Origin of the sequence: Psychrobium sp. 1_MG-2023 (assembly GCF_030689115.1) — a bacterium.
Lineage (GTDB): Bacteria > Pseudomonadota > Gammaproteobacteria > Enterobacterales > Psychrobiaceae > Psychrobium.
Map to the genome: position 1 here is coordinate 1 of NZ_JAUYVJ010000011.1, position 115,343 is coordinate 115,343.

Below are 115,343 nucleotides of genomic sequence, written 5' to 3' on the forward strand. Positions count from 1 at the left end.
ATTAAGTACCTTGATACTCAACTTCAAATGCCCACACAGTTTATTTGAATACTAATTGTTAAAGAACGTTTTAGCTCAACACTCTAATGAGTGGAGCAGCGCTTGGGGCCGTGTGGTCCGTTGCGTTGGGAGGTGCATAATACGCTTCCCAGTGTTGAAGTCAACACTTAATTTTACTTTATTTTAAAACACTTTTTAAAAAGTGATTTAAAACGTTTTAAACTAATCGTTTTCCTTCGCTAACCCGTGTTGCTAGTGCCTTTCAAGTTACTTCGACTCTTAGTGTCTTAGCGCTCTCGCAGTTGCTTCCCCGTGTCAGTGGATGCGCATTATAGGGATCTTCTGACACATGGCAAGGGCTTTTTTGATTATTTATTTTAACTGTTCAAATAGCACACGAACTGCAAGATATTTACCCATAATTCCATTATTATTAGTTCAATTACCCTCTATATATAAAAGGAAGTCATCATGACTCAGCAGTTAACCTCTTTTAAAGGTATCTTTCCAACACTAGGTAATAGTAATTATGTCGATCCTACCGCCGTTGTTTGTGGTGATGTCCAGCTCGGTGATGATTGTAGTGTTTGGCCATTTGTTGCCATTAGAGGTGATGTAAACACTATTCGCATTGGCCACCGCACCAATATTCAAGACGGTAGTGTGTTACATGTAACTCGCGCAAGTGAGTACAACCCCAAAGGTAATCCACTTATAATTGGTGACGACGTAACGCTTGGTCATAAAGTCATGCTTCATGGTTGTGAACTGGGTTCAAGAATCTTAGTTGGCATGGGAACAATTATTATGGATGGTGTCGTTGTTGAAGATGATGTCTTTATTGGTGCAGGAACATTAGTGCCACCCAATAAACGTTTAGAGTCTGGTTACCTTTATGTCGGTAACCCAATGCGTAAGGCACGGAAGTTAACTTTAGCAGAGTCAGCGTTTTTGAAGCAATCAGCTGATAATTATGTCATTACTAAAAATGACTACCTAAATGAAGCACAATTTAATAGTAAGTAGACTAGTCGAGGAGAGTCAACAATAACTCGTTATTATCAGATAGGCGCTCATCCTCTAAAGCTATTTGGGCGTCTTCTTCAACATCAAACTGGTTGTCACTTGTCAATTTAACTAATTGCTGTGGTAACAATGACTCGATAACGGTGCCCAACGATACAAACTTTGTTAAATAGTCAGAGCTTAAAACACAAGTAATTAAGCAACCACTATATTGAGCCGTTAACACAATACTCTGTCTATCCTTACACCAATGTATGTCATCATTGAATATAATTGCTTGATTCATTTATTTTCAGCCTATAGTTGTGATCTTATCGTTTGCAGTATGTCTTCCGTCGCTGGCGTTACATTTCGCCATAAACGAAAGCTTTCTGCCGCTTGCCCAACTAACATACCAAGCCCATCTATCGTTTGTTTAACACCAAGGTCTTTCGCCCATATCATAAAGCACGTTTCACTATCACCATACGCCATATCATAACAACACTTAGCAGAACCGATAACCTCACTGCATATTGCAGGTAAGTGATTAGACAAACTTGCCGAAGTTGAATTAATAATCACATCAAATGTTCCGGAAACATCAGATAAAGCACAACTGGATAATGGAATGTCGATATGAGAGTCAAGATCGGTCACTATCTGCTGTGCTTTTTCTACTGTGCGATTACAAATAACTATTTCTTTGGGCTTTAATTTAGCTAATGGTAAAATACAGCCTCGTGCGGCACCGCCGGCACCAATAATCAAAATACGTTGATTAGTGATTTCAACTTGATGATTTTGTAAATCACCAACTAAGCCCTGACCATCGGTATTATCCCCTATTATAGAACCGTCTTCATTTAAGATCAGTGTATTCACTGCACCAGCAGCTTTAGCACGGTCTGACAGTTCATCGGCGAGCTTAAATGCGACCTCTTTAAATGGCACAGTGATATTGCAACCTTTACCACCGTCACGTTGAAACATTTTAATAAATGAAGCAAATTCTTCCAGCTCTAGCTTTTTTTTACCATAGCTAATGACCTGGTTGCTAGCTTGCGCAAATTGCTGATGGATAAATGGGGACTTGCTATGTTCAATCGGGTTACCAATTACTAAATACTTATCCATCACTCAATTCCTTTTACTGTTGTTTATCAGCTGTTTCTTGTTGGCTAGCTTGTTGTTTAATTAACTCTGCGACCTGCTGTTCAAGTAACACGAGTTTTTCACGTGTTTTTAATAGTACTTGGGTTTGTACTTCAAATTCTTCACGTGATACTACGTCTAGTTTTGACACCTGTGCTTGTAAGATTTGTTTCGTTTTATTTTCAAACTCATCAGCAATATTTTTTAAACCCGGCGGCAGTGCCCCCGCAACTTGTTGCGCTATATCTTCTAATTTTTTTGGGTTGATCATTAAATTGCTCCTTATATTTAGCCCTATTGTACCCAAATTCAGGTAAAATCTACCAGTCAAAGTTTTCATAACTTAGACACCGAAATCAGCTTATGTATGACGAGTAACTTATGAAATTAAATCCACAGCAAAACGATGCAGTTCATTATATTGATGGACCTTGCTTAGTTCTCGCTGGTGCAGGCAGTGGTAAAACACGAGTAATCATTAATAAAATCGCTTATTTAGTGCAAACTTGTGGTTATAAGCCACGAAATATTGCCGCGGTTACTTTCACCAATAAAGCAGCTCGAGAGATGAAAGAGCGTTTAAGTCAAGATTTAGGCAGTAAAGAAACTCGGGGGCTAACGGTCTCGACATTCCACACCCTAGGTCTGACGATCATCAAGAAGGAATATAAAACGTTAGGTATTAAACCGGGTTTTACCTTGTTTGATGGCCAAGACACCTTAAGTCTATTAAAGGAACTGACTGAAAAAGAGCTCGATGAAGATAAAGATCAACTCAATCTATTACAGAACATGATTTCAAACTGTAAAAATGATTTGATCACGCCTGAACAAGCAATTGCACAAGCACAATCAGGGAAAGAAGTATTACTGGCGCAGCTCTATCAACGTTATCAGCAACAGTTAACCGCCTACAATGCCCTCGATTTTGATGACCTGATTATGGTGCCAACGTTATTATTACTGAATAACAAAGACGCACGAGAACGCTGGCAAAATCGTTTTCACTATTTATTGGTCGATGAATATCAAGATACTAATACCAGCCAATATGAGTTAGTTAAATTGTTAACAGGCACTCGTGGGCGTTTCACAGTTGTTGGCGATGACGATCAATCCATTTACTCATGGCGTGGTGCAAAGCCACAAAACTTAGTTCTGTTAAAAACAGACTTCCCTAGTTTAAAGCTAATAAAGCTGGAGCAAAATTACCGCTCTAGTAGCCGCATACTTCGTAGTGCCAATATTCTCATTGCGAATAATCCGCACGTTTACGACAAAGCGCTGTTTAGTCAACTCGGTGATGGTGCAATGCTCAGAGTCATGTATGGCAAAAATGAAGAGCATGAAGCTGAGCGTGTTGTTGCTGAAATTATTCGTCATAAATTCATGAATAAAACGGCTTATAGTGAGTTTGCTATTTTATATCGCGGTAATTTCCAGTCTCGTATATTTGAAAAAGCATTAATGACCAACCGCATTCCCTATAAAATAAGTGGTGGAACGTCTTTTTTCTCTCGTAGTGAAATAAAGGATGTCATGGCTTACCTCAAATTGTTAGTCAACCCAGATGACGACACATCATTTTTACGTGTCGTTAATGTGCCAAAGCGTGGCATTGGACCAGCGACACTAGAAAAACTAGGTAACTACGCCAACATGCGCCAGCAAAGTTTATTCGCCGCTAGTTTTGAGCTGGGCCTTGAACAAACGCTGCAAGGGGAAAAGCTGCATACACTACGTCAGTTTACTCGTTGGTTAGTCGAGTTAGATGATCAATCAAGGCGTGGCGACCCCTTAGAGGCAGTTCGTCAGATTATCCGAGACATTAATTACGAAGATTGGCTTTACGAGACAAGTCCAAGCCCTAAAGCTGCAGAAATGCGAATGAAAAACGTCAGTCAGTTATTTACCTGGGTTAGTGGCATGCTCGATGGTGATGACTTAGATGAAGCAATGACACTTCCAGAGGTCGTTACTCGTTTAACGTTGCGCGATATGATGGAACGTGGCGAGGAAGAAGAGCAAGCAGACCAAGTGCAACTGATGACGCTTCACGCATCAAAAGGATTAGAATTTCCGATTGTATTTATGGTTGGGATGGAAGAAGGGTTGCTGCCACATCAAACCAGTATTGATGAAGATAATATCGAAGAGGAACGCCGTTTAGCTTATGTAGGGATCACCCGAGCACAACGCGAACTTATTTTCACCCAAGCAAAAGAGCGTCGCCAGTATGGTGAAGTCTTTAAACCTCAAGCAAGTCGCTTTTTAGATGAATTACCTCAAGATGATATTGAGTGGGAACGTCGACAGCCACCCAAAACAGCAGAGCAACGTAAAAAGACCGCAACCTCAGCCATTGCAAATTTGCGTGACATGCTAAAATAACGAACTGAATATCTAGCATCAAAAAAGGCCAGCTTACAAAATGTAAGCTGGCCTTTTTTATTAAAAACTTACTTAGCTGAAATTATAAACCTTCAACCATAAAGTCAATTGCTGCTTGTAGCTCTTCTTTCGAACAGTTCATACAAGTACCTTTTGGAGGCATTGCATTGAAACCATCCCAAGCGTGAGCAAATAATTTAGCTTCACCTTGAGCTAGACGAGGAGCCCAAGCATCAGCATCACCTTTTTTAGGTGCGCCAGCAGCGCCTGTGCCATGACAACCGAAACATGTTGTTTGATAAACATCTTTACCCGAACGAGGTCCCGCTGGTACTTCAGGCTTAGCTGGTTCAGCACCGGCCAAGTAAACATTGCCAATAGGGGCAATGCGCTTTTTAATTGCATCTTCTGATAAATCCGATGCGCTTACACCAACTGATAAAGTTAATGCAGCGGTAACGCCTAAAACTAATTTAGATACACCTGCTTTCATGTGTAAAACCCCTGACTAGTAATTATAGAAATATTTTTTGCACATTATAAACAGATCTCTATAGATGAAAACCAAAACTATCGCCGTTTTATTGATTTACTAGACTAAAATACGCTTTTTTGCCCATAATTCAGACAAATGATCATTTTTTTTAAATTTTTGCTAGACGTAAGAAAATAATATCCTTACTATATGCCCCGCAATATGGATTGCGCCCATAGCTCAGCTGGATAGAGCGTACCCCTCCGGAGGGTGAGGCCGGGGGTTCGAATCCTCCTGGGCGCGCCAGTCGTGTTTAGGGATTCAAGAAAAATTAGTGGTGACTATAGCTCAGTTGGTAGAGCCCCGGATTGTGATTCCGGTTGTCGTGGGTTCGAGCCCCATTAGTCACCCCATTTTTTTCTCACTTAACCAACACTCAATTGGTTAAACAAAATATGTCGGTGATTAGCGCAGCCTGGTAGCGCATCTGGTTTGGGACCAGAGGGTCAGAGGTTCGAATCCTCTATCACCGACCACTTCTTTTTATTATCTATACACCAAACAAAAATCTACAGTGTTACTATTAAAGTCAATCTACTCTCTTTATATCTGCTCCGTTAATTAAGCGAAGAAATTTGTACCGAAGATAAACAGATTAAAGCACAGGCTCTTAGTTCCAAACAGAACCTAAATACCGACATCCTTGTCGGCAAAGCATTTAAATTAGACTAAGCCTCCACCGCTTCGAAGCTATGAGTGATTTCTACCGCCTTTTCTAGCATCAGTGCCACAGAACAATATTTATCTGCTGATAACGCTACAGCACGCTCTAAGTGTTTTTCATTGATTGCAGTGCCTGTCGCAATAAAGTGCAAATGAATCTTCGTGAAATAACGAGGAGCCTCTTCGCGGCGCTCTGCAGAAAGCTCCACTTTTACGCCGTCAACTTGTTGGCGTGCTTTTTTTAAGATACTAACAACATCAACTGAACTACAACCACCCACCGACATCAATACCATTTCCATTGGGCTTGGCGCTTTTGAGTCTTGGCTATTACCATCCATAATAATAGTATGACCCGAGCCTGACTCACCAATAAACGTTTCGTTCGCGACCCAATCTACTGTTGCTTTCATTTTATAATCTCTTATAGTTTTTATTAAACTGAACCTTACCATTTTTTATTAAAACTAGACCACAAAGATCGCACAATAACTAGCCAAATAAAGTTTACTTAGTTATAATCGAGGAGTTATCATTTAAATCAAGACAGGGAATAGTATGAATAGTTACAAAAAACGCTTACTCGCATTAGTTCCTGTAGTAATGCTTACGAGTATTGCTTCGACCTCTTATTTAGATGAGCAGTCACTATTCAACAGCTGTAAAGCGCAATATGCTAACCCAACGGCTAATAACAACTGTCAACTCGTCGCTGATACCGTCGATTGGTTTGATTGGTTAACCGGTAGTTCATCCAGCCAATTTCACTTTATCGATCTACTCGAGCTAATCACACCAGTGCATAGCAGCGAAGACGAATAACCTTTAGTTTACTTTCCGTTAATCATACTATTTATATAGCGCTAGGATTTCTTGTACCTTTACTCGTCCCTTGCCTTTTTGGCTAATAGAACGTTGCACTTGGAAGAGCTTCTTCTTCGCCGCATTTGCATATAGTTCACGTGTAAAGTCAACATAGTGATTAGATATCAAAGTTGGTATACCTTGAGCTTTTACACTTTCTGCGCACTCAACTAGTCGCTGTTGATCTTCATCAGTAAACGAGTTTCCAGCATAAGCGGTAAAATTAGAAGTACGATTAATCGGTGAATATGGTGGATCACAATAAATCACATCTCCCGCTTTCGCTTCAGAAAAGGCCAGCTCAAAGTCTCCCTGAACAAACGTTGCCTTTTTTGCTTTTTCCGCAAAAAACTCTAACTCAGCTTGTGGAAAATAAGGATGTTTGTAGCGACCAAATGGCACATTATAGCCACCACTTTTGTTATAACGGCATAAGCCATTATAGCCATGACGGTTCATGTATAAGAAAATCAAAGAACGGAGTTCTGTATCAGATGTCCCGTTAAATTCTTTCCTCAATTCGTAATACCGCTCTGGTGTATTATGTTCTTGATTAAAATAGCACTGGGCTTGAGCAATAAACTGTTGTGGGTTAGCTTTAATAAGGTTGAACAAGTTGATCAGATCTTGATTCATATCTACTAAGAAATACTCATCAAAGTCTAGATTTAAAAAAACAGACCCACCACCAACAAAAGGCTCAATTAAGCGAGTCTTACCTTTTGTAGGTAAAACGGATTTAATATCATCAATGACTTTTTTCTTCCCTCCAGCCCATTTTAAGGCGGAGCGCATGCTATTTGGCACTTGTGATCACTCTATGTCTTCTTATATGTGAGCTCATGAGCCACAAGCACATCTGAAGGGATTAATTCGAACCGCAGATCTTAACAGGAATAATAAGGCTAAGTCTATTTTCATCAGGGTTTACTCTCACTAATCGCAAACAATTCAACTTTTCTTATTTCCTGCTGTACAGCCTTTATTGGTTTAGCCCAGGGAGAAAACTTGTTTAAGTGACTCGGCAGTGCACTAAGTTGTTCTCTAGCCGCTCCAATTGAATCAAAATTACCATATAGTAAGACATACCAATCGCCGCCATTTCGTACCGTATAATATCGATACAGCAGCTCCTTACGAGAGATCTCAGAAACAACCTGATTCAAAACCAACTCTGAGCTGAAGCCTCCTAGCATTAAACTAAAATTAACTTCAGACAACGACAATAAATAGTGTTCATCAAAAGCATAGCTAGGTTTAATGACGGACAATTGATCTTCACCATTAGAGCCCAGTATGACGTTATCAGCTTTTACTGGCTGAGTAACCAATGTGGGACTTTCAAATACTTGCTGTGTCGACTCACGTTCCTCTGCATCCTCAATGGGCTTGGGTTCTATTACGGGGTTATTTACTGTCGAATCAACACTATCAGAAGATGGCTGAACCGTTGCTTTAACCACGGAAGAAGTAGCTAACTCCACTGCAACATTAGCTTCTTCAAACTCATTAACCACGACATCTAGTGACTGCTTTTGCTCATTGTTCGGCTTGATATTACTAGTAAGCTCTCCGCCAGCAGATACCACACCGACTTCCATCTCGCTCAAGTCTTCAGTCTCAACAATAGCTAAAGGCTCACTTTCTGCGCTCACTGTTGTAGGAGAGCTATCATTATCAACGTCGCGATTGATTGCAATGTAACCTACCGCAACTGCAATCAAAATAAACACACAAAAACCAATCACTCCTTTTAATAGTAGCGATGTTTTTGATTGAGTTAACACTGACTCCTCAGCATAAATTAGCTGCTTAGGTAGTAAGTATTGCTCGGGAATTTTATGAATAAATGCTTTTATTTTTTCATCTGACCAATGCGTATGGATAGCTAGCATAAAATCAGTCGCTTGCTCTTGGTTCAACGGCAATAGATTAAATTCTGACGTTAAACTATCCGTTGACTTATCCAATGCTTTAAACAATGGCATAGCCCACGATGTATCGCCAACTAATAATATATTAAATTGATTCCGTCGCCCTGCGATACGGTTAAACTCATTGACCGACTGCCATAGCATTCCTAAAGCGCCATGATTTAGTTCATGAGCATTATCAATCACGATTAATAATGACTGACCAAGAAACTTGATTCGACTATTAACAATCTGGGATAAAGGAAGGCTGGTATCTAAGAAGTCGTCTGTTGCTATCTCACAAGCTATTTGCTGCTTTAGTTCAGCCTCTGAGACCGCAGACTTATAATTGAGATGTATTACCTGTGAATTTAACTGGCTATTTTGTAATTGCGCACAAAGATAGCTTTTACCGACACCGCTTGGTCCATGCAAAAAAGACATCAAGCTGTAGTTTGAAAACGCAAGTTCTAAACGTGATAACAACTGCACCTGCGTTTCCACAGTTACATCCATCGCTGAGACTTTGCTATGAGATACAGCCGTCATTAGTTAATAATACTGATAAGCTTTACTAGTGTGACTCAATTGCAGAACTTAGAATAGAGTCACTAATATTAGAAACCAATTCAGCACTGCCTATTGATGTAGGTAGAATAAAGCGCAACTGCCCTGCCAAGACTTTTTTATCCACCGACATATGCTCAATAAATGAAGCAAAGTCCATACCCTTAGGTTTGGTAACAGGTAGGTTATATTGCTCAAAAATAGCTTTGATATCCTTATTTTCCTGTTCTGTTATTAGACCTAATAATAGCGCCGTCTTAGCAGCAATTACGGTTCCCGCAGCCACTGCTTCACCATGTAACCACTGGCCGTATCCTTGCTCAGATTCAATGGCGTGGCCAAAGGTATGACCTAAGTTTAACAGGGCTCTGACACCATTCTCACGTTCATCTTGCGCAACAACATCAGCTTTAATTTGACAGCATCGTGCAATCATATGAATTAGAGCACTAGTATCTAAACTTTCGATTGCACGGTTATTTTCTTGAAGCCATTCAAAAAAAGTTTTATCCCATATGATTCCATATTTAATCACCTCAGCCATACCAGCAGCAAACTCTTGCGCCGGTAAAGTTTGTAAGCAATCAATATCAATAAATACAGCATGAGGTTGGTAAAAAGCACCTATCATGTTTTTACCTAAGGGGTGGTTAACTGCTGTTTTACCACCAACACTAGAATCAACTTGCGACAATAATGTCGTCGGGATCTGGATAAAAGCGACACCGCGCTGATAACACGCAGCAGCAAACCCGGCCATGTCACCTATCACACCACCGCCTAAAGCAACAATACAGGTATCACGCCCATGCTTACCGCCAAGTAAGCCATCAAAAATTAAGTTAAGCGTTTCTAAGGTTTTATAAGATTCTCCATCAGGTAACACAACCTGATCTACGATTCTATCAGCTTGGGTCAAACTGCTAATAGTTTGCTCTAAGTACAATTCAGCAACTGTAGTATTAGTGATAACCATGACTTTTTTAGCCTTAATATGGCGTGTTAGTAATTCACTATTACTTAGAAGTTGTTGGCCAATATAAATTGGGTAACTACGTTCACCTAACTGTACATTGAGCTGTTTCATAGAATTAAAAACCTAATTTTTCAATAATTTCTTTAGCAACCAATTTTGCACTTTGATCATCAGTACGGACAGTTAAATCAGCAATCTCTTCGTATAAAGGATTACGCTTAGCTGCCAGATCTTCCAATACTTGTCGTGGGTTCTCAGTTTGTAATAACGGTCGACGCTTATCACGCTGAGTGCGCGCTAATTGCTTTTCAATTGTCGTTTCAAGGTAAACAACGAAACCACGAGCAGAAAGCTTGTTACGAACATCTTTAGTGATGATTGAACCGCCGCCCGTTGCCAAAACAACGCCTTGCTTTTCTGTTAAATCTTCGATAACTGCCGCTTCACGTACGCGAAAACCATCTTCGCCTTCAACATCAAATACCCAAGCAATTTCAGCACCAGTACGACGCTCAATTTCGCTATCAGAGTCAAAAAACTCTAAGTGAAGTTGTTGTGCAATCTGTCTACCAATTGTGCTTTTGCCGGCGCCCATTGGCCCGACAATATAAATATTTCTTTTTTCAGCCATTATCACTAATCTATATAATTAAGCTTCAGTAAGGTTTGTCCTTACCCCTCGAGCCTTGAGCTAACCCCTTTATCTTTTTAAGGTGTCGCACCTTTTTTAGCGTTCACAATCGCTAAAATCGAACCCAGTATTTTTACATTAAAAAAGTACTCGGCAATCATTTCAAGGCAAATTTAGCGAAGCATTATCTCAATAACCGAGCAGTAAAGGCAATAGCTCAAGTCGAAGTTTTAGAGTTTCAATAAAAAAAGCTAGAGCCCTTAGCGGTAACTCTAGCTTTTTAAACTATATAATAGTAAATCGCAATTAGCTAAAACTACGACTTAACATCATTTAATATTCTCGGTGTAACAAATATTAGTAACTCACGGCGTTCGGTAAACTCTTTTTGTGTTCTAAACAACCAACCAAGTAGAGGTACGTCACCTAGCACAGGTACCTTAGTTACCGCATTAATCAACTGCTGTTGATAAATACCGCCTAAGACAACGGTTTGCCCGTTATTAACTAATACCTGTGTACCAATTTTTTGTGTATTGATCGCGACGGCTTCACCGATTGCCGTTTTAACCGTATCACCACGTGCATCTTGGGTGATCAACAAATCAAGAATAACGCGACCGTCAGGTGTAATATGGGGAGTTACGCGTAACGATAATACAGCAGGTTTAAAGGTTACCGTTGTCGCACCACTTGAAGCAGCAGAAACATAAGGGATTTCTGTACCTTGTTCAATAAATGCAGGCTTTTGGTTTGCAGTGGTAATGCTTGGGCGAGCAATGATTTCACTCTTGTTTTCTCGCTCTAATGCAGAAAGCTCTAAATCTAAAATTAGCCCGTCCGCTAGCTTTGCAATTTGAAAAGCAATTGTCCCTGCAGGCTCAGCTACTGGTAAGTTAACATTTAAACGGTCACTTAAACTAGGGATCACACCGCCACCTGCGTTGCCAGCACCCGTTAAATTCCCCGAAGAAGCGCCATCACTAAAGGTATCTGTTACTCCCCAGCGAATACCGAACTCTTCATTGACATTGTCACTAACCGTCACAATTCGTGCTTCAATAACAACTTGCTTCACCGCCACATCCACAACTTCGATTAAGCGACGCACATCATCAAGCTTTTTAGCAGTATCTTGTACTAACAATGTATTGGTTCGCTCATCAACCGCCACAGAGCCACGCTCAGATAAAAGCTGACTTTCACCACCATCGAGTAATAAAGCAACGTCTCTCGCTTTAGCATAGTTAATTTGAATATACTCAGAATACACAGGGACAAGTTGTTCAACATCTTGATTTGCTTTTAATTCTGCTGCTTCCCTAAGGGCTAACTCTTCAGCTGGAGCAACTAATAATATATTACCTTCAATTCGTTTATCTAAGCCTTGCATCTTCAAAATCATATCAAGGGCTTGATCCCAAGGCACATCTTCTAGTCTTAATGTCACATCACCATCAACACTGTCACCAGTGACTAGGTTAAAATTATTGAAGTCAGCAATAATTTGTAACGCTGTTCTCACAGCCACACTTTGAAAGTTTAGCGTCATGACTTTGCCTTTATAGACAACTTTCTTCACTCTTTCACTTGGACGAGTAACTTTCTTCGGCGGCTCTTTAACCGTTAAAATAAGTTCACTACCAATTTGTTCATGTTCAAATGAGAATGGCTTCATCGTTTCAATGATGACCTTAGCCCCTTCACCATCTCTAAATGTCTCAAAGCTCCTAACAGGAGTCGCAAAATCAACAACATCCATCGTATAAAGGTCGGCTTCAGAGATTTCAGAACCAAGTAGATCAATTTCTATCCGACTTCCATTTTGCTTAACGTTAGCGGCTAGAGATTCATTATTAAACGTGATTCTTAGCTGTCCTGCTTTAGCTTCATTTAATCTAAAATCAAGTGAATCAATCTTATTAATATAGCTACTGTCAGGAGCCTCTGTTTGTTGTTCGGCCAGAGGGGTAGGCGTCGGTTCTGCTTTCGTTGCTATCGCCGCGGTAGCTTCGACAGGAGCGATGGTAGCTGGGGTATTTTTACCTAAGATTAAAGTGTAATTCCCACCCGTTATACTATGCTCATATTTAACAACCTCCTCAAGGGCAATCGTTAAATTCAATGCGTCATTAATATTCTTTGGCGTTATCGATATAATACCCGCAGCGTTATCGGGAAATGTATTAAGCTCTAAGGCATTACTAGCACCAGGGAATTTCACCACTAATTGGGCAGGTTCAATACTGAAATCAGTGCTGCTTGCGTTGATATTCTCATCAAAGACAAACTCAAGCTTAACTCGCTTATTAGCGACATCTGTATAACGAACGTCTATCAATTCTGCTGCATTGGCCATAAATGGTAAGGCTAATATCAGCATCAAACACTTTTTCATCGTAAAATTACATGCCACTGTCAATCTCCTTGGCAATTTTTTATTTATATCTAATCGCATAAGTACGCCTACTCTTCAACATTTAAAGCGAGAGAATTATTTCGTTCTACCCAACAGCCCGATCCATCGGGCACGATTTCAATTATCTCAATTTGTTGCTCACTAACTTGAGTAATTTGTCCATGGAATAGGCCTATATAATGCCCTGTTCCCACTTTATATACATCACCATCATTTGTTTGAATAAGTGCCCATAATTCACCATCAAAGCCTATGGAGCCTCGCATTGACAAACTATCTAGGGCGTAGGCTTCTAATAATGACTTGTTACGATTAATATCTGGTTGTAAACAATCTCTCGATTGTGAAATGATATCTAAGGTCAGTTCTTGTTGAGGTCCTACAAAAGGGCTCCTCAAGAAACTTGCACTATACTCGAAATGCTTGAATGGTAACGGTTCAGGCATTGGTTCGATCGCAATTCCTTCCGTTTGTTTTACCGCAGCGACGAATTGTTGGACCTCAGTCATATCATCATTACACGCAGTCAAGAGAGGAGCCAATAATAATAAACTTAATAATCGTTTCATTATTGCCCCTTATAGCGATAAGTCTTCGCTACAACGTTAAAGTCCAAACTCTCTATTTGAATACCCGCTTGTTTCTCTTTGACGATTGCAAATTCATGTAGACTTACAATTCGTGGCAATTTAGCAACTTCACTAACAAACTTGCCAAACTGATGATAATCACCGGTCACATCGATATGTAAAGGTAGCTCAGTATAAAACTCCTTTTCTACCTCATCGCCCCACTTTATTAGGGTGATTTTTAGCCCGGCAGATGTAGCAATAAACGTTATATCATCAAGTAAACCTGGAGTTTCATGAGTCGCAGGTAGCTTTTTTAACATTTGTGCTAACTGCACTTCCATCTGAATCATTTGTTCTTGATACGCGCCCAAATTAAACGCTAATCGATGTTTGTTTTCATATTCGTAACGTAGCTTACTCTCTTGCTCAGAGCCACGATCTAAATCATCCAACAAATCACTTATTACAAAGAAATAGCAGGCAAAAAGCGTTAAAACAAATACTAAAGCAATAGCAACCATTTTAACCGATTGGGGCCAAGAGCCTGAGTATTTTAAGTCTAGATCCACATCTCTAAATTCAGATAGATCGAATGACATTCTACTGCCCTCCTTCATCAATCGTTGAGTTTATGTCAACGCGCAAATAGAAAGCATTAAGCTGTCTCAATGAAGTATCTTCAGTATTTATTTGTTGCACTAAAGGGTCTTTATACCACTGAGAATTCTCAATATTACGCAGCATATTCGCTAAGTGGTTATTCGATTCCGTTAGGCCCTCAATCCACAGTGAGTTACCCTTACGTTCAACCTTGGTGAGATAAACCCCTGATGAAGTGACAGCTGCCAAGCTATCTAATAAGTGAGTAGATAAGTTACGAGTATTCTGGAGGCGCTCAATTAAGTCCATGCGTTTACGAAGGCTATCCTTGGCGCGTCTGAGCTCCTTTATTTCAACAATTTTATCATCTAATAATGAAATTTCACTTTGTAGGTAACGGTTCTTACTGTCTTGTAGTGTAATTTTACTGGAAATGAAATAAATCACTAATAGAGAGATCGCTATAGCTACAAGCAAAGACGCTCCAGCCATCAAATTAAATTGGTTTTGCCGTTGCTTTTTTGCTTCTTCACGCCATGGTAGTAGATTAATTGCAACCATTAACAAAAACTCCTCAGTGCTAAGCCACTAGCCACCATATACAATGCACCTTCCTTGTTTAAGCGATCAAAATCAATTGAACTATCAACTTCACATTGAACAAATGGCTGAGCAATCACGGCTGGAATATTAAGCTCTTCACTCAACACATTATCTATCCCCGCAATTTCAGAACAACCACCAGAAAGAATCAATCGAGCAACATCATTACTATTCTTTGATGTTGAATAAATTTGTAGTGTGCGACGAATCTGTTGAATCATTGCAGTTTGAAAAGGAGCAAGTACTTCAAAAACATAATTTCTCGGCAACTCATCATTAACCTTTGCTAACTCTGCGTCCTTAGAGTCCATTCCATAATAGGACACTATCGATTGTGTAAATTGATCGCCGCCAAACGCCTGCTCTTTAACAAAAATGGTTTCACCGTTATGTACCACCGCCATAGTCAACATAGACGCCCCGATATCAACTAAAGCGATCGGTTTATCGGCATCAGCCTCTGGTACTTGATGTTTCACAAGTTCAAAAGCACGCCCTAATGCATAACCTTCAACATCCATCACTTTCGCCTGTAACTTGCCACCTTCAATAGCAGAAACACGAGCTTCAACTAACTCGGTTCGTGAAGCAATGAGTAATACATCAATCTTTTCAGGGTTATTTTCATTTTGCTGGATAATTTCAAAGTCTAGACTAACTTCGTCAAGTGGGTAAGGAATCAAATTATCGGCTTCAATCTCAATTTGGGCCTCAAGTTCATCTTCATTCTGAACTGCGTTCATATAAATTGTCTTGCTGATAACGCCTGAACCAGAAACGGCTGCAGCAACCAAGCTTTGATTCTTTGGTAGTTTTCCTTTAATTTTCCCTATAACCGATGCCACAGTTTGTACATCAGCGATAGCGTTATCAACGATAGCCCCTTGGGGTAATGGAAGAGAAGTAACAGATTCTACTTTGTAACCGTTTGATGACTTACTCAACAGAATCGACTTTACTGCGTAAGAGCCAATATCCATGCCAATAAGTTTAGAGTTTTGAGTCTTCATCAAACTAGCAAACATATCTATAGATCCATCTAAAATTAAAGTAACGTAATATAACAACCTACGTACATTTTAATCAATATTCAACTTAAACACAGCATTATTGTTATATTTATTAAGATAATATTAATCATTAGTCGACTATTATTAAAAATATTCTTACTGATTTTATTTAATAGCACTTATAATAGCCACAAAATGCACACCTCTCCAAAACTTAGGGTTAATTCATTGAAATTTATAAAATGGATATTAAAAGCTTCAATCATTCTGACCATTGTCGGCTGTGTTTCATTGGTAGGTCTCTATAAATACCTTTCGCCAGACTTACCTGATGTAAAAAGCTTAAAACAAATTGAATTACAAATTCCACTTCGAGTGTTTACTGAGGATGGCTTGTTAATATCTCAATATGGTGAAAAGCGACGTATACCATTAACTTTAGACCAAATTCCGCAAGATATGCTAAATGCATTCTTAGCCATTGAAGATTCTAGATTTTATCAACATCCAGGCATTGACCCTATTGGTATTACTCGAGCAGCGATCAGCTTAATTGTCACTGGGGAGAAAAAGCAAGGGGCAAGTACCATTACTCAGCAAGTTGCTCGAAATTACTTTTTAACTCGAAAGAAGACATTCACGCGAAAAATAAAAGAAGTGTTTCTCGCTTGGAATATAGAACAAGAACTAACCAAGGATGAAATATTTTTACTTTATTTAAATAAAATTGCCCTTGGTCATCGTTCATTCGGTGTTGGTGCTGCCGCCCAGGTTTATTACGGCAAGGAAGTCCACGAATTAACCCTAGCCCAAATGGCTGTCATTGCAGGTCTGCCAAAGGCACCATCTGCATTGAACCCAATTCGCTCACCAGAACGTTCTCGCGCGCGCCGTAACTTAGTTTTGGCCCGGATGTTGGATCTAAAATTTATTTCTCAAGAACAATATGACGAAGCGAAAAATGCGCCCACAACAGCTAAACGACACGGTGCGCAAATTGATTTGTATGCTCCGTATTTAGGTGAGATGGTTCGCTCTTATATGGTTGAAAAATATGGGTTAGAAGCAGCTTATTCAAAAGGTTTTAATGTCTACACAACCGTACCGTCACATCTTCAATTAGCGGCACAACAGGCCGTTAAAAAGAACATTGTTAGCTATGACGAACGTCACGGCTATCGTGGCCCAGAAGCTCAACTATGGCAAGCTGAACCACAAAAACAATCAAAAATACCCGTAGAGCCACCAGCACGAGAAAATGTATTAGCTCATTTAGCAGGCATCAAGACTTTTAAAGGCTTACTGCCCGCGGTAGTTGTTGAAACTGAAGAGCAACAACTTAACGCTATTCTCGCTTCAGGCGAAGTCATCACAATTAATTGGAACGGTTTAAAGTGGGCAAGACCTTATATCAGCGACGACAGTCAAGGTAAAGCACCAAAAATTGCCAGTGATATAGTGACACCTGGAGCCGTTGTCCGGGTCAAAAAAATAGCAGACCAATGGCAACTGTCTCAAATTCCAGAAGTCAGTAGTGCATTTGTTTCTCTTGACCCAAATGATGGGGCCATAAAGTCAATTGTTGGTGGGTATGATTTTGCTAAGAGTCAATTTAATCGCGTCACTCAAGCAAAGCGTCAAATCGGATCTAACATTAAACCATTCATCTACTCACACGCAATGGAGCGCGGCTATACTCTGGCAAGCATCGTTAATGATGTTCCAATTACCAAGTGGGATAAATCTCAAGGATCGGCATGGCGTCCTAAGAACTCACCACCGGTTTACAACGGTCCAACTCGTTTACGTTTAGGATTAGCTCAATCAAAAAATGTCATGTCAGTTAAATTGATCCAGCAATTAGGCATTAAACAAACAATTGACTATTTAACTAAGTTTGGTTTTGGTCGTGGTGACCTTCCTTATGGCGAATCACTTGCGTTAGGCTCTGCGTCCGTTAGCCCGTTGAGTGCAGCGGTAGGTTACGCCACGTTCGCCAACGGTGGCTTTAAGATTACCCCTTACTTTATCGACCGTATCGAAGATCAATCTGACACTCCTGTCTTTATATCGAACCCTGCTGTGGCTTGCCCAAGCTGTCAATCAACAGCTACAGCTAACTCCGCAGACTTAGAAGATAGCAGTGCGATCAAACTAGCCCCTCGTGTCATCTCTGAACACAATGCATTTTTAGTATCTCAAATGATGCGGAGCGTTGTTACTGGTGGTGGAAGCTGGAAAAATGGTACAGGTTGGGCCGGTACGGGGTGGCGCGCAGGTGTATTAAAACGCCGTGACTTAGGTGGAAAAACGGGAACAACTAATGATTCGAAAGATACTTGGTTTTCAGGTGTTACCCCCAGCTTAGTCGCGACATCTTGGGTTGGGTTTGATAACCCATCACGCGCATTAGGCCGAGTATTTCGCAATAAAAATTTAGGTAAGAAACAAATTACAGGTAAAGAAGCTGGCGCCAAGACAGCGCTACCAGCATGGGTTGACTACATGCGTGTCGCTTTAAAAGATTACCCTCAACGAATTAACCCTGTACCACAAGGTATTAAAACAGTCCGTATTGATCGAGCAACCGGTTTACTCACAACCAAGGTTGATCATACATCTCGTTTCGAGTATTTCATTGCAGGAACTGAACCGAAAAAACACGTGAAACAACCTGAAGTTTTCGTTGATAGCCCAGAGAAAAAATCTCACTTTGACGACGATATCTTTTAGTGCATTTAGTACTTTAAGTAACATAAAAAACGGTGTCGATTGACACCGTTTTTATTTTAACTACCGTTACTATTAATTCCGTTAATTAAGTGACCAATTAATGAAATTTCTATAACTAATAATTACCTATTAGGTAATTATAAATTCCATGGCTATCTCATCACAAGCCATCTTTTTCGGACAGCCTTCACAGTCTTTAATGACTTTCTCTGGCAGAGTTTCTTTTTCCAGCTCTGTGAAGCCATGCTTCTCGAAGAACTGTGGTACTCGTGTTAATACAATTACACGCTGAATTTCAAGGTCTCTAGCACGTTGTAGCATATGATCAACTAGTGCTTTGCCCTGTCCAACACCTTGATGGTCAGTATTAATACCTACCGAGCGAATCTCGGCTAAGCCTGTTCCGTAAATATAGAGAGAAGCACAACCAACAACAGACTCTTCATCTACTGCAACCGAGAAATCTAAAATACTATTAAGCACATCAAAGCGGCTACGTGGTAATGTTTCACCAACTTCAGACCAGTGTGCAATAATTTCAGTGATGGCATCAACATCGGTTAACTTGGCATGACGAACATTCATCAGCTCAGCTTTATGCGCATTGAGACGTTGTTGCATATTACCCATCGCATTTTGAACTTGCTCTTCGCTACTACCACCAACCACTTCTGCAGAGCTAATATCTTGCTTGACCTCAATGCGTTGCTCATCTAATGCCGACATCACACTTGTTAATGATGTACCACCAAGGACTTCACGTTTTGCTAGGCAAGCATCAATAGTTAAATGCTGATAAACATCTGACTCAATCACTTCCGAGAACTCTTTGAGCTGCTCTAAAGTAAAGTCTTCTAATGGAAGTTGACGTGAGATAGCTGACACTACAACTTCACCAACAATATGGTGCGCTTCTCTAAATGGAATATCTTTAGATACTAAGTAATCTGCTAATTCCGTCGCGTTTGCGTATCCTTGCTGTGCAGCTGCTAACATTCTTGGTTTATTCGTTTTCAACCCTTCAAGAACCATCGCCGCCATTTCAAGACAATCGCCCCAGTTATCAAGAGCGTCAAATAACCCTTCTTTGTCTTCTTGCATGTCTTTGTTATAAGCAAGAGGCAAGGCTTTGAGTGTCATCATAATTGCGCTGAGTGAACCATAGACACGGCCAGTTTTACCACGGATAAGCTCTAAAGCATCTGGGTTTTTCTTCTGTGGCATTAATGACGAACCAGAGGTCACATTATCAGCAAGTTCAATGAACCCAGCCTCCCCAGAGTTATAGAAAATTAAATCTTCTGCCATACGTGACAGATGCATCATCGAGATACTAGCATCTGCTAGCAGCTCTAAAACATGATCACGGTCGGACACTGAATCTAAACTGTTTTGGGTCGCTTGCTTAAAACCAAGATCTCGCGCTAAAGCGTGACGATCGATAGGGTAAGCAGTTCCAGCTAAAGCACCGGAGCCCAGAGGGCATCGGTCAAGACGATCGGCAGTATCTCTCATTCTGCTTAGATCGCGCTCGAACATCTCAACGTAAGCTAAACACCAATGACCAAAGCTAATTGGTTGCGCACGCTGTAAATGAGTGTAACCTGGCATCACCGTATCTTGTTCACGCACGGCCAAATCTAAGAGAGCTTGCTGTAATTTAACTAGTAGCTCACACAGTTCTACTGATTGCTCTTTACACCAAAGTTTTAAATCAGTAGCTACTTGATCATTACGGCTACGACCAGTATGAAGTTTTTTACCTAAATCACCGACTTTTTCAATTAATTTAGACTCAACCCAGCTATGAATATCTTCAGCATCACTTTGCAGGATTTTACTAGGGTCTTGCGATACCTCTTCCGCTAATTCATTAAGTGCACGCTCAAGATCTTGCTGCTCTTGCGAAGTCAATACATTCACTTGCTCGAGCGCACGCGACCAACTAATTGAACCAGTGATATCTTGCTTTGCTAAACGGTAGTCAAACCGTAGTGAATCATTAAATAATTTAAATCTATCATCTGCGGCTTGTGTAAACCTTCCGCCCCATAGTGCTGCCATTGCCCTACCCTCACTAAACTGCTATTTATTTATATTTTTTATAATTAACTTAATTTAAAGTCGAAACTAAACATTAAGCTAATAATGTAATTAACACTGCGTTTTGAGCATGCATTCTATTTTCTGCTTGCTGCAGTACTAGGGACTTGTCCCCATCAAACACTTCTTGAGTAACCTCTTGGCCAATATGTGCCGGTTGACAATGCATAAAGTAACCAATTTCTAATGAATCCATCATCTGTTGATTCACTTGATAAGGAGCAAATTTATCTTTGATATCTTCATAACTAACATCATCACCCATTGAAATCCACGTATCAGCATAAACAGCATCAGCGTTCTGAGCCGCTTTAGGGTCTGTTGACAACTCAAGCGAACCACCATAGTGCGCAGCTAATGCCTGAGCTTCCAACACAACTTTACCATCTGGGAAACAACCTTCCGGACATATCACCACCATCTCAGCACCCGTAATGGCTGCAGCAAACATTAATGAGTGAGTCACATTGTTACCGTCACCGATATAGGCAAGTTTAACGTTAGATAAATCGTCAAACTGTTCACTTAATGCTAAAAAGTCAGCTAAGCCCTGACAGGGGTGATACATATCACTTAATGAGTTAACCACAGGAACGCGACCATGCTCAGCAAGCTCTTCAACAGTTTTATGACTGAAGGTGCGAGCGACAATACCGTCAGCCCAACATGAAATATTTTTAGCAAAATCCGCCACTGATTCACGCTTGCCTAATGCGCCATTATTTTGATCAAGATAAACCGTATGACCACCCAACTTAGCAATACCAATATCAAAAGTAACACGAGTTCGTAATGATGGTTTTTCATATAGCGTTACGATACTCTTACCAGCAAGTGCTTGGCTAAACTCACTTGGATTCGCTTTAACTTGCTTAGCTAGCTCTAGGAGGCCGAGCAGTTGCTCTTGGCTTAAATCTTTTAGGGTCAATAAATGTTGTAACTTTTCCATAATCTTTCTCTTTAAACCGCGTTACTTTCAATTAAGGTGCCGCACACACCACCGTCTACTAAGGCTAATAATTGTTGTGGCTCTTGCCAGCTGGCAATCACAATAGAATCACCAAGAGCGTTTGCTGTTGCGAAAGCTGTATCAACCTTTACTTTCATACCGCCAACAATCACATCATCAGCAACTAATTGCTGAGCTAGTTCTGGCGATAATTTACTAATTAGCTGCTTATCACCATCTAATACACCGGGAACATCGGATAATAAAATCAGCTTTGCATTTAATAACTGAGCAATCACTTGCGCGGCTTGATCTGCATTAACATTTAGTAAGTTACCTGCTCCATCATCAGCAATTGAGCTAATTACCGGTACAAAGCCACTGGCTAACAACGAGATAAGCAAACTACGCTCATGGGCTTGGCACTGACCAACCTGACCTAAACGGCTATCAAGGTAGTCACTGGTGACTATGTCACCATCAGCTAAACTTAAACCGACTGTCTTTAGACCCGTTGATTTAGCACACGCAACTAACTTTTTATTTGCAGCACCGGCAAGTGCACCAGCAACTAGATCAATTTGGCTTTGGGGCGTAACTCGAAGGCCATCAAGCTTTTCACTTTGCATACCAGCTTGGCTCAGCCACTCTTCAACTAAGCAACCCCCCCCATGCACTAAAACGACATGAATATCTTGCTCTGTTAATTGTGCAATCGTCGTAAAAAGTGCCTGCTGACCACTGGTTGATTCAAGTAATGCACCACCAACTTTAATAACTAACGGTTGTTTCATGCTACCTCCGTCAAGCCAAAGTGAATTAAGATACATTGTAAGCCCTGACCAGCAGCACCTTTAAGTAGGTTATCAATGGCTGAAGCCACCACTAAATGACCACTCTGAGCATCATATTTCCAAGCGATATCGCAAAATGGTGTGCCTGCCACTTGGTCAATTTTAGGCCAACTTTCATCTCTCACTCGAACTAATGGTTTATCTTCGTAAACCCCATAAGCAGCTGCTAGTTGCTCTGCTGTAACCTTATCGTTTAATTTGACGGTAATGGTTGCCAAAATTCCACGTTTAAAATTACCTAAATGAGGTGTAAAAATAACAGGGCAACCCAGTTGCGTTGTTATTTCAGGTTGATGGCGGTGGCCAAGCACGCCATACGGAGTTAAGCTGACTTCACAAAAGCTATTTACCATGCTCGCTTTACGACCAGCACCTGTGACACCACTCACAGCATTAATCACCGGCCACTGATTACTATCTAACAGGTTATTTTCAAATAAAGGTTTAAGTGCAAGCAAGGATGCTGTTGGGTAACAACCAGGTACCGCAATTAACTTAGACGTTCTGATGGCTTGTGCATTCCACTCCGCTAACCCATAAACCGCTTCGCTTAATAACTCAGGGTGTTGATGATTGAAACCATAATACTCATCAATGTAGCTACCCTCTTTAAAACGGTATGCGCCCGATAAGTCAAAGACACTTAAGCCCGCTTGATGGAACTCAGCTGCAAGTGCATGACTTACTTCATGGCTTGTAGCAAGTACAACTGCATCATTATTTTCTTTAATTGCAGCCATTGCTTCATTTGTTAAAGGCTGCAACTGATGTGAAAAACGCCCACTAAATTGCGGATAAAGTGCATTAATATCTCGGCCTTTATCTTCGCTATTTTCTGAAACATATAAACCACTAACTCTCAATTGTGGATGCTGTTCTACTAATTGACACATTTCAGCACCGGTGTATCCACTAGCGCCAACAATAGCTATACTAATCATAATATTAAAATCACTTAAATAGGGTTAACTTAAATAAATAGAAATGTCGGTAACGCGAAAAGACCGACGCAATAAACAATGTGTTTATCGTCGTCGGTTAAAGGTGTGTTTACTTAAAGAGATAAAATGGCTCATTGCACTTTTCTAACTAAAACTATTAAGGCAATATTGCCAACAACCTCAGTATAACGACAACATATAATTATGCAACAAAAATGCATAATTATTTATTAACTACATTATGAATAAAAATATTATCGTGATTGGTAGTGGATGGCTAGGTAGCCCTTTGTCTAAAGCCCTTGCACAATCAGGCCATAAAGTCACAGCAACGACCACCAGTACAGACAAACTCGCGCCGCTGAATGAGCAAGGTTTTGATTTAATTTTACTTAATAGCCAAAAGCTCATACAGCAAGATCAAGCCATGTGGCCACAAATAAATGCTGACTTAATGATCATCACCATACCACCACAGCGAGGGCAGACTGATTATTTCGAACAACTCAAAGTGTTGGCACAACTTGCTTTAAATAATAAGGTCCGGCAATTATTATTTATTAGCTCCTCATCTGTCTGGGCAAATTGCCACGGCATGATTACCGAGCAAACAACTGCCAACCCTATGACTGCCACGGGGCAAGCTATGGTTAATTTCTCTCAATGGTTGCACCAGTCAGCACTCGACGCGACAACTCTTCATTTAACAGGATTAATTAACGAACAACGCCATCCCGGGCGTTTCCTCGCAGGTAAATCCGCTTTATCACAAGCCAACGCAGCAGTTAACTTAATTCATCAGCAAGACTGTATCGGTTTAATAGAAAGGATTATTGATAAACAATACTGGGGACACCAAGCCATTGGCTGTGCTCCTAGTCATCCAACACGAAGAGAGTTTTATATTAAAGCTGCTCAAAGGTTAGGGTTAGAGCCTCCTACATTTAATGACGCAGGAATCGTTCAACAAGAAAACGATACAAAAATCATTAACGCTCAAGCTACTGCGACGGCACTTGATTATCACTATCAGATCAGCGATTTAATAAAGTGGCTTCACTCCACCTAGCACTTTAAGCACCCGCTCAATTGTAATCATAATGTTGAACGATGTAATGGAAAGATAAAAAACCGAGACTATTCAATCTCGGTTTTTCTTGTTCCAACAACGTTATTCATTTAATTAAGCTAAAAACACCCGAGGGTTAAGTTCAACCTCTGTTGTTAATTCAGCCAATAATAATGGCGCTGTTGCTGCCAGGCTTTTTTCTACATTTACCACGAGCCCATTAGCCTGCTTGCTGATAACTATTTGCTCTGCACGCTGCCCTTGATAACGGCCACTAATGATCACAGCCAAACGTAAACAGCTAATCAGATCATGCACTCTCTCTGCACTACAGCACGCTTGCTGTTCGAGTAAACCTGAATTAAGTGGATTCTTGTAATTACCGACCAATGCCACCACAAGCTTTTTTTGCTCTGTCGTAAAGCCAGGCATTACTAAATTTGCTAGCAAATAAGCACCATGACGCTGACCTTGTAAAAACTCCACGCTTAAGCCCACCTCGTGCAACTGCGCCGCACAACTTAACATCGCCAGTTCGATCGTATCAAAGCCAAATGGCGTAGCAATATTTACCGCAAGTTCAGCTACATTCTGTGCATGCAGTGTATCGACTTGAAAGCGTTGCTGCAGATGCTGACAAGTACGTGCTGTAACATCATGCTCAGTCAATGCGTCGCTACCACTAAGCAATTGGGCAATAAGCCCTTCACGTAATGCCCCTCCAGAAGCAACCATGGTCTCTATAGAAAGGTTTCTAAAAAGCATGATCAATATCGCCACACCGCTAGCAAAAACCGGTGCACGTTCAGGTTGCAAGCCAACGAGTGCTAATTTATCAACGGAACCGCACGCAATGACTTGTACCATTAATGCTTCAAGCTTAGCTAAAGTGACCTGTTCGGTTTCACCTTGAGCTATTAAAACTTCTTGTACCGCTTGTACAGAACCCGAAGCACCTAGCGTTAACTGCCATTGATGATTCAGGTAGTCCTGCTTAACTGAGGCTAACACTTGCGCAGCCTGTTCGATGGCGACCTCAAAATTAGCCTGAGTTAATAAGCCACCGCTAAAGTAACGTTCGATCCACGTCACGCAGCCCATGTTCAAACTATTGAGTACAATAGGCGATAAGCCTTGCCCAAGAATAAGCTCAGTACTTGCACCGCCAATATCAATAATTAAACGCTTATCGGCACTGTTACTTGAAACCGCCATCCCATGATATATCAGGGCAGCCTCTTGCTCGCCGCTGATCACGTCGATACGCTGGCCAAGAATCTGTTGACCTTTTTCGCAAAAAATCTCTGAGTTTTTTGCTAAGCGTAAAGTCGCTGTAGACACGACACGGATATTTTCTTTTGGAATATGAGCCAAACGTTCAGCGAACAACTCAAGGCATTGCCAGCCGCGCTCCATCGCTTCTAGACTTAGATTACTATCGTGGTCCAGCCCCGAAGCTAGGCGTACCTTACGCTTAACTTTTGAAATGATTCGTGGGGAGCCAGCAACTTGCTGTACTAGCAACATATGAAAACTATTAGAGCCTAAATCGATGGCTGCGTAAAAATCATCATGCATTCTAAAACTACTTCCTTTATCACCTAAACAACTGTGCTTTGGCTAATAGCGATAAGGCTATTAGCCATAGTAACCTTAGTGACGACGTGGGCGGTCGTTACGGTGCTGCTTGTTTGGGCCATTGTGTCGCTTAGGGTAATCTTTATTGTTTCTATCTTTATGTGGGCGAGCAATACGCTTTGGTGGTGCAATATCCGTAATCAGCGCATCTTTCTCATAATTGCTCACGGGAATTTGATGCTCAATATACTCTTCAATTGCCGGTAAATTTAATGCAAATTGCTCACATGCAAAGCTGATTGAATGTCCTTTAGCACCTGCACGACCAGTACGACCGATACGGTGAACATAGTCTTGCGCATCGTCAGGTAAATCGAAGTTAAACACATAATCAACATCAGAAATATGCAAACCTCGTGCAGCAACATCAGTCGCAACTAACACATCCAGTGCACCGGATGTGAATTGCTCTAAGATTCTTAAGCGTTTCTTCTGTGGTACATCACCCGTTAGTAGTCCAACACGATGACCATCAGCAGCCAAAAAGCCCCACACTTCTTCACACTTATGCTTCATGTTAGAAAAGACAATGGCTTTATCAGGCCACTCTTCTTCCATTAGCGTTAATAACAATGGAATTTTATCTTCATTGGCAGGATAGAAGATTTCTTCTTTAACATTAGTTGAGGTTTTCTGCGTAGGCTCAATTTCAATATGCTCAGGCTCATTCATATTATCATAAGCTAGTTCTCGTACTTTATATGATAACGTCGCTGAAAATAACATATTCAAACGTTCGTTAGCTTCTGGCATACGGCGGAAGATATAACGAATATCTTTAATGAAGCCTAAATCAAACATCCGATCTGCTTCATCTAATACAGCAGCTTGTACCGAACGTAAATCAATGAAACCTTGCTTCATAAAGTCAATTAAACGACCGGTCGTAGCAACAACAATATCAGCCCCTTTCTCTAGTTCAGCAACCTGCTTATCATAAGATTCACCACCATAAACTAACGCTAGTTTTATCCCCGTGCTTTGGGCTAATGGCTTAGCATCATTATAAATCTGAATCGCCAATTCACGCGTAGGAGCCATAATCACTGAGCGCACTTGATTTGCTTTGCGTGGCTCAGTCACAGGGTTCTTCAATAAGTGGTTGAACGTCGCAACTAAGAACGCCAGCGTTTTGCCAGTGCCCGTTTGAGCCTGACCTGCGATATCTTTGCCTTGCAATAAGTGTGGTAACGCCATTGCTTGAATGGGAGTACATTGCGTATAGCCAACACTGACTAGCGCTTGATGCAGCGTTTCAACAAGACCAAGCTGTTGAAACGTCTTTTCTGTTAAGTGTGTATTTTTCATCTCGTTAGCATATCAGTTCTAATTATAAAAAGCTGGAACGTTTCAAATATCTTAATTAAAAATTAAATTAGGGGTTGAAGTATCGCAACAATACCCTCATATTTGCGTTAAGGGAACATTTTCCCCTCATTAATAATCTTACGGAGAAAATCATGAGCGACACTATTATTCAGCTAACTGACGGCAATTTCGAACAAGACGTTATCAACGCAGACCGTCCTGTCATTGTTGATTTTTGGGCTGAATGGTGCGGACCATGTAAAATGATTGCGCCGATCCTTGAAGAAGTAGCAAAAGAATATGCTGACAAGGTGACCATTGGTAAACTGAACGTGGATCAAAATACAGAAACAGCACCAAAATACGGCATCCGCGGTATCCCAACACTACTATTATTCAAAGATGGTAATGTTGTAGCAACGAAAGTTGGCGCACTATCAAAAACTCAACTAATCGAGTTTATCGACGAGAACGCTTAATCAGCCTCCCGTTTAAAGGCACATTTTAGAGATATATTTCAAAATGTGCCTTATATTGCTTTACCCCGCCAAAAAATAATGCTAATTTATTGAGCGATTTTTATCGCGTCTGCCAAAACTGACCCAAGTTTTGTCACTCCTTTTTTCAACAACTAATCTTAAGTCAACAGACTTATTTGCAAAGACCCTTCAATATGAATCTAACCGAACTGAAGCAAAAGACGATTTCCGAGCTTTTCTCAATTGCCGAATCGATGGGGCTTGATCATTTAGCCCGAGCACGTAAACAGGATATTATTTTTGCCATCCTAAAATCTCACGCCAAAAGCGGTGAAGATATCTTTGGTGATGGTGTATTAGAAATCTTACAAGATGGTTTTGGCTTCTTGCGTAGCGCTGACGCCTCTTACCTTGCTGGCCCTGACGACATTTATGTCTCACCAAGTCAAATTCGTCGTTTTAATATGCGTACGGGTGACACCATTGCCGGAAAAATTCGTCCACCTAAAGATGGCGAACGTTATTTTGCTTTATTAAAAGTTCGTGAAGTAAACTTTGATACGCCTGAAAATGCGCGTAATAAGATTTTATTTGAAAACTTAACGGCAATTCACCCGAAAGAACGTTTTCGTTTAGAACGTGGTAATGGTGCGACTGAAGACTTAACAGCACGTATCATCGACTTATCAGCACCGATTGGTAAAGGCCAACGTGGTTTAATCGTAGCACCTCCGAAAGCTGGTAAAACGATGCTACTACAAAGCATCGCGCAATCGATTGCGATTAATAACCCAGAAGCTCACTTAATGGTTCTATTAATCGATGAGCGTCCGGAAGAAGTTACCGAGATGCGCCGCTTAGTTAAAGGCGAAGTTATCGCATCTACGTTTGATGAACCAGCAAACCGTCACGTTCAAGTGGCAGAAATGGTTATCGAAAAAGCGAAAAGTATCGTTGAACACAAAAAAGATGTCGTAATCTTACTTGATTCGATTACACGTTTAGCTCGTGCCTACAACACCGTAATTCCATCATCAGGTAAAGTATTAACCGGTGGTGTTGATGCCAACGCACTGCATCGTCCTAAACGTTTCTTTGGTGCTGCACGTAACATCGAGGAAGGTGGTAGCTTAACAATTATCGCAACTGCGCTTGTTGATACTGGCTCAAAAATGGATGAAGTTATCTATGAAGAGTTTAAAGGTACCGGTAACATGGAGCTTCACTTAAGCCGTAAGATTTCTGAAAAACGTGTTTACCCTGCGATTGATATTACTCGTTCTGGCACACGTCGTGAAGAATTACTCACAGGCCCAGCTGAACTACAAAAGAACTGGATTTTACGTAAAATTGTTCACCCGATGGGTGAAGTTGATGCGGCAGAGTTCTTAATTGACCGTCTAGCAATGACTAAGACTAACGATGAGTTCTTCGACTCAATGAAGCAAGCAAAGCCTAAGAAGTAACTAAGTTATTCAACGTTACTTCAAAAAGCCGCAATGATGCGGCTTTTTTTTCGGCTCAACCAATGCCAACAAGGCTGTCATAAAGCCCGCCCCCCATCAAACACACAATGATAATAAGAATGATGGCGCTGATGCCAGCCGTCACGCACACGGGAGTTAGCCCAAGGTAAAAGCCAAACTTAAAGTTGGTACTTTTTAACCAAGGGTTTAATAAAAGAAAGGTAAAGCTAGAGAGAAAAACGATGATAAAGTGAATTAAAAAAGCAACGGTACTACTGTCAGGTATGATATCAACAAGAGTGGTGATGGGCTGATTGCCAATATCTGGCATAATAAGGATATGAAACATAAATGGAACAATGCACAGCGCAGTAACATTAAACAACGAGCATAGCCACGCGATTGCAAGATATCGCTCTTGATTGACGATCAAGCGATGCATAATACTGACCTCTTTAACGAATAATTCATACCTATTCAAGCCGCGAAATTAGTCTAACCGTCATTTACTTGCTGCTTTTTTACCACTGAAAAATAAAAAATTAAAAAGCCCAACCAACTAAAACACAATGATAAAAGCGCCCAAATTAACTTATGATAGCCACGGGCCTTATTTGAGCACAACACGATAATTATTGGGACAAGAAAAAAATAAGAAGCTAATATCTGATACTAGCAATTGCAGGTTCATATTCATTTTAATATATTCATCCTTGATTTATATTGAAAAAATATTAGCTTTAATCGCTTGAAAAAGCAATCGCTTATCCAAGCACCTCTCCATTCTTACGTTAAGCCCATAACACCTTGGCACAATTCAAGCATATTTAATCATTCACTTAGTTCGGTTAGTAGAAATTTATATGACGTCATGCTCGTTAGTGCAGCACCTTAAACTATTACAGTTGCCAATTAGAGCAATAGTAATCATCTTATTTGTTGGCTTATATAGTACAGGTGGTTGGGCGAATGGCTATAGTAAAGCGACTGAATATAAAGAGAAATATGCCAAATCGCTGCAAAATAGCAAACTCTCACTTCGGCCATTACAGCCGTTAAAGACAAAGCCCAAAGTCAATAATCTCAAACCACTCCACCTTGCGCCACGCCCAAACCTTGACGGTCATTATTTTCAATACCATCACTATAAGGCGGCACAAAATATCCGCTCACTGCAGCCAAAAACGCCTAATCAACAAAAGCCATATCGTTAATCAGGTTGATAATCGATCGCTACCGAGTTTATGCAATAGCGCAACCCCGTTGCTGTTGGTCCATCATTAAATACATGCCCCAGGTGTGCATCACAATTAGCACAACAAACCTCGGTCCGCTCCATTCCATGAGTTGAGTCTCGGTGCAGCGTTACGGCTTTATTACCCGCCACATCATCAAAGCTAGGCCAACCACAGCCACTATCAAACTGACTACCAGCTTCAAATAACACACTGTCACAGCAGATACATTTATATTGCCCACTCTCTTTACAGGTGAGCCACTGCCCTGTAAAAGGACGCTCAGTGCCCTTTTCACGACAGACGTAATATTGTTCTGGAGTGAGCTTCTCACGCCATTGTTGATCTTTCATTTTGTTTTCCTATTCAAACTACCACCACATACTAAGCACAACCTGAAGCATGAATTAGCAGAGTTACGGGACGCCTTTCTTTTGGTTACTTTTCTTTGGCGAAGCAAAGAAAAGTAACTGGTGTGCTAAAGCAACCCTTACAGTATTTAACCCCTCTCAATAGCACATCAAATCTCTGTAAATATTAACATGCAGAACACAGATTAAAACAAGTCAACAAAACACTCAGCTACTACCTTAAGCTAATGTCCATAACCTGTCCGCTAGGCTATATTGAGGCTTACTTGGAGTCAATCGGCATTCTTTACAACCTTTGACTAAAAAAAGCATTGACTCACACCGTAACTCACGGTAGAAATATACATCGTTGAAACATATCACCAACGAAAAATTAACGATAAACTTTAAGCGCAACACTAAGAGTAATAATGAATTATAGCAAACGTATCCTAAGCCTTTTACTTCTCCTGCCAGATTCTGCTGCGGGCGCTTAGTGCTATAGTTAACAAACTGAACACTAAAACCCGCACCTGATGCGGGTTTTTTCGTATTTAACAGCAAATATTTGCGAGCTATCAAAGTAAAAGCTGGCGATACATTAAATAAAGGAACGGATAATGTCTGATCAAGTCATCATATTTGACACCACCTTACGCGACGGCGAGCAAGCGTTAGCGGCGAGTTTAACCGTTAAAGAAAAGTTACAAATCGCCCTAGCCCTCGAACGTCTGGGTGTTGATGTGATGGAAGTCGGTTTTCCGGTCTCATCACCAGGCGATTTTGAATCGGTTCAAACTATCGCAAGTACAGTAAAGAACAGTGTTTGTGCCGGTTTATCTCGAGCCGTTAAAGCGGATATCGATGCTTGTGCTAATGCATTAAAAGTCGCTGAACGATTTCGTATTCACACCTTTATTTCAACCTCGACTATCCATGTTGAAAGTAAGTTGAAACGAAGTTTCGATGATGTATTAGATATGGCTGTGGGCGCGGTAAAATACGCACGTAACTTTACTGACGACGTTGAATTTTCATGTGAAGATGCAGGCCGTACCCCAATTGATAATTTATGCCGCATGGTTGAATCAGCGATTAATGCTGGGGCAACCACTATTAATATTCCTGATACGGTCGGTTATACCATTCCCAGTGAGTTTGGCGGTATCATCAAAACCTTATATAACCGCGTTCCAAATATCGACAAAGCGATTATCTCGGTGCATTGCCATAACGATTTAGGCATGTCCGTAGCAAATTCAATTAGCGCAATTGAGATGGGGGCACGTCAAGTTGAGTGTACCATCAACGGTATTGGTGAGCGCGCAGGTAACGCTTCACTAGAAGAAATCGCAATGATCTTACAATTACGTAAAGATATCTTAGGTGTTGAAACAAATATTAACAGTCAAGAAATTTATCGTACGTCTCAGTTAGTCAGCAACCTTTGTAACATGGTCGTTCAGCCTAATAAGGCAATCGTGGGTAGTAATGCCTTCTCACACTCATCAGGCATTCACCAAGATGGCATGTTAAAGGCCGAAAATACCTATGAAATCATGACCGCAGACTCTATTGGCCAACCTAAGAAATCATTAAACATGACTTCACGTTCAGGCCGCCATGTAATTAAGCACCGTATGGAAGAGCTAGGCTATCAAGAGCAAGATTTTAACCTAGATGAGCTATATGATTCATTCTTACGTCTAGCAGACAAAAAAGGTCAAGTGTTCGATTATGACCTAGAAGCCTTATTGTTCTTCAATCAGCAAAAAGATGACAATGACCATTACAAGCTAGCATACCTAAGTGCACACGCGGGCTCAGGTATGATGTCAACTGCCAGTGTTAAGTTAAATGTCGGCGATAAAGAGTTTATTGAAGCAGCGACAGGTAATGGTCCTGTTGAGGCAGCTTTTAACGCTGTTAGCCAAATATCGAAAGTAGACTTAGAGATTGTTGATTATTCATTGAAAGCCAAAGGCGAAGGTGAAAATGCATTAGGGCAAGTCGACATTGTGGCGAAGTATAACGGCCAAAATTTCCATGGCATGGGTCTGGCAACCGATGTAGTACACGCATCAGTACGCGCCTTATTGCATGTATTAAACCTTGTTCATCGTGCAGACTTAGTCGCAGACAAGAAACAGCAAATAAAACAACAACAGGTAGCAGGCGTTTAAGCCCGCAAACCTCAATAAATTAGATAATTAAAGATAGCAGAGTTGGGAGTAGAATGAGTAATCCACAGTATAATGTCGCGGTATTAGCCGGCGACGGTATTGGCCCAGAGGTCATGAACGAAGCAATTAAAGTCTTAGCCGCTGTACAGCAAAAGTTTGACTTTACATTAAACTACAATGAATTACCTGTGGGTGGCTATGCTATCGACCATTTTGGTAAACCACTACCTGAGCACACCCTTACTGGCTGTGAACAAGCAGACGCGATTCTATTTGGTTCAGTAGGCGGCCCAAAATGGGAGCACCTTGCACCCGATGATCAACCAGAGCGCGGCGCATTATTACCGCTACGAGGTCACTTCCAACTTTTTTGCAACTTACGTCCAGCACGTATTTACAGTCAACTTGCCGCACTATCGCCATTACGTGCCGACATTTCTGCGCGTGGTTTTGATATCTTATGCGTTCGTGAATTAACGGGTGGTATTTATTTCGGTAAGCCAAAAGGCCGTGAAGGTGAAGGCGAAAATGTCGCTGCCTATGACACTATGCGCTATAGCCGTAAAGAAATCGAACGCATCGCGCGTATAGCCTTTGAGTCTGCGAAAGAGCGTCGTGGAAAAGTAACTTCTGTTGATAAAGCTAACGTATTAGCTTGTTCAGTGTTGTGGCGTGAAGTGGTTGAAGAAATCGCTACCGAATACCCAGAAATTGAATTAGAGCATATCTATATCGACAATGCTGCGATGCAAATGATCCGCGACCCGTCGCAGTTTGATGTTTTATTATGTTCAAATCTAATGGGTGACATTCTATCTGACGAATGTGCGATGATCACTGGCTCAATGGGCTTACTTCCATCAGCTAGCACTAATGAACAAGGCTTTGGCATGTACGAACCGGCAGGTGGCTCAGCGCCAGATATCGCGGGGCAAGGTATTGCTAATCCTATCGCACAAATTTTATCAGCTGCAATGCTACTTCGCTTTAGCTTAAAACAAGATGCCGCAGCTACAGCAATTGAAACAGCCATTATTGACGCATTAGACAACGGCTACTTAACCCGCGAGTTAGCACAAACCCCATCGGATGCGAAATCAACCAGTGAAATGGGTGACTTTATTGCGCAATCTATTTTGGAGAACAACTAATGGCCAGCACGTTATACGATAAAATTTGGCAAGAGCATATTGTGCGCGATGAGGCGAATGAAACGCCATTAATTTACATCGATCGTCACTTAGTGCATGAAGTAACCTCACCACAAGCATTTTCAGGCTTAAAAGCCAATGAGCGCCCATTACGTCAAGTCGGTAAAACATTTGCGACAATGGATCACAATACCTCGACAAAATCGCGCTCACTAGACGCTTGTAGCGATCAGGCCCGAATCCAAATTGAAACGCTAACAGAAAACTGTGATGACTTTGGTGTCCAGCTTTACGATATTCACAATATCAACCAAGGCATTGTTCATGTCATGGGCCCAGAACAAGGCATGACCTTACCTGGCACAACCATTGTTTGTGGTGATTCACACACAGCAACACATGGTGCATTTGGTGCTCTGGCTTTCGGTATTGGTACCTCTGAAGTTGAGCACGTGATGGCAACTCAGACCTTAAAACAAAGCAAAGCTAAATCGATGAAAATCGAAATCACCGGAACCATTGGCCAAGGTATCAGCGCTAAAGATATTATCTTAGCCATTATCGGAAAAATTGGTGCGGCAGGTGGCACGGGTTATATCCTTGAATATTGTGGTAGTGCGATTGAGCAGTTGTCGATGGAAGCGCGTATGACCATCTGTAATATGAGTATCGAATGTGGCGCTAAAGCAGGTATGGTCGCACCGGATCAAATTACCTTTGACTACCTTGAGGGGCGACCATTTGCACCAAAAGGTCAGGATTGGTTAGACGCCATCGATTATTGGAAAACATTAAAATCCGATGAGAATGCCGAGTTTGATGCCGTAGTAACCTTAAAAGGTGAAGACATTGCTCCGCAATTAACTTGGGGAACCAACCCGGGACAAGTGATTGCAATCGATCAACAAGTACCAACACCAAGTGACTTTAGCGATGATGTCGAATCAGAGTCAGCACAGCAAGCCCTCGATTACATGGCATTACAAGCAGGCCAGTTATTAACTGATGTTAGCGTTGATAAAGTGTTTATTGGCTCTTGCACCAATAGCCGTATTGAAGACTTACGTGCCGCTGCGGCAATTGCCGAAGGTAAAACAGTCGCTAGCAATGTTGTTGCTATCGTCGTACCGGGTTCAGGCTTAGTGAAAGCTCAAGCGGAAGAGGAAGGCTTAGATAAGATTTTCTTAAACGCTGGCTTTGAATGGCGCTTACCAGGTTGCTCGATGTGCTTAGCGATGAATGATGACCGTTTAGAGCCATACGAGCGCTGTGCATCCACCAGTAACCGTAACTTTGAAGGTCGCCAAGGCCGCCTTAGTCGCACCCACTTAGTGAGCCCAGCAATGGCCGCCGCAGCCGCTTGTGCTGGTCACTTCGTTGATATCCGTGATTTAACTTAGGGAATAAGCAACAATGAGTAAATTTATCCAACACCAAGGCTTAGTGATCCCATTAGATGTCGCCAATATCGACACTGACCAAATCATTCCTAAGCAATTTTTATCGAAAGTAACCCGCGATGGTTTCGGCATACACTTATTCCATGATTGGCGTTACCTTGATGAAGCTGGCGATCAACCAAATCCTGAATTTAACCTCAATAAACCTCAGTATCAGGGCGGTAGTATTCTACTCACTCGTGAAAACTTTGGTTGTGGATCCAGTCGTGAACATGCGCCTTGGGCACTCGCAGACTTTGGTTTTAAAGCAGTTATCGCTTCAAGTTTTGCTGATATCTTTTACGGAAATGCAATTAATAACGGCCTAGTGCCAGTTAAACTAACCGAACAAGAGATTGATCAGTTATTTAGCCAAATGAGTGATGGCGCACAAATCACGGTTGACTTAGAAACGCTCGAAGTTATTGCACCGAACAATGACCGCTTTAGCTTCCATATCAGCGAGTTTCAGCGGGAATGTTTATTAAAAGGGTTAGACTCTATTGGTTGGACATTGCAACACCTTGATGCGATTAAAGCATATGAATCGAATATCCCAGCTTGGCGTAGATAGGCGATGATACAACGAAAAAAGCGGCGAATACGCCGCTTTTTTTATGGCTTTAACACCCACAAATCTACTTTAAACTTGCATAATAAGCTGCAAGATTTGCAATATCATCGTCACTTAATGATTTGGTTAACGGTGCCATCACTGGAGACGGACGTGAACCGTCACGATATTTTTTCATTTGCTGTGCTAAATATAGCTCCTTTTGCCCAGCCAGGTTTGGGTATATAGGTACGCTCGAGATACCTTGCTCCCCATGACAATTAGCACACATAATCGCTTTATGCTTGCCCGCTTCGATGTCTGCGGCCTGTACGTTAGCAAAGCCGCTAACGAGTAATATAGATAGAACAACTTTTTTAAACACGTACTACTCCCACTCTTCTTGTTGTAAGCCTGTTTGTTGCAATAAAAATACTTCAACATCATCACGCTTGAGATATTCGGTTAAGAGCTCACCCTGAGCATAATGACAGCCCATATCCTGCAGCTGTAGCATCTGATTTAAATTATTAACCCCTACAGCAGTGACTTCTAAATTAAGGGAAAGGGCCATCGCCACAATTCCTTCGACTAAATTAGCAGAATTTGGATCTGAGTTAATCATTTGAATATAGTTTTGGGTCAATTTAATCCCATTAAAAGGGAAGTGGCGTAAGTCAGAGATATAAGCACCACGATCACCAAATTTATCATAGAGAAGATTAACACCCAATAGTGATAGCTCTTGTAGTATTGACTCCAAATCTAGCCATTGTGCAGCAATATAACTTAATGGAATCTCTAGAGATAAGCGCTCTGGTGGCATTTGATAACGCCCTAAAACTTTCTCAACTTTACTCGCAAACTTATAATCACGTAGCTGGCCATGTGACAAATTAATTGCCACACAAAAACCATCATGTCCTTGAGCCTGCCAAGCTTGCAAGTCCTGACAGACCCGTTCAATTAAAATAAAGCCCATCTCTTGTACACAACCACTCGCTTCAGCGACCGTATAAACTTCATCATTATTAATTAAACCAAATTGTGGATGCTGCCAGTGAATATGCGCTTCAAATGAGTGAACTTCGTTAGTCACTAAATTTATAATGGGTTGATAAACCACTTCAAAGTCTTTCGACGCCAGTAACGTCACAAGCTCTTTGCGCAACTGAAAATGCATCAATGCTTGTGCATTTTGCTCTTTACCAAAACAAGCAATAGGCGCATTGGCTTGCCATGCTTTTTGCAACGAAGCTTCTGCATTATTTAATAACGACTCAGCATCTAAACCTTGCTCAGGAAAATAGGCCATGCCTTGCTTCACGTCGAGTACTAACCTTAATTCGCCAATTTCTATCGGTTGTTGGTTCACTTTATCAACTTTTGCTGATACCACTTCTAGAGCATCTGTCGATGGCAAATCCGGAAGCAAGATGGCTAAGCGGCTTTTAGACATCCGCGCGACGCCATCTTCTGCACGGAGCGCTTTTTGTAGCCGGGTGCAATAAATCATCAAGGCACTACTAGCCTTGGCAGCACCGTATTTTTTCTCTAATTGCTCAATCTTGCCAATATCTAACGCAATCGCTGCCACGATATTCTTACGACGACGAGCACGGCCAATCATTCGCTCTAAACGATCTCTAGCTAATACGTCATTAGCCAAACCCGTGGCGACATCATAATTGGCCATAAAGGTACCCGACTTTTGGGTCTCTTTTTGTAATGTAATATCTTGACTTAATGCAACAAAACATTCCAAGTCACCATATTCATCAATCAATGGATTAATGGTTAAGTCACACCAATAATTCATTTTTGATTGTTTAGTATGCTTTAAAATGCCTCGCCACATTTCTTTGCGCTTTATCGCCTGCCACATCAACTTTTCAAGTTGTTGATCATTTGTTTTACTGTTGAGAATTGAAATGTTATGACCGACAATATCATGAGAACAATAGCCAGTCTGATGCTCGAATGCTTCATTGGCGTAAAGGATCTGACCATCGTTATCAAAGGTAAAAACAGCATAGTTACCCATTTGGGTTGCCGATTGTAATGCTCGCTCTTTTAAGGTCGTACGATCATTACAACTAATCACTTCAACTAAAAGTCCAACAACAGAATCTTCATGATCTCTTAATGGTTGTTGTTTTATAATAGATTTAAAACTACCTGATTTTCCTAAACGAACCCTGTGTTCTGACTCTTCCATCGCCGATATAATAGATGCTAAAGATTGTGGTAATATATCTGACGCACGGCGACCAACAGCTTCTAAGCGATTGGTCTCAATCACATCACACATGTATTGATTGATTTGCGTGATAACACCAAAATTATCTATTAATAATGCCGCATTTGGATTTATTGAAATTAAGTTATTAACGATTGACGAAAAATTCTGCTGTGTTGACTCATGTTCAGATAAAACGACCACATCGAGCAACTCAAAATGGAAATATTCAGGCGAACCTCTTCGCGTCGCCTTTAAGGTCATCGCCAGGTTTTCACCCGCAGCTCCAATAAAGTTAACATCGATATCACGGTATTCTAGCTCAGAAACCAAACCTAATTGGTGTTCGATTTCCTGAAGAGGCATATTAAGCAAGTCACTAAAAGACATGAATGATAATCGCTCTAGCTCTATCCCTGTCACTTTCTCGGCTACTTGATTAGCTTTTAAAATACGTAAACTTTTCGGCTCAACCACAAATTGTGCCACCGCAGAGCCGTTAAAGTAGTCATTATCTTTAACACAACAACGCTTCACGATAACCCACTGTGAGTCATCCATAACTAAATGCTCTACAGTCAACTCGTATTCTTTATTCGGGATGGGACCATGAGGAAAAGTAACCTCCATGGAAAAGCCTGAACCTTGATATTCAGCTGCATTATCAAGTAACTGTTGATAATCGGCTGTTGTTAAGACTTCACTTAAGCTTAAATCCACCAGCGAGCTATGGTTATCACTCGCCACTGCAGTAAAATGAGTCGAGGCATGGCAAATTAATTGCTGACTATCAATCACCAGCTCACTGAGTTCCAGCAGCTTGGATAAAATAGTTAAGGTATTCTCTTTAGTACCTTGAGTTTCATGGCGCAAATTTATTTTCATTGGTACAAACCAATCCTAAAAATGACACAGTCAATCGATTTGCAGAGAGTGTCCATAGACTTGCTCCATTTGAAGTTGCTACTATAGTGATCAGACATCATCAATAACTCGCGAATGCTATGCTCGAAAAAAACTTTTCATTTAACACAAACTCTACCGCAGCCCAGCCGATCAAGCAACAAGGGAGTTTATATATTAATCTCTCTATTGATTGGGATCAGTTCGATCAAGTTGCATCGCAACTCATTGAAAAATTAGACATGACGGTCAAAACGAAAGAGATTGGGGCCGACCTGCACCGCTGGACCGTCGACTTTGAAGGCACTCGATTATACCTAACGTACGAAGAGACCAGTAATAGCTTATGGTTTGAGCTAGATCGAGCAGAAGATCAGGAAATATTAGACTTTATTGCCACCTTATTACAGAAGCAGTCATCATGAACATACTGCATAGCACCAACCAAGACTACCAACTACTAACACCTGACTTTATGCTTGATGCTATTGAGTCTCTCGATATTTTTCCAAGCTCAGGTTTATTAGCGCTAAATAGCTACGAAAATCGTGTTTATCAGTTTAGCTGTGATGATGGCCAGCGCTACGTGGTGAAATTTTATCGCCCTGGACGCTGGACAACCGAACAGATTATTGAAGAACATCAATTTAGCATTGAGCTAGCTGATCAAGAAATTCCTGTCGTTGCACCAAGTAAAATAGGTGGACAAACATTACATCAATACCAAGGGTTTCTATTTGCCTTATTTCCATGCCAAGGGGGGCGCCAATTTGAAGTCGACAACCTCGACCATCTTGAATGGGTTGGGCGCTTTATTGGTCGTATCCATCAAGTCGGTCAACAGCAGCCTTTTCAACAACGACTCACTTTAGATACTGAAACCTTTTTACACCAGCCGAGCCGTCACCTTGAGGTCTACCATGGTGTTCCAGAATATCTCAAAACGCCATTTAATACCGTGTTAGAGCAGCTTAAACAACAAGTTGAACAAAACCTCAAACGATGCGCTGGGGTGAAAAATTTACGAATTTTTGGTGACTGCCACCCGGGAAATATTTTATGGACAGATCACGGCCCGCACTTTGTTGACCTTGATGATAGTGTTAACGGCCCTGCCATCCAAGATTTATGGATGATGCTTAATGGCGATCGTGCTAATCAGCTACTACAACTTGATGTACTTCTTGAAGGCTATCAGGAGTTCTGTGATTTTGATGCTAAGGAATTACAGTTAATAGAACCTCTACGAGCAATGCGTATGATTAATTATATGCATTGGTTAGCAAAACGTTGGGATGATCCGGCCTTTCCACATAATTTCCCTTGGTTTAATACAGATAATTACTGGGAACAGCAAGTACTCGCTTTAAAAGAGCAACTCGCTCAATTACAACAACCATGCTTACAGTTACCTGGACAATTCTAAGTGCTGGTCTTAGCAAGGTAAACACATCTTGTTAAGATTAGATTCAGCGAATTCTTTTATCATTGATGTAAATAATTAACGACAATGATAAGCTATCGCAAAATTTTTAGGAGTTAAAAACAAAATGAAAAAAATTGCCTTAGTGCTGTTTGCACTACTTTTAAGCCCATTAACGCTGGCAGCCGACTTCGTTGAAGGAACACATTACACTGTTGTTTCTAAATCTAGTCCAACAAAATCACCTGAAATCGTTGAGTTTTTCTCTTTCCTTTGTCCCGCATGTTACCGCTTTGAGCCATTAGTTGCTGACTTAAAGAAAAACATTCCAAGCAATGTAAAGTTTAATAAAAGTCACGTCGACTTTTTAGGTGGTGATACAGGTAAAGCTTTAAGCCGTGCATTTGCCGTTGCAAGCTTATTGAAAGTTGAAGACACAATTAACCCAGCTATTTTTAACGCAGTACACGTACAACGCCGTAATTACGCTAATTTAGACCAATTACGTCAGTTGTTCATTGATAACGGTGTTTCAGCTAAGAAATTTGATGGTGCAGTGAAGAGTTTCATGATCAATGCAAAAGTATCGAAGATGGCTAATAACACTCAAAAGTTTGCTATCAATGGTGTCCCGACATTTATTATTAACGGTAAATATCAAATCAATAATAAGTCGATTGCTAGTGCAGAAATGTTCCAAGAGTTAGTCACATACCTGACTAACAAAAAAGGCTAATCAACTCTTAGCCCAAACTAAAAAGCCGCTATCAAGCGGCTTTTTTGATCCATCAACGGTTATTGATAGTTATGGTTTGGCGATTAAACCAACAGCATCCATGGCTTTTGCTAATGTCACTGACGCTTTTTCAGAAGCACGCTCCGCTGAGTCTTTCATAATTGCTAATAATGCTGACTCATCTTGGCGTAGCTCATGATATCTCGTTTGGACGGGCTCAATAAATGAAAGTACCGCATCAGCTGTATCTTTCTTCAAGTGCCCATACATTTTATCTTCGTACTCAGGCACCAAATCACTGATCGAGCGACCTGTAGAGCAAGAAAGTAATGTCAGTAAATTAGAAACCCCTGGCTTTTCTACCGTATCAAAGTAGATACGCGCCTGTTCATCTGAGTCCGTCACCGAACGTTTAAGTTTCTTTTCAATTTTCTTTGGCTCATCAAGCAACATAATAAAATTATTGATGTTGTCATCCGATTTAGACATCTTCTTCGTCGGATCCTGCAAGCTCATTACTCGTGCGCCCACTTGAGGAATAAAGGGTTCAGGCACCTTAAATACTTCCCCGTATAAATTATTAAAGCGGGTTGCAATGTCTCGAGTTAACTCAATGTGCTGCTTTTGGTCCTCCCCGACAGGCACGCGGTCTGCTTGATATAATAAGATATCAGCGGCCTGCAATACCGGATAACCGTATAAGCCAACATTAATGTTCGTCTCAAAACGTTTTGACTTATCTTTAAACTGGGTCATACGATTAAGCTCACCCATTTGCGCGTAACAGTTTAGGAGCCAACCAAGCTGAGCATGCTCAGGTACTTGTGACTGAACAAAGATAGTGCTTTTTTTAGGGTCTAAACCACAAGCAATATACATCGCTAAACATTCTAAAACACGTTCACGTAGCTGCTTTGGATCTTGGCGTACCGTGATGGTGTGCAGGTCAGCCAACATAAAGAAACAGTCATTATTTTCTTGCATCGGCAGCCATTGGCTAATCGCACCAATGTAGTTACCAATAGTTAAACCACCTGATGGTTGAATACCACTTAATACCGTAGGCTTCTGCCCTGCCTGAATTGACATAATCTCTCTCTTACTTGTTTACGCTCGCAAGCTGCTGACGCATTTGATCAACAACTTCTTTATAATCTGGTTGGTTAAATATCGCTGAGCCAGCTACAAACATATCGGCCCCAGCTTCGGCTATTTCAGCAATATTATCAACTTTAACGCCGCCGTCCACTTCTAAACGAATATCAAATCCACTTTCATCAATTAATTGACGTACTTGGCGTAGCTTAGTCAACGTTGATGGAATAAAACTTTGTCCGCCATAACCTGGGTTAACTGACATTAATAAAATAACATCAAGCTTATCCATCACATATTCAAGACAACTTAATGGTGTGCCTGGATTTAATACCACGCCCGCCTGACAGCCCTGCTCTTTTATTAGTTGTAATGTACGATCTAGATGCTGTGTTGCTTCAGGATGAAAAGTAATAATTGACGCGCCAGCTTTAGCGAATTCAGGCACCAGTGAATCAACTGGAGTCACCATCAAATGTACATCAATCGGAGCTGTAATACCGTAATCACGTAACGCCTGACACACAGCCGGACCAAACGTTAAGTTAGGGACGTAATGGTTATCCATCACATCAAAATGCACTACATCAGCGCCAGCGGCTAATACATTTTCAACATCTTCACCTAAACGTGCAAAGTCAGCCGAAAGGATAGAAGGAGCTATGAGGTAATCAGTCATTGCGATTCCAGTTTAATTGAAAAGCGCAATTCTACAGGATGCAAGGGGGATGGGCTAGTTTTTGTGCTAAAACAAAAGCGGCAACCTAAGTCGCCGCGTTTAAAGAAAAGTTTACTCTAGAGATCAAACTCAACGGAGTATGACACCGCCACTAAAAAGTTTGACTCAACAGTATTTTCATCAACGTCGGTAATCGCTAACGTGAAGTTATCTTTACTTAAGCTAATACCATAGTCACTGTAATCACCACCACCGTCAAAGTTAGAGACACCATAATGAAAACCTAACTCTAAGCCATCAGCCACTTCAAAAGCTAAGTCCGCATAAAGGTAATCACTATCCCCGAAATCACTATCCCAGTCGGAATCAGCTAAGGTGTGATAGCCTACAGTTAAAAACTCCCAACCCACGCTGGCATAAATCTCACTAAAATCAAGTGAATCACCGCCCGGATAACCGTAAAATAAGTAGCCTACATCAAAAGCTAATTCACCCGCTTCAAATGAATAGCCGGCATATAAATCAACTTCCGCACTAGTATCATCACCCCAATCAACATTCGACGCCCATGTACCTACGTAGAAACCGTTACTGGCAGCATAATCAACCCCGCCAGAAATAGCAGCTTGATCACTAGTTTGAGAGATGCCACGCCATACATAGTTGTTACTGACACCGACATTAGCCGTTAAGCCATCAACCGCTTGGGCTTGCTCGGTATAAAGTGTTGTCATTGTTAGTGCAGCAGATAAAATCATTATCGTTTTTTTCATAATAACCCCTAAAAATATTAAAAGTATTGCTGAATGTTGCAATGCACTAACTAGACCAAATCAATTACCTGTTGATTTATTGAGCCTTTTTTAATTTAGTCCAATTTAAAAACTTTCTACTGCACTAACAATGTGCAGTTATAGTTTTATTTTGGTGCATCAAATCACTGTTTTAAAATAATTAATTTTACCAAACATCAGATAATCATTAGACTGCCTGAATTGAGTGACTATACTTAATATTAGTTGAAATTAGCGTTAAAGATATTGTAATTGATAGTAAAGTAATACTTAATCAGCTAAGATTTATTCATCCATTTATCTAACTATTTAGAGGGCTTATGTCAATAATACAAAAACCTCAGCAAGACCCAGTCATCGATTGGTTTCTTTCACAATGTCATTTACATAAGTACCCTAAAAAAAGCACCTTGATTCACCGCGGTGATGTTGCTGATACTTTATATTATATTGTCGAAGGTTCGGTTGCGGTATTAATTAAAGATGAGCAAGGTAAAGAAATGATCTTATCTTATTTATCTAAAGGTGATTTTGTTGGTGAGCTGGCCCTATTTGAAGATGAACCCGAACGTACCGCATGGGTAAAAACACGTGCACCTTGTGTCATTGCGGAAATATCTTTCACTCGCTTTAAGCAACTAGTGCAAACAACCCCTGAAATTCTAATGCGTCTATCTAAACAAATGGCGGACCGCTTACAATCGACCAGTGAAAAAGTCGGTGATTTAGCATTTTTAGATGTAACAGGCCGTATCGCACAAACGCTACTCAACCTGTGTAAACAACCAGACGCAATGACGCACCCCGATGGTATGCAAATAAAAATAACCCGACAAGAGATTGGGCAAATTGTTAGCTGCTCACGTGAAACTGTAGGTCGCGTATTAAAACTACTTGAAGAGCAAGGCCTTATTTCGGCTCATGGTAAAACAATAGTCGTCTTTGGCACTCGCTAGCCTCTCTATTTTACCACCACCTCTTCCAAGGCCCCGCTATGCTGTGAAATGCTAGCGGGGCTTTTTTGTTTGTTTTTTGCACCATTTTGAGTAAAAGCTCTATACTCATAATTAACTTACTGCTAGTATCGAAACTAACAAACGTTTCAAACAATCGTTTACAACAAGATCGTCAATTAAAAAAACAATAAACTGAGGTCAACATGCCTGAATATAAAGCCCCGCTTAAAGACATCGAATTTGTCATGAATGACGTGTTAGCATTTGAGCAACACTACGCTAATTTACCCGGAGGGGAAGAAGCCTCCCCCGACCTAGTCAGTGCAATCTTAAATGAGGCCGCAAAGTTTTCTGAAGAAGTATTAGCCCCCTTAAATCAAATAGGCGATCAACAAGGCTGTACTCGACACGAAGATGGTAGCGTCACCACGCCATCAGGCTTTAAGGAAGCTTACCAGCAATATGTTGAAGGTGGCTGGCCATCCTTACCCAATGCTGTTGAGTTTGGTGGCCAAGGCTTACCCGAATCATTAAGTTCAGTGATTAGTGAAATGGTCGGCAGTGCTAACTGGTCCTGGGGCATGTACCCTGGACTCAGTCATGGCTGTATGAATACTTTAACAAGCCACGGCACTCAACAACAAAAAGAAACATACTTGCCAAAGCTAATTAGCGGTGAATGGACAGGAACCATGTGCCTGACCGAACCTCATGCGGGAACCGACTTAGGTTTACTTCGAACCAAAGCGGAACATAACCCTGACGGCAGCTATAACATTACGGGAACCAAAATTTTCATTTCATCGGGCGAGCATGATATGGCTGAGAATATCATTCATATCGTATTAGCCCGACTACCGGGCGCACCTGAAGGTACCAAAGGGATCTCTTTATTTATTGTGCCTAAATTCAATGTTGATCAGCAAGGCAATTTATTGGAGGCTAACGCAGTTAGTTGTGGCTCTTTAGAACACAAAATGGGTATTCACGGTAACTCAACTTGTGTAATGAACTTTGATGGCGCCACTGGCTTTCTAATAGGTGCTGAAAACCGCGGTTTAAACTGCATGTTCACCTTTATGAATAGCGCTAGACTAGGTACTGCTATTCAAGGCATCGCTGCAGCAGAGTCCTCCTATCAAGGAGCATTAGCTTACGCTAAAGATCGCTTACAAATGCGTTCGCTCAGCGGTGCAACAAACCCTCAGGGTAAAGCCGATCCTATTATTGTTCATCCTGATGTTCGCCGTATGTTGCTGACTCAAAAAGCATTTGCAGAAGGTAATCGCGCGATGCTCTATTTCGGCGCTCAACAAAATGATATAGCCCATCGCAGTCAAGATAGCCAAGAACGGCAGGCCGCAAGTGACTTATTGTCATTTCTAACCCCTATCATGAAAGCCTTTATGACGGAAACAGGGTACGAGTCAGCAAACCACGGAGTTCAAGTGTTTGGCGGTCATGGTTTTATAGCGGAGTGGGGGATGGAACAAATCGTTCGCGATACAAGGATTTCAATGCTTTATGAGGGAACCACAGGTATTCAAGCATTAGACCTATTAGGGCGAAAAGTGTTAATGAGTCAAGGCACACTTCTTAAAAACTTTACTAAGATTATTCATCAATTTATTCAATCTCAGGCTCATAATGATTTAATGCAAGAATTTATTGCACCACTAACCTTACTCAATAAAGAATGGGGTGAGCTAACAATGGAAGTGGGTATGAAAGCCATGAAAGACCAAGATGAAGTAGGTGCAGCATCTGTTGATTATTTGATGTATTCAGGTTACGTATCTCTGGCTTATTTCTGGGCAAAAATGGCACAAGTCGCACAGATTAAGTTAGCAGAAAACCCAGATAACGGTGACTTTTACCAAGCGAAAATCGATACTGCTCGCTTTTATTATGCCCGAATTTTACCGCGTACATTATCTCATGCAGCAATGATAAGCGCAGGAAATGCTTCACTCGCTGCTATCGATGAGTCTCATTTCAGCTTTTAATCCACCACCCTGAATGTCAATCTTCAGCCCCTAATCTAGGGGCTTTTTTATCCCCGTATAATTCTGCTCCCCAGACTCAAATTTCAATCTATAATTTAGAAGTTACGTTTTAGTAGCTTAGTCATACGATTAATAAGATTGCGTATTTAAGGCCCCCTAAGCTAGCTGAGCCCGTTTCATATTCGAAGTTTAAGGGTATTAATATGAACATAAAACAAAAGATGCTGCTGGGCGCTGCGCTACTTGTCGCCATTCCAGTAATCATCTCTTCAAGCATTATTGGGTATACATCTTCCACCAACGCATACAGCGCCTTAGAAGAATCAAGTAAATCGCGTTTAGTAGCTGTCAAAAACATCACTAAACGTCGTATTGAAGATTACATCTCAAACATCGAGAAACAAATAAAGACTCTCGCTCATGATCCAATGGCTGTCGATGCAATGAAACAATTTAGCCGAGCCTATAGGGACTACAGTCAACAGTCAATGACACCCGTTAATCAAGCAAAAAGTGAATTAGCTCAATATTATAAGCTAAAGTTTAATCCGGTTTATCAAAAAACCAATAATGGTCGCTCCGCCGATATTGACCGTTGGCTCAATAACCTATCGAATGACTCAATCTTACTACAGCATAAACTTATCACTGCAAACCCAAACCCTCTCGGCGAAAAGCATAAACTAACGAGCCTTGGGGATAGCTCAAGCTACGACAATGCCCATCAGCTCTATCACCCGCCACTACGTGAATACCTTGAAACGTTTGATTACTACGATATCTTTTTAGTCGACATAGAGACGGACAATGTTGTTTACTCTGTGTTCAAGGAGCTAGATTTTGCGACATCGTTAACTCAAGGTAGTTTTAATAACTCAGGTATAGCTAAAGCCTATATTCGCGCTAAAAATTCTTCTGACGTTACGGCTTCAATTATGGAAGATTTTTCAAGCTATGCCCCTTCTTATCAAGCACCTGCTGCTTTCGTAGCGACCCCAATTATTGACCATGGTAAAAAGATTGGCGTCCTAATATTCCAGTTTCCAATCAGTCAAATAAACCGGATTATGACTCATGATGCAAAATGGAAATCTGTAGGCCTTGGCGAATCAGGAGAAACCTACTTAGTCGGTGATGACTTAACTTTACGCTCACAAAGCCGCTTTTTAATCGAGGACAAAGCCGCTTACCTTAACGCCATTAAAAAAGCAGGAATGAACAGTGACATCATCAACTCAATCAACGATAAAGATACCGCAATTAGTCTACAGAAAGTGACGACAATTACGGCCCAAGACGCGATTGCAGGTGAAGAAGGCATAAAACTAGTCAACGATTACCGTAATGTAAGTGTTTTATCTGCTTATGCTCATATCGACATTAAAGGGCTCAATTGGGCAATTCTAGCTGAGATCGATGAAGCAGAAGCCTTTGCCAGTGCTCAAGAAATGAGTAAAGAGATTCAAACTTATGCCATTATCATCGGCATTGTACTTATCGCCGTGGGTTGTTTTGGCGGGTTGATTTTTGCTCGAACCATTAGCCAGCCAATAGCGTACCTCAATGAAAGCATTAATCGAGTAGAAGCAAATTCCGACCTCACCTACCGACTTACTATCAATAGTAACGATGAGATAGGCCAAGCATCAGCAGCATTAAACTCAATGCTTGAAAAATTTCATCAAAGTATTTCTGATGTTGCACAAAGCGCAGGTCGAATAGCCACAGCTTCTGAGCAAACGTCCGTTATCACAGAACAGAACAGCAGAAACCTTGATGAGCAACAAAGCCAAACCACACAGGTAGCTACAGCGATGGAACAGATGACTATTACTGTAGAGTCCGTTGCAGAAAACCTTAATGAGACGGTTGAAGCTGTAAACTCCGCAGACTCACTAAGCCGTCAAGGTCACGGTACCATGCAAGAAACTATCACCTCGGTTGAACAGCTAGTCACTCAAATTCAACAAGCATCACAGGTCATTCAAGAGTTTGAAGAACACAGTAATGAAATTGTCACTGTGCTTGATGTAATAAAAGGTGTTGCGGAGCAAACAAACCTATTAGCACTCAATGCCGCAATTGAGGCAGCTCGAGCTGGGGAACAAGGTCGTGGTTTTGCTGTTGTTGCAGACGAAGTTCGAGGTTTAGCAGGCCGAACGCAAACTTCCACTAGCGAAATTAATGATGTGATCTTAAAGCTAAAACAGAGCTCAGAGCTTGCAGTTCAATCAATGGAAAGAAGTCAAAGTGTCACCGACTCGGTCGCCGCACAAGCAACTATTGCCGAACAATCATTTGCCGATGTCGCAGCAGCAGTTGCCGCAATTGCGCAAATGAATACTCAAATAGCCAGTGCTGTGGACCAACAACGTGCAACCTCTGTCGATATTAATAAAAACATAAATAGCATTTCGACTATTACAGACCAAAGTGCAACAGGCTCTTCTCAAACAGCCCAAGCTGCCCAAGAATTAGCAACGCTGGCTGTGACATTACGAAATTTAGTCAATGAGTTTAAAATTTAATGAGGTTTAAGCAACTTAGCGCTAATCAAGGTATTTCGAGGAGTGACTTCAGTGGGGCAAAAAAGACTTAACTTAGCCTCGTAACCTTGTTGCTGTAAAAACAGAACGCGGTCTAATAACAACCACCGTTCCAATAGCTGGCGAAAGCCATGAGTGACCAGTTCTATTTTGGTATTTAACGCTCGGCGCTCCCAGCCTGCTTGCTCTAAAGTATTAAAGTCAACCTCGTCCTTATCAAGAGCCAAGCCTTTTTTGTCACATGCCCACTGACAAAATACCTCAAAAGACCCTGTCAGCATTGATTGTTTAATGGACGGCAATGGTAAATAGCTTTCCACTTGCCGTAACCGGCGTTGAAGCAGATCAAAAGCGAGGCGCCACGCTACCTCGACGCGACGATGGTGCTTCTCTCTTGTTGTTGCCACCACGGTCTGCTGCATCGATAGATTTAAGTCGCGAATGCTCAAACGCAACGAACTTTGTTGGGCTAGAGTAGATAATGGTTGGTAGACTTGGTGCTGTATCAAATGATAACAACAAGGCACAACAGATAAGTGCTCTACTCGCTTCTTTGACGCTCGCTGCAGTAAACTACTGTGCAAATCACCACAGGCATGTAAAGCTATTGCATGTTGTTTTGGCATTAAATATTGAGTAACGTCTTCGGAAAAGACATCACTTTGATAGAATTGTTGTTCTACATTATGTTTTTTAGAGAGCTCAGCCCCGTGTTGGCACAGAGATTGTTGCCACTCAAGACTTGTCACTTGCCGTTGCTGGGTAAAACCAATTAATCGCCCTAAATGGCCTTTGCCGGCACACCACTCTAAAACAGGCAATTTATCGGAATTTAATAAAGAAGAAAATTTTTCTATTTGTTGCCACTTACGCCCTTTGATTCCCGCTTTTAACCACGGAGGAACATTAACCTCAGGCTGCTGCTCCAAAGAGAGCGGAGCTAAAATATCCAGCTCATAGTCGAGGTAGCGGCTAAGAGCGGAACGTAATGCCAAATCATCGGCATCTAAGGCTTCTAACTCTTGGCTAGATAATGAATTAACAAAATCCACTAGCTCAGAATTATCAGCCCAAGGAAAGCTTAAATGCTCAAACGGCAGGAGCTGCCAATAATGTTTAGTTTGCTGTAACAGCGTATCTATTTGTACAAACTGCTGGCTAAAACTATTCGTCGATGCCATCTTCATTGAGCTCAGTTGAGTCGACAAGTTCTTCATCTTGCTGTAGCCATTTGTTCATTACAGCAATTGCTTCCGACTTACCTATAACCTTTAATGATGAAAACGCTTGAATCGTAATATCTCCACCGTAAGCCTCACAATCTTTACGTGCTTTCAAAACTGCCGCTTTACGCGCACCAGACTTTAATTTATCACACTTCGTTAATAAGCCTAAAACGGGCAAGTCACTTTCGACAGCCCAGCGTATCATATTGACATCTAAGTCTTTTAATGGATGGCGGATATCCATCATAATAACCAAACCACGTAAACAGTCACGGCTTTGTAAATACTCACTTAACGACTTTTGCCATTTAAGCTTCATGTCTAATGGAACTTTCGCAAAACCATACCCTGGTAAGTCAATTAGTCTACGTTGAGGATCGAGAGAAAAGATGTTAATCAGCTGAGTACGACCAGGCGTTTTACTGGTTCGAGCTAAGTTTTTTTGACGGGTGATTGTGTTTAAAGCACTTGACTTACCTGCATTTGAGCGGCCTGCAAAAGCTATTTCATAACCTAGATCCGCAGGCATGTGCATATGTGAAATATTAGGGGCACTTGTTAAGAAAGTAGCCGCTTCAAAGTTAATTTTTAGGTCAGACACGTTTTTTGCTCCAAAACTTAAGTCAATCAGCCATTGATCTGATTACTTTTTATTTTTTTCATGTAGAATATGGCGAAATATAAGTAGAAGTTTAACATGCCTCGTAAGCATGTGAGTAATAGCAATCACAATAAATCCGTAAAAAGTTGAGACGCCATGAAAAAAGTAGCAATAGCATTAACACTTTTAGCAAGTTTGGTTGGTACTGCCAATGCAGCTGGCAATGCCGAAGCTGGTAAACAAAAAGCAGGTGCCTGTGTCGCATGTCATGGTGCAGATGGTAACGCACCCGTAGCAATGTACCCAAAACTTGCTGGTCAACATGCTGATTATATCGTAAAACAATTAGCTGATTTCAAATCAGGGGCTCGTAAAGACCCTATTATGATGGGAATGGCTATGGCTTTATCTGAGCAAGATATGGCTGATATCGCAGCGTTCTATCAATCACAACAAGTTACTGAAGGAACAACTCCAGAAAATGTTGTTCAAGTCGCCAAAAACCTATTCTTAGGTGGTGATATGGAACGTAATATCGCAGCATGTATCGCTTGTCACGGCCCTCGTGGTAATGGTAGTGGTTTGGCTAAATTCCCTAAGATTTCAAGCCAAAACGAAGCATACACTATCGCTCAACTTAAAAAGTTCCGTAGCGGTGAGCGTGCAAACGACCCTCAAGGTATGATGGGTGATACGACTAAGCACTTAACTGATAGTGAAATTGAAGCACTGGCGAAATACTTAGTTGGTCTACACTAGGCAACTTGTTAGCTAGCTTTAAAAAAGCTTAACCTGCGGGTTAGGCTTTTTTTATGCCTCATTTTCCCTTCTATAAATGATTCTTATAAGTCACGAACCCTCCACGCCCAATATCGTATTTAAAACATAAATAGGCTACTTGGCAGCATATTCATTCAAGTGGACCTTGTAATAATGCGATGTGTCAACGCACACCAACAAATCAAACGTGATGCCAACTCTATTAATTAAGTGATCTATTTTGTAACGAGGATAAACGGATTAAAGCTCAGACTTGACGCTCCAAACAGAACCTAGGTACCGACATCCATCTCTGCAAGGCATTCATTAGCGTATGTAGTTATTCTACATAGACAAGAAATAACGTAACTACCATTTGTTTAGGCCCTGCAAAATGATCAGGTTATTAGTGGAGTATGGTATAAGAGATCTTGCTGCCTATTGATATCAAATTAATGTAATAAGGTAACGCACTATACCCCTGTATTACACAAACAAAAAAGCAGATAAAACGCTGAATTGAAACGCAAGTTTAGAACATTTGTATTGCCCAGTCCCCTATTGAATATTCACTCTCTTTGCATATTTTTTCATTAAAGCAGCAATAACGATTTGCAATAAAACAGTTTCAACAAAAGATAAACGCCATCACGACAATGAGAAACAAACCATTAAACCTGTAAGACATAAGCCATTACGTAAACGTAAGCTTAGGCTTTACTGCCATTTTAACAACAACTTAACAAAACCATAAAAAACGCATGGTAAAAAAAATAGTAAATAATACTTGTGAATAATATTAGCCCCAGTAAAGTATCCCCCAAGTTGAACGCACACAACAAAACGTAATTTAAATTACATAATAATAAGTGTTTGACTACAGCTGAGGTAAATCAGCTTTTTAGAATAAGAATATTATCGGTACTTTGTACCTTGTACTTAAATTGATTTAGATTGAGTACCTTTTACATGTTAGGTTTAGCATGTCCAGATAGTTTTTGACTTGCTGGTAAAATAATAAAAAAGCCTTTGGCTCAGGGCCTTGCCCATTTGTTGCCTTACTGTAAGGAAACAGCTTACTGTGTAAGCAAGCTAATTATTGATGTTGTTGTCTGATTACCCTTTTTAATCAGCCGTATCATAAAGCTAAATAATAACAATTAGACTTAACGCACCTCACTATCATGGAAGATGGAACAAAAATAGGAATGTGCAACTAAGGAATAACCCTTTCTTTTATCTTTGAAGGAGAGCTCAAATATAAAAGTAGTGTCTATATTCACGTAAGCGGCCGAGTTTTACTTAGCCGCTTTTTTTATTTGCGCTTTTAGTGCACATTTTTTACCCTTTCTGCTGAAACCCTCCTTTAAATCTGGTATAAAGCGCACTAGATAAACTTTATGCAAGCTCGCTATGACACGTAAGAAAAAAACCCGTACTGAAAAATCTATTGGTGCTGCTAAAAAGCCGCTTTTAAAGCAAGCAGAACGAATGAAGCCAAATACCAAGAAAAAAGGTAAAGGCCGCCCATCGGGTGCCAAGGCTAATATTGATGGTGCAGCCAAAAACAGCAAACGCACTCACACTAAATCAAATGAGCCTGCGGATAACCGTGTTGGTAGTAAAAAAGCGATAGCACTAGTTGTTGAGCAACCAAGTAAGCAATTACAACCGCGCGCTTCTGTTAAGAAGCATCAACCGCAATCGCAGCTTTCATTAACTCAGCAGCTCGAAAAATTAGAAAACGATGAGCGCCTGAATCGTTTACTCGATCTACTTGATACCGACGCAGAAATATCAGCAAAGGATCAAGCTTATCTTGAACATCAAACGGCTCGACACCAAAAGCTGTTAATCGAGCTTGGTATTGTTGCCGATGAAGACGAGGATGAAGCAGCAGATGACCATGAAGCACTTGAGCCGTGGGAACAATTAGACAGCTCTGAATTTGATGGATTTAAAGACTAATGGATAGCACCATAATTGTTTTGCTGGTGATCGGCAGCTTAATTATTGCCGGTCTAGCTTTCTATGCTGGCAAGTTATTAGCTAAGCTAAAAAGCCAGCAAACAGAAATAGCTGTTAAACAACAGCAACACCAACAAAAAATCAAAGCGCATAACGACAAACTTGTTGACAGTATTCAATTAATTGCAAAAGCAGTTATTGAACAACAATGTGAGCTATCAGAGGCAGCTATTCGTATCTGTCGTCTACTCGAAAAGGTTTACCTTGAACATGATGCTCATTACCCAACGACTTTTCCCGCATTACATGAATTAGATAGCTTATTAGCCGACTACCCTACTCATGCCGGTTACAAAGAGCTAAAGCGCCAAGAACGTATGCGCTTTGATGTAAAACGTGCCCAATGGGAAGAACGCTTAAAAGGGGCTATCGAAGCTGAGTGTGAACAACTTAGAGCCTTTACTCCTTAACTTTTATGCAGCTTTCAGGTTAGGAACACAGCATAGCGGCTAACGTTACTGTGTTTCCTACCCACCTTCTCCCTTTTCAGCCTCATCTATTATACCTTTGCCTATATTGGCCAATCAGCTATTGCTAAACACTCCTTGCTTAAGTTAACGTGAAGCTTCAGCCCACGCTGAGGACAACTAAGGAAGAGATAGAGATGTATTACCAAACTGACGACGTTAACATAGATCAAATTAAAGAATTACTACCACCAGTTGCTTTATTAGAGCGATTTCCATTGAGCCAAGTGGCATCAAAAACTGTATTTGACGCGCGTCAGGCAACTCATAACATTTTAAGCGGTAAAGATGACCGATTATTAGTGGTTATTGGCCCATGTTCCATCCATGACCCTAAAGCAGCTTTAGAGTATGCCAATCGTTTAGCAACCCTTCGCGATGAGTTAAAAGCGGATCTTGAAATCGTAATGCGTGTCTATTTCGAAAAGCCTCGTACGACCGTTGGCTGGAAAGGAATGATCAATGACCCTTATATGGATAATAGCTGTAAGCTCAATGATGGCTTACGAATGGCTCGCGAACTATTACTGAATGTAAATGAATTAGGGTTACCAACTGCTGGTGAGTTTTTAGATATGATCACACCACAATATTACGGTGATCTGATGAGCTGGGGTGCAATCGGCGCACGAACAACAGAATCACAGGTCCACCGAGAACTAGCTTCAGGCATGTCATGCCCTGTTGGTTTTAAAAATGGTACTGACGGTACGATTAAAGTTGCCATTGACGCTGTTGGTGCCGCCAGTGCACCACACAACTTCTTATCAGTCACTAAATATGGTCACTCAGCAATCGTTCAAACCGCAGGTAATGAAGACTGTCATGTCATTCTGCGTGGCGGAAAAGAGCCCAATTACTCAAGCAGTCATGTAAAAAGCGTGAATGAGCAGCTAACCGCAGCAAAACTGCCAAATAACATCATGATTGACTTTAGCCATGCCAATAGTTCAAAGCAGTTTAAGCGTCAATTGGACGTTGCTACTGACGTCAGTGCACAAATGAGTGCCGGTGATAAATCTATCTTTGGTGTAATGATTGAGAGCCACTTAGTTGAAGGCCGTCAAGATATCATCGATGGTAGCGCTGCAGTTTACGGACAAAGTGTTACTGATGCATGTATCGGATGGAGTGATACCGAGCAAGTGTTGCGTCAACTAGCAGCTGCGGTACAGGCAAGACGCAAGGCCTAACCAAACCCTTTGTGATGACTCAACTTAGTGGGTCATCACAAACAAACCCTTCCGCGTCCGTGGAACTGTGGTAAAATTCATCCTCTTTTACCAGCAAGCTAAAAACCATGTCACAACAAAACGAATCATCAGGTATCCGAGTTAATAAGTTTCTCAGTGAGGTAGGCTACTGCTCACGCCGCGAAGCGGATAAGTTTATTGACTTAGGGATAATCACAATTAATGGTGAAAAAGTGGTGATGGGCATGAAAGTTCAGCCCGGTGATGAAGTTCGGGTTAGCGGCAAGCTAGTTGGCTCAAAAGCCAAGCCGGTGTATTTAGCACTAAATAAACCGCAAGGCATCACCTGTACCACCGATCAGCACATTGATGGCAACATTGTCGATTTTGTTAACTTTCCAGAACGAATATTTCCAATAGGCCGCTTAGATAAGCCTTCTGAAGGGCTTATTTTATTAACTAATGATGGTGACATCGTTAATAAAATCTTACGTGCTGGTAACAACCACGAAAAAGAATATGTAGTCACTGTCGATAAAGCTATCGATAGCCGCTTTATTGCCGGAATGAGTAATGGTGTGCCCATTCTCGATACAGTCACCAATAAATGTAAAGTCGAGCAAACAGGCCCACGTAGTTTTAATATAATTCTGACGCAAGGTCTTAACCGCCAAATTCGCCGCATGTGTGAACATTTTGGTTTTCGGGTGCGTAAGCTAAAGCGTATGCGAATCATGAATATTTCGGTGGATAATATCGCCACTGGCCAATGGCGTCACCTCACGAAATCTGAAATGCGTGAGTTGAATATGCTGATTGCCGATTCGAAGAAGACTGCCGAATGTAGTGATGCTAAACCTAAACAGGCTCAAGCGACAACTACTCCTTATAACGATAAGAGAAAGTCATTTTCAAAATCGCGCAGTGGCGATAAACGCCCACGCTCAGATAGCTTCAAAAAGCGTACTCCGAAGAAAGAGAAATACGCTTATACACCAAAAAAGAAAGATTAATCGCTATGGGTTTTACAGCAATAACGAACAGGCAAGACTAATAAAGATAACGCCACTAATGCGGTCTAACCAAAGCTGAGCACTGGGGTGGTGCCTGAAGTAGCCCGCAATTTTATCGCCAAAGTGAACATAACTTAAGTCAATTGGCAGTGCAAATATAGGGTAAAGCAAACCAAAAATCGCCATTTGTACCATACTTGGCGTATCCAAAGATGGGTCAACGAATTGCGGAATAAACGCAATAAAGAATAATGCGACTTTCGGGTTCAGCACTTCAGTTAATAACGCTTGTGAAAAGACACTTTTTGACTTTTTATCAACCGTCACCGTGTCTGAATCAACGGTCTGCGTAAAGCTGTCCTTAATAGCCATCACACCAAGATAAACAAGATAGGCCGCCCCTAGATATAATACGGCTTGATAAGCTTGTGGCGAGGTCTTGAGTATCGCCGATAACCCTAGTACTGCGAAGATGGTATGAATAACGCCAGCAGTAGCAAAGCCTGCAGCACTGGCGATGCCCGCACTTTTCCCTTTAGCAAAAGTCTGAGCCATCAAAAACGCATTGGAAGGCCCCGGACTCACCGCCAAGATAATACTAATAGTAAAAAATGAAATCAGCGATTCAATACTAATCATTGCTTATGACGCTCTTGTTCCACCATCAACTTCTTCACCATTAATCGATAAGGCAATAGCTTCTGCAACCTTTATCCCATCAATCGCCGCAGACAGAATACCTCCGGCATAACCCGCACCTTCACCAGCAGGGAATAACCCTTGCGTGTTCAAGCTTTGGAAGGTGTTATCACGCTTAATACAAACCGGTGAAGAGGTACGTGTTTCAACGGCAGTTAGGGTTGCATCATCCATAGCAAAACCATGGATTTTCCGATTAAACGCAGGAATTGCTTCACGCAATGCTTCATTACAATACTCAGGTAGTAATCCAGTTAAATCAGTTAATTTAACCCCAGGCTTATATGAAGGTTCAACCTCACCAACAGCCTCAGTGCTTTTTCCTTTCAGGAAATCACCCACTAATTGCATCGGCGCCTCATAAGTTTCACCACCTAACTTATAAGCAGCACTTTCAAGCTGACGCTGGAAATCGATACCTGCCAGAGGGCTGCCAGGGTAATCAGACGGGTCAATACCAACAACAATGGCGCTATTGGCATTCATTTCATTACGCGAATACTGACTCATGCCGTTAGTTACCACACGATTCTCTTCTGAGGTCGCCGCCACAACAGTGCCACCAGGGCACATACAGAAGCTGTACACCGAACGTCCATTTTTACAGTGATGTACCAATTTATAATCTGCAGCCCCTAGAATAGGATGCCCCGCATTTTTACCGAACAATGCTTGGTCAATGAGAGATTGACGGTGCTCCACACGAAAACCAACAGAAAACGGCTTAGCTTCAATATAAACGCCCTTATCATGAATCATTTGGAAGGTATCACGAGCGCTGTGACCAACCGCTAATGCAACGTGTTTAGATTTTAATACTTCACCACAAGCAAGTGTTACACCTTGGATTTGACCATCTACAATATCTAAATCATCAACACGAGCACTAAAGCGGATTTCACCGCCTAATTCAATGATCTTTGCGCGCATCTTTTCAACCATAGTCACCAGTTTAAAAGTTCCAATATGCGGTTTACTCACATATAGAATCTCTTCTGGAGCACCAGCTTCAACAAACTCATTAAGCACTTTACGACCATAATGTTTCTTATCTTTTACTTGGCTATAAAGCTTACCGTCTGAGAAAGTCCCTGCACCACCTTCACCGTATTGCACGTTTGATTCAGTATTGAGGGTTTTCTTTCGCCAGAAACCAAAAGTATCTTTAGTACGCTCGCGCACTTCCTTACCACGGTCTAAGATGATTGGTCGGTAGCCCATTTGGGCTAACACTAACCCAGTAAAGATACCACAAGGACCAAAACCAATAACAATAGGTCGTTCACCTAAGTCTTGTGGTGCTTGCGCCACGAACTTGTAAGTCATATCAGGACTACGTTTAATCGACGAGTTTTTTTCGAACTGTTGTAGCAGCGACTCATCATCTGTCGTTTTCACATCAACAGTGTATAACAACACAATGTTACGCTTTTTACGTGCATCGATACCACGACGGAAGACTGTTGTTTCTAGCAATTGCTCACCACGAATTTTTAAAGTGAACATAATAAGATTGGTTAAATCTTCTTCGGTGTGATCTAACGCTAATTTAAGGTTTGATAGACGAATCATGGTGGCTTCCAAAGTAACTAATATCGATAGCAAGACGAGTAGCTTGCTCAAGTATCTGAGTCAATTTTGCTATAGTAAAACGAGATGGCGCTATTGTACGTTATTTTATCGGCAACCGTGATCAAATTGCAGGGTCTAGTTGGCAGATTTTTAATTATTCACGGAAGGGAATTGAAATAACGGCCACACAAGGTATGATCGCGCTCCTTAATCAATCGAATGAAATGAGTTCAACTGACTCATTCACAGCGGAGGCACTTATGGCATTTGTCGTTACAGATAACTGTATTCAATGTAAATATACTGACTGCGTTGCTGTTTGTCCTGCTGACGCCTTTCATGAAGGACCAAACTTTCTGGCGATCAATCCGGTTGACTGCATAGACTGTGAATTATGTGTTCCAGAGTGCCCTGCTAATGCCATCTTTCAAGAAGACGAATTACCTGCCGACCAGCAACAATACCTAGAGCTTAATGCAGAGCTGTCTGAAGTATGGCCTAAAATCACCGAAGTGATTGCGCCTTTAGAAGACGCAGACCAACATAATGGCACACCAAATAAGATCGAAAAACTTATTATCGAATAGCTTTCTAGCCTCCTTTGGCTAACAAAAGTTAATAATAAGCTCTAGTGCTTATCTTTAAAATTATTTGCAATATCAATAAATATTTCTTCGCAAGCAAGAAATGCTTCAACTACACGAGGGTCAAAGTGCTGACCATCACCTTTTAAAATAATCTCTTTTGCTTGCAGATGACTAAATGCAGGCTTGTAAACACGCTTACTTAATAATGCGTCATAAACATCAGCTAATGCCATTAGACGACCCGATAATGGAATATCGTCCCCACGCAAGCCATTCGGATAACCAGAACCGTCCCATTTCTCATGATGCGAAACTGCTATTTCTCGTGCATAACGTAAAAATGAATTAGATCCCATTTGTTGTTCCGCCACTTGCAAAGCATCTGACCCTAACTGAGCATGTGTTTTCATGATGGTAAACTCTTCATCAGTTAACTTACCCGGCTTCAATAAAATACTATCAACGATACCCACTTTACCGACGTCATGTAATGGTGCAGATTTATAGAGTAGGTCAATTACTTCATCATCGAGGTCAGCACTAAAGTCGGGGTGATGCTGTAAGTACTCTGCAAGCACTTTGACATAGCGTTGGGTTCTTAAAATGTGTGCTCCAGTTTCATTATCACGAGTTTCAGCCAATGAAGCTAACGCCAAAATTGACGCATCACGGGTAAGCTTTAACTCATCCTGCGAAGCTTGAAGTCCAGCAATCATTTGGTTGGTACCTTGAGCCATCAAGCCAAACTCATCAACGCTAACCACAGGTACTCGCTGGGTTAGATCGCCTTGCCCGACAGCTGACATCACTTGCGTTTGCTGTGAGAAATACAAGTTGAGGTTCTTAGTGTAAGAGAAGATGATTCGCACTGTATAAAGCAACATGGTAGTAATAATCACAGCAACTTCGAGTAAAATACTCATGCTAGCTTGTTTTTGTGTTAAACGAGAGCCCTCTCCATAGAGCCAATACAAGTCTTTATTAATTACTAGAAAAATCACCACACCCAGTGACACTAAAATAGTAATCGCCATCGCGCTAAATTTTTTAGCAAAGGATAATAAACCGCCATTAAGATTCAATTGCTGGTCATTAGCAATCAAATACTTAACCAGCTGTCGCTCACTGTTCAGTGCTAAATCACTGGCGACAAATAAACCTAATAACAAAATACCTATCAAACTTTTGCCACTGCTATGCCAGGGCGCATCATACGTTAAGATATTTGCGAGGGTAAAACCAACAGCCGCTAGTGCAAATAAAGCGATATCAAGATTAAATTGTTGACGAACCCGCGATTGAAACGGAGAATTATTAATGACTCTAGCAAAGAGCACTAATCGAATCGGGTAAACCAGTATTATTGGTAAGGCGAGGTGCAAGGGAGTCAATGACGCTAGTAAAGGACAAACTTGATAAGCATAAACAGCAAATAACAACGCAGCAATAGCATAATGAAGCAATGGAAAATACTGTGAATTGACCGTATTAAGAGACTCTCTATTGCTCAGTTGTTTTTCAATAGTAAGCGATTGTTGCGCTTGCATAGGCACTCCTTAGCGATTATCCAGTGAACTATTTATTTATAAATAGTAATCATTTCGTATTAAACTTTTTAGATTACTTCACTAGACCGACCTTAGTCTATTAATCTTTCCGAGATGGATATTTTTTTCAGATAAAAAAAAGGCTGTCGATGAGACAGCCCTTAATAGTAGTGCGTATGAGCAACGTTATTATTAACGTGCTGCGCGCTTACGTTCGTTTTCTTTCAGCAATTTCTTACGGATACGAATGCTTGCAGGTGTTACTTCTACTAACTCATCATCATCGATGAACTCAAGTGCTTGCTCAAGTGTATAGATGATTGGCGGCGTTAATACTTGCGCTTCATCAGTACCTGATGAACGAACGTTAGTTAACTGCTTACCTTTAAGTGCGTTAACTGTTAAGTCGTTATCACGGCTATGAATACCTAACACTTGGCCTTCATAAATTTCTTCAGCATGACTTGTGAATAAACGACCACGTTGTTGTAAGTTAAATAATGCGTAAGTTAATGCTTTACCCGTTGCATTAGAAATCAATACACCGTTAGAACGTTGACCGATGTCGCCGCCTTTATGCTCAGCATACTCTTCAAACGTATGGTATAGAAGACCAGAACCAGAAGTCATTGACATGAACTCTGTTTGGAAACCAATTAAACCACGAGAAGGCATATCGAAGTCGATACGTACACGGCCTTTTCCGTCAAGCTGCATGTCACACATTACCGCTTTACGTAAACCTAACTTCTCCATTACTGTACCTTGATGCTCTTCTTCAACATCAACAGTAACTTTTTCCATTGGCTCCATTAGTACGCCATCAACTTCTTTGATGATTACTTCTGGACGAGAGATTGCTAACTCGAAACCTTCACGACGCATTGTTTCAATTAAAACACCTAGATGAAGCTCACCACGACCCGATACACGGAACTTATCAGGATCATCACCCTCTTCAACACGTAAAGCTACGTTATGTACTAACTCTTGCTCTAAACGCTCGTGGATATTACGTGAAGTAACAAACTTACCTTCTTTACCAGCAAATGGAGAATTGTTTACTTGGAAAGTCATGGTTACTGTTGGTTCATCAACGCTTAGTGCTGGTAATGGCTCTACATTGTCTACCGCACAAATTGTGTCAGAGATTTTTAATTCGCCTAAACCGGTGATTGCAACGATGTTACCCGCATGCGCCTCATCAACTTCATCACGATCTAAACCTAAGTAACCTAGCACCGTACCGACTTTACCTTTACGCACAGAACCGTCAGCCATAGAGATAGATACTTGTTGGTTTGGCTTAACCACACCGCGTTTGATACGACCAACACCGATTACACCAACGTATGAGTTATAATCTAGCTGTGAGATTTGCATCTGGAAATCGCCATCTGAGTTAGCATCAGGAGATGATACATTCTCTAAGATAGCTTCAAATAATGGTTCCATGTTATCTGTTTGAACGTCAGCATCCATAGAAGCCCAACCGTTTAAAGCTGAAGCATAAACAACAGTAAAGTCTAACTGCTCATCTGTTGCACCAAGATTGTCAAATAAATCGAAGATTTGATCCATAACCCAATCAGGACGAGCGCCAGGGCGATCAATCTTATTAATTACAACGATTGGCTTAAGGCCTTGAGCAAATGCTTTTTGTGTTACGAAGCGTGTTTGAGGCATTGGACCATCAACAGCATCTACTAGTAATAGTACCGAATCAACCATCGACATAATACGTTCTACTTCACCACCGAAATCGGCGTGTCCAGGAGTATCTACGATGTTAATACGGTGGCCATCCCAGTTAATGGCAGTTGGTTTTGCCAAAATGGTAATGCCGCGCTCTTTTTCAAGATCGTTTGAATCCATTACACGCTCTTCAGCTTCGCCGCGTGATTCAACCGTACCAGATTGTGCTAGCAATTTGTCAACCAGAGTTGTTTTACCATGGTCAACGTGAGCAATGATTGCAACGTTACGCAACTTGCTGATATCAGTAATATTATTTGACATACTTTTCGCCTAAACGGGAATAACCAGCAACACGCTGTTATTCTAGGGTGAACACCAACAGCATTAAGCCCAATTAACTATCTAAATATTGATCAAAAATAACCTCTAAGTAATCACTACACATCATACTGAGCAATATGTGACCACAAGATTAAATACACCCTATTAAAATTGCTAATTATACCCTTTTGCTATTGGTACAAAAATTAGGCGGCAAATTCTACAGACTTGTAGCAGTAAAAGCTATCTATTTAGTCTTAGCGGATCGATGATTGTAGAAAAAATTAGCAATAGTTAGAGCCAAAGCACACAAGATTTACATCTTGGGGCATGAAATGATTCAAATGCACCAATTAGAGATACGCACCAAACTGGTGCGACACTAGGATCTATTTGGTGCATTGCATCGATTTAAAAAATAAACAGATTAAACATTAGCCATAGAATCAAACCCTTACATTAATGGCATGGTTCTGGCTTTACGTTAAACAATTAAAGTTTGTATTACCTAAATTTGAAGGAAACAAAGATGTCTATAGAGAATGTTCTAGAGTTAATTAAAGAGAATGACGTAAAGTTTGTTGATTTACGTTTTACTGACACTAAAGGTAAAGAGCAGCACATTAGTATCCCATCTCACCAAATCGACGAAGACTTCTTCGAAGATGGTAAAATGTTTGATGGTTCTTCAATCGCTGGTTGGAAATCAATCAACGATTCAGACATGGTAATGATGCCTGATCCTGCGACTGCTGTTTTATGTCCATTCACTGACATCCCTACTCTAAACATCCGTTGTGACATCTTAGAACCAGATACATTACAAGGTTACGACCGTGACCCACGTTCTGTTGCTAAGCGTGCTGAAGAGTACATGCGTAGCGCTGGTTTTGCTGATAACGTATTATTTGGTCCTGAGCCTGAGTTCTTCTTATTTGATAGCGTACGCTACAAAAATGAAATGAGCGGTGCATCTTACGAAATTGATGATAAAGAAGCATGTTGGAACTCAAACACTGAATATGAAGAAGGCAACACAGGTCACCGCCCAAGCGTAAAAGGTGGTTACTTCCCTGTATCTCCAGTAGATTCGGCTCAAGACATCCGTAGTGCAATGTGTCTACTAATGGATCAAATGGGCTTAGTTGTTGAAGCACATCACCATGAAGTGGCAACAGCAGGTCAAAATGAAATCGCATGTCGCTTCAACACAATCGTTGAAAAAGCTGATGAAATTCAAGTATACAAATATGTTGTACACAATGTTGCACACGAATTTGGTAAAACAGCAACCTTTATGCCTAAGCCATTAGTTGGTGATAACGGTTCTGGTATGCACTGTCACATGTCTTTAGCTAAAGACGGCGAAAACTTATTTGCTGGTGATAAGTACGGCGGCCTTTCTGAGATGGCTCTTTACTACATCGGCGGTATCATCAAGCATGCTCGTGCATTAAATGCATTCACTAATGCTTCAACGAACTCTTATAAGCGTCTTGTACCTGGATTCGAAGCTCCTGTAATGCTTGCTTACTCAGCTCGTAACCGCTCTGCTTCTATCCGTATTCCAGTGGTACCATCACCGAAAGCACGTCGTATCGAAGTTCGTTTCCCTGATCCAACGGCTAATCCATACCTAGCATTCTCTGCGTTATTAATGGCTGGCCTTGACGGTATCAAAAACAAGATCCACCCTGGCGATGCAATGGATAAAGATTTATACGATCTTCCAGCAGAAGAAGCAGCAGCAATCCCAACGGTTGCTGAGTCATTTGACCAAGCATTAACTGCACTAGAAAGTGATTACGAGTTCTTAACCGTTGGTGGTGTTTTCTCTAAAGAAGCTATCGAAGCTTACATCGATCTTAAGCGTGCTGAAGTTGACCGTGTAAACGCGGCAGTTCACCCACTTGAATTCGAAATGTACTACAGCGTTTAATTCATTGTAATATATACAAAAGCTCGCTTCGGCGGGCTTTTTTTTTGCTCTCACTTTTTATCTAAAAATCTTGGCGCTACTATTAGCTTTGTTATATTCTAATAAGATTGCATGGATGGAAGACAGGTAAACTTATGCTTAGATTATTAATCATATTGATGATAGCGATCACTTACGGCTCTCAAGCGGGGGTAGTGTATAAGAAGGTCATGCCCGACGGTTCTGTGAAATATTCCGATAAACCATTCCTTGGTTCTAAGCCAGTGTTAATCAAAGACAGAAGTACTCGTAATAATAAAAAACAAACCGTTTCACGATCGCTTTCAACGTCTAAAAGCTTAATCGATGATAAAGAGAAAACTAAATCCAAAGTTCGTCCTGCGATCACAATTAACTCACCAGCTCATGGTGATACCATACGTGACAACAACGGAAACTTCACCATTGTGGTGCAACCAACGATTGATAAAAAAGCCCAATATAAAATACAATTATTTTTAAATAATAAACCTCATGGAAAACCATCGCAATCTACTGTTTATAATATAAAAAATCATGATAGAGGCGAAGTAAAAATTAAAGCACAGCTCCAATCAAGTTCTGGCCAAATTCTTGCAACATCAAAAGAAGCTATCATTTATTTGCATCGTGTTTCGGTGATTAAGGCAAAATAACGCACTTTTCACTACCTCACTAAGCTATTGTTACGATAATAAGCTGAAGCAGTAAATAACGCTTTTTACTCGCACCACTTTGGTGCAAATGCTATTATGGACTTTTCCAGAACGGAGCAAATGAATGTCGACACTGCATAATGTGAGTATTTTAGAGAATATGGTCACTAGTATTATCATCGTCGACCAACAACTTAACATTTGCTATAACAACCCTGCCGCCGAACAGTTATTAAAGTTAAGTACTAAACGCATGGTCGGTAGCCACCTCACCAGTGTCTATCATCATTTAAGCTCCAGTAAACAACTCTTCGAGCAATCATTTAAAACGGAACAAGGCTTTACCGATAACCTTGCCACCTTAATCTGTTTAGATCTACGTAGCGTTACCGTTGATTTATGCGTCAGCCCGCTGTTGCAAGAGCAACCTTTTTTATTACTTGAAATACGTCAGGTCGATCAACAACAACGTATTTCCGCAGAAATGCAACAAATGACTCAACAGCAGTTAGCTAAAGATCTGGTCAAAGGCTTAGCTCACGAAATAAAAAACCCTTTAGGCGGTTTACGTGGCGCAGCACAACTACTTCATCGCCAGCTTAGCGATGACTCCAAAGAATATACCCAAATGATTATGGAGCAAGCCGATCGCCTTAATAATCTCGTTGAGCGTTTACTGGGCCCAAATAAGCACCATCAGCACAGTAAACACAACATTCATCAAGTATTAGAGAAAATAGTTCAGCTCGTTTCTTTTGAATTACCCGCAGGAATTCATATCGAGCGTGATTACGACCCAAGTATCCCCGATATTTCAATCGACCCAGAACAAATTCAACAAGCATTATTAAATATCATTCAAAATGCCATTCAAGCCTTGGCAAAACAAGGTGAAATAAAGATTATCACACGAGTTGCCAATCAATTAACCATCAATGGTAAACGCCACCGTTTAGCTATCGAAATAAAAATTCTTGATAATGGCCCTGGGATTCCCGACGAATTACGCCAGACTCTGTTTTATCCTATGGTTACAGGGCGAGCAGAAGGTACAGGTCTAGGGTTATCAATCGCACAAACGCTCATCCAGCAGCACCAAGGTCGTGTCGATTTCATATCTCGTCCAGGCTACACCGAATTCAATGTAACCATACCCGTTAACCATGAGAAGGAAATGTAATGGCAGAGCAAGTTTGGGTTTTAGATGACGATAGTTCAATTCGCTGGGTACTTGAAAAAGCACTCAGTAGTGCCAACATTACTGCCACTAGCTTTGCTGCAGCAGAAAGTTTATGGCAAGCATTATCACATGAACAACCAAGTGTTATCGTTTCTGACGTACGCATGCCTGAAACTGATGGTATGGAATTACTTCAACGGGTTCAGCAGCATTACCCTGACATTCCGGTCATCATTATTACCGCACACTCTGACTTAGATAGTGCAGTTAGCGCCTATCAAAGCGGTGCATTTGAGTACTTACCCAAGCCTTTTGATATCGATGATGCCATTAGTTTGATACAGCGTGCGATTGAGCATAGTAACGAGCAAAATAAACGCCGTAAAAAGTCTACTGTCACCACCTCTTCGGCACCTGAAATCATCGGTGAAGCACCGGCGATGCAAGAAGTATTTCGTGCTATCGGTCGTCTATCCTCTTCAAGCATCAGTGTGTTAATTAATGGGCAGTCAGGGACAGGTAAAGAACTTGTTGCCAAGGCATTACATAAACATAGCCCACGAAAAGAGCAGAACTTCATCGCCTTAAATATGGCAGCGATCCCTAAAGACTTAATCGAATCAGAACTATTCGGTCATGAAAAGGGCGCGTTTACCGGTGCAAATAGTGTACGTGAAGGGCGCTTTGAGCAAGCAAACGGTGGCACACTGTTCCTCGATGAAATAGGTGATATGCCTCTTGATGTACAAACTCGGTTGCTTCGAGTGCTTGCCGACGGTCAATTCTATCGAGTTGGTGGTCATCAACCTGTTTCGGTAGATGTTAGAATTATTGCTGCCACACACCAAAATTTAGAACAACTAGTGCAAGAAGGTGAATTTCGTGAAGATCTATTTCATCGTCTAAATGTCATTAGAATTCATATTCCTTGTCTAGCTGAACGTCGCGAAGATATCCCAACGCTGGCTAACCACTTTTTGTCGCTAGCGGCTAAAGAACTCAAGGTCGAGGCAAAAAAGGTGAGCAAAGATGCACAAGCGTACATGACCCAGCTAGATTGGCCAGGGAATGTTAGGCAACTAGAAAACACTTGCCGCTGGTTAACTGTGATGGCTTCAGGCCAAGAGATATTAATTAACGATTTACCACCAGAGCTTACCCAAGATAAGCCACAATTTAATGAAGTAAGCGATTGGCAGCAAGCATTAAAAAATTGGTGTATGGAACAACTCAATAGTGGAAATGAAGCTATACTTGAACAGGCAATGCCGGCCTTTGAACGCACTGTCATCGATTGCGCTTTAACCAATACCTCTGGCCATAAGCAGTTAGCTGCCAAAAAGTTAGGCTGGGGTAGAAACACACTAACCCGTAAACTTAAGGAGCTAAATATTCAATAACCATAAACTATGAATATTTAGCACGCTGGCCTTCAGCTAACTAAGGAACTGATGATGACCATTGAAGAATATTTACAAGATTCCTCTGTGATTAGAAAGAACCGCCTTGAGCAAATTATACACACTATAAAAACACTGTATCCAACGGCAAGGGAGTCTATGCGTCATAAAATGCCTACATTTGAATCAAGTGAAGGCTGGGTCGCTGTCGCCAACCAAAAACACTATATCTCGGTTTATACCTGCTCTGCACAACACATTGATGCCTTTAAGTTAAAACACCCAACCATTAAAACAGGCCGTGGTTGTATTAACTTTAAAGATAAAGACGAAATCCCTCTTAAAGACTTACAAATTATTATCAAAAGCGCGATGGAATTTCGACACACCTAAAAGGAGAGCCCCTTCCATCGCAGCCTTAATCATAAGCAATCGACCCGCTATTTATCACGTTGTTCCATAATCGCTTGATTAAGTAACTCGATCTGTCGCTGTAACGCTTGAACTTGGGCTGCTGTTGCTGGTTTTTCATCATCTGTTAGCTTGGCTTGATCAAAGGTACTCTGCTCTTTAGTCATCACCTCTAAAACAACACCCACCATCATATTTAAGAAAATAAATGCAGTTAAGAAAATAAAGCTGAGGTAATAAATCCAGCTAAGCGGGTGTACTTCCATTGTTTCATACATGACATCGGTCCAATCCTCGAATGTCGCGATACGAAATAAAGTCAACATTGCTATCGAGACATCTCGCCATAAGTCAGGATTGATATTGGCAAAAAGCATACTCCCAGTCGCTGCATAAATGTAAAAAATCACAAACATTAACAACGCAATATAACCCATCTGTGGCAACGCTTTTAGTAATGCGTTAACCAACATCCGCAACTCAGGGATCATGGAGACTAAACGCAGCACTCTAAAGATTCGTAATAATCGTGCAATGAAAACGGTAGAGCCCGCGACAGGAATTAAGCTACCTACGACGATAACGACATCAAAGATATTCCAGCCTTTAGAGAAGAAATCTTTAAAACCTTTCGACGCAATATATCGAATCACAATTTCAATTAAGAAAAAAACGGTTATACCGTGGTCCAATAAATATAATGCACGATCAAACCAAGGAGGGAGCGAATAGGTATGTGCACCAACGCTCAATGCAGAAACCACAATGACAAATATAATAAATGACTGAAATAGTTTATTATTATCGATACGTTTGAACAAAATTTGTAGTGAACTAAACACGCCTTCCTCCGCTTAAGAAATGATTGAAAAGCAGAGTTTAGATATTAGACATAATATGTCAAATACTGAATGTAATTATTTATTACAATAGCCATTAAAAAGGAGCCTCTCGGCTCCTAAATAAACACTCTAGCCTTCGTTGTGGCCGTGATGTTTGTCATGATGTTTCATCATCTTGCGGTTGTGCATTTTATGTTTTGCCATTTTTCGCATTTTTTTCTTCAATAACTTTAAATAATCTGCTCTTTGTACATCATTTAATTGCTGATAAATGCTGTGCTGCAGTTTTAACTGTTGCACCTTGCGTTCCGTTTGAGCATTAGCGCGTTGCTCGATTGATTCTTTCACGGTTGATTCATCGAAATCAGGGTTCTCCATCATCGCTTTAAATTTCTGCTTCATTGATTGGCGTTTAGCCTTCATTGCGTCACGATCACCTCGCGCAGGACGATTAGCTTTATGCTCTTTGATTAAATCGGTAATCGATACTTGCTGAGCTGTCGTTAAATCCAGTCGCTTGGTTAAGTGCTCGACTCTATGTTCAACACTGTGCTTTTTACCATGTTGCTCACCATGCTTTTCTGACGCAATGACTGATGTTGCCGTTAATGCAATCACTGAGGTTGCTAATACACTTGCAATCAAACTTGTGGTTAATTTCATCTTTATTTCCTTTCGTCTTGGTAGTGAATTTATCTTAGCTGTCGTGATGTAAAGCAACGCATAGCTTATGTAAAAAAGTGTAAAGTAAGTGTGTTTTTTGATGACACTCGTTAAAATAAAATAATGAATAAAAATAGCTTATTATTGATCGAAGACGACCTTGACCTATGCCAGTTACTTGAGCAATTGCTCGTAATGGAAGGCTATAGCGTGACAACAGCTCATGATGGCATCACAGGGTTAGCATTAGCACAACAAGAGCAGCATCAACTAATATTACTCGATGTCATGTTACCGCAACTCAACGGTTTTGAAGTATTAAAGCGATTACGCCACACCAGCTTAATCCCCGTCTTAATGCTAACAGCTAAAGGTGATGAGATAGACCGTGTCATTGGACTTGAGTTCGGCGCAGACGACTACCTTCCGAAACCGTTCAATGATAGAGAGCTGCTCGCCCGCATTAAGGCTATTCTAAGGCGAACTCAAGACACTCAACCAAAGCCACAGTTAGCGTTAGGCGATATCGTATTGCATCACGGCCGCCAAGAAGCAAAGTGCAAAGATCAAATTATTGATTTAACAGGTACAGAGTACTTGCTGCTAGTTGAACTCATCAATAATGTAGGGGAGCTTCTCGACAAGAACGAGCTCAATCAAAAAGTATTGGGAAAACGCCTGCAAGCCTTTGATCGAAGCTTAGATATGCACATCTCAAACTTACGAAAAAAGTTACCACCTCGCGATGATAGCCTACCTAGAATAAAGACTGTTCGTGGTCATGGTTACATCTGGCTAGAGGGTTAATACGTGCCTAAACAATTGTTCCTCAAAATTGTGATTGGCTTTTGGCTAATCACTTTATTGCTCACAGGCATGATTTTATCTCTGCCATCCCTGTTTGAAGCATCGCGAAACCTAGCGCCAGAACAATTAAAACATCACCATAAATTCGTCCAAATACTGCAATCTTCAGAACAATTAAGTGATGGAATAAAACAAGTACAACACGCAATAAACTCTCATCGCTCACATTATTACCAATATAAGAAAAAGCGTAGGAGAATGGCCAACGTATTTGTCGTTGATCATGATAACTCACCAGTTGCCCGAACAAAGTTGCCAAAAGATATTAGTTTAGCCATCATAAGAAATGAAGAAGATCCTAAAAGTAGCAGCTATCACTTCAAACGCTGGACAGTGTTTGGCCCATACCAATTCAAACACAATGATCAAAGCTACCGCCTTTACCTTAGAGACCTCAGCAACAAGCGACATATGAGCTTTCTCGCAACATTACGCGATAATCGCTGGCTGACGCTATTTATCGTCATGACAGTGAGCGCATTGTGCTGTGGTTTATTAGCATGGCATATCACGCGCCCAATTAAATCCTTAGACCGAAGTGCGCAGCAACTAGCACAAGGAAACTTAGCCGTAAGAGCAGAAGGTATAGCCCTTAATCACCATGATGAGATTGGTCAACTCGCCAAATCATTTGATGAAATGGCCAGCTCTATCGAACATATGGTTTCAAGCCAACAGCGTTTACTCGGTGATATATCACACGAACTTCGTACCCCACTGACTCGCTTACAACTTGCGAATGCTATCCAGCGTAAACAACTGGGAGAAACACCAGAAACACAACGTATTGAGCAAGAAGGACAAGCACTGGATAAGATGTTGCAGCAACTACTTCAGCTTTCACGATACAAATTAGTAAATGACCACCCTAACGAACAATGCTTATTCGATGAATTTATCGATGATATCCTAAATAATGCAACATTCGAGGCTCATGAACACAATACAACCCTACGAGCAGAGATTGAGCCGAATCTAAACGTGAGTATTCAATGGGAGCCTTTAGCAAGCGCCATAGAAAACATCATTCGCAATGCCATTAAGTATGCCAAAAGTAACGTTTCATTGAGTGTAAAAAAGCAAAATGACGACTTAATCATTAGTATAAGCGACGATGGTATGGGGGTGAGCAAACAACACCTTGCAGATATTTTTACTCCATTCTACCGTGTTTCGAGCGCACGAGACCGCTCGTCCGGCGGTACAGGTCTTGGCTTAGCCATTGCTTTTGAAGCAGTTTCTAGACATCAAGGCAGCATCGTGGCAACAAACAATCCGTCGGGAGGTTTAACAATTACCATCACTCTGCCAGTCATCGTTCCAGCCTAGTAATTAGCCCTGTTGCTAGGTACAATAGACATACTTTCTCGCAATCGAGCACAACATGTTACACGTTGCCTTATTTGAACCAGAAATCCCACCTAATACTGGTAATATTATCCGCTTATGTGCCAACACTGGCTTTCATTTACACCTAATTGAGCCGCTTGGTTTTGATATCGATGACAAGAAGTTACGTCGAGCTGGGTTAGACTATGCCGAAATGACACATGTATCACGCCACGCTAATTATCAAGCGATGCTCGATGCAATCAAGCCACAACGTGTTTTTGCTTGCACGACAAAAGCAACACAAAGCCACAGTGACGCAGGTTTTGAAGATGGCGATTTATTGCTTTTTGGCCCAGAAACACGAGGCTTGCCAATGGAGGTAATCGAAAGCTTGCCACCTGAGCAACGCATTCGTATTCCAATGTTACCTCAGAGCCGAAGCATGAATTTATCGAATGCTGTCGCAGTAATTGTATATGAAGCATGGCGTCAAGTCGGCTATAACGGAGCAACGTAATCATGAACCATACTAGTCGATTTCGGTTTAAAAAACGTATTAAGAAACGCCACCAATCTAGTCGTCGCATGGAGTTTTATGCAGATGTTCATCACAACGACAAAAAGCCTTTCGCGCGATGTGATGATGAGAACAGAAAGCGCAATGATGACACATAAGCGCTTATTTTAATTGACGACTTGCGGTAGGGTAAATGAAAATTTTGCCCCACCTAGCGGTGATGCTTCAGCCCAACAATCACCATCATGCCATTCAATAATACGTTGTACTATCGCCAGCCCTAAACCAAACCCATTCGCTTGATGACCACTATTTTTATCTAATCGTGTAAAGGCATCAAACACCACTGCAAACTGTTCTGGAGCAATGCCAGAACCATCATCTTCAACGACAATTGACAAATGCCCCTTTACAATCGACGCTGTGATAATCACTGTCGAGTGAGCATATTTCACTGCATTAGTAACATAATTTTGTACAGCTCGTTCGATATAATGCCCATCACAATGCCATATTAGTTCATCTGGGCAATGAAGCCCAATGTGCAGTTCTTTATCTCGGGATAACTTGTCATGCAAATTTGTTAAGAGTTGAGTAATATTAACGTCACATACTGATAGCGTATGCATTTGGCGTTCTAACCTGCCGTAATTGAGCATTTCTTCCACTAAACTTTCCATCTCTTCAACATCACTACGCATGTCAGACAACTGCGTGACCTCTTTTTCATCTAGCATAGCAAATGAGAATTTCAATCGAGCTAATGGCGTTCTAATTTCATGAGAGACAGCATTGGTCAGTAGTTTTTGTTGCTCAAGTAAGCGTGTTAATTGTTGTGACATACTATTAAAGGTGTGAATAATTGGTGCTATTACCGATCGTCTAGATACCTTTATTTTACTATCTAATTGCCCCTTGCCTAGCGACATACTTCCTCGCTGAAGCTCAGACAAATCTCGCCATAACGGCCACACCCACAGAGCGATAACTGCGGCTAAAACCAAGTATGATAGGCCTAAAATAAGATACTTTAAGCGATTATCAACACTAGGAACAGCGATAGGGCCTAATTGAATAATATACGGCTGATATTGATGTTGGATAAAAACTAGTTGCTGACCCTCTTGATCAAACGTCAATAAGGGCAAGCCATCATCTAAGACTTGCCGCTGACTAGAAGACCAATATATGTCACCAGGCTCCAGTAAGTTTATCTGTGCTGAAACCGCTTCGGCCAACTCACCCTGATTATGGGTAGTGAGCGTATGAGCCACGACCTTCGCTTGTGCCTCGAGTGGTGACTCAATAATAGCATCATCATTAACCAAGCTTTGCCATATCAGTTCAGAGGACCAGTTGATCAATAATAAGCCAGCCACAATCACTACATATAAGCTGGCAAACATTCGAGTCATTGTTAATCCCACGCTGTCGTACTAAGAACATAGCCCTTACCCCACACCGTAATTATTCGGTAAGGGTTCTTAGTGTCATCTTGCAATTTTTTTCGTAGTCTTGAAACACGAACATCAACACTACGATCAAAGCCATCATATTCACGTCCAATCATTTGTTGATGAATATAATCTCTACTTTGGACTTCACCCGCACTACTGGCTAATAACCATAGCAATTCAAATTCGTGGCTAGTTAAATCCACTGCTTTACCATTAAGTTCCGTTGTTCTAGTATCATGGTCAATTGATAATTGACCAAAAGTCAGCTGCTTAATATGGGCTTGCTTTAGCTGTACTGCCCGACGTAGTACGCTATTAATCCTTGCTAAAAGTACATGAGGTTCTACAGGCTTAATAATATAATCGTCCGCACCTATCTCTAGGCCCCTAACATGATCAAAGTCGCTATCCTTTGCTGTTAGGAATAACACCGGGTTCTGATAAGCAGGTTTAATCGCCTTTAAAATAGAAAAACCATCTAGGTAGGGTAAGGTAATATCAAGAATACATAAATCAGGGTTATTCTTTCTAATAAAATCAACCGCATGATCACCTCGATCTAATGTCGTCACTTTAAAACTATTTTTTACTAAAAACTGTTTAATTAAGGCTGATAATCTTGCGTCATCTTCAACTAATAAAATATGCTTCATTAAAATACACTCCAATCTGGTCTCAAGCGGCGGCGATATTTTTTGTTATTCGCAGCGCTTACTTTTAGTTTAGTGCTGGCTAAAATCTGCTGCTGGCCATCAACCAAGCTAAACAGGGTTGTTTCCCTTAAACTAACATTAAAATCAAACTTTGCTTGCTTGCGCTGCTTCCAGCAAAACAATTGCTGTTGTTGCTGCATTAAGCACAGATCGACAGCCATTGACGATTGCCAATCAGCATGCAGTACTAATTGGCAGCTTTCGCCTAATTTATCAACAATGCATGCTTGCGGCTTAATTTGCAGTTTTATATCTGATTGCTGCGAAAACGCAGTCGGACTAGCACTAATAAGTAAACCCAACAAACTCAAGATGCGTATTTTTTTGTTAAAAATCATACACCAAACCAGCAAAAGCGATAGTCGTGTAATTATCTCTCACTAAAGGACTCTGCGTCACGCCATCATTCAAATATTGATACTTCATTGACATGGCCACACGCCATTGTTCATTTATTTTATAGCTTTGCATTACACTAACAAACGGGTTAAATGATGACTCACCAACATATACCTGAGATAGTTCCAAGCGTTTAGACGGTAATCCATAATAATAATTCACCAACTTACGACTAAGCCAATCGCCACCCAAAGAAAGAAAAATTTGCCAACGCTTATCATCAGTCACGGCAATCTTTTTATCAACTTTTAGCTGAGCGTTAAAGCCCTTATAGACACCACTGATATCGTGCATAAGTCGGCTTTGAAACGCCCAGTTATTATTAAAATAATAATTAAGCTGTATGCCACCATCCACTGCAATATTACGTTTCGGCAGCTTCGATATATCAGCTGATAACTTACCAACATCCCCAGAAAATGATGACATGATATTACCCTGAAGAATATTCGTTGGATGCCAGCGGCGGAAAAATACCGATTGATTATTAATATTCACGATACCACTAACCGTTAGGTCAGGCAGTTCAATAAAGCTATAGCCAAGAGTACCATCATCAAAGTAAAACTTTTCACCGTAATAACTAATGGAAGGAAGGAGGTAAAGCTCGATATCCTCCTCTCCATAAAGAGGGTTCGATAGCTCACCGTAGCCTGCCGCCACAGACAAGTGCCATTGCCCCACAGTAACGCAACTTTCACTGTCCTCAACACATTCAGCAGCAGCAACACTAGAGCAAGCCAAAAAAATTAAGCAGCCAATAATTTGTTTATACATAATTTGTTCTTTTTCGATCAACTAAGGCTAATTTAGCACTAAATAACACAAATACCATGCGCTATTACACTTGATTACAATTAGCTACAATCAGTGACCAGAATAGGAGGGAAGTACAAAATAATGCATCAGCGACAACATGCCGAGATGCACTAAAAGAAACGCGGAGCTAAGATTCGACTTTTTGCGAGCGTCCAAGCAATGCTTTTGCCGCAGCGACAGGGGCTTTGCCTTGGTAAAGTACTTGATAGATTTGATCGGTAATTGGCATTTCAACTTTTAATCGTTGGGCTAATAGATAAACCTCTTTGGTATTTCTATAACCTTCAACAACCTGCCCGATATCTTGCTGTGCTTGTTCAATACCAACACCTTTACCTAAGGCTAAACCAAAACGACGATTACGTGATTGATTATCGGTACAAGTTAACACTAAGTCACCTAAACCAGCCATCCCCATAAACGTTGCTGGGTCTGCACCAACAGCCTGCCCGACACGACACAGCTCAGCTAAACCTCTAGTGACCAAAGCTGTACGGGCATTTGCACCGTAACCTAAGCCATCCGACATTCCAGCACCAATAGCAATAACGTTCTTAACAGCACCGCCTAACTGAATACCGATAAAATCAGTATTTCGATAAACTCGGAAGTTTTTCTCATTATGTAACAAGGTCGCTAAATCTTCAGCAAAGTCATCCTCACTCGCTGACAATGAGATTGCCGTTGGTAAGCCCGCGGCCATTTCTTTCGCAAAAGTAGGTCCAGATAATACAGCTAAGGCGATTTCATCACCTAAGATGTCACGTGCGACATCTTGTAGCAAGCGTCCAGTATCAGCTTCAAGCCCTTTTGTGGCCCAAGCTAAACGGTGCTCCTTAGTCAATAACGGTTTCAACTGCTCCAACATTTGCGCAAACGCAAAACTAGGCACTACAACTAATATATTTTTCGTCGCAGCCACTACCGATTTAAGGTCACCATTGACCGTTACGGTCGGAGGGAATGTCGCACCAGGGAGGTATTTTTCATTGCTATTATCTTTTGCTAACTGCGCAACATGTTCTGGGTTATGTGCCCATAACAATGTTTTATGCTCATTACGCGCTAAACATATAGCAAGGGCGGAGCCATAAGACCCCGCCCCTAGAACAGCAATATCTGCAGATTCAATCGCCATATTAAGCGTCTGCGTTTTGGCCTTCGCCTTGACGTGATTGCACGTATTGAGCGAATAGCGCGTCAAAGTTAACTGGAGCTAAGTTAAGTTGTGGGAAAGTACCACGACTCACTAAGCTAGCAATTACTTCACGGGCATAAGGGAATAAAATATTTGGACAGTAAGAACCAATTGAGTGAGCTAATTGATTTTCATCTAAGCCAGCAATAGAGAAGATACCAGCTTGTTGTACTTCAGCTAAGAATGCAACTTCTTCGCCTAATTGAGCAGTAACCGTTAATGATAAAATAACTTCATAAACATCATCAGCCAACTTGTTGCTACGAGTATCCAGATCTAACTTAACTTCTGGCGTCCATTCTTTTTGGAAAATCGCTGGAGAGTTAGGCGTTTCAAAAGAGATATCCTTTGTGAAAATACGTTGGATGTTGAATGCTGGAGCTTCTGCTGCGTTGTTTACTGCTGCGTTTTCATTAACTTCTGACATGAATTGTACCTTTATCTATTATTCTTCGTTAGTGCTATATCAATCGACATAGCTTTTATTATTCTGCTAATAAGCCGTTTAACTTGTCACTAGTATGCAATGCGAACAAGTCATCACAACCACCAATCGCTTGTTGGTTGATAAAAATTTGAGGAACTGAAGTACGCCCAGTTAACTGAATCATTTTTTCACGCATTTCAGGTTGCTCTTCAATATCTATTTCATTGAATTCAACACCTTTGCTTTCGAGTAAACCTTTTGCTCGATTACAAAAAGAACACCATGAGCGAGTATAAATTGTTACGTCAGCCATCTTCTTTTCCTTTTATTTTTTCGTCAGTGGCAAGTTTGCTGTGCGCCACTCGGTGATACCACCTTGTAAGTTATGAATATTAGAAAATCCAGCTTTCTGTAGCATTTGACACGCCTGTGCTGAAGTCATTCCTGTATTACATACAACAATAATGGGACTATCTTTTTTATTTTCAAGGCTTCCTAGCTCATTATTTTTTAACTTAGATAACGGCATCAAGATTGAATCAATGATTCGGCCTTTCTTAAATTCAGCTTCACTTCGCACATCTAGCACGATTGCACCTTCACGATTCATCAATAACGTTGCTTGCTGATGAGTAATCTTTTTAACTGTTGATAAACCCGCTTTAACACTAGTAAATACTAGCGCAATAAAAATACCAATCCAAGCTAAGGTAAGTACAGGGTTAGCCTGAAGAAATTCAATGTACTGTTGCATTTTTTGTCCTAATCATTTTCTCAGAAACTCTTGCTCCATCAGTGACGGTAGCAAAAATAATAAATCTTGCGCCTAGTATACAGACCAATACCACTTGTTACCAATACCACAATCGATGACAGCAAACCTCAAATCAACTTTTAATGGAATAATATATAGTCAACAATGTTGTGGTTTAGAGTTTTTTATCGCCAAGCGACAGTGTAATATACAGGGAAAATATCTTGTAATCGCTTAGGAAAAATCGATGTCGACTCAGAAAAAGCCTTTAGTCTTATTAATTCTTGATGGCTGGGGCTATCGTGAAAACCAAACCAATAATGCTATCGCTCTCGCAAAAACCCCTGTGATCGATAAATTATGGCAGGAACAGCCGCACACCCTGATCTCAGGCTCAGGGCAAGACGTTGGTTTACCAGATGGACAAATGGGCAATTCTGAAGTTGGCCATGTTAATATCGGTTCTGGCCGAATTGTTTATCAAAACTATACCCGTATCGATAAAGCGATTAGCGATGGTGAGTTCAATCAAAACCCAGTATTTGTCGACAATATTGATAAAGCCGTAAATGCAGGTAAAGCCGTTCATCTCATGGGCTTACTATCCCCTGGTGGTGTCCATAGCCACGATGGCCACATTATTGCGTTAATCAAGTTGGCGGCACAGCGTGGCGCTAAAGAAATATATTTACATGCCTTCTTAGACGGTCGTGACACCCCACCTCGTAGCGCATTAGCGTCAATCGAAGCTATCCAAGCCTTGTTTAAAGAACTTGGTAAAGGTCAATTCGGTTCATTAATTGGTCGCTATTTCGCCATGGATCGTGATGAACGCTGGGACCGTGTTGAAGCGGCATTTAACCTAATGACTTTAGGTCAGAGTGAGCATCAGTACTCATGCCCAGTAGAAGCATTAAACCAAGCCTATGCTCGTGATGAGAACGATGAATTTGTTGCAGCATCAGCAATCACTGACCAGCAAGGTAACACCATCACGATTAATGACGGTGATGCCCTATTTTTCATGAACTTTAGAGCCGACCGCGCTCGAGAGATCTCTCGCGCCTTCGTAGATACAAGCTTCAATGGCTTTACACGTCAGAAAACGCCTCAACTTAGTGCCTTTGTTCAATTAACGCAATACGCTGACGATATTCAATCACCAGTTGCTTATGCTCCAGAAAAGCTCGACAACGTATTAGGTGAGTGGTTACAAGATCATAACAAAACACAACTTCGTATTTCTGAAACTGAAAAATATGCCCACGTTACATTCTTCTTTAACGGTGGTGTAGAGTCAGTATTTAACGGTGAAGACCGTATATTAATACCATCGCCAGATGTTGCCACTTATGATTTACAGCCAGAGATGAACTCAACGTTACTAACAGACAAACTTGTTGAAGCTATTGCAGCGCAAAAACATGACGTGATCATTTGTAATTACCCTAACGGTGACATGGTTGGCCATACAGGTGTACTGGAAGCCGCAGTTAAGGCGTGTGAAGCCGTTGACCATTGTATTGGTCGCGTTATCGACGCGCTTGATAACGTCGGCGGTGAATGCTTAATTACCGCTGATCACGGCAATGCAGAGCAAATGGTTAGTCCAGAATCAGGTCAAGCACACACTGCACATACCAGCGAACCGGTGCCGTTTATCTATGTGGGGCGAGACGCTATTGCCACTGAAAATGGTAAGTTAAGCGATATCGCACCAACCATGCTAACGTTATTGGGCATGGAGATCCCTGAAGAAATGACTGGCTCAACACTAATGAAACTGAGCTAGAATTTGCGCGTTTTTTTTGTGAAGCTAATGTCATTTACTGTGTTTATCGCGCTGCTATTAGGCAGTGTGATAAGCCCACAACTGGCCATCGCTCAAACGCCAAACTCGGATAAACAACTTACAGACATCCAAAACAAAATATCCAAGCAAAAGCAGTTACTCCAGCACCAGAAAAAACAACAGCAGCAGCTAACCAACCAGCTAAAGCAAGTTGAACAGCAAGTTGCGGCTTCAGCAACTGCATTACATAAAACCAAGCAAAAGCAGCAAAGAGCCTTAAAGAAACAATCCCAGCTTGAACAGCAACAACAACAGTTATTATCACAGCGTTCTAAACAGCAATTGACTCTCAGTAAGCAAATAAAAAGTGCTTATATGACGGGGGGTAACGATCTAGTTAAGCTCTTGTTAAACCAACAACAAAGCAACAAGAATGAACGCTTATTGGGATATTACCAATATTTAAATAAAGCGCGGATAAACTCATTAAATGAGCTTAAGCAAACGCAACTCAAGTTAGAGAAACTCACTACAGCGCTCAATAGCAGTGTATTACAGCTTAATAAACTCGCCACAGTACAGCAACAAGAGCAGAAAACCTTAGAGAAAGATAAAACCAAGCGCACTCAATCGTTAAAAAAACTAGCGCAAAGTTACAAAACTAGCAGCAAAAAACTAGAGCAATACCAACTATCCGAGTTAGATATCAACCAATTATTGTTACAAGCAAAACAACAAAAAGCGGCTAGCCAGCCAAAACCTTTAACAGGCCTAGCTAAGGCTAAAGGTCGATTACCACGCCCAACTAAAGGTAGCTTAGTCTATAAATTTGGCCAAAAACGTCTCGGTCAATTACGCTGGAAAGGCATTACAATACGCGGTAAAGAAGGTCAGTCAGTTAACGCAATTCACCATGGAAAAGTGATCTACTCTGATTGGATTAAAGGTTTTGGCTTAGTGCTCGCAATCGATCATGGTAATGGTTACATGAGCTTATATGGTCACAATCAAGCGCTACTAAAAAATGCTGGTGAGCATGTTAATGCCAATGAGCAAATCGCCTTGCTCGGGCAAAGTGGGGGCCAAAGCCAGCCCAGCTTATATTTTGAAATGCGCTTTAAAGGAAAAGCGATAAACCCACAGTCATGGTTAAAATCTAGCTAACTATTGATAGTAATAGAAAAATTAAGTTAGCAATTCATAATAAAATCTGTTGAAATGAGCGCAGATTATAACTTGATTCAACACCAATGGAGATGTGACATCAATGCTTAGCGCCCTGCTATCCAAGCTAACTCAGCTCACTTTAGTCGCAGTTCTCTTATTTCAGCCACATGCCAATGCAAAGCCTGTTACCACAGTCAATAAAATAGCTATTGTTATCGACGACATTGGCTATCGTCAGACTGATTATCAAGCCCTAAAACTGACTGGCCAATTTACCTATGCTATCTTACCTTTTGCCCCATTAACCCAACCTTTAGCCAATGCGGTTCATCACAGTAAACGTGAAGTGATCATTCACATTCCAATGGAAGCAAAGACTAATAACCATCTGCTCGGAACTGGGGCACTAAAAGCCGAGATGGATGAAGCGACCGCACGTCGACATATACGCCAAGCCATCGCCAATGTTCCTCATGCCAAAGGCGTCAATAATCATATGGGCAGTAAGCTAACAGCACAAGCTCAGCCAATGTCATGGCTCATGGATGAATTATCTCAACAACATTTTTATATGCTCGACAGTAAAACTACCCCACACTCAGTGATTGTTCCTATTGCCCAACAGTATGGCGTACCTGCTGGCCAACGGCATATATTTCTAGATAATCAACTAGATCAAGACTATCTAAATCAACAACTTTCAAAGCTAATTCGCTTAGCAAAACGTAACGAATACGCCATTGCTATCGCACACCCCCACCCGCAAACCATTGCTTTTCTATCACAAATAGAAACAAAACTGGCGTCCCATAATGTCACACTCGTACCACTCTCAACATTAGTAAAACGTTCATTACCACAGAATCTATCCAACCTCACAACAACACCGCTAATCGCTAGTCCTGCAACCTCGCCTTAACTCGTCGTGATGCAATTTATTCTATGGTAATAGCTTCTAACTCAGTTAATACCGCTAATGCGCTTTCATTACTGTTACCACAAATAAAAGGGTCAGCTTTAAACTCAGTACAAACGGCAGGTCGCTCTGGCTGACCAAATATTTTACATAAGTTATTCGCATCTAATTGAATGCAACGTACGCCAGCAGGTTTACCCTTTGGCATTCCCGGAATGGAAGAAGAAATAGAAGGAGCAATACAGCAAGCTCCGCAACCTAAGCGACACTCTATCGCCGAAATTTTTTCATTATAATTCTGGAGGGTCACTACCTTCATGATTGACGATCCTATCTAGACCAGTCAACCGATGGCATCACGGAATGGTTTTACCAATTAATGAAATTGGTATAAAAACAAAAAAAGCAGCTAAAGGCTGCTTTTTTTGATGAACAACAATCGATTATTCCATTGCTGCTTTAAGTTTTTTCATAGCATTCTTTTCTAACTGTCTAACGCGTTCAGCAGAAACTTGATAATGAGCTGCAAGATCTTGTAGTGTTGTTTTATCGTCAGCCAACCAACGTGCTTGGACAATGTGCTGACTACGTTCATCTAATGTAGCCATCGCATTTTTTAGCTTGCGATTTGCATGGCTTTCCCAGTTTTTCTCTTCAACATAGGTCGCTACATTTGAAGACTTATCTTCAAGATATTGTGTGGGTGCAAAATTTGCTGTGCTGCCGCTATCATCATCATCGTTGGTCAAATCAAACGAGCTATCAGATAATGTCATCCGCGATTCCATTTCTAGCACATCACTTGATGACACACCGAGCTCTTTCGCAACAACATTAACTTCTTCTTGGTTAAACCAGCCTAAACGCTTTTTATTTTTTCTTAAATTAAAAAACAATTTACGTTGTGCCTTAGTTGTCGCAACCTTAACGATACGCCAATTTTTTAACACATATTCATGAATTTCAGCTTTAATCCAATGCACAGCGAATGAAACCAAACGCACACCCACTTCAGGGTTAAAGCGCTTAACAGCCTTCATCAAACCCACGTTACCTTCCTGAATTAAATCAGCATGTGGTAGACCATAGCCTGAATAGCTTTTTGCAATATGAATAACAAAGCGTAAATGCGACATAATAAGCTTTTGTGCCGCTTTAAGATCGCCTTCATGATACAAACGAGAAGCCAATTCATGCTCTTCTTCAGCATTAAGCATAGGTATACGTGCAGCTGATGCTACGTAAGACTCAATGCTGCCCGATGATACGGTCATTAATGCGTTAGATTGAATTGTGTCGCTCATTCGATACTCCTATTTGAAACCTGAACCGAGTCTACCATGCAATTTTAACGATCGCTAGAGGATCCCAGCAATCATTGTTACCAACTATTTCTGCTTATTTAGAGCCCATGCGCCGACTAAAGTTCACATTTGATTTTCTGGTTCTATTTCATTGACATGGCGTGTTACAGAGAAGTATGCCCCTAACCAACCTAGCCAAGCACTCAAGACGATCAAGATCAAAAATTCACTAAAAGCCAGACCATCAAGCATCAAATCAGTGTCCAATTCATTTGCTAAAGCGCTTAATGCTCCCTCTAAAGACCACAACATTAAAGACACACAGACCCAAGCTATAACGCCACCAATTAAACCATACCAAAAGCCTGTATAGAGGAAAGGTCGGCGAATGAAGTTATCTGTCGCACCAACCAGCTTTAAGATTTCAATCTCTTCACGGCGATTAAGTATTGATAAGCGTATTGTGTTAGCAATAACTAAAGTTACCGCTAATAATAATAAAAAACCTAGCGCAAACACGGCATCTTTAAGTAAATCGACAATCGCCGACAACTTTTCAAGCCAAGTGACATCAAGCTTGCCAAAGGCGACTTCATTTTGCTGCTCTAACACTTCAAGCAGTTCCCTTGCGCCCTCAGGACTGGAGAATTGTGATGTTGGAGTCACTAAGATTACCGCAGGTAAAGGGTTCGAGTCTAAATATGATAATGCCTCACCAAAGCCCGATAGTTGTTTAAACTCGGTTAACGCTTGTTCTTGAGAAACATAAATGACCTTGCTCACTTGAGGATAGAGTTTAATTCGGTTGACTGCTTTGGCAGCTTGCTCCTTTGATACATGCTCTTTTAAGAATAAACTAACTTCCGCGGCATTATCCCAAGTACTACGCAATTGCTCACCGTTTTTTAATAGCACGTGCAAGGTCGTAGGTAAGGATAAACTCACCCCGAGCACAGCCATTGTGAGTAGCGATGAAGCAGGCACACGCCATAACTCTCCCAAGCTAGCTAATGCTTGTTGCAAATGGCGGATAAAAAACATCACCACACCATGTCCCGCATTTACTCTTTTTGCTCCCGGTGATTTTCGCTGACTAAATAATAGGCTCAAATTCACTCTCCCTTAAGTCAGTTGATGATAGTCCGTCATGGATGAGTTTGCCCTGACGCAGAGTAAAGGTTTGATATTTCATCCGAGCAATCAACCCCAGGTCATGGGTTGCAATTAACACTGCGACACCAACTGAGTTAAGGTCTTCGAATACTTGTAAGATTTCTAGTGAAAGTGATGGGTCTAAATTACCTGTAGGCTCATCAGCCAAGAGTAAAGGAGGCTTATTGACAATAGCACGTGCAATACCGACACGCTGGAGCTCGCCACCAGATAATGTGTGAGGCATGTTATTAAGTTTACTTAATAAGCCAACTTTATCTAACGCGCCTGCAACTCGCCGCTTAATATCAGATAAGTGGAAACCTTCAATAATCAACGGCAAAGCAACATTATTAAAGACACTACGATCCATAAGTAGACGGTGATTTTGAAAAATCATTCCAATATCGCGTCGCGCAAATGGTACCTGCTTTTTAGTGATTTGATTGAGGTTATGCCCATTAATAAACACTTGACCCGAGGTTGGTCGTTCCATCAATGCAACCAGCTTTAGTAAAGTACTCTTACCCGCCCCAGAGTGCCCTGTTAAAAAAGCCATTTGCCCTGAGTCTAATTCAAAGCTGACCCGATTTAATGCCTGTTGACCACCAGGATAAACCTTAGTCACTTCTTCAAATCGAATCATACATCAATATCCCTGCTATAAAATCTCAACCCAGATGGCATCAGAAGTTCACTTGCTGATGCCAATGCGACTAAAAGAACTCGACTATTCGTCTTTTACAAAAAGTGCCTCGATAAACTCTTTGCTATCAAACTCGCGTAAGTCATCAATGCCTTCACCAACACCAATATAACGAATTGGAATACCGTATTTATCAGCTAACGCAAAGATAACACCACCTTTCGCAGTACCATCAAGCTTAGTTAATGTTAAGCCTGTAACACCTACAGCCTCGTGGAACAGCTCTACTTGGCTCATTGCATTTTGGCCTGTGCCAGCATCAAGCGTTAGCATAACTTCATGTGGCGCCGTATCATCCAGCTTTTTCATAACACGAACGACTTTCTTAAGTTCTTCCATTAAATGGGCTTTATTTTGTAAGCGACCAGCAGTATCAGCAATTAACACATCAACGTTACGTGCTTTAGCCGCCTGTACCGCATCAAAAATAACTGAAGCGCTATCTGCACCAGTATGCTGAGCGATAACCGGAATATCATTACGCTCGCCCCATACTTGTAACTGCTCCACAGCTGCAGCGCGGAACGTATCACCAGCAGCTAATGCAACCTTCTTACCCTGCTGTTGGAATTTTTTAGCCAGCTTACCAATCGTTGTTGTTTTACCAACACCATTCACACCAACCATCAGAATAACGTAAGGGCCATCTGATTTTTCAATATCTAATGGCTGTGATACTGGGTCAACAATCGTTGACAACTCATCTTGTAATAATTGGTATAACGCTTCACCATCATTAAGTTGCTTACGGCTGGCGCTATCAGTTAACGAATCAATAATTTTTAATGTCGTATCCACACCAACATCAGCAACCAATAACTGTTCTTCAAGCTCTTCAAAAAGCTCATCATCGATCTTTTTACCTTTAAATAAGCTAAAAAAGCCGCTGCCAAAGTTTTGCTTGGTGCGTTTTAACCCTTCTTTTAAACGCGCAAAGAAACCTGCTTTTTTAGGCTTCTCAGGTTGTTGCTCTTGCTCAGCAGCAACACGTTCAGCTTCTGCTTGCTCGGCGGCAACACGCTCGGCTTCTGCTTCCTCAGCAGCAACACGCTCGGCTTCTGCCTCCTCAGCAGCAACACGCTCAGCTTCCGCTTGCTCAGCGGCAACACGTTCAGCTTCTGCTTGCTCGGCGGCAACACGCTCGGCTTCTGCTTGCTCAGCAGCAACACGCTCAGCTTCTGCTTGCTCAGCAGCAACACGCTCAGCTTCCGCTTGCTCAGCAGCAACACGCTCGGCTTCAGCTTGCTCAGCAGCAACACGCTCGGCTTCTGCTTGCTCAGCAGCAACACGCTCAGCTTCCGCTTGCTCAGCAGCAACCCGCTCAGCTTCCGCTTGCTCAGCGGCAACGCGCTCGGCTTCTGCTTGCTCAGCGGCAACACGCTCAGCTTCTGCTTGCTCAGCCGCAACACGCTCAGCTTGTGCTTGCTCAGCAGCAACCCGCTCAGCTTCCGCTTGCTCAGCAGCAACGCGCTCGGCTTCTGCTTGCTCAGCGGCAACGCGCTCGGCTTCTGCTTGCTCAGCCGCAACACGCTCGGCTTGTGCTTGCTCAGCGGCAACACGCTCGGCTTCTGCTTGCTCAGCGGCAACGCGCTCGGCTTCTGCTTGCTCAGCAGCAACGCGCTCGGCTTCTGCTTGCTCAGCAGCAACGCGCTCGGCTTCTGCTTGCTCAGCAGCAACACGCTCGGCTTCTGCTTGCTCAGCCGCTAGACGCTCTGCTTCTTCTTGCTGGTCTTTTTCCTTATTGCGGCCAAACTTTAACCAGCCAAACATGCCTTTTTTTGCCATTTTGATAAAACCTTACTGTTATCTATTACGTTTTAAGCGCACAACTTGCTAAAATAGCGCTTAAGATAAAATTTTGCACCGATGATAGCAAAAACAAGTGAATAGAGGTAGAGATGGCAGCAGGAAAAGGTCGTTCAGGACAAGTTAGAATCATTGGTGGCCAATGGCGTAGCCGAAAGTTACCTGTTAGTGACGTTGAAGGGCTACGCCCAACAACCGATCGCGTCAAAGAAACCGTATTTAATTGGCTAGCACCTTATATAGATGACGCTCATTGCCTAGACTTATTTGCTGGTAGTGGTGGCCTATCTTTTGAAGCACTATCACGTTACGCACAAAGTGCTTTGCTGATTGAAAAAGATCGCGGTGCAGCACATCAATTAAAGCAAAATTTATCAACCTTAAAGTGTAACAATGCCACCGTGCATAACGGTGATAGCCTCAAATACATTTCATCGGCAGCGACGCAACAATATGATGTCGTGTTCATTGATCCGCCATTTAGAAAAAACTTGCTCGAGCAGAGTTGTCAATTATTAGAAGACAATCATTGGCTTAGTGAAAACGCCATTATTTATATTGAAATGGAAGCAGAGTTAAATCAGGTGCAACTGCCGCAAAACTGGCAGTGTCTAAAAGAAAAGAATGCTGGTCAAGTAACATTCTCTTTATGGCAGCGTAGTTAATATCGCTTTCATTAGTTAAAACAATAACGCTATAAAGTAAGAAACACCGCCATGCAGTGTTTCTTATTTGCTGAGAATTCAGCCTTTACATATTTGGATAGTTTGGCCCACCACCACCCTCAGGCGTCACCCAAGTAATATTTTGGCTTGGGTCTTTAATATCACAGGTTTTACAATGGACACAGTTTTGGCCATTGATTTGAAAACGTTGCTCACCATTCTCTTCAACAACCTCATACACACCTGCAGGACAATAACGTTGCGCCGGCTCCGCCCACTTTTCCATATTCACCGTCAATGGAATCGATTGATCGCTTAGCGTTAGATGACAACGTTGATCTTCTTCATGGTATGTATTTGATAAGAAGACTGATGATAACTTATCAAAGCTCAATTTCCCGTCAGGCTTGGGATACTCAATCTTATTTGCCTCGCTAGCCAGTTCTAGCTGTGCATGATCCAGCGCATTATCCTTCAAGTTAACCGGAAGCTTACCACCAAATAAGTTTTGATCAATAACGTTAAAAGCACCGCCTAAGGTTGTACCAAACTTATGCATAGCAGGACCAAAATTACGAGAGCAGTACAATTCTTCATAAAGCCATGATTGCTTAAATTGCTCAGCAAAGCCTGTTAACTCAGTTGATGCATTGTCGCCTTTAACTAATTCAGCAACGATAGCATCCGCCGCTAGCATCCCTGATTTCATTGCAGTGTGAGAACCTTTAATTTTAGCAAAGTTTAACGTTCCAGCGTTACAACCAACAAGCACGCCACCAGGGAATGTCATCTTAGATAACGAGTTTAAGCCACCTTTAGCAATGGCGCGAGCCCCATAAGAAACACGAGTACCACCTTCAAGGTATTTCGAAATTTCAGGGTGATGCTTGTAGCGTTGGAATTCATCAAATGGGCTTAGGTATGGATTCGAATAGTTTAGGTCAACAATCAAACCACACACGACTTGGTTGTCTTCAATATGGTAAAGAAAGCCACCACCAGTAGCACCGTCAACCAACGGCCAGCCACCAGTATGTACAACTTTACCCTGTTGGTGTTGCTCTTCTGGAATGGTCCATAGCTCTTTAATACCAATACCATAATGTTGAGGACTACGGCCCTCATTTAAATTAAAGCGTTGTTGTAATTCTTTACCTAGATGACCACGGCAACCTTCTGCAAATACAGTGTATTTAGCATGTAATTCCATACCCGGCATGTATGAGTCTTTTTGTTCACCTGACTCACTAATGCCCATGTCACCAATTAAGATGCCTTTCACTGAACCATCATCATGGTAAAGTGATTCTGCCGCAGCGAAACCTGGAAAAATCTCGACCCCTAATTGCTCAGCTTGCTCCGCTAACCAACGACAAAGATTACCTAAGCTAATAATATAGTTGCCATCATTATGCATTGTCTTTGGCACAAGCATATTGGGAATTTTAGTCCCGTTATTTTCATTACCCAGCATGTAAATGTCATCGCCAGTCACTTTAGTGTGTAACGGAGCGCCTAATTCTTGCCAATCAGGAAACAGTTCATCCAATGCTTTTGGTTCAAATACCGCGCCAGACAGAATATGGGCACCAACTTCAGAGCCTTTTTCTACGACACAGACAGTAATTTCCTGCGCTTGCTCTTTAGCAGCTTGCATTAAACGACATGCCGCTGATAACCCTGCTGGGCCAGCTCCAACGATAACGACATCAAACTCCATCGATTCGCGTTCCATATTCTGCTCCTTTGCTTTTATCTATTTGCTCAATTTAATTGTTATTGTAGTTGACCCATTGCCTCCACGGAAAAAATAAGCGGCAACAGTCATTTTTATTATATGGTTCAAGTCTGCACCAAGCTTACGTTTACGTCAACTTCATTAGGTTTTTATCTCTGATTGAGTGAGACTTATAGTAATACTTCTAGATTGGCAACAATTAAACAACCGTTTGAATCATTATGCAAGAAAAATTAAACAGGTGTTTGACTAAAGATGTATACAGAACTCAACAGCATTTAGTTAATCGTGTTTTGTTGTATCTATTAACACTTGAGCTAGTTGCTTCATTGCCCGCTGTGCTAGTTTTTTACCATTATATTCACATAATTTAGTGGTCTCAGACCACGTGCGTTGTTGTAATAGCTTAATCACTAAAAGCTGTTGTTGTGCTGGTGTTAACAAGCTTATTTGACTGGGTTGTTGCCAAAATAACGCATCAAACGCATAGTTAATCTGTTCAAAAGGGCGTTGACCTTGCCCGTAAACCGTTAAATTGATGTGATCTTGGTGGGAGATAAGGGGGGATAACAGGTGGGGCTCAACGATGTTTTGAGATAAAGAGCTGATTAATGTAGGTTCGATGGCGTTAAAGTCGCCACTTAAATTATAGCGTAAGCTACGAACAAAAAGCCCACGCGCATTTTTCATCAAAAGTTCACTAGCCACAGACAAAGGCTGCAACACCATGACTGAATGCGTGCCACTTGCTTTATCTTTGGTTAGACCTAGCCTTACGGCCTGATACCCCAGTGCATGCCAATAATCCAATAATGGTGCCGTAGCACCAAAGCTAGCACCGAGATAATCAAAATGTTGCTTTAACGCCCACTGTTTCACAAACTCATTTAAGCGCTGACCAATTCGTTGACGTTGTAATTGGGGATGAACCGCAATCCGCATTACTCGGGCAAACTTATATTGACCAGCTTGCTGTAAACCAAGTTGCGCCATCAGTGATTGAGCGAGTAAGTGTCCGCGTAATCGACGCTTTCCTAACCACACTTGCTCAGCTAACTCCTCTTCAAACAACCCCTCTTCTAACACTAACGCCGTAGCAACGATGTTCTCTTGATTCTTTACCACAAAAATATGTAGCTGAGGTGCATCTAACAACTGGCGAAAATCAGTGGGCGAGGTTTGATAATGAGCTAATACGAGTAACCCAAACAGCTGCTCTAACAATTGTGGCTTATCAAGTAACTGCTGCTGCGATATTTTTTCAAATTCGAGGGTTTCATTTACCCCTTCAATAGATGAATCATAATTCACACTTTTAAAATTAAGAGCTAAGATCCTGTTTGTAAAAGCCTCTACGGGATCATTTTCACTCCACCGAATGGGTTGCATTAACTCAACTTGGCGGTAATTTGGAGATAACTTCACTAAGGTATTCATAAAGCGTAACGCAAAGCCACGACCAGTACCTTCATAGCCATGGATAGTAGTAGCAAATACGATACGTGAAAAAGACTGCGCTATGATAGTCAGCATCGATGTTGGGATCGCCGCAGCCTCATCCACTAGCAATAAATCACATTTAGGCTTATCCGTAACAATCACATCCGGCGCAACAAACTCAATCACTTTCCCTTGCCATTTCAAGTCTGTTTTAGAACAAACAGCGCCAGGTAAAAGCTGCACAGCATGTTTAAACAAGCTAGCAACGGCATCAATTTTGGGCGCAGTAACAATAATATGTGAGACCGCGTGATCTCTGATTAATTGTGCCGCAGCAAGGCCAAGTACACTGGTCTTGCCGCGCCCTCTATCCGCAGTCATTATTAGTGGTCGTTTACGGTGCCCGGTAATGGTTTTAATAATCTCCAGTGCACTACGTTGCTGCTGCATATTCGCGAAGGGAGTTAGTGGTTGTAATGAATTTTCTGCTGGCTCTGTGATGGCGAGACCTTGCTCGTCGGGATGTAGCTCAACAACAGGAAGCGCCTGCTCTTGTCTAACCTTTATCACTGTTTGGTCTTGATTGATTTGATTGATCAGCCGCTGAATAAAGAAATTATTAACGCGGGTTAATTGATCTGGGCTGGCAATATAACGATTATAATCAGGATCATTATAATCAAGCCACTTGCCCTCTGCTGGGGTGATCAAGAAACATACGCCACCACCTTTTAATATGCCAGTGGCTTTACCAAACGCATCTGGATTAAAGCCACTATAACTATCAAAAACAAGTGTACTGGTTTCTGTACCGAGTACACTCTGAGCTTTATTCATCGCAACAAGCTGAACATCTTCACCTAAACGGTTTTCAAACTCACTCATCCCGTCATCCCCTAACCAAACAGTATGCCCGAGCTGTTCAATCTGTGTAATCAAATCAATTGCCCACGTCCGCTCACCTTGTAATACGATTAGACGACGCTGCTTATTAAGCATAATACTGTGGCGAATAGAATCAACGAACTTTGAAAACTCAGTCATATAGTGTTTTAACTCATGGGGTCATTGGCTAATTTTATGTGAAAGCTCAGTGAACAGGAATACTTTTATCATAATTGGTGCTAGATTAACCACAACCAATTCAAACGACCGTTTAGAGGATTAGCTATGTTCAACAATGTCATCACCCCGCGCTTTTTGGAAACTGACGCGCTTGGTCATATTAATAACACAGTGTTACCAACGTGGTTTGAAGCCGCACGAGATCCAATTTTTAGATTCTTTACCCCTGATATGGATGTAAAGAACTGGAAGCTGATGTTAGCCACGTTCACCGTTAATTTCCATGCTGAAACTCACTATGGTGTTGATGTCGAAATTAAAACCTACATCAGTCGTATTGGTAATAGTTCATTCGATGTTTATCAGGAGTGTTGGCAATCAGGGCATAAAACCGCGAGCGGTACCACTACAATGGTGCATTATTGCCACAAAGAAAAGAGTAGCCAGCCTCTAACAGAGTCAATCTTAGAGCAAATGAAGCAACACTTGTTACAGAGCTAACAATTCAAGAACGAAGCAACAAAAGCGATAATACCAATATCGCTTTTGTGGCTTCGTTATTTTAATCGGCCCGCACAATAGAGGTTTATATAATAACTAAGAATATCTTGATGCTTAAAAAGCATATTTTTTAGTGAAAAAAATCAACCCCGATAAACAACAAACACAAATAACACTAAATTTCAACAACTTAAAAACATGGCTTAATTGTTGTATTAACCTATCCTGTATCAATAAACAATAACAAACCTAATTATCAAAAGGTCATTTATGCTTCCAACAACGCCTTCATCCAATGGGCACTTGCAACAGGCTTGGCTAATTTGCCAATTCGAGCTCATTCGCTTATTTTTCACCAAACGCGGTGCTATTCTATTAATAGCTTTTTCTGTCGTATGGTTTTTAATTCTTAAATACCCTGTCTTTGAATCGGTAAAAATTCTCAGTAATCCAAATTTTGGTGAAAACATTACGGTTTTTTCCAGTCAATTAAACCTCCAACAAATCGTACAATGGCCATACAGTGAATTGGCTGTCTATTGGTTATTTGCAGTATTTGCTTTCCCTATCACCTCTGTATTGATGAGCTCCGATCAACTCGCTTCAGACACCAACCGTGGCACGGTGCGTTTTTTACTATTACGCTCGACCCGTAGTCAGCTACTTTACGGACGTTTTTTCGGGCAAGTATTAATCATTGCTAGTTTAATCACCATGACAGCTCTCGCGGCATTGATTATGGGTATGGTGCGCGACATTTCATTGCTATCATCTTCATTTGATGAATTGGCAAACATAGGTTTAAATCTATTGATTAGCTGCCTACCTTTTATAGCATTAACCAGTTTGCTTAACGTGATCAGTAAATCATCAAAGCTCTCGGTGGTGTTAATTGTGATTCTGATTCCCGTTTTAACGGGGTTAATTAGTTACTTAACTCAATATATTTCCTTCATCGAATACCTTTTATGGATTATCCCAGGATTACAACTGACTGAAACAGTTCAAGGATTAGGATTTAGCGTTAACACTACATTACTCCCTCTCGCACAAACCGCTGTCTACCTAGCTATTTGCCACCTAACATTAACAAGGAGAGCATTATGAGTTGCTTAATCAGTTGCCACGAGATTAATAAATACTATGGTAGTAAACACGCACTAAAGAATGTTAATTTCGAACTTGAAAGTGGAACGACTACGGCGCTCGTTGGCCCAAACGGTGCTGGTAAAACAACGCTTTTTAGTCTGCTCTGTAATTATCATTTACCCAATACTGGCCGTATTGAAATCATGGGACACCAGCCAGGAAGCCACCAATTATTTGGCCAACTAGGTGCATTACCACAAGATGCCCAACTTGACCCAAGGTTTGCGATCAAGCATCAATTAGGGCTTTATGCCAAACTGCAAGGGTTTGATAAAAAGCAGGCTCAGCAAGAGTGTCAGCGGGTATTAGAACTGGTTGAACTTACTGATATTGCAGGTGAACGCCCTGCAGCGCTCAGTCATGGTATGCGCAAGCGCGTTACTATTGCCCAAGCGCTAATTGGCCAACCTAAATTAGTGATGCTGGATGAGCCAACGGCTGGGCTTGATCCAACCAATGCACGTAATATTCGTCAACTGGTCATGAACTTAAGTGGTGAAGTGAGCTTTATCATCAGCTCCCATAACCTCGACGAGTTAGAGCGATTGTGTGATAACGTCTTATTATTAGAACAAGGGAACTTAACCCAGCAATCGGTTAGACATCATGACACAGAACAACAGCAGAGCATTACTCTTTTACTCGATAATATTCAGCAAGATACCTACAATAAACTACAATCAATGACGGGGGTTATTGCCGCGGAGCAGCTCAACAAAGCTGAGTTTATTTTACGCTATGATCCTAAAATGACACCGAACTTTGATATTGAGTTAATCCAGCAGTTACGACAGCAGCAACTCAACTACCGACAATTAACCAAAGGTTTATCGCTAGAACAGCAACTTTTCTCTTAAGTTAACGTTCAACAGAAAGTCGTCACAAACAAAAAAGGCATAACCCACTTTTCATCGTGCAGGTTATGCCTTTTTATGGTTCTGATAAGCCAGCGTTAAACGATATTACCCGCTTTAATCACTTGTTGGCATGGATTAACGCCAAATTGATAAGCGAGTTGTGCCGGGTGGTTAATATCCCATACCACAAAGTCTGCTTGCTTACCCACTTCAAGCGTACCAACTTCTTCTTCAACACCTAATGCTTTTGCTGCATGAATAGTCACACCGGCAAGCGCTTCATAGGGAGTCATACGGAATAATGTACACGCCATATTAAGCATTAATTGAATGGAGCATAGCGGTGAAGAACCAGGATTTGCATCGGTAGCGATAGCCATTGGCACTTGGTGCTGACGTAATAACTCAATTGGTGGTTGTTGCGTTTCACGCAAGAAATAAAACGCCCCCGGTAAGACCACGGCAACAGTGCCAGCGGCTTTAATTGCTTTAACACCTTGCTCATCAAGATACTCGATATGATCAACCGATAAGCCTTGATAACTCGCAGCCAACTCACTCCCACCTAAATTCGACATTTGCTCTGCATGCAATTTAACAGGTAGACCGTGCTGTTTAGCCGCATCGAAAACACGACGTGTTTGCTCTAAATTAAAGCCAACGGACTCACAAAAAGCATCAACCGCATCAGCGAGATCTTCAGCCACAACCGCTTCAAGCATTTCACCACAAACTAAATCGATATAACCATCGGCATTATCTTTAAACTCAGGAGGAAGCGCATGAGCACCTAAAAATGTCGTTTTAACATCAACCGGATGATGCTGCCCCAATAATCGAGCAATACGCAACATCTTCAGTTCATTTTCAACATCTAGGCCATAACCCGACTTTATTTCAACGGTCGTTACGCCCTCTTTCATCAGCGCATTTAAACGATTTTTAGCAGCCACGTATAAGGTTTCTTCATCTGCTTCACGCGTTGCTTTTACTGTGGAAACAATACCGCCACCAGCAGCAGCAATATCTTGATAACTTGCCCCTTCAAGACGCATCTCAAATTCCTTGGCACGATCGCCGCCATAAACAATATGACTGTGACAATCAATCAAACCCGGTGTCACCCAAGCACCACGACCTTGATAAAGCGGTGTAGCTAATGCATCAAACTCAGGTAAATCTTTTTTAGCGCCTAACCAAGCGATTTTTCCGTCTTTTATCGCTAGCGCAGCGTCTTCAATGATGCCGTAATCTGTTTCATTGATCGTTGCTAAATTAATATCAACCCACACGCTATCGAATACATTGTTGTTTTTCAAAGACATAAAATAACCACTTAAATTTATTTGCACATAATAGTTAAAATAATACGCCCTAGAACTTGTATATACAAGCAACTTATGACAATTTATAGTGAAGCATATCTCTCTCTGGTTTAGGCAAAATGGTCACCGCAAAGTTTGAACAAATAAAACAATATATCTGTCAACAAGTTGAAAGTGGTCAGTGGCAAGAAAACGCGAAGGTTCCATCTGAAAACTCTCTCTCGGATCAGTTTGTCTGCAGCCGTATGACTGCACGCCGTGCGATTACCGAATTGTGTGATATTGGATTATTAGTGCGAAGCCAAGGCCGAGGAACCTTTGTTGCAACACTAAAGTCACAATCATCATTACTTGAAATAAAAAATATTGCCGATGAGATCCGCACTCGAGGCCATCAATACAATGTTGAAGTGCTCGATATAAAATCTATCGTCGCCAGTGAGGATGTGGCAATTACGTTAGGAATGAATGTCGGGGATACTGTGTTTTATTCTTCATTACTACACCATGAAAATAATCAGCCGATGCAGCTTGAATTGCGCTATGTAAACCCGGCATTGGTCAGTAACTATTTAGAAAATGATTTTACGCAGCTCACGCCACATGAGTTTCTGAGTATGGCTGCGCCACTCACCGAAGCAGAACATATTATTGAAGCAATGATGCCTGATAATGAGTTAGTCAAGTTATTACAACTGAGCTTCAACGAGCCCTGTTTAGAGATTAAACGCCGTACATTTAGTTCTAAAGGCGCGGTGAGCTTTGCTCGTCTTATCCATCCAAGCAGCCGTTTCCGCGTCGGTGGCCGCTTTAGCGTTTCAAACTAGCACACCAACTCATTACAAATAGCGATGCGGACTATCGCCCTAGCCTAATAAGAGAACGAACAGCTTTACTGGGTTCTTTGACTAATATAACTATCGTAATCAGGAATGCTCTTAGGATATGCCAAGTCAAATAACGGTGAAGTAATCAGCATATCGGCGGTCGCTTGATTACAAGCTACCGGAATATTCCACACCGCCGCTAAACGTAATAACGCTTTGACATCAGGGTCATGAGGCTGCGCTTCTAACGGGTCCCAAAAAAACACCATAAAATCAATTTTTTGTTCGGTAATGAGCGCCCCTATCTGCTGGTCACCTCCCAGCGGACCACTAATTAGCGTTGTCAGTTTAAGCCCTGTTTCTTGAGCGATCAAAGTTCCCGTCGTTCCTGTAGCAAACAAGTTATGCGCGGCAAGCTTCTCACTATAACGCTGGCACCAAGCAATAAGATTAGGTTTCATATTATCGTGCCCAACCAAAGCAATAGACTTTTTTTGGGGTGCCGTGACTGTTTTATATTGCATTTCCTTTCCTTGTACGCTTTAACTTAAATATACTTCTATCTTATTGATAAATTTAATCTACTTCGTTTTTATGACAATAGCATGACAAACGCATTTAGCAACTTATACCAACTTCATTAATTAAATGACCAATTTTGTAATGAGGATAAACGGATTAGAGCAAGGCATTTTTTGGCGTATGTAGTGATTCTACATAGACAATAAATAACGCTGCTCTCATTCGTTTAAGCCGTGAAAAATGGTCAGGCTATTGATGGAATTGGTATCTACTTGCGCTACAGCACAAAAAAAACCACTGCGGTTTTAACCTCTAAAAATGGTGTTATAGTCGACAACGGCTTAATTTAACAACAATAAAAATAGTTTAGCTAACAAACCAATGGGGATCAGTAATATGAGTGCAAGCAACGTCAAAATTGCAGCAGGCTACAGCCAAGTTAATGAGTTATCCAACGCCGTGTCCAATCAACATCAGGATTATTACCACACCATTACTTACCAACTGGAACAACTTGGGATAACACCAACACCACTCACTATCGACCCCTTAGCCACCGACTGGTTTAGTGAACAACAACCGAATCACTTTCGCAGTGGTTGTGCACCGATTATGGCGCTGGCTAAAGCAAAGCAACTCATTGAACAAGGCCATCAAGCGGTAGTCATTCAAGGCGACGACTCCCTGTTAAGTGGCTATGAGCGTAATGAGCGTCATCGATTAATGTCAATCTATGGTGAGCAGCTATCTATTCTTGATCTCTATGATAAAGTCGCACAGCAGTTTATTAGTAAACAACATTATAACGAGCAACAATTTAAACAATACAGCGCCTTACTATTTGAGAATTACGCCCATACCCACCAGCAGCAATACCACAAACAGCGCGCTTATTTTGAAGCGCCTGCCTTAAAGTGGTTTCGTCATGTCAGCCCACTATTTCGTGGGGTCGATTGTGCTAACCCATTAGTCGACTTCAAGGGGCGTTTATTATTATGCAGCGATGCGTTATGCCAGCGACTGAACCTAGCCACAGCGCAAACGGTTACGGTAGCAGGGGTGGGTTTAGGCGAGTTAAACGTGACGGATGAAACACAAGCAATCAATCAAATTGCAGATTACGCTCATTTAACGCATGCCTATCAGCAGGCGTCATCGCAAGCAAATTTTAACTTCAGTAAACAGTTTATGACTGGTAATGGTCTCATGGAAGCCTATACCTGTTACCCCGTAGTTCCGATGGCATTACTACAAGCGACAGGCCTCATTAGAAACCTAAATCAGCTACCTGGTTTTTTATCAGAACACTCAGTGACCATCACGGGCGGGATGAATTTAGCACGAGCGCCGTGGAATAACCCTGCACTGAATGGCTTAATTGAAATGTATCAGCAGTTAACAGACAGTCAATGTGAATATGGTTTGGTCCATGGTAATGGCGGATTAGGGTATCGCCAAGGAATCGCGCTACTGACAACAACGTAACGCGATAACTAAAGAGTTCTTATTGTAATAACTCATGTGTCTCAGGGAGCTGCGAAATAATCCATAAAACGAGACGGTGTTTTAAATTAGGGCCGTCTTCTTTATCTTCAGGCAATGGTTTGATCAGACCATCATTAACCAATAGTCGATAAATCACTTCCACCTTATCCTTATTCGATTCGGCACGATCCAAACCGCCATAGCCACGTTTTGTTGCATATGCTTTGCCTAATTGCATGGCGAGCTTTAATAGCTTGTCTTCATTTTTATGCTTTTTCACTGGCTAAATCCTTATTTTAATAACCTTTACACCATTTAAGGTAAAGCAATTAATTTAATTATCAATCCCTTCTTTTGCCGCAGTCCATAATGAATTAATCAATGGATTTTTAAGCCGCTTTTTCAAACAGCAAATCACCACCTCAAATGGCTTAAGCTGTGGTGTTGCTTCCACAATCTGAATCGAGTCTTTTAGTGGACTATTATCCAAAACAATCTTTGGCACCAAGCCCACGCCAAAACCTAAGCTCACCATACTAACAATGGCTTCATTACCTGCAACCTCCGAATAAATACGCGGACGGATATTCTTACGCTTAAACCATTGATCGAGACGCTTTCTGGCTAATCCTTGCTCTGGCACAATAAGTGGTAATTCATTCCAATTGTATTGCCCACTGTCAATTAGCGCTTGCACTTCACAGCGTTCAACAGGAGCGATAAAGACGAGCGGCGAGATGCCCAACGTTTGAAATGCCATGTTCGGCGGTAGTTGATCTGGCTTAGCAGCGATCGACATGTCTTCACATTCGTTATGAATACGTGGGATTGATTGCTCGACATCACCGGTGCGAATTTTAATTTCAACCTTGGGGTATTGCTGACGATAGCGTGCCAAAATTTGGTGAAGGAAGCTGTGGCTAGCGGTCACTGAGCAATAAATACTGAGTTCCCCCTGTAGCTCATGACTGTCTGTTTCCAGCGAGCTTTTAAATACGTCCCACTGTGCCAGCGTTGCCTTAGCGTATTGAACAAAGAGTTCACCTTGGCGAGTTAAGTTAACCGTGCGGTTATCGCGCTCAAATAGAGTAACATCAAGCTGCTGCTCTAATTGCTGAATATTACGACTCAGTGTTGAAGGACTGACATGACACTGCGCACTTGCCTGAGCAAAGTGTAATGAATCGGCCAAGGCCAAAAACATTTTGAGCTGACGATTATCCACTAACAATACCCTTTTATTTAATGTTGCACATTTTGCAACACTGTAGCCCATTTATATCATTTTACGCAAGGATACGATTACGGTAAGGTATTTTCATCGTCACAAGCAAGTGACCCCATTTATTTTTAGGATGACATCATGGCTCAGAATTATTTCAATACCTTAGCGTTACGTGAACAATTAGCTCAGTTAGCTAAATGTGATTTTATGGATATCTCAGAATTTAGCGACGGTGTACAAGCACTTGTTGGTAAAAAGATGGTTATCGTTGGTTGTGGTGCACAAGGTTTAAATCAAGGCTTAAACTTACGTGACAGTGGTTTAGACATTTCTTACACACTACGTGCTGAAGCCATTGAGCAAAAACGTCAATCATGGAAAAACGCCACTGAAAACGGTTTCACTGTAGGCACTTACGAAGAGTTAATCCCTGATGCAGATGTTGTTTTAAACTTAACGCCAGATAAGCAACACACTGCCGTTGTTGAAGCTGTTATGCCGCTAATGAAGCAAGGCGCTTGTTTAACATATTCTCACGGCTTTAACGTTGTTGAAGAGGGGATGCAAATTCGTGATGACTTAACGGTAATCATGGTAGCTCCTAAGTGTCCAGGCTCTGAAGTACGTGAAGAATACAAACGTGGCTTTGGTGTTCCAACACTGATCGCGGTTCATGAAGATAACGATCCGCAAGGCCAAGGTCTTGCATTAGCGAAAGCTTACGCAGCAGGAACAGGTGGTCACCGCGCAGGTGTTCTAATGTCTTCATTCATCGCTGAAGTAAAATCAGATCTAATGGGTGAGCAAACTATCCTATGCGGTATGTTACAAACGGGTTCAATCTTATGTTTCGATAAAATGGTTGAGCAAGGTATCGATGCTGGTTACGCGTCTAAATTAATTCAGTACGGTTGGGAAACTATCACTGAAGCACTTAAGTATGGCGGCGTAACGAACATGTTAGACCGTTTATCAAACCCAGCTAAAGTTAAGGCGTTTGAGTTAAGTGAAGAGTTAAAACAAATCATGCGTCCACTTTACAACAAGCACATGGATGACATCATGAGCGGTGCATTCTCATCAGGTATGATGGCTGATTGGGCAGAAGATGATGCGAAGCTATTAAACTGGCGTCAAGAAACGGCGGAAACGGCATTTGAGAAACAACCTGCTGGCGATCAAGAAATTAGCGAACAAGAGTTCTTCGATAACGGTATTCTAATGGTTGCAATGGTTCGCGCTGGTGTTGAGTTAGCCTTCGAAACAATGGTTGCGGCGGGCATCAAAGAAGAGTCAGCTTATTACGAGTCGTTACATGAAACGCCATTAATTGCTAACACAATTGCACGTAAGAAGCTTTACGAAATGAACGCAACAATCTCTGATACAGCAGAGTACGGTTGTTACCTATACAACCACGCTTGTTTACCAATGTTAAAAGACTTTATGACGCGTATCGATACTGACGTGATTGGTAAAGGCTTAGACGTTACCGATAACGGTGTTGATAATGCGCAGTTAATCGAGATTAACGACACATTACGTAGCCATCCAGTAGAAACTATTGGTAATGTACTTCGTGGTCACATGTCAGCAATGAAGAAAATCGTTTAATCAACAGACTACTTAAAAAGATAAACGAAAAAGAAAAGCCTCAGTAATGCATTACTGAGGCTTTATTAATTAAGGCACAACCTGTTTTCTCAGCTGTTTTATTCAGTGGGTAGCTTAGGTAAATCTGTTGCCTTACAAAGCGGACATTCAACAGTACCAGTTTCCTCAAGGTAACGAGCAAGCCTTCTTAAATGAATGTTATTAAAACGATGATTCAAGTGCTTAATGTATGCAAGCGCTAGCTTATCAACAGTATGCTTACTACTTAAAAAAGTATCTATCGCCTGTGCTTCTGTGATATTGCCATCCTTATCTACTGGAACTATGATACCAGGCGGAATAACTAAACCAGTCATATCGAATTGACCATTTACTTGTGGGGAAAATGTTATATGGTACCCTTCAACGGTCACAAAAAAGACCGGTGCGCCAAACTTCAATACCTCACTTGTCATACCCTCCTGAAGCGAGCTGCCTTCACCTGTCACTTTAGAATTAGCAAGTAACGCATTAAGCTCAACTTCAAAACCTACCGTTCCATTCGTTTGTAAACGGTTGAGGTGAGTTGTAGTGTTTTTCGCATTACTCCAATATCCTTTAAGCTGCATTGCACGCCAACAGTTCGCTTTGATATGGTTAGGGTTTCGGTCGTGGGGCTCGCCATAGTTACAAAACTCTTCATAGCCAAAACCACCTTTGGGTAGCTCCCCTTGATAATTTATTTGATTAGCAAAGTTTTTTACGGCCGTTTTAGGCGAAACCAATTGCATCACGGCGTCTTTATCATTACCAGCTAATGCTTTGGCAGTCACTAAACGAACCGACGTATAAGGCATGTAGATACCTTCCCCCCTTTCACCCTCAATCACCATCGTATCCTGCATAGCTTCATAACGGTAATGCATCGCTTTATCTAAGTTATCAGATTGGATGATTATATTAATAGGGGCAACTAAACCGCCGCTGAGCGCTTTCTGAGCAAGTGAACGGGCGACATAACCTGCATAGGTTGCTTGCGCGCCTAAGTCAGTACAAACTTTTTGCGTATTAGCTGTGGCACAACCAAATACTTTTGACACGCCGTTGGCATGAGCCGCCATGGCAGTGAGACTTAAACCAACAGCCAATATCCCTGTGCTTAATCCTTTAAGCATTTATTTCTCCTTTTCAAATCAATCAAATAACAAGCACAAAAAATATAACAAAAAAAACAATCAAGCAACTTGCGTTAACAAACGGGAAATTCATAAGCTAATTACGAGGTAAATTCTAAAGCATTAACACGCTTTTGGCATATAATAGGATCTTATTTATAACAGTAAGATTGGACAGTCACATGAAAAAAACAATAATATTAGCGAGCCTTAGTTTACTCGGTTTCACTCAGGCCCCTGTGGCACAAGCGGTTGTTGCTCCGGCTCCTTTAGTCTCTATTCCAACCCATGATAACTACTTTAACTTACTCAAAAAGCATTGTGGCAAAGCCTACCCGGGCCACGTGACTGTCGATAATTCTGACAGCGATGCATTTGCTAATAAGCTGTTAGTCATGCACGTACGTAAGTGTAGTGATAACCAACTGCAAATTCCGTTTCATGTGGGTGATGATGCATCAAGAACGTGGATTTTAACCAAGACGGGCTCAGGAATTTCATTAAAGCACGATCACCGCAAGCCTGACGGTAGCAACGATAAATCAACCATGTACGGTGGCCACACGGTTGATGCGGGCTGGGATAACGTTCAATCTTTTCCTGCCGATCAATACTCAAAAGAGTTATTTGTAAATAGCGGTATTCCTCAATCAACAGGCAATACATGGCAAATGTTTATTTACCCAAAACAATTTACTTACCGTCTAATCCGCCAAGGTCGTGAATTTAGAGTCGATTTTGATTTAACCAAACCAATTATGCCTCCTGCGGCACCTTGGGGTTATCAAGACTAAGCGCAAGCTGCTATGTAAATTTTTGCCACATTTTATTACAACTTTTGGGCGATTGATCTTTTCGCTCAAACTGTAATTAATATATGATCAAAAGTTATTAGAATAAAAAACGAAGGAATAGCAATGAACTTAGTAAAGAAAGGTGCAATCGCTTGTGCCATCGCCTTAGTCGCGACATCGTCATTTGCAGCTCAGCCAGCAAAATCAGAAAAACACGCTGCAAAAGCCACTGAATGGCGCAAAGATGTGTTTCAATTAATTTATAGCAACATGGGTCCAATGGGCGCAATGGCTAAAGGTAAAATTCCTTTAGATAAAGCTGTCGTTGAAAAGAATGCTATGCGCATCAACCAACTGTCATACATGATTGGTGATTACTTTAAAGTTGATACACGTAAGTTTGATGTCAACACAGAAACATTAGATAAAGTATGGGAAAGTCCAGCGCAGTTCGACAAGAAAATAACAGCGCTAACATTAGCGTCTGCCAACCTACAGAAAGTTGTCCAAACGGGCAATGAAGGTGCAATCAAGAAAGCGATTGGCGGAATTGGTAAGTCTTGTGGCAGCTGCCATGATGATTTTAAGCAAGACTAATATTTTTCTTAAACAAAAAAGCGAGCTTTGAAGCTCGCTTTTTTTATGCCCGTTTTTTACAGCTAAGTATTACTGTTTGCTTCCTTGTCACTGAGACATTGTCCTTGTTCCTGCAGCCAAAATACCGTATTACCGACCAATGCAATAGAACCTGAGACAATCGCTGATACAGGAAAGACTACCGCACTCCCTAATATCTCACTAATAAACACATCTTTACAGTCTCTACCATCCGAACAGTCCAATGCACCAAAGAACTCAAGTTGCTCAACACTTAACTCAACTTTCTTTTTCACTACATGACAGCGCTCATCATAATTATTAACCACGTTCGGCTGAACAACACAGGCGCTGAGAAGTAATGCGCTGGAAAGGCCAATAGCTTTTTTAAGCTTACTCATTTGATTTACAATGCATCCTTGCTAACTAGTCAACGAAAAAACCAGCCTAGCATTTTATTAATAAAATAGTTCATCTTCACTAACAGGCACATTAATGACCACTAGCCAATAAATAAAAGCACAGCATAATGCTGCTACAATTAAGCCCAAGATAATCCGCGATCCGCTAATCGCATCACTCGCTTTAACCTCACCATCATTTTTCTTTCCGGTCACCATCGCTTTGACTAAGTTTTGCTTCTTAGCCAGTTTATAGAAAACAATAGCGGCAATGTGAAAGACAATCGCAATGCCGATCACATCAAATGTATTATGATGAATAGTACTCATGAGCTTATCAACGGCATCTCCCGCCGCATTGTAGTAAGGGCCTGAACTGAATATTTCATCATCAACAAACAACCCACTCACCGCCTGCAGCGCAACTAAACCGAGCATCGCTAGTACCATCAAACTGCCCAGTGGGTTATGCCCTGGGGTTATTGGTGCTGTGCCTTGTTTAGTTGCTTTGATATAAGCAATCAATTGTGACGGTGTTGGTAAAAACTGCCCAAATCGCGCATGCGTTGGACCGACAAATCCCCAAATTAATCGAAATGTCACTAAGCCTAATGCGATATAACCTAATTGCATATGCCAATCGATATAATCACTGCCAAGTTCATGGGTCGCCCAGCAACCAATCACGGTTAGCGCAAAACTCCAATGAAAAATCCTTAACGGTAAATCCCAAATAAGGAATTGTTTATGACTCATTTTTTATTACTCCTATGACTCACCAAAGTTACCCTACATTGTCATTAGTGATCCATTTACTCATCACAACATGGGTTTTAATTTTTTTTAACTGCCTATTGGTATCTAGCTCTTCGCGAATTTCGTGAAGTCGTTGCATCGATTCCGTTTCAACATAGACTAACAAATCCATTTCTCCAGTAATACCGTGACATGTCTTAACTTCAGGGATTTGGTGAAAGACGTTAATAATATCACGGCAACGCTCGGAGCTATGTTGAATCTCAAGATAAGCTGAAACCTGTGCTTTGGTCGACTCACTTAGTAACACTTGATAACCCCGAATCACGCCACTTTGTTCAAGCTTCTTAATTCGCTCTGATACCGAGGGCCGCGATAGGTTTATTTGCTGTGCGATTGCCGATACAGACTGTCGGGCATCACGACGTAAAGCTTCTATTATTTTTTGATCAAACTTGTCCATCAGTTCCTCCACAAGATAGTCATAACAAAGCATACAAGCTATAGTAACCAAATGAAATCCGCGCCGACGAATTGCAGGCCTATTTCGACAGATTGCTATATAACCACGACAAACTGTGCAAGCTAGACCTCGTATACTATAGGCTCCATAGCAAACCAATAAAGGCTAAAAGATGAGCCAATTACAGCAAAGTATTACCCGTAGCCAAGGTGCTGGCTTACTCGCAACAACATTATTAGGGACAGGCGTATTTATCTTGCCCCAGCTTACCGTCGAAATCGCTGGGACAAATGCAATGTACACCTGGTTGGGTTTAACACTATTAATGCTGCCATTAGTTTGGGTCTTTGCCAAACTTGCGAGTCAGCATCCCCACGCAGCAGGGCCAGCCTACTTCGTTGAGCAAGCATTCGGAACAATTTGGGGCCGTTTGGTCGGATTACTGTTTGTCTTTGCCGTTCCCGTAGGCGCTTCAGCTGCCTTGATGATGGTGATGGAGTTTGTCAGTGTCATCGTTTCCCTCAGCTCACACGGTACATTATTCATTCAACTGGCATTTCTTGGCGGGTTGTGGCTACTCAATATCCGAGGGGCTCAACTATCTGCCAAATTACAGTTTGCATTAACCGTTTGTATTGCCGCCATTATTACTGCGATGTTACTAGCTTTTGCTGTTGAATCACCCTCTCAACAAATAAGCACTCCTGAGAGCTTTAGCTTACCGCCTATCATGATCGCCGCAGGTATTGCCTTCTGGAGCTTTTTAGGCATCGATGCTCTCAGTCACTTTTCTACGGAGTTTAAGAATCCACAACAAGATTTTGTTCCGGCTATGCTTATTGGCACCGTTGTGGTGGGCCTACTTTATCTCGCTTGCGCATGGTTAGTGCTTGCACCGATAACAGAAGGGAATTTGACGATGGTCAGTTTATTTAATCAATTATTCGGTGGCGGCGGTCAGTGGGTTATTGGCCTATTAGGAATCACTAGCGGCTTAGCAACAATTAATATGTATATTGGTGGTGCGGCACGATTGTGTTGGAGTCTAAGCCATGACGGTATTTTGCCTCGCACTTTACAGCCGCTAAATCAACAACAAGTACCACAACGGGCAGCCAGCTTCATCATTGGATTGATGTTGATTATAACGGTGATCCAATATGCCTTGAACCTACCATTTGAGCTGTTTGTTAACTGGACTAACGGGGTATTTTTAATTATCTACGCTGGCTGTATGTTAGCGGCATTAAAGTTGTTAAGTAAACAGTATCGAGTGGCTGCTTACCTCGGGTTATTCAGTTGTATCGCCATTATGGTCGGGCTTGGTTCGCATATGCTTTATGCTTTAGTGCTCAGTAGTTTATTATTACCCTTGCTCCATAAGCAGCAACAAAAAATACAACCAAACTAAGTATACAACTGATATTAAAGAACAAAAGATAAGGTGAACATTGGTTCATCTTATCTTTTTATCCACTTAATCTTTTAATAATAGTATTCGTGCTTCTGCGTAGTCAGGAAAGTTTTTATAATGTTGATGGTAGTCTCGCCAGTTATAGAAATATCCCCCAAGGTAATCAAGTTGATATTGATTATTCTCAAACGCCCCACCAGTATCAGCGAGTATCGTTAATCGATGCTCATTATTCATCGTTAACATAATAAGTTTCCCAAGACCCAAGTGCTCGAGGTCACCAGCGACTGTTACTAAGGGTTTGATGGGTATTTTATAGTTTGCGTCTTTTCCATAACCCAAAACACTGTCTGTTTGCTTAAAATACCAATAGCGCTCTTGTTGCTCTTTAGGCACGTTACGTTGATAACCAATACCGTTATTACGATGGACATTATAAAAAGTGTCAGAGCCATCAATCTTGACAGTACCCTGCATTAGGGTGTCTTCAAGATCGGCTCGCGAAAACCACACTAGCGGTTTAGCCCATTGGTTATGATCGAGTACACCAGTTAATACCTGCTGTTTAGTGAGTTGAAACCGGGTTAACTTCTCTCGCTGAGTTTGCGCTTGCTCTAGGGTTAACTCCTGCTCATCAAAAGGAAGCTGATATAGAGCGTGCGGTGTTTCTGCGGTCTTAATAGGGCTGCCCTTGGCTTTTTTAATATAATATTTGGTCAACAATATTTGCTCATCAGGCATTCGCTTCAGTAACGTCTTTTGCTGTTCAAATTGCCGTGATTGTTGCTTGTTCGGACGCCAGCGAATCATATCAAAATGCTGGTTGATAAAGTTAAGGTCTTGCAACCGTGATTTTCTCCCCACCGCATTATCTTCTTTAGACACCTGACAAATGAACGCAAGAGTACGTTTAACACGATCTAAGTCAGCAGAAAATTGTTTGACTATTCCTGGCCTTATTGCCATCGGATCATAATCTTGTCCTTTATTAAGGTAATCTAAAGTACCACCAGCCACTAAGCATAAGTCAGTTGTTGATTGGGCAATAACAGAGCCAGTTATTGGCTGTTGCTGTGTTGAAAACACGGGTTTGTGAGAGATAACCCCGCTCTCTTTTTCAACCGCTAGACTCGCGCTAGCGTAGCCAAAAGCAATAAAAGCGAGTGCAAACCATACACTGATTGTTGTTCGGTTAAACGCTTGTCCCATTGGCCTTCCTCAATCCGCGCCGAATAACTCCCTTCAAAAATATAAGCCTAAGCAACTGAAAGGAAATATATAAATACTTACCAGCCAACATAAGTGTTCGCTAATATTTATGCTTGTCATCGGTATAATTAAGCCATATGATGACTGAAATAATCGATAATAATACTCATTATAAAGGAAAAAAGAATGAAATTGGCTATCCCACTCTCGTTAATCGCCCTTGCTATCTCAGGTTGTGCAACCAAAAAGCAAGTTGATAACACCCCCTTACAAGAAACGGCGGTAGTCAAAGCAGAATATAGTGTCACTGGGTTATATTCTCCTGATTTTCACGGTAAGCAGACCGTGTTAACTCGTGACAATCTACGCTCAATCCGCGAGAAAACCACCTTTGATAGTTGGTTATTGCGTTGGGCTAATTTTGATGAGGCCCGTATTGCCGATATTAAACAAAATAAATCTCTTTATGTTGATTATGATGACAAGGAGTATTCTGAATGTGGTTTGTCTGGCTGTAACACATCTTTCTTAAAAGAAATCGAAGGCCCGGGTATAGAACAGGACGAAAGTGAAGACCATCAATCGTATGAAGAAATTGGCTGTAGTGTGTCTTTGGCAAATAACAGCTTTGATGTTGATAAAACTGGCCGAACTCGAACCATTAACGGTTTTGACACTCAAGAATATAAAGTAAAGTGGAGCACTGAGTTTAAAGACAGCCTAGGTAAAATTGATAAGAATGTCATCACCTTTGATTTTTGGACTACAGATCAGAACCAGTCAATGAATCAGGCATTAACTACTCACGGTCAGTTCCAAACGAACTATGCTAATTCACTGGACGATAATCACCCATTAATGCGTTTACTCGGCGCCAATGGCTATAAGGCTATCGCTGCCTTTACTGGTGATATGGACAATCAAGAGCACCAATTTAACGGTGAGATCGGTCGTAAACTAGCGCAAATTAAGGGCTACCCGATTTCAATTAAATTAGAATGGAACCAAAAATTAGAAGCCTGTAAAGAGCAACGCTCATCCACATCAGGTCCAATCGACTATACGCAAAATATTAGTGATATCGGCTCACAAATGCTCGGTAGCTTAGTTGAAAAAGGGAAAGAAACCTTGATGGAAGCGTGGATGAAAGACCCTGTCATTCGCTATGTATACGAGATAAAGTCTGTATCAATTGAGCAAGTACGGGACAGTAAATTCCAAGTACCTGCAGATTATAAAATTGTAAATCGCGGCTAAAGAATATACTCGGCAGGCTCAACGTCTATTGAGCCTGTCTATCTTCCTTAGCAATAAACTCTCTAATCGCTTGCCATGCTTGCTCTCGATACTCTTCGATCTCAAACAGCACCTCATGCCGTGCATTCTCAATAACTGTTTTTTTAAGCCATTTCGTAAGCATATTTTTTGCAAAGTAATCTTGGGCCTGATTATCAACTATCGTTTCAGCGCCAGCTTGTAGCAGTAACGTTGGTATTTCAATCATCGATGCCTGACGCACACACTGCCCACTCGCCTTAATCGCTTGAATTAACCAAGCATTGGTTGGAGAACCCAATTGAATAGATGGCTGCTGTTGATATAACTGACGGAATTGACTATAGCGAGCTTGTGATTGGGTTAACTCGTTTTCTGCAAATGGCGCATCGTCATATCCGCTTCCTCCTAGGACATACTTAGATTCAGCGTTAAACAAGCGACTCAGACCTTCTAGAGTCTGAGTAACACATAAAATGAGCCATTGTGGGGCTGGTAAGCAAATACCATGCATTGGGCTTGCTAAGATTACTTTATCAATCGAGTGGGGGCGTGTTTGCAGGTAGCGAGTACAAATAGCCCCTCCCATTGAATGACCCAAGAGTATCTGCTGTAAGTGTTTGTTAGGCTGGACAATAGTTTCAATAAATGTTGCCAAGTCAGCCACATAATGATCGAACTCTTCCACATGCCCTTTGTGGGGGTTGCTTAGCATTCGTTGAGAGAGCCCTTGGCCACGGTGATCGAGCATATAAACGCTGTAGCCTAGACTATAAAATTCATTAGCAACTTCATGATATTTTAAATAGCTTTCGATACGACCATTAACCAAAATGACTGCTGGAGAAGGCTGTTCTTGTTGCATAAAACCATAGCTAATGTTGACATTTTTAATGCCACTGAATTGATTTTGCTGTAAGTTTCCTAACCAAACATCCATTTTATTAGCCTTAATAACCATAATAATAGGTATGATGCCAGAATATGCCCGAAAGTGAAAAGACGACCTTGTGTCAAACAACACAAATTCCCTACGTTCAGTTTAATCAAGGATCGCAACCTTGTTTATTTATTCACGCCAATGGTTATCCAAGTCCGTGTTATAGCCCCTTATTACAACAACTCAAGGGTTGTAACGTATGGGCCCCCTTATTGCGTCCTTGCTGGGATGATAGCGACCCAAGTGATGCCAATCAGTGGCCACGATTGGTCAGTGATTTGGTCTCATTTGCGCGCGCTCGATACCAAGAAACACAACAACCTCTAGTGGCCATTAGCCACTCAATGGGCTGTATCATCTTATTACGTGCCGCACTGCGAGAGCCACAACTCTTTAGTAAGGTGGTATTTATCGACCCCATTTTTATGCCGAGTCACCTGGTTGAGATATCACGAATAATGCCCCAGCGCTTAAAGCGTAAACTTAAATTGGTTAAAAAGACCCTCTCCAGACCTGACCGCTGGTCAAGCTTACAGCAAGCCTTTGATTTTCATAGACCTAAAAGAGCTTTCACAGCATTATCCGATCCCGCATTATGGCAATACATTATCGGAGGCACACAGCAAGTTGACGGCAAATGGCAGCTAATTTACCCCAAAGCTTGGGAGGCTTGGTTTTATCAAAATTTACCTCGAGCCTGGCGTCTATTACGACGCTTAGAGTTGCCGACATTAGGCATAAAAGCAGAAAACTCTGAGTTTTTAACCAACGCAGCATGGCAAAAGTGGCAGAAGATCCAACCCAACGACACCTTTGTCGAGTTCCAAGATCAATATCATTTATTACCACTAGAAGCGCCTAATGACGTTGCCCATGCGATCTTAGATTTTATCGAATAATTCTTTTGCCGCTTGCTTTAGTTTGAGCCAATCCTGCCGAGTAATCTCAGCGCACTGTTGATATTGAATTTGATTAAAGCAGCAGCTAAAGAGGGCAATTTCTCGCTTTATATGCGGCCTCTGTTGTGCGACTTGTTGGAGATAACTATATGCTGGAAGGTGTGTAGGTCTCTTTACTCCGAGCTTCGCGACAACAGTATTAAATAATTCATCACTCTTTTGTTGATAGGTTTTTCGCTGCAACCTAAAACCGCTAAACCAAGCCAACCATAGCGCAATCACGCACAAGCAAATCAAGATAAGCACCATGATCTTCGTCGCATTGACCTCGCCCAATAAATACTCAAGCAGATCATTTTGCGCTTCTTTATCGTAGCCAAGTAACCAGCGGCTCCATAAATACTCAATATTCGCCAAGCTAACTCGCAATTGATTTACCCAAGGGGAATGTTGATACCTTGCCAGGCTTAATACGGAACCAGATAAAAAATCTTGTTCGGCACCTAACGTTGATACAAGCCCTTGGGTTACACGTTCTGGAGACACTTGTGCAGTAGGGTCAACCCGAACCCACCCTTGCCCATCAAGCCATACTTCATTCCATGCATGAGCGTCATATTGATACACATTCAAATAGCCAACCTCATCATTCCACTCACCGCCCTGATACCCTGCAACCACTCGAGACGGAATACCTGCTGACCTCATCACAAACGAGAAAGCACTAGCATAATGAGCACAGAAGCCTTCACGAGTATTAAATAGAAAGTCATCAATACTATCCTGCCCAAGCAGTTTCGGAGTTAAGGTATAGTAAAAAGGCTGCTGCCTAAAGTAAGCAAGTACCGCATTAATCAATGCCTGAGGATGCTCGTGACGTTGGCGAAGTTCAGCCACCCATTGCTGAGTTTTTAAGTTGGTTTGTTCTGGGAGTGCCAGGTTTCTTAAGCGAGAACGGTTATTAATCGGCGCTAACGTCATTAACCCCTGAACACTAGATACTGTGTATTGCATCGGTGTAACCACAGGCTTAGTCGCAAAGAGTGTCCCATCGAATGACTGGCGCACACCATTATCATTACTTAATGGCAAGGCCAAACCAAACAGCCATTGTTGGTTGCTCGGCTTAGCTATTATCTGATAGTTAAAAGACTTCATTGTCGGGCTAATTTCTGTCAAAGTATTATTAGCTAAGCTACGTTGCCATAATTTTGAAACGGGTGACTGGCTCCAACGGCGGCCATCAAATGATTCCATCACTAACGCCCGCCAATAAAGCTCTTGCGGCAACGGCCTCTCCCCATCAAAAGTGACGCTGAAGGCAAGCTCCGAGCTTTGCGTTAAGCTGGCGATATCACCCGGACTCATGTTATCAGAAAGCCCAGTCGTAGCCTGTTTAATCGACGGCATTTGCCACAATGGCGATAACTGCGGCATTAATAAAAAGAGCACTGCGGTTAACGGTAAACTAACCGAAAAAATCTTAGTGGACAGCGTTAGTTGTTGTCGCCACTTCAGTGCTGGTGCACAAATATTGATTAATAAACAGAGAGTTGCAATAAGCAAAATGAGATTAAAAATCGCATGTTTGATTTCACTGCCAAAAACTAAGGCAACACCCGCAGTAAGAATACTGATTAGAGCTAAAATAAACGCATCTCGCTGTTGATACAGCTCAATAAATTTTAATGCAAAACCCACTAACAACAAATTAACCATCGTTAATAGCAAGCCGTGGCTAGGCCCAGTAATGGTTAATAAAATAATACAGGACAAGACAATTGAAAAATGCCACCAGCGATTCACTTTAAGTACTTGCCCTTTAAAGTATAACCAGCGCCAACTGATGGTGCCAATACTGATGATAGCAACCCACCACGCAGCCTCCTGCCAGAGCAATAACAAGCTAAAGCTATGAATAAAAATCATTAAAACAATCGAATATTGATTAGCGAGCCAACTTTTATTCATGATCCGCCCTTACTAACGCCAACGTGGTTAACACTCGTTGACGCTGCGTTTCCCCTCGATTAACAGCGACACGGCTATGAGGTAGAACAAGCCCAAACGGCTGGTTTTTTTTAGACAATTCAATTGTTAAGTAACTGAGGTAGGATAGTTTCTCTTCTTTATCCTTAGCAACAATTTGATCGTAATCCAGCCAGTTTGGTTCACCAATAGTCTGCTCAAACTGCTTAGTTAACATTCCCTTACCTTGTGCCACTTGTTTCCAGGCAACTCGCTTTAACGACTCACCAAGATGGTACGAGTCTAAACCAGAAAAGTGATCACCTGTTTGGGTTAATGCATGGCGCTTTCCTTGCTCATCATTGGCTGCAATCAACGCAACTTGCTTATAAGAAAGGGGGTTGGGATAAACAATGACCTGCTGATTTAAATCAATATGAGACCAAGCCCTAAACAACCCCAATGGAAAAACGCTAGCAACCGTTATTCTGTCTAATTGATACTGTCCACGGGCCTTTGCACCAAGCCGTAAAGCACAGTATTGCTGCCCTGCCACTTGTTGGATTACGGTATGCTCTTCATTTTCATAATTTAATTCAATACCATACTTTGGCTTTTCAGCATCGAGTAAACAACTCACCTTCAGCGGTTGTTCGGCAAAAGATTCGCCCTGATTGTTAGCCTGTAAGCTCAAGCCAGCGAGGTTTTGATAGCACAACAACATCGTACTCGCAAAGATACTGATTAATAACATGCTCAGCAAAATAATCAGATTATTTTGATAATTTGTTCCAAGCAAAAAGAGTGCGATGGCCCCTAAGCAATAATAAGCGCCAAAGCGACTAGGTAATATAAAAATATTATGCCTATGCAGTTTCACCTTAGCCGCTGGCGGGATGCGTTTATCAAGCCACTTTGACCACGTTTTCTGTTTGAATCGGGACCAAATATTCATCAATCACCCAATTGGGTTAATGCTATGAAGCAATTGTTCACTATAAGACTGCCCTGTTCGCTGGTTTGTGCCTCGCAAGCGATGTTCCGTAGCCCCAGGTAAAATAGCTTGAATATCTTCGGGTAAGAGATAATCGCGTCCCTCGATCATCGCCCAAGCTTTCGCCACGGCTAAGATCGCTTGAGAAGCACGGGGAGATAGCGCATGAGGGTAAAGACTATTAACAC

The 115,343-nt window shown here is 41.4% G+C and carries 111 protein-coding genes and 3 tRNA genes (1 of these 114 running past the window's edge); 51 read left to right on the top strand and 63 right to left on the bottom strand.

Features of this window, described 5'->3' with window-relative positions:
• Positions 1-471 precede the first annotated feature (471 nt).
• On the top strand, positions 472-1,026 hold the full coding sequence (locus Q8W26_RS07475; RefSeq protein WP_101213305.1) for a gamma carbonic anhydrase family protein: 555 nt from the start codon (positions 472-474) through the stop codon (positions 1,024-1,026).
• Position 1,027: 1 nt separating this feature from the next.
• On the opposite strand, the gene Q8W26_RS07480 is transcribed toward Q8W26_RS07475, so the two are convergent.
• The 3 genes from Q8W26_RS07480 to Q8W26_RS07490 are packed head-to-tail and all read right to left on the bottom strand — an operon-like array spanning position 1,028 to position 2,431.
• Positions 1,028-1,312 (bottom strand): DUF1488 family protein, encoded by a 285-nt coding sequence (locus tag Q8W26_RS07480; RefSeq protein WP_101213306.1) that lies wholly within the window; start codon positions 1,310-1,312, stop codon positions 1,028-1,030.
• A gap of 11 nt (positions 1,313-1,323) precedes the next feature.
• Positions 1,324-2,142 (bottom strand): shikimate dehydrogenase, encoded by an 819-nt coding sequence (gene aroE, locus Q8W26_RS07485; RefSeq protein WP_101213307.1) that lies wholly within the window; start codon positions 2,140-2,142, stop codon positions 1,324-1,326.
• A gap of 13 nt (positions 2,143-2,155) precedes the next feature.
• Positions 2,156-2,431 carry an accessory factor UbiK family protein gene (locus Q8W26_RS07490; RefSeq protein ID WP_101213308.1) on the bottom strand — a complete coding sequence of 92 codons (276 nt, stop codon included), beginning with the start codon at positions 2,429-2,431 and terminating at the stop codon, positions 2,156-2,158.
• 110 nt (positions 2,432-2,541) lie between these two features.
• Here Q8W26_RS07490 and rep point away from each other — a divergent pair, with 110 nt between their 5' ends.
• Complete coding sequence (gene rep / locus Q8W26_RS07495) at positions 2,542-4,551, top strand: DNA helicase Rep (RefSeq protein ID WP_101213309.1); 2,010 nt, start codon at positions 2,542-2,544, stop codon at positions 4,549-4,551.
• A gap of 82 nt (positions 4,552-4,633) precedes the next feature.
• Here the strand turns inward: rep and Q8W26_RS07500 are convergent, their stop codons facing one another.
• Entirely contained in the window at positions 4,634-5,044 is a 411-nt protein-coding gene (locus tag Q8W26_RS07500; protein ID WP_101213310.1) for a cytochrome c5 family protein, read from the bottom strand.
• A gap of 211 nt (positions 5,045-5,255) precedes the next feature.
• Here Q8W26_RS07500 and Q8W26_RS07505 point away from each other — a divergent pair.
• The 3 genes from Q8W26_RS07505 to Q8W26_RS07515 all read left to right on the top strand — a co-directional run bounded on the left by Q8W26_RS07505 (position 5,256) and on the right by Q8W26_RS07515 (position 5,562).
• A tRNA-Arg gene (locus Q8W26_RS07505) sits at positions 5,256-5,332 on the top strand.
• A 31-nt stretch (positions 5,333-5,363) separates the two neighbouring features.
• A tRNA-His gene (locus tag Q8W26_RS07510) sits at positions 5,364-5,439 on the top strand.
• 46 nt (positions 5,440-5,485) lie between these two features.
• Positions 5,486-5,562 (top strand) — tRNA-Pro (locus Q8W26_RS07515).
• Positions 5,563-5,754: 192 nt separating this feature from the next.
• On the opposite strand, the gene Q8W26_RS07520 is transcribed toward Q8W26_RS07515, so the two are convergent.
• A complete protein-coding gene (locus Q8W26_RS07520) occupies positions 5,755-6,162 on the bottom strand; it encodes an OsmC family protein (RefSeq protein WP_101213311.1) in 408 nt (135 codons plus the stop codon).
• Between the two features lie 145 nt (positions 6,163-6,307).
• On the opposite strand from Q8W26_RS07520, the gene Q8W26_RS07525 reads away from it, so the two are divergent.
• Positions 6,308-6,571, top strand: a complete 264-nt coding sequence (locus tag Q8W26_RS07525) for a hypothetical protein (protein ID WP_101213312.1) — start codon at positions 6,308-6,310, stop codon at positions 6,569-6,571.
• A gap of 27 nt (positions 6,572-6,598) precedes the next feature.
• Here the strand turns inward: Q8W26_RS07525 and Q8W26_RS07530 are convergent, their stop codons facing one another.
• The 9 genes from Q8W26_RS07530 to Q8W26_RS07570 form a co-directional block, all read right to left on the bottom strand.
• Positions 6,599-7,408, bottom strand: a complete 810-nt coding sequence (locus tag Q8W26_RS07530) for a Dam family site-specific DNA-(adenine-N6)-methyltransferase (RefSeq protein ID WP_101213313.1) — start codon at positions 7,406-7,408, stop codon at positions 6,599-6,601.
• Between the two features lie 125 nt (positions 7,409-7,533).
• Complete coding sequence (locus tag Q8W26_RS07535) at positions 7,534-9,030, bottom strand: AAA family ATPase (protein ID WP_305472945.1); 1,497 nt, start codon at positions 9,028-9,030, stop codon at positions 7,534-7,536.
• A 70-nt stretch (positions 9,031-9,100) separates the two neighbouring features.
• A complete protein-coding gene (gene aroB, locus Q8W26_RS07540; RefSeq protein ID WP_101213315.1) occupies positions 9,101-10,180 on the bottom strand; it encodes a 3-dehydroquinate synthase in 1,080 nt (359 codons plus the stop codon).
• Positions 10,181-10,184: 4 nt separating this feature from the next.
• Positions 10,185-10,700, bottom strand: coding sequence for a shikimate kinase AroK (gene aroK, locus Q8W26_RS07545; protein WP_101213316.1), 516 nt, complete (start codon positions 10,698-10,700; stop codon positions 10,185-10,187).
• 316 nt (positions 10,701-11,016) lie between these two features.
• Positions 11,017-13,116, bottom strand: a complete 2,100-nt coding sequence (locus Q8W26_RS07550; protein ID WP_305472948.1) for a type IV pilus secretin PilQ — start codon at positions 13,114-13,116, stop codon at positions 11,017-11,019.
• Positions 13,117-13,166: 50 nt separating this feature from the next.
• Positions 13,167-13,688 (bottom strand): pilus assembly protein PilP, encoded by a 522-nt coding sequence (locus tag Q8W26_RS07555; protein ID WP_101213318.1) that lies wholly within the window; start codon positions 13,686-13,688, stop codon positions 13,167-13,169.
• Positions 13,688-14,290 (bottom strand): type 4a pilus biogenesis protein PilO, encoded by a 603-nt coding sequence (locus tag Q8W26_RS07560; protein WP_101213319.1) that lies wholly within the window; start codon positions 14,288-14,290, stop codon positions 13,688-13,690. Before Q8W26_RS07560 ends, Q8W26_RS07555 begins: the two co-directional genes overlap by 1 nt.
• A gap of 1 nt (position 14,291) precedes the next feature.
• Positions 14,292-14,852, bottom strand: coding sequence for a PilN domain-containing protein (locus Q8W26_RS07565; RefSeq protein ID WP_101213320.1), 561 nt, complete (start codon positions 14,850-14,852; stop codon positions 14,292-14,294).
• The gene (locus tag Q8W26_RS07570) at positions 14,852-15,919 is read right to left on the bottom strand and encodes a pilus assembly protein PilM (RefSeq protein ID WP_305472951.1); all 1,068 of its coding nucleotides are present in this window, start codon (positions 15,917-15,919) and stop codon (positions 14,852-14,854) included. Before Q8W26_RS07570 ends, Q8W26_RS07565 begins: the two co-directional genes overlap by 1 nt.
• A gap of 213 nt (positions 15,920-16,132) precedes the next feature.
• On the opposite strand from Q8W26_RS07570, the gene Q8W26_RS07575 reads away from it, so the two are divergent.
• Positions 16,133-18,637 (top strand): penicillin-binding protein 1A, encoded by a 2,505-nt coding sequence (locus Q8W26_RS07575; protein ID WP_305472953.1) that lies wholly within the window; start codon positions 16,133-16,135, stop codon positions 18,635-18,637.
• Positions 18,638-18,766: 129 nt separating this feature from the next.
• On the opposite strand, the gene argH is transcribed toward Q8W26_RS07575, so the two are convergent.
• The 4 genes from argH to argC all read right to left on the bottom strand — a co-directional run bounded on the left by argH (position 18,767) and on the right by argC (position 23,484).
• A complete protein-coding gene (argH, locus tag Q8W26_RS07580) occupies positions 18,767-20,701 on the bottom strand; it encodes an argininosuccinate lyase (protein ID WP_305472955.1) in 1,935 nt (644 codons plus the stop codon).
• 73 nt (positions 20,702-20,774) lie between these two features.
• On the bottom strand, positions 20,775-21,689 hold the full coding sequence (locus Q8W26_RS07585; RefSeq protein ID WP_101213324.1) for an ornithine carbamoyltransferase: 915 nt from the start codon (positions 21,687-21,689) through the stop codon (positions 20,775-20,777).
• A gap of 11 nt (positions 21,690-21,700) precedes the next feature.
• Complete coding sequence (argB, locus tag Q8W26_RS07590) at positions 21,701-22,483, bottom strand: acetylglutamate kinase (RefSeq protein ID WP_305472958.1); 783 nt, start codon at positions 22,481-22,483, stop codon at positions 21,701-21,703.
• Positions 22,480-23,484, bottom strand: coding sequence for an N-acetyl-gamma-glutamyl-phosphate reductase (argC, locus tag Q8W26_RS07595; protein WP_305472960.1), 1,005 nt, complete (start codon positions 23,482-23,484; stop codon positions 22,480-22,482). The genes argB and argC overlap by 4 nt, the downstream gene beginning before the upstream one ends.
• 241 nt (positions 23,485-23,725) lie before the next feature.
• Between argC and Q8W26_RS07600 the strand changes: the two genes are divergently transcribed.
• The gene (locus Q8W26_RS07600; protein ID WP_305472962.1) at positions 23,726-24,553 is read left to right on the top strand and encodes an NAD(P)H-binding protein; all 828 of its coding nucleotides are present in this window, start codon (positions 23,726-23,728) and stop codon (positions 24,551-24,553) included.
• A 114-nt stretch (positions 24,554-24,667) separates the two neighbouring features.
• Here the strand turns inward: Q8W26_RS07600 and Q8W26_RS07605 are convergent, their stop codons facing one another.
• Positions 24,668-26,131, bottom strand: coding sequence for a guanosine-5'-triphosphate,3'-diphosphate pyrophosphatase (locus tag Q8W26_RS07605; RefSeq protein ID WP_305472964.1), 1,464 nt, complete (start codon positions 26,129-26,131; stop codon positions 24,668-24,670).
• 75 nt (positions 26,132-26,206) lie between these two features.
• A complete protein-coding gene (rhlB, locus tag Q8W26_RS07610; RefSeq protein ID WP_101213329.1) occupies positions 26,207-27,499 on the bottom strand; it encodes an ATP-dependent RNA helicase RhlB in 1,293 nt (430 codons plus the stop codon).
• A gap of 152 nt (positions 27,500-27,651) precedes the next feature.
• On the opposite strand from rhlB, the gene trxA reads away from it, so the two are divergent.
• Together trxA and rho are read left to right on the top strand one after the other, a co-directional pair.
• Positions 27,652-27,978: a thioredoxin TrxA gene (gene trxA, locus Q8W26_RS07615; RefSeq protein ID WP_101213330.1), complete on the top strand. Its 327-nt coding sequence runs from the start codon at positions 27,652-27,654 to the stop codon at positions 27,976-27,978.
• Between the two features lie 194 nt (positions 27,979-28,172).
• Entirely contained in the window at positions 28,173-29,444 is a 1,272-nt protein-coding gene (rho, locus tag Q8W26_RS07620; protein ID WP_101213331.1) for a transcription termination factor Rho, read from the top strand.
• 55 nt (positions 29,445-29,499) lie between these two features.
• On the opposite strand, the gene Q8W26_RS07625 is transcribed toward rho, so the two are convergent.
• A complete protein-coding gene (locus tag Q8W26_RS07625) occupies positions 29,500-29,886 on the bottom strand; it encodes a hypothetical protein (RefSeq protein WP_101213332.1) in 387 nt (128 codons plus the stop codon).
• Positions 29,887-30,307: 421 nt separating this feature from the next.
• Here Q8W26_RS07625 and Q8W26_RS07630 point away from each other — a divergent pair, with 421 nt between their 5' ends.
• A complete protein-coding gene (locus Q8W26_RS07630; RefSeq protein WP_101213333.1) occupies positions 30,308-30,658 on the top strand; it encodes a hypothetical protein in 351 nt (116 codons plus the stop codon).
• Here the strand turns inward: Q8W26_RS07630 and msrB are convergent.
• Positions 30,655-31,032 carry a peptide-methionine (R)-S-oxide reductase MsrB gene (gene msrB / locus Q8W26_RS07635; protein WP_101213334.1) on the bottom strand — a complete coding sequence of 126 codons (378 nt, stop codon included), beginning with the start codon at positions 31,030-31,032 and terminating at the stop codon, positions 30,655-30,657. The two genes, Q8W26_RS07630 and msrB, sit on opposite strands and share 4 nt — an antisense overlap.
• A gap of 617 nt (positions 31,033-31,649) precedes the next feature.
• On the opposite strand from msrB, the gene leuA reads away from it, so the two are divergent.
• From leuA to leuD, 4 genes are read left to right on the top strand one after another with little or no spacing between them, the layout of a single operon-like run.
• Entirely contained in the window at positions 31,650-33,212 is a 1,563-nt protein-coding gene (gene leuA / locus Q8W26_RS07640) for a 2-isopropylmalate synthase (RefSeq protein WP_101213335.1), read from the top strand.
• A 53-nt stretch (positions 33,213-33,265) separates the two neighbouring features.
• Positions 33,266-34,363: a 3-isopropylmalate dehydrogenase gene (gene leuB, locus Q8W26_RS07645; RefSeq protein ID WP_101213336.1), complete on the top strand. Its 1,098-nt coding sequence runs from the start codon at positions 33,266-33,268 to the stop codon at positions 34,361-34,363.
• Positions 34,363-35,763 carry a 3-isopropylmalate dehydratase large subunit gene (gene leuC, locus Q8W26_RS07650; protein ID WP_101213337.1) on the top strand — a complete coding sequence of 467 codons (1,401 nt, stop codon included), beginning with the start codon at positions 34,363-34,365 and terminating at the stop codon, positions 35,761-35,763. The genes leuB and leuC overlap by 1 nt, the downstream gene beginning before the upstream one ends.
• Before the next feature lie 13 nt (positions 35,764-35,776).
• Entirely contained in the window at positions 35,777-36,376 is a 600-nt protein-coding gene (leuD, locus tag Q8W26_RS07655) for a 3-isopropylmalate dehydratase small subunit (protein WP_101213338.1), read from the top strand.
• Between the two features lie 64 nt (positions 36,377-36,440).
• Here leuD and Q8W26_RS07660 read toward each other — a convergent pair whose 3' ends face one another.
• Both Q8W26_RS07660 and Q8W26_RS07665 read right to left on the bottom strand, forming a co-directional pair.
• Positions 36,441-36,740 carry a cytochrome c gene (locus Q8W26_RS07660; RefSeq protein WP_305472969.1) on the bottom strand — a complete coding sequence of 100 codons (300 nt, stop codon included), beginning with the start codon at positions 36,738-36,740 and terminating at the stop codon, positions 36,441-36,443.
• Positions 36,741-36,743: 3 nt separating this feature from the next.
• Positions 36,744-39,479 (bottom strand): GGDEF domain-containing phosphodiesterase, encoded by a 2,736-nt coding sequence (locus Q8W26_RS07665; protein ID WP_101213339.1) that lies wholly within the window; start codon positions 39,477-39,479, stop codon positions 36,744-36,746.
• 119 nt (positions 39,480-39,598) lie between these two features.
• On the opposite strand from Q8W26_RS07665, the gene Q8W26_RS07670 reads away from it, so the two are divergent.
• The 3 genes from Q8W26_RS07670 (at position 39,599) to Q8W26_RS07680 (ending at position 41,656) form a co-directional block, all read left to right on the top strand.
• A complete protein-coding gene (locus tag Q8W26_RS07670; RefSeq protein WP_101213340.1) occupies positions 39,599-39,922 on the top strand; it encodes a DUF3630 family protein in 324 nt (107 codons plus the stop codon).
• Positions 39,919-40,923, top strand: a complete 1,005-nt coding sequence (locus Q8W26_RS07675; protein WP_101213341.1) for a serine/threonine protein kinase — start codon at positions 39,919-39,921, stop codon at positions 40,921-40,923. The genes Q8W26_RS07670 and Q8W26_RS07675 overlap by 4 nt, the downstream gene beginning before the upstream one ends.
• 124 nt (positions 40,924-41,047) lie before the next feature.
• The gene (locus tag Q8W26_RS07680; protein WP_101213342.1) at positions 41,048-41,656 is read left to right on the top strand and encodes a thiol:disulfide interchange protein DsbA/DsbL; all 609 of its coding nucleotides are present in this window, start codon (positions 41,048-41,050) and stop codon (positions 41,654-41,656) included.
• Positions 41,657-41,725: 69 nt separating this feature from the next.
• Here Q8W26_RS07680 and trpS read toward each other — a convergent pair whose 3' ends face one another.
• The 3 genes from trpS to Q8W26_RS07695 form a co-directional block, all read right to left on the bottom strand.
• Positions 41,726-42,745 (bottom strand): tryptophan--tRNA ligase, encoded by a 1,020-nt coding sequence (gene trpS, locus Q8W26_RS07685; protein ID WP_101213343.1) that lies wholly within the window; start codon positions 42,743-42,745, stop codon positions 41,726-41,728.
• A 10-nt stretch (positions 42,746-42,755) separates the two neighbouring features.
• Positions 42,756-43,430 carry a ribulose-phosphate 3-epimerase gene (gene rpe, locus Q8W26_RS07690; RefSeq protein ID WP_101213344.1) on the bottom strand — a complete coding sequence of 225 codons (675 nt, stop codon included), beginning with the start codon at positions 43,428-43,430 and terminating at the stop codon, positions 42,756-42,758.
• A 116-nt stretch (positions 43,431-43,546) separates the two neighbouring features.
• Positions 43,547-44,203: a TorF family putative porin gene (locus Q8W26_RS07695; protein WP_101213345.1), complete on the bottom strand. Its 657-nt coding sequence runs from the start codon at positions 44,201-44,203 to the stop codon at positions 43,547-43,549.
• Positions 44,204-44,544: 341 nt separating this feature from the next.
• Between Q8W26_RS07695 and crp the strand changes: the two genes are divergently transcribed.
• The 3 genes from crp to Q8W26_RS07710 all read left to right on the top strand — a co-directional run bounded on the left by crp (position 44,545) and on the right by Q8W26_RS07710 (position 49,714).
• Positions 44,545-45,180 (top strand): cAMP-activated global transcriptional regulator CRP, encoded by a 636-nt coding sequence (gene crp / locus Q8W26_RS07700; protein ID WP_101213346.1) that lies wholly within the window; start codon positions 44,545-44,547, stop codon positions 45,178-45,180.
• 203 nt (positions 45,181-45,383) lie between these two features.
• On the top strand, positions 45,384-47,186 hold the full coding sequence (locus Q8W26_RS07705; RefSeq protein WP_101213347.1) for an acyl-CoA dehydrogenase C-terminal domain-containing protein: 1,803 nt from the start codon (positions 45,384-45,386) through the stop codon (positions 47,184-47,186).
• A 203-nt stretch (positions 47,187-47,389) separates the two neighbouring features.
• The gene (locus tag Q8W26_RS07710; protein ID WP_101213348.1) at positions 47,390-49,714 is read left to right on the top strand and encodes a methyl-accepting chemotaxis protein; all 2,325 of its coding nucleotides are present in this window, start codon (positions 47,390-47,392) and stop codon (positions 49,712-49,714) included.
• Here the strand turns inward: Q8W26_RS07710 and Q8W26_RS07715 are convergent.
• Together Q8W26_RS07715 and yihA are read right to left on the bottom strand one after the other, a co-directional pair.
• Positions 49,711-50,949 (bottom strand): methyltransferase, encoded by a 1,239-nt coding sequence (locus Q8W26_RS07715; RefSeq protein WP_101213349.1) that lies wholly within the window; start codon positions 50,947-50,949, stop codon positions 49,711-49,713. The genes Q8W26_RS07710 and Q8W26_RS07715 overlap by 4 nt on opposite strands.
• On the bottom strand, positions 50,897-51,559 hold the full coding sequence (yihA, locus tag Q8W26_RS07720; protein WP_101213350.1) for a ribosome biogenesis GTP-binding protein YihA/YsxC: 663 nt from the start codon (positions 51,557-51,559) through the stop codon (positions 50,897-50,899). Before yihA ends, Q8W26_RS07715 begins: the two co-directional genes overlap by 53 nt.
• A 156-nt stretch (positions 51,560-51,715) precedes the next feature.
• Between yihA and Q8W26_RS07725 the strand changes: the two genes are divergently transcribed.
• From Q8W26_RS07725 to rluF, 5 genes are all read left to right on the top strand, one after another.
• Entirely contained in the window at positions 51,716-52,318 is a 603-nt protein-coding gene (locus tag Q8W26_RS07725; RefSeq protein ID WP_101213351.1) for a cytochrome c, read from the top strand.
• Positions 52,319-53,731: 1,413 nt separating this feature from the next.
• Positions 53,732-54,286 (top strand): Der GTPase-activating protein YihI, encoded by a 555-nt coding sequence (yihI, locus tag Q8W26_RS07730; RefSeq protein WP_101213352.1) that lies wholly within the window; start codon positions 53,732-53,734, stop codon positions 54,284-54,286.
• Positions 54,286-54,756: a DUF2489 domain-containing protein gene (locus tag Q8W26_RS07735; protein WP_101213353.1), complete on the top strand. Its 471-nt coding sequence runs from the start codon at positions 54,286-54,288 to the stop codon at positions 54,754-54,756. Before yihI ends, Q8W26_RS07735 begins: the two co-directional genes overlap by 1 nt.
• A 194-nt stretch (positions 54,757-54,950) precedes the next feature.
• Positions 54,951-56,006, top strand: coding sequence for a 3-deoxy-7-phosphoheptulonate synthase AroG (gene aroG, locus Q8W26_RS07740; RefSeq protein WP_101213354.1), 1,056 nt, complete (start codon positions 54,951-54,953; stop codon positions 56,004-56,006).
• A gap of 107 nt (positions 56,007-56,113) precedes the next feature.
• A complete protein-coding gene (gene rluF, locus Q8W26_RS07745) occupies positions 56,114-57,019 on the top strand; it encodes a 23S rRNA pseudouridine(2604) synthase RluF (protein WP_101213355.1) in 906 nt (301 codons plus the stop codon).
• Positions 57,020-57,031: 12 nt separating this feature from the next.
• Here rluF and Q8W26_RS07750 read toward each other — a convergent pair whose 3' ends face one another.
• Both Q8W26_RS07750 and Q8W26_RS07755 read right to left on the bottom strand, forming a co-directional pair.
• Complete coding sequence (locus Q8W26_RS07750) at positions 57,032-57,658, bottom strand: LysE family translocator (RefSeq protein ID WP_101213356.1); 627 nt, start codon at positions 57,656-57,658, stop codon at positions 57,032-57,034.
• Positions 57,659-57,661: 3 nt separating this feature from the next.
• Positions 57,662-59,290, bottom strand: coding sequence for an NAD(P)/FAD-dependent oxidoreductase (locus tag Q8W26_RS07755; protein WP_101213357.1), 1,629 nt, complete (start codon positions 59,288-59,290; stop codon positions 57,662-57,664).
• Between the two features lie 260 nt (positions 59,291-59,550).
• Between Q8W26_RS07755 and fdxA the strand changes: the two genes are divergently transcribed.
• On the top strand, positions 59,551-59,877 hold the full coding sequence (fdxA, locus tag Q8W26_RS07760) for a ferredoxin FdxA (protein ID WP_101213423.1): 327 nt from the start codon (positions 59,551-59,553) through the stop codon (positions 59,875-59,877).
• 41 nt (positions 59,878-59,918) lie between these two features.
• Here fdxA and Q8W26_RS07765 read toward each other — a convergent pair whose 3' ends face one another.
• Positions 59,919-61,424 carry an HD domain-containing phosphohydrolase gene (locus Q8W26_RS07765; RefSeq protein ID WP_101213358.1) on the bottom strand — a complete coding sequence of 502 codons (1,506 nt, stop codon included), beginning with the start codon at positions 61,422-61,424 and terminating at the stop codon, positions 59,919-59,921.
• Positions 61,425-61,616: 192 nt separating this feature from the next.
• Positions 61,617-63,443 (bottom strand): translational GTPase TypA, encoded by a 1,827-nt coding sequence (typA, locus tag Q8W26_RS07770; protein WP_101213359.1) that lies wholly within the window; start codon positions 63,441-63,443, stop codon positions 61,617-61,619.
• Positions 63,444-63,972: 529 nt separating this feature from the next.
• Here typA and glnA point away from each other — a divergent pair.
• From glnA to Q8W26_RS07795, 5 genes are all read left to right on the top strand, one after another.
• Positions 63,973-65,382 (top strand): glutamate--ammonia ligase, encoded by a 1,410-nt coding sequence (gene glnA, locus Q8W26_RS07775; RefSeq protein ID WP_101213360.1) that lies wholly within the window; start codon positions 63,973-63,975, stop codon positions 65,380-65,382.
• A 134-nt stretch (positions 65,383-65,516) separates the two neighbouring features.
• Positions 65,517-66,056 carry a hypothetical protein gene (locus Q8W26_RS07780; RefSeq protein ID WP_101213361.1) on the top strand — a complete coding sequence of 180 codons (540 nt, stop codon included), beginning with the start codon at positions 65,517-65,519 and terminating at the stop codon, positions 66,054-66,056.
• 133 nt (positions 66,057-66,189) lie between these two features.
• Positions 66,190-67,236: a nitrogen regulation protein NR(II) gene (glnL, locus tag Q8W26_RS07785; protein ID WP_305473020.1), complete on the top strand. Its 1,047-nt coding sequence runs from the start codon at positions 66,190-66,192 to the stop codon at positions 67,234-67,236.
• Positions 67,236-68,636 (top strand): nitrogen regulation protein NR(I), encoded by a 1,401-nt coding sequence (glnG, locus tag Q8W26_RS07790; RefSeq protein WP_101213363.1) that lies wholly within the window; start codon positions 67,236-67,238, stop codon positions 68,634-68,636. The genes glnL and glnG overlap by 1 nt, the downstream gene beginning before the upstream one ends.
• Positions 68,637-68,687: 51 nt before the next feature.
• The gene (locus Q8W26_RS07795; RefSeq protein WP_305472984.1) at positions 68,688-69,029 is read left to right on the top strand and encodes an iron chaperone; all 342 of its coding nucleotides are present in this window, start codon (positions 68,688-68,690) and stop codon (positions 69,027-69,029) included.
• Positions 69,030-69,076: 47 nt separating this feature from the next.
• Here the strand turns inward: Q8W26_RS07795 and Q8W26_RS07800 are convergent, their stop codons facing one another.
• Entirely contained in the window at positions 69,077-69,889 is an 813-nt protein-coding gene (locus tag Q8W26_RS07800; RefSeq protein ID WP_101213365.1) for an ion transporter, read from the bottom strand.
• 129 nt (positions 69,890-70,018) lie between these two features.
• On the bottom strand, positions 70,019-70,552 hold the full coding sequence (locus tag Q8W26_RS07805) for a Spy/CpxP family protein refolding chaperone (protein WP_101213366.1): 534 nt from the start codon (positions 70,550-70,552) through the stop codon (positions 70,019-70,021).
• Between the two features lie 123 nt (positions 70,553-70,675).
• On the opposite strand from Q8W26_RS07805, the gene Q8W26_RS07810 reads away from it, so the two are divergent.
• Genes Q8W26_RS07810 through Q8W26_RS07825 form a run of 4 tightly spaced genes read left to right on the top strand, consistent with a single transcriptional unit; the run spans position 70,676 to position 73,426 of the window.
• Complete coding sequence (locus Q8W26_RS07810; protein ID WP_101213367.1) at positions 70,676-71,359, top strand: response regulator; 684 nt, start codon at positions 70,676-70,678, stop codon at positions 71,357-71,359.
• Between the two features lie 3 nt (positions 71,360-71,362).
• Positions 71,363-72,748 (top strand): ATP-binding protein, encoded by a 1,386-nt coding sequence (locus Q8W26_RS07815; RefSeq protein ID WP_101213368.1) that lies wholly within the window; start codon positions 71,363-71,365, stop codon positions 72,746-72,748.
• Positions 72,749-72,803: 55 nt separating this feature from the next.
• On the top strand, positions 72,804-73,268 hold the full coding sequence (gene trmL, locus Q8W26_RS07820) for a tRNA (uridine(34)/cytosine(34)/5-carboxymethylaminomethyluridine(34)-2'-O)-methyltransferase TrmL (RefSeq protein WP_101213369.1): 465 nt from the start codon (positions 72,804-72,806) through the stop codon (positions 73,266-73,268).
• 2 nt (positions 73,269-73,270) lie between these two features.
• Positions 73,271-73,426: a hypothetical protein gene (locus Q8W26_RS07825; RefSeq protein WP_305472988.1), complete on the top strand. Its 156-nt coding sequence runs from the start codon at positions 73,271-73,273 to the stop codon at positions 73,424-73,426.
• A 9-nt stretch (positions 73,427-73,435) separates the two neighbouring features.
• Here Q8W26_RS07825 and Q8W26_RS07830 read toward each other — a convergent pair whose 3' ends face one another.
• The 8 genes from Q8W26_RS07830 to Q8W26_RS07865 form a co-directional block, all read right to left on the bottom strand.
• Entirely contained in the window at positions 73,436-74,683 is a 1,248-nt protein-coding gene (locus tag Q8W26_RS07830) for an ATP-binding protein (protein WP_101213370.1), read from the bottom strand.
• Between the two features lie 2 nt (positions 74,684-74,685).
• Positions 74,686-75,378: a response regulator gene (locus Q8W26_RS07835; RefSeq protein ID WP_101213371.1), complete on the bottom strand. Its 693-nt coding sequence runs from the start codon at positions 75,376-75,378 to the stop codon at positions 74,686-74,688.
• Positions 75,378-75,776, bottom strand: a complete 399-nt coding sequence (locus tag Q8W26_RS07840) for a DUF3019 domain-containing protein (RefSeq protein WP_101213372.1) — start codon at positions 75,774-75,776, stop codon at positions 75,378-75,380. The genes Q8W26_RS07835 and Q8W26_RS07840 overlap by 1 nt, the downstream gene beginning before the upstream one ends.
• Positions 75,766-76,614, bottom strand: coding sequence for a MipA/OmpV family protein (locus Q8W26_RS07845; protein WP_101213373.1), 849 nt, complete (start codon positions 76,612-76,614; stop codon positions 75,766-75,768). The genes Q8W26_RS07840 and Q8W26_RS07845 overlap by 11 nt, the downstream gene beginning before the upstream one ends.
• Positions 76,615-76,783: 169 nt before the next feature.
• Positions 76,784-77,794, bottom strand: a complete 1,011-nt coding sequence (gpsA, locus tag Q8W26_RS07850; RefSeq protein ID WP_101213374.1) for an NAD(P)H-dependent glycerol-3-phosphate dehydrogenase — start codon at positions 77,792-77,794, stop codon at positions 76,784-76,786.
• Position 77,795: 1 nt separating this feature from the next.
• Positions 77,796-78,281 carry a protein-export chaperone SecB gene (gene secB / locus Q8W26_RS07855; RefSeq protein WP_101213375.1) on the bottom strand — a complete coding sequence of 162 codons (486 nt, stop codon included), beginning with the start codon at positions 78,279-78,281 and terminating at the stop codon, positions 77,796-77,798.
• A 58-nt stretch (positions 78,282-78,339) separates the two neighbouring features.
• The gene (gene grxC / locus Q8W26_RS07860) at positions 78,340-78,594 is read right to left on the bottom strand and encodes a glutaredoxin 3 (RefSeq protein WP_101213376.1); all 255 of its coding nucleotides are present in this window, start codon (positions 78,592-78,594) and stop codon (positions 78,340-78,342) included.
• A gap of 12 nt (positions 78,595-78,606) precedes the next feature.
• On the bottom strand, positions 78,607-79,035 hold the full coding sequence (locus Q8W26_RS07865; RefSeq protein WP_101213377.1) for a rhodanese-like domain-containing protein: 429 nt from the start codon (positions 79,033-79,035) through the stop codon (positions 78,607-78,609).
• Positions 79,036-79,282: 247 nt separating this feature from the next.
• Between Q8W26_RS07865 and gpmM the strand changes: the two genes are divergently transcribed.
• The 3 genes from gpmM (at position 79,283) to Q8W26_RS07880 (ending at position 82,913) form a co-directional block, all read left to right on the top strand.
• Positions 79,283-80,827 carry a 2,3-bisphosphoglycerate-independent phosphoglycerate mutase gene (gene gpmM, locus Q8W26_RS07870; RefSeq protein WP_101213378.1) on the top strand — a complete coding sequence of 515 codons (1,545 nt, stop codon included), beginning with the start codon at positions 79,283-79,285 and terminating at the stop codon, positions 80,825-80,827.
• Between the two features lie 27 nt (positions 80,828-80,854).
• Positions 80,855-81,991 carry a murein hydrolase activator EnvC gene (locus tag Q8W26_RS07875; protein ID WP_101213379.1) on the top strand — a complete coding sequence of 379 codons (1,137 nt, stop codon included), beginning with the start codon at positions 80,855-80,857 and terminating at the stop codon, positions 81,989-81,991.
• Positions 81,992-82,094: 103 nt separating this feature from the next.
• Complete coding sequence (locus tag Q8W26_RS07880) at positions 82,095-82,913, top strand: divergent polysaccharide deacetylase family protein (RefSeq protein WP_101213380.1); 819 nt, start codon at positions 82,095-82,097, stop codon at positions 82,911-82,913.
• Positions 82,914-82,929: 16 nt separating this feature from the next.
• Here Q8W26_RS07880 and Q8W26_RS07885 read toward each other — a convergent pair whose 3' ends face one another.
• From Q8W26_RS07885 to ftsY, 5 genes are all read right to left on the bottom strand, one after another.
• On the bottom strand, positions 82,930-83,229 hold the full coding sequence (locus tag Q8W26_RS07885; protein ID WP_101213381.1) for a YkgJ family cysteine cluster protein: 300 nt from the start codon (positions 83,227-83,229) through the stop codon (positions 82,930-82,932).
• 124 nt (positions 83,230-83,353) lie between these two features.
• A complete protein-coding gene (rpoH, locus tag Q8W26_RS07890) occupies positions 83,354-84,214 on the bottom strand; it encodes an RNA polymerase sigma factor RpoH (RefSeq protein WP_101213382.1) in 861 nt (286 codons plus the stop codon).
• Between the two features lie 123 nt (positions 84,215-84,337).
• Complete coding sequence (gene ftsX / locus Q8W26_RS07895; RefSeq protein WP_305472996.1) at positions 84,338-85,324, bottom strand: permease-like cell division protein FtsX; 987 nt, start codon at positions 85,322-85,324, stop codon at positions 84,338-84,340.
• Complete coding sequence (gene ftsE / locus Q8W26_RS07900) at positions 85,308-86,012, bottom strand: cell division ATP-binding protein FtsE (RefSeq protein ID WP_101213383.1); 705 nt, start codon at positions 86,010-86,012, stop codon at positions 85,308-85,310. The genes ftsX and ftsE overlap by 17 nt, the downstream gene beginning before the upstream one ends.
• An 84-nt stretch (positions 86,013-86,096) precedes the next feature.
• Positions 86,097-87,857, bottom strand: a complete 1,761-nt coding sequence (ftsY, locus tag Q8W26_RS07905) for a signal recognition particle-docking protein FtsY (protein ID WP_101213384.1) — start codon at positions 87,855-87,857, stop codon at positions 86,097-86,099.
• Positions 87,858-87,970: 113 nt separating this feature from the next.
• Here ftsY and rsmD point away from each other — a divergent pair, with 113 nt between their 5' ends.
• Positions 87,971-88,543, top strand: a complete 573-nt coding sequence (gene rsmD, locus Q8W26_RS07910; RefSeq protein ID WP_101213385.1) for a 16S rRNA (guanine(966)-N(2))-methyltransferase RsmD — start codon at positions 87,971-87,973, stop codon at positions 88,541-88,543.
• An 85-nt stretch (positions 88,544-88,628) separates the two neighbouring features.
• On the opposite strand, the gene Q8W26_RS07915 is transcribed toward rsmD, so the two are convergent.
• Positions 88,629-90,278, bottom strand: a complete 1,650-nt coding sequence (locus Q8W26_RS07915; protein ID WP_101213386.1) for an electron transfer flavoprotein-ubiquinone oxidoreductase — start codon at positions 90,276-90,278, stop codon at positions 88,629-88,631.
• Between the two features lie 285 nt (positions 90,279-90,563).
• On the bottom strand, positions 90,564-92,765 hold the full coding sequence (locus Q8W26_RS07920; RefSeq protein WP_101213387.1) for a tRNA(Met) cytidine acetyltransferase TmcA: 2,202 nt from the start codon (positions 92,763-92,765) through the stop codon (positions 90,564-90,566).
• Positions 92,766-92,891: 126 nt separating this feature from the next.
• Here Q8W26_RS07920 and Q8W26_RS07925 point away from each other — a divergent pair, with 126 nt between their 5' ends.
• From Q8W26_RS07925 to Q8W26_RS07935, 3 genes are all read left to right on the top strand, one after another.
• Complete coding sequence (locus tag Q8W26_RS07925; RefSeq protein ID WP_101213388.1) at positions 92,892-93,287, top strand: thioesterase family protein; 396 nt, start codon at positions 92,892-92,894, stop codon at positions 93,285-93,287.
• 270 nt (positions 93,288-93,557) lie between these two features.
• On the top strand, positions 93,558-94,394 hold the full coding sequence (locus Q8W26_RS07930) for an ABC transporter permease subunit (protein WP_101213389.1): 837 nt from the start codon (positions 93,558-93,560) through the stop codon (positions 94,392-94,394).
• Positions 94,391-95,293, top strand: a complete 903-nt coding sequence (locus Q8W26_RS07935; protein WP_101213390.1) for an ABC transporter ATP-binding protein — start codon at positions 94,391-94,393, stop codon at positions 95,291-95,293. The genes Q8W26_RS07930 and Q8W26_RS07935 overlap by 4 nt, the downstream gene beginning before the upstream one ends.
• Positions 95,294-95,388: 95 nt before the next feature.
• Here Q8W26_RS07935 and hutI read toward each other — a convergent pair whose 3' ends face one another.
• On the bottom strand, positions 95,389-96,618 hold the full coding sequence (gene hutI / locus Q8W26_RS07940) for an imidazolonepropionase (protein ID WP_101213391.1): 1,230 nt from the start codon (positions 96,616-96,618) through the stop codon (positions 95,389-95,391).
• 119 nt (positions 96,619-96,737) lie between these two features.
• On the opposite strand from hutI, the gene hutC reads away from it, so the two are divergent.
• A complete protein-coding gene (hutC, locus tag Q8W26_RS07945; protein ID WP_101213392.1) occupies positions 96,738-97,445 on the top strand; it encodes a histidine utilization repressor in 708 nt (235 codons plus the stop codon).
• 65 nt (positions 97,446-97,510) lie between these two features.
• On the opposite strand, the gene Q8W26_RS07950 is transcribed toward hutC, so the two are convergent.
• On the bottom strand, positions 97,511-97,969 hold the full coding sequence (locus tag Q8W26_RS07950) for a methylglyoxal synthase (protein ID WP_101213393.1): 459 nt from the start codon (positions 97,967-97,969) through the stop codon (positions 97,511-97,513).
• Positions 97,970-98,363: 394 nt separating this feature from the next.
• Between Q8W26_RS07950 and Q8W26_RS07955 the strand changes: the two genes are divergently transcribed.
• Positions 98,364-99,452: a hypothetical protein gene (locus Q8W26_RS07955; protein ID WP_101213394.1), complete on the top strand. Its 1,089-nt coding sequence runs from the start codon at positions 98,364-98,366 to the stop codon at positions 99,450-99,452.
• A gap of 19 nt (positions 99,453-99,471) precedes the next feature.
• Here Q8W26_RS07955 and Q8W26_RS07960 read toward each other — a convergent pair whose 3' ends face one another.
• Positions 99,472-99,732, bottom strand: coding sequence for a DUF5062 family protein (locus tag Q8W26_RS07960; protein ID WP_101213395.1), 261 nt, complete (start codon positions 99,730-99,732; stop codon positions 99,472-99,474).
• A gap of 54 nt (positions 99,733-99,786) precedes the next feature.
• The gene (ilvY, locus tag Q8W26_RS07965) at positions 99,787-100,677 is read right to left on the bottom strand and encodes an HTH-type transcriptional activator IlvY (RefSeq protein ID WP_101213425.1); all 891 of its coding nucleotides are present in this window, start codon (positions 100,675-100,677) and stop codon (positions 99,787-99,789) included.
• A 138-nt stretch (positions 100,678-100,815) separates the two neighbouring features.
• Here ilvY and ilvC point away from each other — a divergent pair, with 138 nt between their 5' ends.
• On the top strand, positions 100,816-102,291 hold the full coding sequence (ilvC, locus tag Q8W26_RS07970) for a ketol-acid reductoisomerase (protein WP_101213396.1): 1,476 nt from the start codon (positions 100,816-100,818) through the stop codon (positions 102,289-102,291).
• Between the two features lie 98 nt (positions 102,292-102,389).
• On the opposite strand, the gene Q8W26_RS07975 is transcribed toward ilvC, so the two are convergent.
• The gene (locus Q8W26_RS07975; RefSeq protein ID WP_101213397.1) at positions 102,390-103,445 is read right to left on the bottom strand and encodes a hypothetical protein; all 1,056 of its coding nucleotides are present in this window, start codon (positions 103,443-103,445) and stop codon (positions 102,390-102,392) included.
• A gap of 182 nt (positions 103,446-103,627) precedes the next feature.
• Here Q8W26_RS07975 and Q8W26_RS07980 point away from each other — a divergent pair, with 182 nt between their 5' ends.
• Both Q8W26_RS07980 and Q8W26_RS07985 read left to right on the top strand, forming a co-directional pair.
• Positions 103,628-104,239, top strand: a complete 612-nt coding sequence (locus Q8W26_RS07980; RefSeq protein WP_101213398.1) for a hypothetical protein — start codon at positions 103,628-103,630, stop codon at positions 104,237-104,239.
• 123 nt (positions 104,240-104,362) lie between these two features.
• Complete coding sequence (locus Q8W26_RS07985) at positions 104,363-104,836, top strand: cytochrome c (protein WP_101213399.1); 474 nt, start codon at positions 104,363-104,365, stop codon at positions 104,834-104,836.
• A 62-nt stretch (positions 104,837-104,898) separates the two neighbouring features.
• On the opposite strand, the gene Q8W26_RS07990 is transcribed toward Q8W26_RS07985, so the two are convergent.
• The 3 genes from Q8W26_RS07990 to Q8W26_RS08000 are packed head-to-tail and all read right to left on the bottom strand — an operon-like array spanning position 104,899 to position 106,456.
• Positions 104,899-105,237 carry a hypothetical protein gene (locus Q8W26_RS07990; RefSeq protein ID WP_101213400.1) on the bottom strand — a complete coding sequence of 113 codons (339 nt, stop codon included), beginning with the start codon at positions 105,235-105,237 and terminating at the stop codon, positions 104,899-104,901.
• A gap of 57 nt (positions 105,238-105,294) precedes the next feature.
• The gene (locus tag Q8W26_RS07995) at positions 105,295-105,993 is read right to left on the bottom strand and encodes a cytochrome b/b6 domain-containing protein (RefSeq protein ID WP_101213401.1); all 699 of its coding nucleotides are present in this window, start codon (positions 105,991-105,993) and stop codon (positions 105,295-105,297) included.
• A 28-nt stretch (positions 105,994-106,021) separates the two neighbouring features.
• Complete coding sequence (locus Q8W26_RS08000; protein ID WP_101213402.1) at positions 106,022-106,456, bottom strand: Lrp/AsnC family transcriptional regulator; 435 nt, start codon at positions 106,454-106,456, stop codon at positions 106,022-106,024.
• A gap of 172 nt (positions 106,457-106,628) precedes the next feature.
• Between Q8W26_RS08000 and yjeH the strand changes: the two genes are divergently transcribed.
• Positions 106,629-107,867: an L-methionine/branched-chain amino acid transporter gene (yjeH, locus tag Q8W26_RS08005; RefSeq protein WP_101213403.1), complete on the top strand. Its 1,239-nt coding sequence runs from the start codon at positions 106,629-106,631 to the stop codon at positions 107,865-107,867.
• A gap of 66 nt (positions 107,868-107,933) precedes the next feature.
• On the opposite strand, the gene Q8W26_RS08010 is transcribed toward yjeH, so the two are convergent.
• The gene (locus Q8W26_RS08010; protein ID WP_101213404.1) at positions 107,934-109,079 is read right to left on the bottom strand and encodes a hypothetical protein; all 1,146 of its coding nucleotides are present in this window, start codon (positions 109,077-109,079) and stop codon (positions 107,934-107,936) included.
• A gap of 186 nt (positions 109,080-109,265) precedes the next feature.
• Between Q8W26_RS08010 and Q8W26_RS08015 the strand changes: the two genes are divergently transcribed.
• On the top strand, positions 109,266-110,336 hold the full coding sequence (locus tag Q8W26_RS08015) for a hypothetical protein (protein WP_101213405.1): 1,071 nt from the start codon (positions 109,266-109,268) through the stop codon (positions 110,334-110,336).
• Positions 110,337-110,361: 25 nt separating this feature from the next.
• Here Q8W26_RS08015 and Q8W26_RS08020 read toward each other — a convergent pair whose 3' ends face one another.
• On the bottom strand, positions 110,362-111,294 hold the full coding sequence (locus Q8W26_RS08020) for an alpha/beta fold hydrolase (protein WP_305473008.1): 933 nt from the start codon (positions 111,292-111,294) through the stop codon (positions 110,362-110,364).
• 44 nt (positions 111,295-111,338) lie between these two features.
• On the opposite strand from Q8W26_RS08020, the gene Q8W26_RS08025 reads away from it, so the two are divergent.
• Complete coding sequence (locus Q8W26_RS08025) at positions 111,339-112,193, top strand: alpha/beta fold hydrolase (protein WP_101213407.1); 855 nt, start codon at positions 111,339-111,341, stop codon at positions 112,191-112,193.
• On the opposite strand, the gene Q8W26_RS08030 is transcribed toward Q8W26_RS08025, so the two are convergent.
• The 3 genes in view from Q8W26_RS08030 to Q8W26_RS08040 are tightly spaced (at most 3 nt apart) and all read right to left on the bottom strand, a layout consistent with a single transcriptional unit that may run on beyond the window.
• A complete protein-coding gene (locus Q8W26_RS08030; RefSeq protein ID WP_101213408.1) occupies positions 112,176-114,164 on the bottom strand; it encodes a DUF3488 and transglutaminase-like domain-containing protein in 1,989 nt (662 codons plus the stop codon). The genes Q8W26_RS08025 and Q8W26_RS08030 overlap by 18 nt on opposite strands.
• The gene (locus tag Q8W26_RS08035; RefSeq protein WP_101213409.1) at positions 114,157-115,116 is read right to left on the bottom strand and encodes a DUF58 domain-containing protein; all 960 of its coding nucleotides are present in this window, start codon (positions 115,114-115,116) and stop codon (positions 114,157-114,159) included. The genes Q8W26_RS08030 and Q8W26_RS08035 overlap by 8 nt, the downstream gene beginning before the upstream one ends.
• Before the next feature lie 3 nt (positions 115,117-115,119).
• Positions 115,120-115,343, bottom strand: the 3' end of a protein-coding gene (locus Q8W26_RS08040; protein WP_101213426.1) for a MoxR family ATPase. The gene runs 682 nt beyond the window's last position; only the last 224 of its 906 coding nucleotides appear in the window; the start codon falls outside the window, past its right edge; it ends in the stop codon at positions 115,120-115,122.

What these genes read in the sequence shown, in the direction of transcription:
- Q8W26_RS07705 (WP_101213347.1), top strand. Translation starts at nt 45,384, where the DNA reads ATGCCTGAATATAAAGCCCCGCTTAAAGACATCGAATTTGTCATGAAT.
- Q8W26_RS07930 (WP_101213389.1), top strand. Translation starts at nt 93,558, where the DNA reads ATGCTTCCAACAACGCCTTCATCCAATGGGCACTTGCAACAGGCTTGG.
- rep (WP_101213309.1), top strand. Translation starts at nt 2,542, where the DNA reads ATGAAATTAAATCCACAGCAAAACGATGCAGTTCATTATATTGATGGA.
- trxA (WP_101213330.1), top strand. Translation starts at nt 27,652, where the DNA reads ATGAGCGACACTATTATTCAGCTAACTGACGGCAATTTCGAACAAGAC.
- Q8W26_RS07710 (WP_101213348.1), top strand. Translation starts at nt 47,390, where the DNA reads ATGAACATAAAACAAAAGATGCTGCTGGGCGCTGCGCTACTTGTCGCC.
- Q8W26_RS07830 (WP_101213370.1), bottom strand. Translation starts at nt 74,683, where the DNA reads ATGACTCGAATGTTTGCCAGCTTATATGTAGTGATTGTGGCTGGCTTA.
- Q8W26_RS07630 (WP_101213333.1), top strand. Translation starts at nt 30,308, where the DNA reads ATGACGTCATGCTCGTTAGTGCAGCACCTTAAACTATTACAGTTGCCA.
- argB (WP_305472958.1), bottom strand. Translation starts at nt 22,483, where the DNA reads ATGAAACAACCGTTAGTTATTAAAGTTGGTGGTGCATTACTTGAATCA.
- Q8W26_RS07680 (WP_101213342.1), top strand. Translation starts at nt 41,048, where the DNA reads ATGAAAAAAATTGCCTTAGTGCTGTTTGCACTACTTTTAAGCCCATTA.
- Q8W26_RS07750 (WP_101213356.1), bottom strand. Translation starts at nt 57,658, where the DNA reads ATGATTAGTATTGAATCGCTGATTTCATTTTTTACTATTAGTATTATC.
- Q8W26_RS07835 (WP_101213371.1), bottom strand. Translation starts at nt 75,378, where the DNA reads ATGAAGCATATTTTATTAGTTGAAGATGACGCAAGATTATCAGCCTTA.
- Q8W26_RS07880 (WP_101213380.1), top strand. Translation starts at nt 82,095, where the DNA reads ATGCTTAGCGCCCTGCTATCCAAGCTAACTCAGCTCACTTTAGTCGCA.
- Q8W26_RS07810 (WP_101213367.1), top strand. Translation starts at nt 70,676, where the DNA reads ATGAATAAAAATAGCTTATTATTGATCGAAGACGACCTTGACCTATGC.
- Q8W26_RS08020 (WP_305473008.1), bottom strand. Translation starts at nt 111,294, where the DNA reads ATGGATGTTTGGTTAGGAAACTTACAGCAAAATCAATTCAGTGGCATT.
- Q8W26_RS07825 (WP_305472988.1), top strand. Translation starts at nt 73,271, where the DNA reads ATGAACCATACTAGTCGATTTCGGTTTAAAAAACGTATTAAGAAACGC.
- Q8W26_RS07605 (WP_305472964.1), bottom strand. Translation starts at nt 26,131, where the DNA reads ATGCATGATGATTTTTACGCAGCCATCGATTTAGGCTCTAATAGTTTT.
- Q8W26_RS07865 (WP_101213377.1), bottom strand. Translation starts at nt 79,035, where the DNA reads ATGCAACAGTACATTGAATTTCTTCAGGCTAACCCTGTACTTACCTTA.
- Q8W26_RS07725 (WP_101213351.1), top strand. Translation starts at nt 51,716, where the DNA reads ATGAAAAAAGTAGCAATAGCATTAACACTTTTAGCAAGTTTGGTTGGT.
- rpe (WP_101213344.1), bottom strand. Translation starts at nt 43,430, where the DNA reads ATGACTGATTACCTCATAGCTCCTTCTATCCTTTCGGCTGACTTTGCA.
- rpoH (WP_101213382.1), bottom strand. Translation starts at nt 84,214, where the DNA reads ATGAGCGACACAATTCAATCTAACGCATTAATGACCGTATCATCGGGC.
- Q8W26_RS07795 (WP_305472984.1), top strand. Translation starts at nt 68,688, where the DNA reads ATGATGACCATTGAAGAATATTTACAAGATTCCTCTGTGATTAGAAAG.
- Q8W26_RS07670 (WP_101213340.1), top strand. Translation starts at nt 39,599, where the DNA reads ATGCTCGAAAAAAACTTTTCATTTAACACAAACTCTACCGCAGCCCAG.
- Q8W26_RS07490 (WP_101213308.1), bottom strand. Translation starts at nt 2,431, where the DNA reads ATGATCAACCCAAAAAAATTAGAAGATATAGCGCAACAAGTTGCGGGG.
- gpmM (WP_101213378.1), top strand. Translation starts at nt 79,283, where the DNA reads ATGTCGACTCAGAAAAAGCCTTTAGTCTTATTAATTCTTGATGGCTGG.
- aroB (WP_101213315.1), bottom strand. Translation starts at nt 10,180, where the DNA reads ATGAAACAGCTCAATGTACAGTTAGGTGAACGTAGTTACCCAATTTAT.
- Q8W26_RS07520 (WP_101213311.1), bottom strand. Translation starts at nt 6,162, where the DNA reads ATGAAAGCAACAGTAGATTGGGTCGCGAACGAAACGTTTATTGGTGAG.
- Q8W26_RS07925 (WP_101213388.1), top strand. Translation starts at nt 92,892, where the DNA reads ATGTTCAACAATGTCATCACCCCGCGCTTTTTGGAAACTGACGCGCTT.
- secB (WP_101213375.1), bottom strand. Translation starts at nt 78,281, where the DNA reads ATGTCAGAAGTTAATGAAAACGCAGCAGTAAACAACGCAGCAGAAGCT.
- Q8W26_RS07585 (WP_101213324.1), bottom strand. Translation starts at nt 21,689, where the DNA reads ATGGAAAAGTTACAACATTTATTGACCCTAAAAGATTTAAGCCAAGAG.
- Q8W26_RS07675 (WP_101213341.1), top strand. Translation starts at nt 39,919, where the DNA reads ATGAACATACTGCATAGCACCAACCAAGACTACCAACTACTAACACCT.
- crp (WP_101213346.1), top strand. Translation starts at nt 44,545, where the DNA reads ATGTCAATAATACAAAAACCTCAGCAAGACCCAGTCATCGATTGGTTT.
- Q8W26_RS07500 (WP_101213310.1), bottom strand. Translation starts at nt 5,044, where the DNA reads ATGAAAGCAGGTGTATCTAAATTAGTTTTAGGCGTTACCGCTGCATTA.
- argC (WP_305472960.1), bottom strand. Translation starts at nt 23,484, where the DNA reads ATGATTAGTATAGCTATTGTTGGCGCTAGTGGATACACCGGTGCTGAA.
- rsmD (WP_101213385.1), top strand. Translation starts at nt 87,971, where the DNA reads ATGGCAGCAGGAAAAGGTCGTTCAGGACAAGTTAGAATCATTGGTGGC.
- yjeH (WP_101213403.1), top strand. Translation starts at nt 106,629, where the DNA reads ATGAGCCAATTACAGCAAAGTATTACCCGTAGCCAAGGTGCTGGCTTA.
- Q8W26_RS07845 (WP_101213373.1), bottom strand. Translation starts at nt 76,614, where the DNA reads ATGTATAAACAAATTATTGGCTGCTTAATTTTTTTGGCTTGCTCTAGT.
- aroE (WP_101213307.1), bottom strand. Translation starts at nt 2,142, where the DNA reads ATGGATAAGTATTTAGTAATTGGTAACCCGATTGAACATAGCAAGTCC.
- rluF (WP_101213355.1), top strand. Translation starts at nt 56,114, where the DNA reads ATGTCACAACAAAACGAATCATCAGGTATCCGAGTTAATAAGTTTCTC.
- Q8W26_RS07920 (WP_101213387.1), bottom strand. Translation starts at nt 92,765, where the DNA reads ATGACTGAGTTTTCAAAGTTCGTTGATTCTATTCGCCACAGTATTATG.
- gpsA (WP_101213374.1), bottom strand. Translation starts at nt 77,794, where the DNA reads ATGGCGATTGAATCTGCAGATATTGCTGTTCTAGGGGCGGGGTCTTAT.
- trpS (WP_101213343.1), bottom strand. Translation starts at nt 42,745, where the DNA reads ATGTCAATTCAGGCAGGGCAGAAGCCTACGGTATTAAGTGGTATTCAA.
- Q8W26_RS07715 (WP_101213349.1), bottom strand. Translation starts at nt 50,949, where the DNA reads ATGAAGAACTTGTCGACTCAACTGAGCTCAATGAAGATGGCATCGACG.
- Q8W26_RS07525 (WP_101213312.1), top strand. Translation starts at nt 6,308, where the DNA reads ATGAATAGTTACAAAAAACGCTTACTCGCATTAGTTCCTGTAGTAATG.
- Q8W26_RS07765 (WP_101213358.1), bottom strand. Translation starts at nt 61,424, where the DNA reads ATGCAAGCGCAACAATCGCTTACTATTGAAAAACAACTGAGCAATAGA.
- Q8W26_RS07955 (WP_101213394.1), top strand. Translation starts at nt 98,364, where the DNA reads ATGAGTGCAAGCAACGTCAAAATTGCAGCAGGCTACAGCCAAGTTAAT.
- Q8W26_RS07990 (WP_101213400.1), bottom strand. Translation starts at nt 105,237, where the DNA reads ATGAGTAAGCTTAAAAAAGCTATTGGCCTTTCCAGCGCATTACTTCTC.
- Q8W26_RS07840 (WP_101213372.1), bottom strand. Translation starts at nt 75,776, where the DNA reads ATGATTTTTAACAAAAAAATACGCATCTTGAGTTTGTTGGGTTTACTT.
- trmL (WP_101213369.1), top strand. Translation starts at nt 72,804, where the DNA reads ATGTTACACGTTGCCTTATTTGAACCAGAAATCCCACCTAATACTGGT.
- Q8W26_RS08035 (WP_101213409.1), bottom strand. Translation starts at nt 115,116, where the DNA reads ATGAATATTTGGTCCCGATTCAAACAGAAAACGTGGTCAAAGTGGCTT.
- Q8W26_RS07805 (WP_101213366.1), bottom strand. Translation starts at nt 70,552, where the DNA reads ATGAAATTAACCACAAGTTTGATTGCAAGTGTATTAGCAACCTCAGTG.
- Q8W26_RS07980 (WP_101213398.1), top strand. Translation starts at nt 103,628, where the DNA reads ATGAAAAAAACAATAATATTAGCGAGCCTTAGTTTACTCGGTTTCACT.
- Q8W26_RS07950 (WP_101213393.1), bottom strand. Translation starts at nt 97,969, where the DNA reads ATGCAATATAAAACAGTCACGGCACCCCAAAAAAAGTCTATTGCTTTG.
- rho (WP_101213331.1), top strand. Translation starts at nt 28,173, where the DNA reads ATGAATCTAACCGAACTGAAGCAAAAGACGATTTCCGAGCTTTTCTCA.
- Q8W26_RS07475 (WP_101213305.1), top strand. Translation starts at nt 472, where the DNA reads ATGACTCAGCAGTTAACCTCTTTTAAAGGTATCTTTCCAACACTAGGT.
- Q8W26_RS07780 (WP_101213361.1), top strand. Translation starts at nt 65,517, where the DNA reads ATGCTTAGATTATTAATCATATTGATGATAGCGATCACTTACGGCTCT.
- leuD (WP_101213338.1), top strand. Translation starts at nt 35,777, where the DNA reads ATGAGTAAATTTATCCAACACCAAGGCTTAGTGATCCCATTAGATGTC.
- typA (WP_101213359.1), bottom strand. Translation starts at nt 63,443, where the DNA reads ATGTCAAATAATATTACTGATATCAGCAAGTTGCGTAACGTTGCAATC.
- rhlB (WP_101213329.1), bottom strand. Translation starts at nt 27,499, where the DNA reads ATGAAAAATACACACTTAACAGAAAAGACGTTTCAACAGCTTGGTCTT.
- glnA (WP_101213360.1), top strand. Translation starts at nt 63,973, where the DNA reads ATGTCTATAGAGAATGTTCTAGAGTTAATTAAAGAGAATGACGTAAAG.
- Q8W26_RS08025 (WP_101213407.1), top strand. Translation starts at nt 111,339, where the DNA reads ATGCCCGAAAGTGAAAAGACGACCTTGTGTCAAACAACACAAATTCCC.
- Q8W26_RS08000 (WP_101213402.1), bottom strand. Translation starts at nt 106,456, where the DNA reads ATGGACAAGTTTGATCAAAAAATAATAGAAGCTTTACGTCGTGATGCC.
- Q8W26_RS07570 (WP_305472951.1), bottom strand. Translation starts at nt 15,919, where the DNA reads ATGTTTGCTAGTTTGATGAAGACTCAAAACTCTAAACTTATTGGCATG.
- Q8W26_RS07975 (WP_101213397.1), bottom strand. Translation starts at nt 103,445, where the DNA reads ATGCTTAAAGGATTAAGCACAGGGATATTGGCTGTTGGTTTAAGTCTC.
- Q8W26_RS07755 (WP_101213357.1), bottom strand. Translation starts at nt 59,290, where the DNA reads ATGATTCGTCTATCAAACCTTAAATTAGCGTTAGATCACACCGAAGAA.
- aroG (WP_101213354.1), top strand. Translation starts at nt 54,951, where the DNA reads ATGTATTACCAAACTGACGACGTTAACATAGATCAAATTAAAGAATTA.
- Q8W26_RS07560 (WP_101213319.1), bottom strand. Translation starts at nt 14,290, where the DNA reads ATGTCATTCGATCTATCTGAATTTAGAGATGTGGATCTAGACTTAAAA.
- Q8W26_RS08010 (WP_101213404.1), bottom strand. Translation starts at nt 109,079, where the DNA reads ATGGGACAAGCGTTTAACCGAACAACAATCAGTGTATGGTTTGCACTC.
- yihI (WP_101213352.1), top strand. Translation starts at nt 53,732, where the DNA reads ATGACACGTAAGAAAAAAACCCGTACTGAAAAATCTATTGGTGCTGCT.
- argH (WP_305472955.1), bottom strand. Translation starts at nt 20,701, where the DNA reads ATGGCAGCACTATGGGGCGGAAGGTTTACACAAGCCGCAGATGATAGA.
- Q8W26_RS07935 (WP_101213390.1), top strand. Translation starts at nt 94,391, where the DNA reads ATGAGTTGCTTAATCAGTTGCCACGAGATTAATAAATACTATGGTAGT.
- Q8W26_RS07480 (WP_101213306.1), bottom strand. Translation starts at nt 1,312, where the DNA reads ATGAATCAAGCAATTATATTCAATGATGACATACATTGGTGTAAGGAT.
- Q8W26_RS07555 (WP_101213318.1), bottom strand. Translation starts at nt 13,688, where the DNA reads ATGAAACGATTATTAAGTTTATTATTATTGGCTCCTCTCTTGACTGCG.
- fdxA (WP_101213423.1), top strand. Translation starts at nt 59,551, where the DNA reads ATGGCATTTGTCGTTACAGATAACTGTATTCAATGTAAATATACTGAC.
- Q8W26_RS07885 (WP_101213381.1), bottom strand. Translation starts at nt 83,229, where the DNA reads ATGAAGGTAGTGACCCTCCAGAATTATAATGAAAAAATTTCGGCGATA.
- leuA (WP_101213335.1), top strand. Translation starts at nt 31,650, where the DNA reads ATGTCTGATCAAGTCATCATATTTGACACCACCTTACGCGACGGCGAG.
- glnG (WP_101213363.1), top strand. Translation starts at nt 67,236, where the DNA reads ATGGCAGAGCAAGTTTGGGTTTTAGATGACGATAGTTCAATTCGCTGG.
- grxC (WP_101213376.1), bottom strand. Translation starts at nt 78,594, where the DNA reads ATGGCTGACGTAACAATTTATACTCGCTCATGGTGTTCTTTTTGTAAT.
- Q8W26_RS07530 (WP_101213313.1), bottom strand. Translation starts at nt 7,408, where the DNA reads ATGCGCTCCGCCTTAAAATGGGCTGGAGGGAAGAAAAAAGTCATTGAT.
- hutC (WP_101213392.1), top strand. Translation starts at nt 96,738, where the DNA reads ATGGTCACCGCAAAGTTTGAACAAATAAAACAATATATCTGTCAACAA.
- Q8W26_RS07985 (WP_101213399.1), top strand. Translation starts at nt 104,363, where the DNA reads ATGAACTTAGTAAAGAAAGGTGCAATCGCTTGTGCCATCGCCTTAGTC.
- Q8W26_RS07625 (WP_101213332.1), bottom strand. Translation starts at nt 29,886, where the DNA reads ATGCATCGCTTGATCGTCAATCAAGAGCGATATCTTGCAATCGCGTGG.
- hutI (WP_101213391.1), bottom strand. Translation starts at nt 96,618, where the DNA reads ATGTCTTTGAAAAACAACAATGTATTCGATAGCGTGTGGGTTGATATT.
- ftsE (WP_101213383.1), bottom strand. Translation starts at nt 86,012, where the DNA reads ATGATTCGATTTGAAGAAGTGACTAAGGTTTATCCTGGTGGTCAACAG.
- leuB (WP_101213336.1), top strand. Translation starts at nt 33,266, where the DNA reads ATGAGTAATCCACAGTATAATGTCGCGGTATTAGCCGGCGACGGTATT.
- ilvC (WP_101213396.1), top strand. Translation starts at nt 100,816, where the DNA reads ATGGCTCAGAATTATTTCAATACCTTAGCGTTACGTGAACAATTAGCT.
- msrB (WP_101213334.1), bottom strand. Translation starts at nt 31,032, where the DNA reads ATGAAAGATCAACAATGGCGTGAGAAGCTCACTCCAGAACAATATTAC.
- aroK (WP_101213316.1), bottom strand. Translation starts at nt 10,700, where the DNA reads ATGGCTGAAAAAAGAAATATTTATATTGTCGGGCCAATGGGCGCCGGC.
- Q8W26_RS07565 (WP_101213320.1), bottom strand. Translation starts at nt 14,852, where the DNA reads ATGGTTGCAATTAATCTACTACCATGGCGTGAAGAAGCAAAAAAGCAA.
- ftsY (WP_101213384.1), bottom strand. Translation starts at nt 87,857, where the DNA reads ATGGCAAAAAAAGGCATGTTTGGCTGGTTAAAGTTTGGCCGCAATAAG.
- Q8W26_RS07665 (WP_101213339.1), bottom strand. Translation starts at nt 39,479, where the DNA reads ATGAAAATAAATTTGCGCCATGAAACTCAAGGTACTAAAGAGAATACC.
- leuC (WP_101213337.1), top strand. Translation starts at nt 34,363, where the DNA reads ATGGCCAGCACGTTATACGATAAAATTTGGCAAGAGCATATTGTGCGC.
- Q8W26_RS08030 (WP_101213408.1), bottom strand. Translation starts at nt 114,164, where the DNA reads ATGAATAAAAGTTGGCTCGCTAATCAATATTCGATTGTTTTAATGATT.
- Q8W26_RS07995 (WP_101213401.1), bottom strand. Translation starts at nt 105,993, where the DNA reads ATGAGTCATAAACAATTCCTTATTTGGGATTTACCGTTAAGGATTTTT.
- Q8W26_RS08015 (WP_101213405.1), top strand. Translation starts at nt 109,266, where the DNA reads ATGAAATTGGCTATCCCACTCTCGTTAATCGCCCTTGCTATCTCAGGT.
- Q8W26_RS07915 (WP_101213386.1), bottom strand. Translation starts at nt 90,278, where the DNA reads ATGGAACGCGAATCGATGGAGTTTGATGTCGTTATCGTTGGAGCTGGC.
- Q8W26_RS07735 (WP_101213353.1), top strand. Translation starts at nt 54,286, where the DNA reads ATGGATAGCACCATAATTGTTTTGCTGGTGATCGGCAGCTTAATTATT.
- Q8W26_RS07600 (WP_305472962.1), top strand. Translation starts at nt 23,726, where the DNA reads ATGAATAAAAATATTATCGTGATTGGTAGTGGATGGCTAGGTAGCCCT.
- Q8W26_RS07875 (WP_101213379.1), top strand. Translation starts at nt 80,855, where the DNA reads ATGTCATTTACTGTGTTTATCGCGCTGCTATTAGGCAGTGTGATAAGC.
- Q8W26_RS07695 (WP_101213345.1), bottom strand. Translation starts at nt 44,203, where the DNA reads ATGAAAAAAACGATAATGATTTTATCTGCTGCACTAACAATGACAACA.